Here is an 85,597-nt window from a genome sequence, read left to right on the forward strand (position 1 = left end):
TTTTAGAATTTCTGCCACCCTACAGTCCGGACTATAATTTAATCGAGTTAGTTTGGCACTCTGCAAAGGAATTCATTGCCAATCGTCTATTTGAGTCGATTGAGGATTTAGAAGCGCTTGTTCATAACCTGTTGAACGAAGGACAGCTTGTCATCAAATGGGATCGCAAGATCAAAAACAAAGGAAACACAATCAATGCAATTTAAATGCATATCAGCTTATCGTAGCCCTTCCCCATCAATGCCCGCTGCATTATAAAGCAATTCCTCAATTGTCTCTTCGGCTTCACGACGTTCACTATCATTTCCTAGTGTTTGTGCACGAATGACTTTTACTGCCTGGTTTGCAAGGTTGAGGGACAAGTCACTACCATTTGTAATTTCCCTTAAGACAGGAATTCTTTGTAAATGTTGTGGCTCAAACTTCTGAAAACCACCTCGAAATGAGGGGGTTATCTGGCTAAGATACTGATTAATGAGTTTACTATTTAAGTAAGCTAACAAAGGAAGTAGCATATCTGAATCATATGGAACAACTGCTGTTCCACCTACGAGATAAGTATTCCCTGTTTCATCTATCGAAAAAGCAGTTTCAGTTGCCAGATCACGAATTAGAAGCTTAGGGCTTTGGAGCCAATCCATATTACGCTTTCGTACTAATTCATACCACTTTAAACCACTAGCTTCTATGCTACCTCGATCAGCTAAAAGATCGCGATAACGTGATAAATATCCATAAGTTTGTGGGTAAGCAGTTTGAATTTCAGTCTCTTGAAGGACTGTGTTATTACGATATGGGTACACTAGAAAGCGAGTTGGTGTAATGACACCATATCTTTGAAGATCAGTGCCAAAAACAACAGGATGTAATAGTGACATTTCCGTGATATCAAAATCACCAAGACCATTAATTATTTTTGCTAAAACAGCATCCTCTGACTCAATTCTCACGATAAAAATATCATTTGCTCCAGTACGTATCCCTTGATAAATTCCAGCGACTTCACCCAAAGGTTCACTATTATTTTCAAGCCGAGTACGAACACGTCGTGCAGAGGGTGATATCAATAACCAAGGACTACTACCTCGTGGATACGATGAATCATAAGCCACAAGGGTTTTACTGCGTCTTTCTTCACCTCTAAAGTTGGCATTTAGCAAGAAAAAGGATAGAAATTGCGGGGATACATCTTGTACGTTAATAACTCGAACAGAGTCAGCTTGATTTTCAAATCTTGAGTTATGTCTTTGAGCAATAATAGTACCGATATAAGCGCTAGTACCCTCAAAGACTTCATTAGAACCAAAATCAACTACTGTTAGAAGATTAGTTTCCAGTGTTAATATTTCGCGAATAGTACTGGCATCTCGGTTCCTAAACAAACGGTTAGGTACAACCATCCCAAGCACTCCATGAGGATTTAGACGGCTCACTGCTAGTTCAACGAATAAATATGAATAATCATATTTCCCTTGTGCCGATCTAAACCGAGAGGATAATTCTTCACGATTAGGTGTGCGATTAGTTGCAAGAAATGGTGGATTTCCTAGAACTACATCGTATTTATCAGGTATTAATTCCCAAACTTCTTGACTTAAAGAATCACCCTGAATAACAATCTCTTCTAGACGGGGTAATGGAAGCGGATGTGGCTCTTCCGCAAAGCGAAGCCACAGCGCTAGTCGTGCCATTGTTACAGCACGCTCATCAACATCAACTCCAATAATATGCTTTCCATTTACTAGTTCTCGTGCCCAGTTCCTATGTGCATCATATGTTCGTAGTCTTTGAATAAGGGAATTAGTTGCAGCCACTAAAAAAGACCCCGAACCGCAAGCAAAATCTACAACCCTTGGAATAGTATCCGAGCGAATTTGATCACTTAGACAGTTTAAGCAGGACTCCGTTAAATACTGCACGATATATGTAGGTGTATAATAAACACCACCAGACTTTCGTACACTTATCCTCTCAACCTCACGAATTGGTTGTTGAAACAAACTTAGTTGTAGTTGAGATGGTGGCGCTACTGGAGCAAGAACAGTAGCTAAGTATTTTTCGTAAGCAAGTCCCAGAACATCAGCATCTATCCAGGCAAAGTTGTAGCGCAACCCTGGATATGGGATGTTATGAGGAACATAAAGATCATTAATTATGCCTCCCAAAACATTTTCCGGAATATGTTGAAGCGCATCAACCTCAAACAACTCGCTTCCGATAATATTTTTTGCTTGTTGAAGTAATGATCGAAGTCCTTGTAAATCAACATCTCCACTAGAGCTATAGATGGTTCGCAGTGATGCAAGATTTTGAGCAAGACAGCGATCCTCAACAGCACGCAAAACGAACAATTGAGCAAAGAGTGTCTGTAAATTCTCATCTACATTCTTTACACTTTTTGAATATCTCAAGGTTTCATCGCGCCAATAGTCAAGCCTTTCAACCAAAGCATCATCAACACTTCGCAGAAATTGATCTGGCTTATAAAATCGAGTGGCTACACGTTCAGTAAAACCTTCTCGAATTCGAGAAGGCGTAACAGCCTCGAAAATGTCAATATTACGCTCAAGTTCATCCCATTGCATGAATGGAAGGTGAAACCATGTGTTTCGCCTTAACCAATGAGAATTAAAAACCATAGCTCCATCCCTTGTGGCTACTAAACCCCAAGGGATTGATGCATGATACGCATAAAATGCAGCGTTATTCAGTAAACTTTGATCAAAATCACCTGTACCAACCGCAAAAATGGCAGCAGGCTGAGGTCCAATTAATCCACGAGTAATTTGTATTGTGCTAGGCTCTATGGTTATTGATCTTGTAGCAGATGCTCCTTCTGTCCAGCGCAGAGCTTCAGCCATTTCGTAGCTAAGATCTCTATCTACTCCTGAAGACTCTGAAGCAGTGCCAAGCTCTGAAGCTACTCTTCGGATATTGTCAATTAGAGTAGGCATAGTCCTAACTTTTAATTTGTAACAGCAAATACCCTTGAAACTCAGGGCTAGCGAGGTATCCTTCTTTTATAGAAGGATACCTCGCTATGATCAAAATATTTCTACTATACCTCACTTAGTGCATCTGCACTATTTTTCAAATTCTAAACGCTGGAATTTGATAAAAGTTCTGGAAGCCTCAGCAATCACTAACCATTATCAAGATGCTGCTAGGCAATATTTATTTGCAGGTAAGCTTCATGAACCATCCGTAGACCGATGCTGAGGGCTAACAACTTATTATACTGACGCTTTCCGTGTAACTGCCATTCATAGGGGAGTTACACCGCCAGTTTCCGTGTAATTCACCCTGAGCGGGTGCTTATACCGATGGTTTCCGCATAATACGCTTGAGCAGGGCAATTATACGGAAACCTTAATGAGAAGCTTAGCATTTAACCGCGTAAGGATGTACTATGAATAACATCGTTGATCTCAGTACATCAGTCCTGACATGACTCCCCCTCCTAAGTTGTTTGATCAAGTCCGTCAGGTGCTTCGGGTCAGGCATTTGAAACCGAGAAAAGCTACACCCACTGGATTAAGCGCTTTATGGCTTGCCACCAGATGAAGCCACCGAGGGAGGGGGGTGCTTTGAGATGAAATATCCTAACGAACCTGACGACAGCTATAGCGTTGTCCGAAGCCAGCACAATGATAGGCCCAGTCAAAAACGTTGGGGCGCACAGCGGTGCGCCCGTACGGGGAATTCTAGGCTAGAAATGGGCTTTTGAAAAAAGGGGCTGAGGTTGGGGCGAACGGCGGTGCGCCCGTACGGGGGATTTGGGGTTAGGGATTCTTCTCGGCCTGGGCTTGGATGGCGGTGATGGCGACGGTGTTGATGATATCGTCTACGGTGCAGCCTCGGCTGAGGTCGTTGACGGGTTTTTTTAGCCCTTGCAGAATGGGGCCGATGGCGATGGCTCCGGTTTCGCGCTGGACGGCTTTGTAGGTGTTGTTGCCCGTGTTGAGGTCGGGGAAGATCAGCACGGTGGCTTTTCCGGCCACTTTAGAGTCGGGCATTTTTTGGGAACCCACGGCGGCATCGACGGCGGCGTCGTACTGGATGGGGCCTTCTAGGAGCAGGTCGGGGCGGCGTTCGCGGGCAATTTGGGTGGCTTGGCGCACTCGCTCTACGTCTTCCCCTTGGCCAGAGTCGCCGGAGGAGTAGGAGAGCAGGGCGATTTTGGGTTCCACGCCAAAGGTGCGGGCGGTGTCGGCGGAGGAGATGGCGATTTCTGCGAGTTGTTCTGCGGTGGGGTTGGGGTTGATGGCGCAGTCGCCGTAGACCAGGACGCGATGCTCTAGGCACATGAAGAATACCGACGACACCACGGAAAAGCCCGGTTTCGTTTTCACAAATTGCAGGGCGGGGCGGATGGTGTGCTGGGTGGTGTGGATGGCTCCGGAGACCATGCCGTCGGCGTCACCCTTGTAGACCATCATGGTGCCAAAGTAGGAGACATCCATCATCACGTCGAGGGCATTATCGAGGGTGACGCCCTTGGCCTTGCGCAGTTCGTAGAAGGTTTCGGCGTAGTCCTGGAGGCAATCCTCCTGGGCGGGGTTGCGGATGGTGAGCTGATCTAGATCTAGGGTGATGGCGTGTTTGTTGAGGGCTTGCTGAATGTCGTGGTGGTTGCCCAACAGGGTAATGTCCACAATGCCCCGGTTGACTAGGACAGCCGCAGCCTTGAGGATGCGCGGGTCGTAGGCTTCCGGCAATACAATGTGCTGGCGATCCCGCTTGGCCTGCTCCATCAGGTTGTAGGTGAACATTTTGGGCGTCATGCCCTGCATCCGCACAGCGCTGATTTGTTTTTCCAGGCGCTCTAGGTCAACGTAGGTATCGAAGGCTTCGATACTGAGGTTGATTTTTTCCCGGTCATCGGGCAGTAGGGCGCTGTGAACTTCGTTGACCTGGGCGGCGGTGGTGAAGGTGTCGGTCTTCACCGAGAGGATGGGCAGGGGGTTGGCGATGCCCTCAATCAACCGAGCGATGGTGGGGTCGGGCTTGAGTCCCGCCGTCAACAACAGCCCCGCCAGGGAGGGGTAGCTGCTGGACTGGTGGGCCTGGAGCATTCCGGCGATGATGTCTCCCCGGTCGCCAGGGGTGATGATCAGGGCGTCCGGTTCCAGCCAGTTGAGGCTATTCTGCAACTGCATCGCCGCCACAATTCGGTTGGTGGCCAGGTTTCTGATCTGACGATGGCCGTAGAGCACCTCCGCCCCCAGTTGGGCGGCAATATCCCGCACCCTGGGGCTGCTGAGGCGATGCTGGTAGGGAATCACCGACAACAGCCAGCCCCGCAGGCCAAAATGCTGAAAGAGGGATTCCTTAATCGCCTCAATCTGCTCCGGGTCGGCCTTATTGATCACCACCCCCACCACATCGCAGCCGTGGCCCAGGTAGGCATCCACCGCCCGCTGCACGGGGTTGATCATTTCCTCCAGGGTGCGTCCGTAGGCACTGGCCAAAATCAGCACCGGAGCGCCCAGGTTTTTGGCCACCTCCTGGTTAAAGCCAAACTCAAAGGCCGAGTTCTCATCCAAATAATCCGACCCTTCGCAGAGGATAAAGTCCGCCCGACTTTCCAGCGCCTTGTACTTGCTGATAATCGTGTCGATCACCTCATCGGCCCGCTGTTCCGCCAGCAGATCGTTGGCCTCCGGGGCCAGTAACCCGTAGGATTCCTCGTAGCTCTGCTTCAGGTTGAAGTGACTGATCAGCAGATCAATGTCTTCGTCCCAACTCGGATGGGCCGGGTCGGTGGAACTGGCCCCATCCGGCACATGCACCAAGGGCCGAAAAAACTGCACCTGGGTGGTGCGCCGCAGAATCAGCTCAATAATGCCGAGGGAGACCAGCGCCTTGCCGCTGCCCGCCTCGGTGGTGCTGATGTAGAGAGAGTGGGTCATGGCGCAGAACCTCCGCCCAGGATAGGCCACCCCCATTCAACACCAGCCTGTGATGGGATCAGGGTTTATTAACGATGACTTTAGAACCAAGTCCTACTAGGGCGATGGGGCCAAATCTAACGTCGTGCAGAAGTTGTGAATGCCCCTCAATCAAGCCTTGCCGTAAGGATAAGCATCACTTCGTTGCACACGCCTCTCTGCCAAGAATGTTCATCAACCGCCCTGTTTGTTCAGGATTAACCCAGGGGATGTGCTCAACAGGGTTCATCCAGAACACAGGTCAACTCAATCACGTTACCGTCGGGATCTTGGGTAAACAACGCCGCTCGTCCAGAGGCACTGCGCTGCACGGGGCAACCCGCCTGCTCCAACACCGCCGCCATCGCCTCCAAATCCCTAACGGCCAAGGCCAGGTGGGCATAGCGACCCCACTTTTCCGTATCCTGAGGTCGTGAATAGGGCTTGTCTGCCACGATGAGATGAATCTGAAACCCGCCAATCTGGTACCACTGCCCCGGAAAGGAGAAGGGGCGTTCCACCGTCTGCAAACCCAGCACGCCGCCATAGAAGGCTTCGGCCTGGGCGAGGTCGCTGACGTTGAGGGCGACATGGAGCGAGGCGTGGGGGGAAATCATGGGAGTCGGGAGTTGGAAGTCGGGAGTCGGTGGACAAGGTAGGGACGGGGTGCCCCCGCCCAGGGGAATACCGTAGAGCGTAGGTTACAAAGGGGAGATGAGTCCGGGAACCCCTACCTTTAGCCACTAGAAATTAACGATATACTTTTGCCTGACTAGGTATTTCGTCGCATTCAGATCGGCAGAGTACACTGAGACTTGATATCTTCGTTTATTCAACACTCCTTTAACGTCCAAGTCCAAATTCACCGTTTATCCGCCGCCACCATCGCCCCTACGGCCAACCACCATGCTAGACGCACTCATTGTATTCTCCTTCATCCTAGCTGGCGCGGGGATCGGGTTCTATAGCATTGACCTGCTGCCACAGTCTATTTTGGCCCAAGTCACCAATATGGAGGGTCTGGGCACCGTAACGGCGGTGTTTGGCGGCCTGATTGGTACGGGATTGGGGCTGGTGGTGCAAACCAGCTATCGTCGCCTAGAACGACAGATTAAAGAACTTCCCCCCGACCGTTTGCTGGCCCGTGCTGTGGGGCTGGTGTTGGGGCTGTTGATTGCCAACCTGATGCTGGCCCCGCTGTTTTTGCTGCCGATTCCCGTTGAGTTTGGCTTCATCAAACCGTTGACGGCGGTGCTGGGGAGTGTGTTGTTTGCGGTGTCTGGCATGAACCTAGCCGATACCCACGGGCGATCTCTGCTGCGGTTGGTCAGCCCCAGCACGTTGGAATCGACCCTGGTGGCCGAGGGCACCCTGAAGCCCTCTAAAACCAAGGTGCTCGACACCAGTTGCATCATCGATGGCCGCATTGAGGGGCTTTTGGAAACGGGCTTCTTGGAAGGGCAACTTCTTGTTCCTCAGTTTGTGCTGCAAGAGCTTCAGCAAGTGGCCGATGCCTCCAACGACCAAAAGCGGGGCCGGGGTCGCCGGGGACTGGATGTGCTGAACCGCATCCGGGAGTCCCACCCTAATCGCGTACTGATTAACTCCGAGGACTACGACGACATCCCCACCGTGGATGCCAAATTGGTGAAGCTGGCCCAGGAACTCAATGCCGCCCTGCTCACCAACGACTACAACCTCAACAAAGTGGCCAGTTTCCAAGAGGTGCAGGTGCTCAACATCAACGACCTCGCCCAGGCCATTCGCCCCGCCTACCTACCAGGGGATGACATTGATCTGAAAATCCTCAAAGAAGGCAAGGAACCCTCCCAGGGTGTGGGTTATCTGAATGACGGCACCATGGTCGTGGTGGAAGAGGGCCGCGACTACATCGGGGAAGAACTGGAGGTCGTCGTCACCGGATCTCTGCAAACCTCTGCCGGACGGATGATTTTCGCCCGTCCCAAAACCTCGATGGTTACGCCGTAGCGCAAGGTTTAGCGAAGCAGTGGACATTTCCCAGGTATTGAGGGGATGCCGTTTAAGCGTTGGCCGATCCGAGGAGCGCCTGGATAAGGTCGAGCAGTTCCCGTAGGCGCACGGGTTTGCTGAGGTAGTCCGTTGCTCCGGCCTGGAGGCAGCGCTCCCGATCTCCCTCCATGGCTAGGGCGGTGAGGGCAATGATGGGCAGTTGGGCTAGGGCTGGGTGGTGGCGAATTTTTTGAATCGCTGTAATGCCGTCCATCTCCGGCATTTGGATATCCATCAGCACAATATCGGGGGGATTCGCCAAGACCGCATCTACGGCCTCTTGGCCATTGCTTGCCGTTTGCAGCCGATAGCCCTTGGCCGCTAGGTAGCTACTGATCGTCAGAATGTTCGCTTCGTTGTCTTCCGCCAGCAAAACCAGCGGAGCCGATGCGGTGGGGGGAGCAGAGGAGGACGTCATAGGTGTAACCACATCTGAAGGGGAGGAGGAATAGGAGGGATGAATCAGGGGCAGATCGAGGGTGAAACAACTGCCTACCCCCACGCTACTCACCAGGGACACCGTGCCACCATGGAGTTCCACAATGCGCTTGACCAGGGCCAGCCCCAGCCCTGTGCCTGTATATTGGCGATTGAGGGCACTATCAATTTGCACGAAGGGCTTAAATAGGCGGGATTGGTCGGCCTCGGCAATGCCAATGCCGTTGTCGCGAATCGCCAGATGCAGCCACTGATTCGTCGAAGACAGCGCGGCGGTGAGGGTGATTTCACCGCCCTCTGGGGTAAACTTCACAGCATTGTTGAGCAGGTTAATCAGCACCTGGCGCATCCGGCGTTCATCCAGCCATAGGATGGGCAGATGGGGGGCAATATCGGTGTTAACCTGGATTCGCTTTTTGACCGCCTGGGAGTGAATAAAGGCCAAACTGGCCGCACAAAGCTGGGACACGTCAGTGGGCTGAGGGTCTAGGGTAATTTGCCCCGCCTCAATTTTGGCCACGTCCAGAATGTCGTTGATCAAGGATAGCAGGTGGTTGCCGCTGTGTTCGATGGTGTGGAGGGCGCGATGCTGGGCCGCAGTCACGGGGCCAAAGGTTTCGTCCTCCATGCCCTCGGTCATGCCCAAAATAGCGTTGAGGGGGGTTCGCAGTTCGTGGCTCATGGTGGCCAGAAATTCGTCCTTGAGGCGGGTGGCGCGGGCCAGTTCTTGGTTCGAGAGGGCCAACTGCTGATTGCGTTCGCTGAGTTGATCCTGGGCCTGCTGCCGTTCCGCCAGTTCCCGCTGGAGTTGTTCAAACAGGCTGGCTTGGTAAATGGCAATCGCCAACTGATTTGCCAAGTGCTGGGCCAGGGCCACGTCCGCCTCACTCCACTGGCGGGGGCCATCGCACTGATGCACACAGAGCAAACCCCACAGCCTTGCCCCAGCCAGCAACGGTACCACCAGGCTAGCCTGTACCTGAAACTGGGCTAGCACCGAATGTTCGCCCGCGTCTAGGGCCAACAGATCGGGGACGCTAACGTAGGGATGGCCCTGGTAGAGGGGCTGGTAGGCGGCTCTCTGGCCATAGTCGGGCACGGGCACCGCCAAAATGGACGGCAGATTCTCCCCCACCGATTCCGCCACAAATTGCCCGGTTGGGCGATCACCCTGGTCATCAAACTGAAAAATGCCCACCCGGTCCGCCCCTAGCACCTGGCGAATGTCAGGACAGGCGGTATCAAAAATGGTTTGCAGGTCGAGGGACTGCCGAATCCGCTGGGTAATTTCCCGCAGCACCTTCTCCTGCTCCGCTCGCTGGCGTTCCTGCTGTTCCGCCCACACTCGGTCGGTAATATCCCTGGCGGCGGCGTAGATAAACGTTCCCCTGGGGGCCGACCGCCACTCAATCCAGCGGTATTGCCCATCCCGGCAACGATAGCGGTTGACGAAATTCAGCACCACACCGCCCTGATCTAGGCGACTCATCTCTTGCAGGGTACTCTCTAGGTCGTCGGGGTGAATAAAGTCTAAGAATTGCTGGCCCTCCAATTCCGCTAGGGGATAGCCCAGCACCGTCTCCCACTGCTGATTGAGGCGCACAAACCGACCGTCGAGGCTGGCAATGCAGAGCAAATCTAGGGCGACGGAAAAGAACCGATCCAACTCCTCGGTTTTCGCCGCCAGGGAGGTTTCCATCTGCTTACGGTCGGTGATGTCCGTCAGCATCAGAGTCATCCCCGTGTGGGTGCCCGCCCCGTCCACCATGGGGCTCACGGAGGCCAACATAATGCGCCGGGTGCCGTCCTGGCTGCGTAGGGGCAGTTCATACTGGCCTCCCTGCCCCTGCCGATGGTGTTGAAAATGGGCCTCCAGGGCAGGGCGATCCACCGTGTCTACAAACTGAAATAGCGACTGCCCTACCATGGCCCCTGGGTCAATGCCTAGGCTTTGGGCGAGGGCCAGGTTCCCCATGAGGGTATAGCCCTGGGCATCGATCACCCAAATACCCTCGCTGGCGGTGTCTACAATCTGGCGATACTGAGCCTCGCTGTGGCGCAGGGCTTGCTCCATGGCCTTGCGTTCGCGGATATCTCGGAAAATACCCTGAATAATCGGTCGATCCGGCAGGGAAATCACCGAGGCACTAATGTCCACGGGCACCACCTGGCCATCCCGCCGCCGAAAGTTCACATCTAGCACCTGGCAAACTTGCTGATTGGCCAACTGCTCAAAGGCGGCGATCACCCTGGGCAAGTCCTCCGGGGGATGGAGTTGGGTAAAGTGCATCGCGGAGAGTTCCGCCATGGTGTAACCCAGCAATTTTTCCGCCTGACGGTTCACCTCCAGAATGTGCCCCTCTAGGTCGGCGATCATAATCGCGTCACTAGCTCGATCCATCAATGCCTGGTAGCGGGTTTCGCGATCTTGAAGTATGGCAACGCGATCCCCAGGGCCAGCCTCCAAGGCAGACTGGGCCAAGGCAGACACCACCTCTGCCACGCTTTCAGCCACCACCAGGCCCACCAGACAATCCTGATCATCCACCACGGGCACAGGAAAGCCTTGGGTTAAGACGGTGGCCATCTCCGGCCAATCGGGCAATGCCGATGCTCGCCACACCGTCGCCGCTGGGGTCATGACCTGCTGCACCAAGACGTGATCCAAGGTCAACCCCTGGGCCAACCAGCACACCACATCCACCGCCCGCAGCATTCCCAGCACTCGCCCCTCGGCATCCACCACCACCGTACTAGCCCGCACCGACGGATGCAGGCTGTCCATCAATCCTGTTCCCAAGTCGCCCATCTGGGCTATCGCCACGGTAGCCGGAGTACTGGGGGCAACGGTTAACGGTGTAGGAACAATGGCCATGGCCCTTGGCAGAGATAGAGAATGGTTAAGCATGGGCATTGCCAATGAAGTGCCACCGATGGGTTCACTCAGAAGGTCACCCTGAGGAAGATATCTCTAGTTTTCACGAAAGACCGCCGAAACAAAACAGCGCTATCTCGGTACTTTGCAAGACTTCATAGACCCAGGGCTATCGTAGGAATACAGCCTAGCCTAGCCCCGGAATTCTGTAACGGCACGGCCCCGGTAATGGGGCCGCTCGGATGGACTCAAGGCTTGGCCAGTCAGGGGTTCTAGCCCATCGCCCTAGGCCATTCCAAAGGCACGGTGGGCCTGCGACATCCGGCGATCCGGCGGGGCTTCTCTGAAGAACTGTTACACTTCCTCAACAATTGGTATTACTGTCTAGGGTTGCGATGATAGGATTCCCAACAAACGGTTGAGAGATAGGAATTCATGACTGAAACGCTTACAGGTCAAACACCTATTTTCGGGGGCAGCACCGGCGGCCTTCTGACCAAAGCCCAGGTGGAAGAAAAATACGCCATCACCTGGACGAGTTCTAAGAAGCAGGTTTTTGAAATGCCCACGGGGGGCGCGGCCATGATGAACGAAGGGGACAACCTTCTGTATCTGGCCCGCAAAGAGCAGTGCCTCGCCCTCGGCACCCAGCTCCGCACCAAGTTCAAGCCCAAAATTGAAAATTACAAAATTTACCGCATCTATCCCAGCGGTGAAACCCAGTATCTGCACCCCGCCGATGGCGTCTTCCCTGAGAAGGTGAACGAAGGCCGTACCGCCGTGGGCAGCGTGGCTCGCAATATCGGTTCCAACCCCGATCCCGCCACCGTCAAATTCAGCGGCAAGGCTCCCTACGAAGTCTAGGCCAGCCCGTTTGCCCAGGACTTTGCTTTCGCGGTAACGTTCTACTCCTTTTGGTTGTTCTCTCTGTTGCAAACATCTATATCCTGATACCTGGGGCATGGCAACGCTATGCCCTTTTTACTTTTCTCGGTCTGTAGAAGAATTCCATGATTTCCCCGTCCTTTCAGCAGTTCCAAGCCTACGCCAGCCAGGGTAATTTTGTTCCGGTCTACCAAGAATGGGTGGCGGATTTGGACACCCCCGTTTCGGCCTGGTATAAGGTCTGCGCGGGGCAACCCTACAGCTTTTTGCTGGAGTCGGTGGAGGGGGGCGAAACCCTGGGCCGCTATAGTTTCCTCGGCTGTGACCCACTGTGGGTGATGGAAAGCCGGGATGAAGTCTCCACCCAAACCCACCGGGACGGCACCGTGAACCGCTTTGAGGGTAACCCCTTCGAGATTTTGGCAGATTGCCTCGCCCCCTTCCATCCGGTAAAAATTCCAGACTTACCGTCGGGGATTGGCGGCCTGTTTGGCTTTTGGGGCTATGAGTTAATCCGCTGGATTGAACCCACCGTCCCCATCCATCCCGCCACGGAAGGCGACCTACCCGATGGCCTGTGGATGCAGGTGGATAGTCTGCTGATTTTCGACCAAGTGCAGCGCAAGGTCTGGGCCATCGCCTACGCCGACCTGCGCGATCCCAATCGAGATTTGCAAGAAGCCTACGAGGAAGCCTGTGGTCGGGTGCGCCAGTTGGTAGATAAACTCACCCTGCCCCTCTCCGAACAGCAGGGACGCTTACCGTGGGCACCACCGGGGCATCAGACTGGGGAACCCCTAGCCTTCACCAGCAACCGCACCCCGGAGGAATTCTGTGCCTGTGTGGATCGGGCCAAGGCGCATATCCAGGCCGGGGACATTTTCCAGGTCGTCATCTCCCAGCGGCTTTCCACCGAATACAGCGGCGCACCCTTCGACCTGTACCGCTCCCTGCGGCAGATCAACCCCTCCCCCTACATGGCCTACTTCAATTTCCAGGACTGGCAGATCATCGGATCCAGCCCGGAGGTGATGGTAAAAGCCACCCTAGCCGACGGGCCAGAGTCTCCCCGTATCGCCACCGTGCGCCCCATTGCCGGAACCCGCCCCAGGGGCAAAACCGCCGCCGAAGACAAAGCCTACGAAACCGACCTGCTGGCTGATCCCAAGGAAATTGCCGAACACGTCATGCTGGTGGATTTGGGCCGCAACGACCTAGGCCGGGTCTGCGCCAGCGGCACCGTGCGGGTGGATGAACTGATGGTGGTAGAGCGCTACTCCCACGTCATGCACATCGTCAGCAATGTGGTGGGGGAGCTGGAACCCAGCAAAACCGCCTGGGACTTGCTGAAAGCCTGTTTCCCAGCGGGTACCGTCAGCGGTGCGCCCAAAATTCGTGCCATGCAGATCATCCACGACCTCGAACCCTGCCGCCGTGGCCCCTACTCCGGCGTCTACGGCTACTACGACTTCGAGGGCCAGCTCAATACCGCCATCACTATCCGCACCATGATTGTGCAGGCCAAGCCCGATGGTGGCCACACCGTCAGCGTCCAGGCTGGGGCGGGTCTGGTGGCCGATTCCGTGCCCCAAAGCGAGTACCAAGAAACCCTCAACAAAGCCCGTGGAATGCTAGAAGCCATCCGCTGCCTGCAAACGCCCCAATGATGATCGGCCCCCCAGCCTCCCACCGCCCAACAACAAGGGCGAGGTCTCCTCGCCCGCTGATACCGGGGGTAAGCAGGCCGGATTTAGGATCAGGCCATCAGGGGGATGGCGGGGAAAATATTTAAAACAAGGAAGAAAATATTTAAAACAAGGAATATTTAAAACAAAAGAGATGCCGACGACTGGCCGTGTTTCGTCTCGGCATCTCCTCTGGTTCGCTCCTCACACGCTCATTATTATAGTTAAGGTTTTTAGAGATGTCATCCTCATAGCAGCAATTTATGACTAGGATTTCTTATAGCCTTAGCTCAACTTAAGGGAATAGGGTAATCAATAGATGGCCACCGTCCATGGCCATAACCGCGAACCTAAAGCTGGGTGGGGGCTGTGGCCTGGAGCCAGCCCTGGAGCAGGTGGGCCAATCCTTGGGAAACTCCTTGCAATAGCAACACCGTCGCAGGCTCCCCAGACTGGCCCACGATGTCCCGCAGCCATAGGTCAGCCGCTTCACAGAGGTGATATCCCTTGATAAATCCCTGGTTGAGGATCTGGGGTGGCAAAGGGTTTTCGGTCGTTAGGGACGGCTGAACCAGATCATCCAGGGCCAGGTGATCCACCAGGGCGATTATGGCGCGTAACAGTTGCAAACCAGAGGGAGAACTGGGGGCCAGGGCCGTGAGCCCGTTGGCTAGGTCTACGGGGGGGGTGGGAAAATTGGGGGACAGGGGTAGGGGCCACAGAGGGGAACGCTGGGCCAACTGGTGACAGCGCATGTGGGTATATTGCAGCAGCGCCAGGGGAGACAGGTGTAGGACTTCCGCGAGGGGAGCTTGCTTTTGGGGAAAGGGAATCGGGGCTGAGTCCGTGGGGTTGGGCGGCGGTGGGCAGGTGTGGGTAAAGGCCCAAAGCCATGCTCCTAGAGCGAGGGCGGTGGGGCGCAACACAATTTGCCCGCTGGGGAGTGCCTGGGCGGTGGTGTGGGCACTCAGATAAATTTTCCAGTCGGCCCACAGAGGCACTGGGTTGAGGGAATCTGGGTTGGGGAAATCTGGGTTGCCTCTCCCCAGTGTGATCGGGTCGGGAGACCCGGCCCCTAGTTTTTTGGGGAGGGTAGCCTGGGAGAGATCCACCCACTGGGCCACTAGGGTGGTGGTAAGGGCATCTGGGATCGCTCCTGACTTCGTATTGGGATGGTTGGTGCTGGGGTGGGCGGTGCTGGGGCGATAGAGGTAGGCAATATCCTGCCGATCTCGACTAAAGCGAAGCTGGGGTAATGAATCGCCAAGATTGGTTGCGTGGGGCCACCCGTGATGCCTACAGCCCAAAGTAGCCCTAGCCACCACAGGAGCCAGGGCTTGGGCCAAACACCCTTGCAGGGAGAGGGCGGACGGGATCTCTGCCAAAACAGAACCGAATGCGGAACTAGAAGCCAAAGCCTTGGTTAAAGTCGGCGCGGGTCATGGGTTGGCTCACCTCTAGTCCTTCGCCACCCAGGAGAGTGAGGGGTTGGCCATCCACCGAAATCCACACTGGAGCGTTGGGGTCGAAGGCGGTGGCGGTGTAGATCACTTGGCCAAGGCGTCCGGTCATGGCGGCGCTGCCCCCGCCGCTGGTAAAGTCGGCAGAAAGATCGACGTGGATGCCGTCGTCCTCCACTGTGGCGGCCAGCAGTTGGGTTTGTTCGGGAATGGTGGTGAAGGCGTCTGGGTCGGCGTCGCCCGGACTGGTGAGCAGGGCATCAAAGGCGGCTTTGACCTGGGCATCGGGGGAGGCATCGCCCGCCACAGTAATGGCTGTGGGCACCAGTTGGAGTTGCCCATCTTGATCCTTCAGCCAAAAGATTTGCCCCGTTTTTTCATCGGCGGGAACGGGGGCCGTCGGGTCGCCCTGGGATACGTCAGGCACCGTAGGATCGGTGGCGGGTTCCGTTTGCGGTGGCAGGGTTTGATCGGTCTGGCCAGGGGTAACCTCTAGGGGCGGGAACTCGGCCACGGGAGGCACCGGATTGAGGGTGCGCCACGTCAACCAGGCCACCGACCCCCCAGACGCCAGCACTAAGGTTGCCAGCCCCGCCGCCAGACCCAGGGGAATACGACGCAACTTATCTTTATAGTCCATGGGGGCCTCCCAAACGAGATCACACTGTCAGGCTAGATCAAATTCGCCGCAATGATGGCATAGATGGGACAGCTTCACCGCTGTCTATCGTTGCGATCTACGGGGTCTGTTCTGGTGAGGTCTGCGGCTGTAAAAAGGGGGAATTGGGGTCGAGGCGGGCAAAGAGGGCGATATCCAGTTCGTTGTCTCGGACATTGAAGGCCAAAATGCGCGAGGTCAGCCCCCAGGCTTCGAGCCGCCGTAGGGAAAATTCCTGGCTGGCTCCCTCGGCGAAGGTCGTGACCAGTCCCGGTGGGGCTAATTCCCCTTCAATTTCTAACCGAGGCTGGATCAGTTCAAGCCGATGGCCGTTAACCACCGCCACTCCCGTTTCTAAGACGATGGGAATGGTATCGGCCAGGACACGATCCTCCAAATCCACCATCAGCCGGAAGCGGTCGCCGTCTAGGAACTCTAGGGTGGGGTTGGCGAGGCCGTAGCGTTGCTGTTCCCGCGCTCCCACCTCTCCTGGCAGACTGAACTGAAGGGTATCTAGCCAGGTTTGCACCTGGGGCGAGGCCAAGAAAGCGTTGATATCGGTGGCCTGAAGTCGCAAGCGCAGGGCTGCTTGGGCCGGGGTATTGAGCTTGAGTTGCCCCCGTTGCAAAGCTCCCACATCCACCGCTACGGGGTCGGTTTCGAGGTCAATAGCAGCAATGCGAAGGTCGGGCAGTTGGCGCGGATAAATGCCCCTGGCGGCTAGGCGAACCTGGTCAATGCGTCCGTGGATGACCTGGTAGTTGGGCACATTGTCAATGCGCACCGAGAGATCATCCACCCCCGCCACCTGACGCCGCAGGGCATCGGCGGCGAGGGTATCGAGCACCACCCCCGCCGGGGTCACAAGGGCCATGAGGGCACTGGCGATAATGGCAACAATCTCCATGGGTACCTCTCCCTTATCTACACCGTTGATGGGCAGCGTTATCTAGCAAATCCGTCTCAGGGCAAAACCATTGCCCATCGTTAGCCTAGGATGACAGATCTCCTAGCCAAGTCTACTGGTTCTTCCTCGGTGTAGACGAGCCACGGCCCCCGCTGTAGTTCTTTGAGTCCTCCCAAATCCGAGTTGGATAATCCCGATTCCTAGCCCAGTAAACCGTAGGGGCAAGGTCTCCTCGCCCGCTGGTACCGGGGGCAAACAAGCCGGATTTAGTATCACCGCTACCGTTTGTCGGGCGGAGAATCGGGATTTCCAATTCAGATTGAGGATCAGGCCAACACGTACCCATCGGCAGACATCGCCCCCCTTACTCAAATCCCCGTTCGCGCCAGGGCACGGGGTCTACCGCAACGCCGTGGACATACAGCCCCCAGTGCAAGTGTGGCCCGGTGGAGGCTCCGGTGGAACCGACAGCCCCAATAACTTGGCCTGCCTGTACAAAATCCCCCTCATTCACATCAATGCGGCTGAGGTGAATCATAATGCTGAGGACGCCCTGGCCATGATCGATGCCGACGGTGTTGCCGTGGAGTTCAAAGCCGTCGGATACGCGACCCACCAAGCCAATGAGCCCCGCTGCCGGAGCCACCACGGGCGATCCGGTGGGGGCAGCGTAGTCTACCCCCCGGTGGTAGTAGTCTTGGGCAAACACGCCATTGTAGTAGCGGCGCACGCCATAGATCGTGCTGACTCGGCCTGGGTTGGGTCGCACCATGGCCCCACTCCAAAACCGTTCCGGCGTCACCAGTTCTTTAAAGGCAGCGACCCGCGCAAATTCGTGATCGGTGCCAAGGCTACTTTGGCCGGGGGGCAGGGTGATGCGCTGGGTAGGGAAGGTGCGGTTGCGTAGGCCAACGGCCAAGTTGCGACTGCCGCCCTCCCCCACCACCTGAATGGTGAGGTTGCCGGGGGCATTAAGCGGGCTGGTGGGAATCAGCGCCCGAAAGCGATTCCCGGATAGCGGAAACACCGGATAGCGGGTACCGTTGTTCACCGTGACGACGGGCAGTGCCGATCCAGGGCTGGCCTGCACCGTCACCGAAATGGTGTCCCCCAGTTGAGGACTGGTGGGGGAAAGCACCACGTCATAGGCGTTAGCGCGTTTGGCCAGCACGAGACTCGCAGATCCGGCCATCAGCCCCGTAAGCACGGCGCGGCGAGTCCATTGGCGGTTTCCTGTGATGTGTTCCATAGACGTTGTGTGAGGTCGCTGGCTAGAGGGTATCACCAATGACGGGTTTTATACGCCCTGGAGTTCCGTGGCCACATATCTTAGAGACACCTATCCCAGAAACACCTATCCCAGAAGCACAACCTCTAGAGACATACACCATCATGAATGGCATCACCTGGTACGACCGCTAGGGTTGATTCGCCTTAGCGTCCTTTACCGCCGCATAGAACAGCACTCCCACCAACGGCACACACAGGCCGAGGATGATCGTCGTCGGCACCGTGCCCCAATCGGGATTCCCGGAGGAAAGCTCAAACACAGAACCCACCGCTGCAATACCCGCAATGCAGGAACCCGCCAAATACAAACCACTCTTTGGGGTCACAACCCTACTCCTCTTTAGATAAATCGGTCGATAAACAATGATATGGGGATCCCCCCTGCCCCCCTTGTGAAGGGGGGATCTGAGGCTGCTTCAGGGGTTCCCTTTTGTCGAGGGCTTCGAGTTCGCTTCAAAGTCCCCCTTCTCAAGGGGGATTTAGGGGGATCCCTCGCCTTGGTCGTTCGTCCCCAAGCTCTAGGCGCACCCTATTCCCGGAGCCCCAGGTGCCCTAGGACTTCACAGGCTGGACATCCTTGGCGAAGAACCCATTTTTCTTCAGTTCTTGGTTCAGGGCTAGGCTGTTATCCACCCGATCCACAAACAGCACCCCCGTGAGGTGATCCATTTCGTGGAGGATGCAGCGGGCCAGCAAATCAGCGGCCTGAATTTTCTGGGGCCGTCCGTTTTCGTCTTTGAAGGAGACCTCAATGGCGGCGGGGCGCACCACGTCTAAAAAGACGCCGGGAATGCTGAGGCACCCTTCCTGCCCCACGGCCAGTTCCTTAGAGACGCGGAGAATTTTGGGGTTCACCAGCACCAGGGGCGGCGCAGCGGCATTTTCTGGATCCACATCTACCACAATCAACTGCTTGTTAATCGCCACCTGGGGCGCGGCCAACCCAATGCCATCGGCACTATACATGGTTTGCAGCATCTCTTTGACCAGGACGCGCAGCTCGTCGTCCACCTTGGCCACCCGTTTAGCGGGCTGGCGTAGCACCCGATCCCCCAGGGTGTGAATGTCCAGGGGCGGCTGTTTTACTTTGGTTTTGTTGACTTGAATGGTGGCGGCCATAGGTTAATGCTGGGTTGCGTCGTAATAGGTAGCTGTATATAGCTGTTGTTACTTATCCTAACAACTCAAATTCACTTCGAGATAGCCCCGGCCCTAGTCAATTTCCTGGCTACCTTGCCAACTGGAGGCGAGGGTGGTTCCCAAAATCAGCCCGCCGCCCAGGATCGTGCGTAGGGTAGGAATTTCCCCCAGCAGCACCGCCGCCAAAACAATGCCATAGACGGGTTCCAGGCCACTAATCACGCTGGCCACCTGGGTTCGCAATACCGCTAGGCTCTCGATAAATAACGTGTGGGCCAAGGCCGTACACAGCACCCCCAGCACCAGCAGCCAAGCCCAGTCCTGCGCCACCACCGCAAAGCTCGGTAACGGGTGCAGCACCGCCCAAAGGCCCAAACTCAGGCAAGCCCACAGATTCTGCTGAAAGGCGATAGTCAACGCCCCGTAGCGCTGTCGATAGCCCTTGTTCAGCAATTGCAGCAGCGCAAAGGAAAACCCCGACAGCAGTCCCCAGATCGCCCCTTGGCTGGCCGCAGCCCCCAGCCGATAGTCCGGTACCACCAAGGCCACACCCAGCACCACCAACAGAGCTATCACCCCATCCCGCCAGCGCCAGCGGGTACCCAGAAAGATCGGCTCCAGCACCGTCACAAACACCGGAAAGCTAGAAAACGTCAACAACCCAAGGGCCACGGTGGAAAGCTGAATACTGCGAAAAAAACTTACCCAGTGGAAAGCCAGCAGTATCCCCAACAGCGCCAACCCCAGACCCTCTCGCCCCATTGTCGGACGCAGCCGTTGCCGTTGCCTAACCAACCACATCCCCAAGGTCAACGCCGCCAACCCTGTGCGCCCCAGCACAATGGCCGTCGCAGGCCAATCCAGCAGTTTGCCAAACAGCCCCGCCAAGCCAAACAAAAACACCGCCAAATGCACCTGCACTAGCGCCCGCCCTCGGTGCCGTCCATTCATCGGTGGGTAGTCAGATGGCGTGTTATCAGTGTTATGGTCAGCGTCCTGAGTGTTGTTCGCCACACTTCCCCCCTATCCCCCAGTCATGAAAAAAGCCCTCAGATTTCTCTGAAGGCTTTTTTGCAGGTTTGGTGGCGGGGCATGGATTTGAACCATGGACCTTCGGGTTATGAGCCCGACGAGCTACCAGACTGCTCTACCCCGCGTCGTCGCTTTGCTACTATAGCGCAAAACTGTCCGGGATAGTCGCGCTTTTATAGATTTCCCCAGATTTCCCTAACTTTTCCCCAGGGGGTAGGGTTTTGCTGGTTCTGCACCAGGGGCCTAGGCGGCGTAGGTGGGTCGCCAGGGCCAGGTGGCGTGGATGCGGGTAGGGCGTTGGGCAATGCATTGGTCAGCACTCAGGCGTTGTTGGCAAACGGCTTTGTCCGCTGGGGTGAGGTCGCTGTATGGCACATCGCGGCGCAGAATGAGACCGTTGTGGCTGACCAGAAAGCGGGGCAGGGTGGTGTCGTCTACTCGGCGCAGGGTGGTGATGTCGTAGGTGGTGTAGGTGGTGAGGTTGGGGTCGGCAAAGTCGATGTCGATGACGGTGAGCGCTTTCCAGGGGGCGAGGCTGCCATCAATCAACGCACGGGGGCCAGAGCCGAGTAATCCGGCATGGAGCAGTTGTAGGTTGCCCCGGTGGGCGGGGTAATAGGCGTGCTGGTGGCCGCTGATCAGGGTGTGAACGTTGTGGCGTTCGAGGATGTCCTGAAGTTGGGGGGCATTGGCTAGCACTTCCCCCGGTTGGTCGCGCCGCTGGGCCACCCCGTAGAGGGGCAGGTGGCTCAACACCATGCGGGCCTTGGCAGATTGAGCGGCCTCGCTGGAGAGGGCCGACTCTACCCAGGCCAATTTATCGGCGGGAATTTGGCTGGAGGAGCCATCCCAGGCCATAAAAAACACCCCGTTTTGCTCGAAGGTGTAGAAGAAGGGAAAGTCGGTGCGGTCGATGAAGTTCACCCCTGGATCGTGGGCCGGGGCGTTCCAGTAGGCCGAGGCTAAATCCCGCTCCTGCTGAAAGATGAACTGATTATTTTGGCCCCTAGCGCTGGAGGCATCGTGGTTGCCCAGGGTGAAGCCGTAGGGAATGCCCTGCTGCCGCAGCGGTGCCGCCACATGGTCATCAAAGGCTTGCCACATGGCATTGACCTGATCCACCGTGAGGGACTGCTTTTGCCCCGCCACCATATCGCCGCTGCACACCACCGCATCCGGCTGCCAAAAGGGCACTAGGGCAATGGCCTTGTCCACTTCGGGGTCGTAGTCGGTGGAGCCATAGGCGCTGTTGAGGTCGCTGATTACCACTAGGCGCACATCCTTGCGGGGTGGGTTATACAGCCCCTCTGGCCCAGCGCTGGCGATGATGGCCTGGGCCTCCGCCGACAGTACCGGGGCTTCCGTCGGACTATCCGCTGATGCCGCATTGTCCGCGACTTCTTCCATGGACGATCCCCCCTCACGGACGATATTAGGGCTGACCTCCGCCGTGGCTCCAGCCCCAGGAGTAGCCGGATCCGCCGACAGCAGCACCCGCTGGGAACAGGCCAAACAAATCGCCAAAATCAGCCCCAGGCTGAGACCCGTGACAAAGCGTTGAACGTGGGGAGACATCGGACGGGAAAACGTGGGGCGCATGGTGTTGTGTCTAATCCGTGGGGTCTAATCCGTTTCGGCCAAGCAGAGAACCATTCCAGGGATAAACTTACCCCACAGACTGACCCTTGTGGGATGAGCAGAGGCCAGAATTTGGCCAGATGGTTTACTTCGCCTCCATCCAGTTTTGGCCCGCGTGGGCTTCGACTTTGAGGGGCACCTTGAGAGAAACGGCAGACTCCATCGCAGCAGTAATTTTGGGTTGCAGGTCGTCCCACTCGTCGAGGGGGATTTCAAACACCAGTTCGTCGTGGACTTGCAAAAGCAAATTGGCCTGGTAGTCCTTCAGGAGTTCGTGCAGGCGAATCATGGCGATTTTGATGATGTCGGCACTGCTGCCCTGAATGGGGGCATTGGCGGCGGCACGGAGTAGTCCGGCCTCGTAGCCGTTGGTACGGAGCTTATCGAGGTCGATGGAGGCGGGGTCGGTGCCGTGGAGGGAACGCAGTTTGCCATCGGTGAAATTGAAATAACGCCGTCGCCCAAAAATGGTTTGCACATAGCCCTTGGCGATGGCTTCCCGCTGCATTTGTTGGAGGTATTCAAACACCTTGGGATAGCGTTCGTAATAGCGGTCGATGAAGGTTTTGGCCTCGGTGCGGCCCACCCCAGCCTCGCGGGCAAAGCGGGAGGCTCCCATGCCGTAGATGACGCCGAAATTGATGATTTTGCCGAGGCGACGTTCTTCGGAGGAAATATCGTCTTTTTCTAGCAACAGTTTGGCGGTGAGGGCGTGAACATCGTCGTTGTTGTTATAGGCTTCGACGAGGACAGGCTCACCGCTGAGGTGGGCGAGAATTCGCAACTCAATTTGAGAATAATCCGCCGCCGCCAGTTGCCAGCCCTCGGCAGGAATAAACGCCGCCCGAATTTGCCGACTAAAGGCCGTGCGAATAGGAATATTTTGCAGGTTGGGGTTGGACGATGATAGCCGCCCCGTGGCCGTCACTGCCTGGTTAAAGTCTGTATGCACCCGATGGGTATCGGGCCGAATCAGAAGCGGTAGGGCATCGACATAGGTCGATTTGAGCTTCGACAACGTGCGGTGTTCTACCACCAGATCCACCACAGCATGGTCGCCCTGGAGTTTTTCTAGCGTCGCGGCATCGGTGGAATAGCCACCGGATTTGTTCTTTCGGGACTTTTTCTTGTCTAGGCTTAACTTTTCAAAAAACAGTTCGCTGAGTTGTTTAGGAGAAGCTAGGTTGAAGGTTTCCCCCGCTTCTTCGTAGGCTTGCTTTTCAATCTCGGCCAGATCAATTTCCAGCTTTTTGGAGAATTTTGCTAGATAATCCGCATCCACCCGCACACCAATGGTTTCCATTTCCGCGAGGACGGGTTCTAGGGGCAGTTCAATTCCTGAAAATAGGCCGTAAAGTTGAGGATTTTCTGCCAGTTCTGACCGCAGTTTAGGTACCAGCAAATAGGTCGTGTGAACATCGGCCCCACAGTAATTCGCTACGGCAGGGATAGCAATATCCGCGATAGTTTTTCCCTTGGGAACGAGATCTCCGTAACTCTGGGCCACTAGGTTGAGATAGCGCAGGCTGAGATCGGTTAAGTTATGGCTCGATTCTGGGTTCAGCACATAGCTGGCTAGCATCGTGTCAAAGGTAACTCCCGCCAGGTTAATACCCTGATGGCGTAGCACCAAACGGTCGTACTTGGCATTTTGCAGCGCCTTAGGAAACTCGGCACTTTCTAAAATGGGACGCAGCGCTTCTAGGACGGTTTCTAACGGTAGCTGATCGCCCTCAGAATGCCCCACGGGAATGTAGGCCATCTGATCCCGACCACTGCCCCAACAGCAGCCAATTCCCACCAACTGGGCATCCCTCGGTTCCAATGACGTTGTTTCCGTGTCCCAAGAAACTGGGTTTTCAGGATTTCTTTGGGCCGAAAGAATATCCAGCAACTCGTAAAGTTGGGCTTCGGTTGTGATGATCTGGGGCCGAATTGCCACCGCCTGCACCGACTGGGCCTCGTCCGTTTCCTCTGCCGAAAAAAACGCAATATCTGCCCCTAGCGAATCCCCTGGTTCCCGACTCCCGACTCCCAATTCCCGACTCCCGCCCTCTGTTCCCTGTCCCCGGTTCCCGGTTCCCTGACTAACCTCTCCCCCAAAGGCCACCTGCAACTTGCCCAGGCGGTTAATAAAATTCTGAAACTCCAGCTTTTTCAAGGCCGGAATCACCACATCGGGGTCGAAGCCTGTGAGTTTGCAGGTTTCTAAATCGGCCCCCAAATCCACATCGGTGACGATTTTGGCCATAAACCGCGAGTGGTAAGCGGCATCCTTGCCCTCGATTAGCTTTTTCTGGGTCGCGCCCTTGATGTTGTCGATATTGGCGTAAATGGTGTCTAAATCGCCAAATTCCGCCAGCAGTTTTGCCGCTGTTTTGGCCCCAATTCCTTTTACCCCAGGAATGTTGTCGGACGAATCGCCACACAGCGCCTTATAGTCCACCACTTGCGAGGGCAGAATGTCGAGCTTGGCCTTCACCTCGTCGGCTTTGAATTCCTGGGCCAGCCCGTTTTTCGCGCCCTTGGCAAAGGCGTTGCCCAGGTGCAGCACGGTAATCTGCTCCTCCGGGTCGATAAGCTGAAACAAATCCTGGTCGCCGCTGAGGATCTTCACCCGCAGACCTGCCGCCTTGCCTTGGTGAGCTAGGGTGCCAATCACGTCGTCGGCCTCAAAGCCCGGTGCGGTGTAGATATTGAGGCCAAAGTCTCGCAGCAGTTCTTGCAGGTTGTTGACATCCTCAATAAAGCCCTCCGGCGTTTCAGGGCGACCATCTTTGTACCCGGTGTCGGCCTCGTGGCGAAAGGTGGGCTGGGCCAAATCGAAAGCCACGGCGGCATACTGGGGCTTTTCCACCTCCATCATGTCCAGCAAAGATTTCAGAAAGCCGTAGCAGACGCTGGTGGGCACCCCGGTGGAGGTGCGTAGGCCACCCTCGGCATTTTTGGCAAAGGCATAGAAGGAACGAAAGGCCAGGGAATGGCCATCGACCAACAGCAGGGTAGGCGTTTCGGTGGGGGAAGAGGGGGCAGCCACGGCAATACTCAGTCTTGGGATGGGAGATTCTATTGTAAGGGGTGGGCTAGCGGGTGAAGGCGACGTAGGATGAGCGCTGTGGGTAACAAGATCCTCGGATTCTTGGAGCATCCAGGGATCTAGGAACCTAGGCGTCATTTTTTTCTACACTGGTACAAAACTGCCCGCCTTCTCCCCCCCAGGCTACGGCCTATGCCCATCACCGCTCGATCCATATCCCTTTGGGAGAAAGTCCGGGGGGATGAGGGTTACCTTTCTCAATTGTCCTTTCGCCCCAAACACGATGCGCGTTGAAGCCTGTTGCCAAGCCTTGCTCCATCACCTGCTGCCGGAGATCGATCCCCAGCGCCAGGGCGTTTGCTTTGATGTGGGGGTGGGCACCTTTGCCTTTTATTGCGACCTGTTTCGTCAGTTGGGCTTTGCCACCGTGGCCGTGGAGCCGTTGCCGACCGAAAAACTCAAACGCCGCTGCCAACAGCAGGGGATCACGCTGCTCGAACTCTGTCTATCTGACCAGGTGGGGCAGCAAACCCTTCATCTGGGCCAGTTTGCCAACATCGGCAACCGTAATTTTAGTTCTCTCTCGGCGGACTGGTTTGGATCCTCTGAGCACACCCAGGTCGTCGAAACCCTGGATTTGGCCACCCTGCTGACCCAGACCGAAACCAAGGCTATCACCGTCCTCAAGCTGGATATCGAAGGCTGGGAACCCGTCGTCATTCAGCAGCTTGCATCGCTGGCCCCGGATTGCCTTCCGGCCCTGGTGATGTTTGAATACGGCGGTGGCGGCAGCTACGAGAAAGGCACCCAGGGCTGGGCATCCCCCTTTTTAGCGGGCACCCTCGACAGCCTGAAACTCCTGCAACGGCTGGGCTACCAAACCAGCATTATGGTGGATTACGCTCCGGGCAGCGAAGCCAAGGTATTTGATTTGCAAGCCCTTGATTTAGAGACTGAAACGCCCTTTTTCGCCAACGGGGTCTACGGCAACATCCTCAGCTTTCGCCACCATCAGCCCAGCCGCGATCACATTCAGCGCCTCTGTGCTCCCTACCGAGGCGGTCTGGTCAACTGGCTTGTAGGCAACCTCGTCCTCGCCACCGCTAAATGAGACTTCATCCGGCGGACTTGCTCCCGGTATCAGCGGGCGAAGAAACCCTGCCCCTGCGGCCCCACCAGCCAAACCACAGGGGGGTAAGGATGCGGGATGCCACCCCCTAGGGAACCACCAAAAACGCGCTAGGGTTGGCCCGATAGGCGGCCAAAAGCGCCTTTTCATCGGCGGTTAGGTCGGGTTCATCATCCTCGCCCATTTCCTGTAGGGTGGCATCAACCAGATCCATTTGGCTCTCAGCTTCCGCGAGTTCGTGGGACAGATCCGACGACAGCAGCCCTTCCAGGGGGCGCAGTTCCTCCAGGTGGCGGGTGAGATGGCCGAGACGGTCTTCGTAGGTTTGAGTTAGGGTTTGCATCTCCTGGTGATGCTGAGCCGATTGTTGATCGAGCGACTGCTGTAGGGATTCCTTCTCCATCTGCAACTGCCGCAGCCGATCCTGTTGGGCCTTGAGGGCCTTGAGCAGCGGGATCACTTGCCCCTTAAGGGTCATATGATCAACATCAAGTTGATGAAACCGTTCCGACAGTTGCACATAGGCACGGCAAAGGCGAGTGTAGCGCTCTACCGTGGAACGCGGGGAGTCAGAGAGTTGAACCGCCGAATCGAAGGCATTCGTCACCATCATGGGGGTTAGATCCTTACGTGAGAGGCTATCGAGGCTGGACAGATCAGATATCCGGGGATTACCCTGCGGGGGAGGTCACGGCATGGCCATAACCTGAAACGACAGGGTTGCCCTAAAAAAGCGTAGCGGCAAAAAAATCGAAAAAACCAGACTCAAAGCTAAATCAAATCTGAAGAGGCCCAGCTATTTTGGCCCACGATCCCCCAAATCTGATCGCGTTTCAGGAGATCTGATCGCGTTTCGGGGGTAGGGAAATGGCCTAAAACCATCGATCCCAGCAACAGCCTCAGGAGCAACCTCTAGCCATTGCCCCTGTTTAATAGCATGGGTTTTCTCAACATTTCAAGACACTGTGGGATGGTCAGGCCAGTAGCTCACCATGACACGGCCCGGTCGTCGCCGCTGTTGATAGTAGGTCTGGCTCACGGGATCGGTGAGGTCGGTGAGGGAATCAATGCCGATGCCGTTGCGGCCCTGGTCTCGACCAGAGCTATGCAGATAGCGGCCTTCCCCTAGGTAGAGCCCCACATGGGTAGTGCGTTCGGGGGTGCCAAAAAAGACCAGATCGCCCGGTTCTAGGTCGTCCCAGCCGATGGGTTGGGTAAAGGCTTCCTGCTGGTAAGAGTCTCGGGGCAGGCGAATGCCTGCCGAGGCAAAGGCCGTTTGCATCAGCCCAGAGCAGTCGAAATTTGGCCCCACGGTGCCCCCCCACAGATACACATTGGACTGGGCCATGGCGGCTTCGGCAAAGGCGATCACCTGGGGTAGACGCTCCACAATGGCCGACCGATCCATCTCGGTGGGGTGATACAGGTCAGTGGTAGGCTCTAGGGCGCTGATTTGCCGCAGACCAATCCAGCCGGGATAACCATCTTCGCAGAGCCGCACCAAGAGGGCAGAGGGAGACGCCTCAGTGGGGGAGGGAACCTGAATCTGTAGATGCCGACCCGCCGCCGCCTGGGTCACCAAGCCCTCTAGGGTGGGGGTTTTGTAGAGGTTGAGGGTGCGGCGACAGGCATACTCTGCCGCCGTGGGCTGGGGATGGGGGGGCACTTGCAACGAATTAAGCTCCTTTTTCGCCAGTATTGCGGATATTCACCACTTTTTTCAGCACATTGAACCAAAAGGTTGACCCCATGGAAATGGCAAACCCACTCACTAGCCAGCCCAAAAAGCGCCGCTGCACCAGGGGAATGGGCCAGGTAGCCTCGGCCTCAAGTTGTTGCTGAATTACCGCCTCGTTGTAGCCCAGGGGAAAGGGAATGTCGGCCAGGGCCTGGTCTACGGCGGTGCGCACCTGGGTGAGATCCTGGCTCAAATCACCGGAGGACTCGGTCACCAACTGATCGGCCACCTGGGTAACGGAACTGCGGAGGATGGGATCGGTGGCGAGGCGACTGGCAATGTGGAAAGAATCGGCATTGATGGAAATGGCGGTGGCGATGCCGATCATCAGGGCGACGGCCTTGGCGTTGCGGCGGTAGACCCCGGTGGCCCGCTCCATGCCTCGGTTGTACCAGGTTTCAATTTCGCGGCCAAACTGTTCCACCTGGTTGAGAGCGCTATCGGAGGTGAGTTCGGCTTTGCGGGCCAGGGTGGCCAAACTGGCCCGCAGGGCGGGGGTAATGGTGGTCTGCCCTAGGCGCTCTAGGAGGGTTTGGGCGGCGGGGTTGTTATCCTTCGCAAGGCGTTGCAGTTCTTGGTAGGTGGCACTGTGGGGGTCAAACACCTCCAGCAAGGCCGCCACGCTGGGCCGCAATTTGTGCAACAGAACGGTGCGTTCGCCCGGAGTGCTGGCCAAACCACGCTTGATGTATTCCAAACGCCGCATGAAGGTTTCGGTGAGGGGGTGGCTGTCGGGCAAAATATCCCGAGCCATGAGCGCAAAGTCATCCAGTCGTCGCACCAAGCGTTCTAGGCTATCCGGCAGCGATACCGTCCCCCGGCGAAAATCCGCCAAAATCTCCTGAACCGCTTGCTCAAATTGCTTCAGTTCGGCATTGAGTAAAAACTCGTTTCCGGTACTGGCCTTCAGGTCGCTCAAAATATTGCTAACGGGCAGAATAACCTTGTCTGCCGCAAAGGTGGACAGCCGTTCATCCGCCAAGACCTGCCAAAGCTGGCCCAACTGCATTCGCTCTAGCAACCCATTGGCAAAGGCTTCGGAGGGAATATAGGAAGGGCCACTGGTTTTACCCGCACCAAACACGTTGCGCCCCCCGGTGAGGGTGCGATAAATCCGACCGATTAGATGAACCAAGGTGCGAAAGGTACGGGCAATTCGGCCCTTGGCTTCCTGGTTGAGACTACGAATCCAGGGGCTATCGTAGAGGGCATCGGCGAGGGCTTGGGCGGCGGCATCTTTCTCCCAATCATTGCCAGACAGCAGCACTTCGATAGACTGCTTTAAATGCTCGGCCCGCCACTGCAACAGGGTGCCAATAATCTCCTGAAGTTCGCTGGCCAACAGGCTGAGCACAAAGAAGATAAAAACGAGCCCCAGCGCAATGTCTAAAACAATCGGAAAAGTCATACCTTGCCCTTGTAAACCTCCCTGCCATTCTCACCCCTAGGCCGCATAGCCCAGGGGTCGGAATGGTCTTGATCACTGGCCAACCGGAAATCCTGCCGATTAGGACTCCTCGTCCTCCGCTCCCACCTGCTTGAGTTTGATGTGCTTACGGCCCAGGGTAATGTCAAATTCATCCCCCGGTTTGAGGTTCATTTGTTTGGTATAGGCCGCACCAATCAGTAGATTACCGTTAGCCTGAACGCTAATGCGATAGCTCGCGCTGCGTCCGCCTCGCCCATTGCCGTTCTGGGGGCCATCAAACTGGATTCCCTCGGCCTCAAGCAGGGCATTCATAAACTTCATCATGTTGACGCGGGGGGCTCCCGATTTCGTTAAGCTATAGTAGCCGCAAGCCTTAGCCTTCTCCTCCGGGCTGTAGCTATTCAGCTCTTTAACTTTCTCAACAAGGGCTTGCCCGGTGAGCGGTTTAACTGGAGTATCCTTAGCCATTAACCTTGTTCTCGTCAGTGAAGGGATAATTTAGACGCTTTGTTACTCAGGGCGACGTTTATTGACGTTACATGGCCCTAATGAACGCACGCCAAATCATACTACAGCAAAACCTTTTTGACATTCTTCTTTTTGACATTCTTTTTTAACTGGAATTTGTTTCGTTTTGTGGGCCTTTCCTAGCCCCAAGGATGGGCACAAATAATGGCAGGATAAGGAGAGTAGGGGGATGAATCCTAGGGACAGCGAACACGCTAGGGGCAGCGACCATGAAGTTAACCACCCGTGGCCACTATAGTGTTAAAGCACTGCTAGATTTGGCCCTCCAGCCTTCTCGACGGCCCGTTTCCGTGCAGACGATTGCCCAGCGCCAGGGCTTGCCCCCCCCCTATCTAGAGAAGTTGCTCATCGACCTGCGGCGGGCCGGAATCGTCGAGTCGGTGCGCGGTTCCCAGGGGGGCTATCGGCTGGCCAAGGCTCCGGCCCACATTTCCCTGGGTCAGATTTTGGAAGCCGTGGGGGAACAGGTGACGCCCCTGCCTCGCCACCAACCCCAGGCCGACCAAGCCGAAGATTGGGTCACCTTTGCGGTGTGGAATCGCCTCTCCCAAAAACTGAAGGAAGCCCTCTATAGTATTTCCCTGGAGGATTTGTATTTTGATGCCCGCAGTTGGCAGGCGGCCCAGGGAGATGATGTCAGCTTTGTGGTTTGAACGGGCCGGATGGTTGTTGCTAGCGGCGGGGATCGATTTCGTCCTCGGCGATCCCTGGGGGTGGCCCCATCCGGTGCAGGGCATTGGCTGGGCGATTACCCAGGGCAAACGGGGGATTTTGGCCCTAAAGCTTGCGCCCCTGGGGGAAAAGATCCTGGGTGTGGGGCTGGGGTTGGCGGTGATTGGCGGCAGTGGGTGGGTGGGGTTGGCGGTGGTGACCCTGGCGCAGCGGATCCATCCCGGCTTGGGGCTGTTCGTCACGGTGGTGCTATTGGCCAGTTGCTTTGCAGGGCGCAGTTTGCGGCGGGCGGCAGAGGATGTGCTGGATCCCCTGGAGGTGGGCGATCTGGCAACGGCTAGGCAACGGCTGGGGCGTTATGTAGGGCGCGATACCGACACCCTAGACGAGTCGGAAATCCTCCGGGCAGTGATGGAAACCATTAGCGAAAATGCCACCGATGGGGTGATGGCCCCGATGTTTTACGCCCTTCTCGGTAGCCTTACCCCCCTTGGCCCGGTGCCCGTCGCCCTAGCCTACAAAGCCGCCAGCACCCTAGATTCTATGGTGGGCTACCGGGAGGATCCCTACACCCACCTGGGCTGGTTTAGCGCCCAACTGGAGGATCGGCTAACCTGGGTGCCCTGCCGCCTGACGGTACTCACCATTGCCCTGCTGTCGGGACGCCCCCGGCGAGTGCTGGCCCTGTGCCGCCGCGATGCCCCCGCCGACCCCAGCCCCAATGCCGGATGGAGCGAGTGCGCCTACGCCGCCGCCCTAGGGGTGCAACTGGGCGGGATGAATACCTATCGTGGCCAACCCAAGGCAAAACCCATGCTGGGAGACCCCGCGCAGCCCATCACTCCAGAACGGATTCGGCGAGGCATGGCCCTCACCCGCTGGGCGGTGCTGCTGTGGCTAGCGTTAGGCGTGGGTAGCTTAGCCTTGCTAGCGGAGCTACAAGGGCTCTAGATCCGCATCCAACCCAGTAGGGGTGAGGTCTCCTCACCCAACCCAACCCAACGGTCATCTGTCGGACGTGAAAACGCCCCAGTGAATTGCAACGTTTCCTATCAAGATGCCAGATAGGCGATAGTTATAATGGGCCGATGGGCATCACTAAATGGAAGGTGTCGTTTCTACTTGAGTGCCGCCATGAATACCCCCATTGCCCAGTGGAAATCTGAATACGAAACGGGAAACCCCCTGGTGGATGCCCAACACCAAAGCATTTTCAGTATTATCAACGCCCTTCAGTCGGCCATGGCAGCGGGACAGGGCACTGAAATGCTGGAGCAAACCATTCGCAGTGTGCGGGACTATACCACCGTCCACTTTGACACCGAAGAACAGTACATGCGGGATCAGGGCTATGCGGGGTATGAGGAGCACAAGCGCAAGCACGATGCCCTACGCGCCAAGTTCGCCGCCTTCGAGCAGCAGTCCTACCCGGATATGCAACAGCACGTCATTATGGTGTCGCACTTTCTAACCACCTGGCTGATCCACCACATCCAAAACGAGGATCAGGCCATGATTGCCGCCTGTCGCCCAGCCCCCCAGATCCCCCCCCCAGAAACACCCAGTATCGTACCCGCAGCCCTGGCAGAAATTGCCCAGTGGCGACCGGAATACGAAACGGGCTACACCCTAATTGACGACCAGCACCGCAGCCTTTTCCACGCCATGAATGCCCTACACAGCGCGATTTTGATGGGCCGAGGGGAGGAACTGCTAGAACGCACCCTCAAAATCCTCGAAAGCTACACCACCATCCACTTCAAGACCGAAGAACATTTCATGGCCGAGCTTCACTATCCCGACTACGCCGACCATGTGAAGAAACATCAACAACTGCGCCAACGGGTCGAATCGTTTTTGGCCCAAGAAGCCCAGGTACCCGACCGCTGGCTAGCGCTACGGGTGTCTCGCTTTCTCACCGACTGGCTGATTAACCACATCAAGGCCGAAGATCAGCGCATGATTGATTTTCTCCGTCAGGCCCGCCACCAGCAACAACAACTCACCGCCGCCGCCCAGCAGGCCAAGGGCCAAGGCTCCCCATCCTAGTCAGAGGACGGCCCATCCTTCGCCAGGGTCTCCCGCAGGGTCTCGTGGGCAAAGCCATAGTCGCCGCCCCACGGTCGCAGCACCCGCCGCTGCGCCCAACGCTGCATCCAGGTTGCCATCGCCCAGGGCAATCGTGAGGGAGATCGGGTCAGCAGCCCGCGTACCACCCCCTGCTGGAGGGCAAAGGAGAACCACAGGTAGGCACTGATCAAGGCGGCGGCGACCACCCGCAACCGGGGCACCGTCAACAGGGTCAGCGGCGATTGCCCGTTCACCACAGCGGGCATCACCAACACCAGGGCAAAGACCAGCGCCAAAAGCCCAAAGAGAATCGCCCCATTGCGTAGGGCCATTTGAATATCCTGATTAGGCCGCTGCCGAATTTGAATCCCCTGGGGAAGCCCACCCCACAGGCCCAGCCCCAGCCCTAAGCTCCAGCCCAGCACAGCCCCCACCAATCCACCCCAGCCAAAGGCCGGAAGCCCCAGGTTAAACCGCCCCAGAATTAACGACCCCAAGCTGCCCACCCCCAGGCCCAGGCCCAGGGCAGGCACCGTACACACCAAGGCTAACCCGCCCACACTGCGCCAAGAGGCCAGGGCCAAACTCAAGCGAGTATAGGGAAAGGCTTCGAGATCGAGTTGGGAAAAGGCCAACCCCCAAGCCAGCCCCACCCCCGGATTACCGCCGATCACCGTAAAGATTCCCAACAGCCCCAGCCCCACCAGCAACCGATACAGCAACCGCTGAGATTCCGGGAGCCAGCTTGGCCCCAGGGCATCGAGGCGGAGGGAACGGGAACGGGTGCCCAGGTGGTCGGCTAGCCAGCGCAGGGTGGCGCGTTCCGCTGGGGTGGCGGGGGCGGGGGCGCGGTCGAGGCCATGGCTAAGGTAAGTCTGCACCAGAGCGTCTTTGCCCGTAATGGCCGAGGCCTCGGCCCTGATTCCAGGGGCCAGCACCGCCAAAAGGGTGAGATATAGCGGAAATCGACCTAACTGCTGAAGCGCCTTGCTGGCCTTCACCTGGGGCCAGAGGGCATCACAACCCTGGGCCAGTAAGTAGTCTTTGACCTGCTGGGCGGCCAGGGGCAGGATATAAAGACCACTGTTAAATTCGCTGAATTCAATCCCACTCGTCTCCACCACCCGCCGCCGACAGCAGAGTAGCGCCGTTTGCTCCGGGTTAGACCGCAGTAGGGTATTGATTTCCTTGGCACAGGTCCGCTGGCGGGGAATGGGCAGGTGGTCAAAGCCATCCAGCAGCAGGGTCAACTGGCCGGACTGAAGCCACACCATCGCCGTGGGTCGGCACAGGCGGTACACCTCCCACAGGTAGCCCACCAGCCAGTGATCCAGATTTTCGCCATTCCAGCCCGACAGATCCACCAACACGGGCACTGGGCCACTGGCTTCCGTGCGGCGCAGTAGATGTGCGCCCATGGCCAGGAGGGTATGGGTTTTGCCCATGCCGGGGTCGCCCAAAATCAACACCCGACCATCCACCCCATCGCGCTGAAACCAGTCGGTAATCGTCTCCTCTGAGGTCAGCACTTGGTCGGCAGATTGGCCATACTGCAACCGCCATACCTGGTAGCGCAGGGGAATCGTTTCAGGGCTAAGCGGCACGGTTCGCCTGCGAGCTTGATCCCGCCCATCGACCTCAGCCAACACCGACAGCCCGGATCGATAGGCCCGCAACTGGTGGCCAACTACCCGCCTAAGATCCCGGCGTTCGGAGGCTAGGTTGACCCGCAGCGGCGTGAACTGAAGTAAAACACTGGCCAGCATAGGCAGTTCCTAGGCATAGCATCCTAGGCACAGAGTTAGCCGCCATTGTAGCCGTCTCACCCTAAGCTGTCGCCCATCCCAGGACAAATCGGTATCAGAATGCAAAGCATCACGATTTCTTTTCCTTCTGCTCCTCACTCAGCGGATGTCTGGAGGAAGAGGCAGGGCGATGAGGGGGCCAGTCCCGGTGCGGCCCCTGGTGCTAGGGGCTTACAAACAGGGGTTCTGTGCTAAAATATAGTAGGCATGAATGCCCAAAAATCAAGCCTTTTGAGCGCTATTCAGCACCACTCGGTGCGAGGGTCTGACTAGCGCTTTGTTGTTCGCAAATTCGGAGCTTTTTTGCCCATGGCAACCCCAGAAGAGCGTATCGTTCCCACCGATCTACGCAACGAAATGGAGAGCTCTTATCTGGAATACGCCATGAGCGTAATCGTGGGGCGAGCCTTGCCCGATGCCAGGGACGGCCTCAAGCCGGTGCATCGCCGCATTCTCTACGCCATGCACGAACTGGGCTTAGCGGCGGATCGGCCCTTTAGAAAGTGTGCCCGTGTGGTGGGGGAAGTGCTGGGTAAGTATCACCCCCACGGCGATACGGCGGTTTACGATGCCCTGGTGCGGATGGCCCAGGATTTTTCGATGCGGTCACCGCTGATTAACGGCCACGGCAACTTTGGCTCCATCGATAACGACCCTCCGGCGGCGATGCGATACACCGAGTGTCGCCTGCAATCCCTGACGAGCGACTCGCTATTGCAGGATATTGAGTCGGAAACCGTCGATTTTGCCGATAACTTCGATGGTTCCCAGCAGGAACCCGTGGTATTGCCCTCGCGCTTGCCCCAGCTTTTGCTGAATGGGTCTTCCGGCATTGCCGTGGGTATGGCGACAAATATTCCGCCCCACAACCCCGGTGAACTGATCGACGGCGTGATTGCCCTGATCCACAACCCCGACATCACCACCGCCGAGCTGATGGAGATTATCCCCGGCCCCGATTTCCCCACGGGCGGGCAAATCCTGGGCCGCAGCGGCATCCGCGATGCCTACAACACCGGGCGCGGTTCCGTCACCATGCGCGGTGTGGCCAGTATGGAAACCATCGAACACCGGGGCCGACCCGACCGGGAAGCGATCATTATCACCGAACTGCCCTACCAAACCAACAAAGCGGGCATGATCGAGCGCATCGCCGAAATGGTGAACGAGCGCAAGCTAGAGGGCATTTCCGACATCCGCGACGAAAGCGACCGCGACGGGATGCGCATCGTCATCGAACTGAAGCGCGACGCCTACCCCCGTGTGGTGCTGAACAACCTTTATAAGCAAACGCCGCTGCAAAACAACTTCGGTGTTAACATGCTGGCCCTGGTGAACGGGGAACCCCAACTGCTGGGCCTGAAGCGAATGCTGGAGGTGTTCCTAGAGTTTCGGGAAGAGACCATTACCCGCCGCACCCGCTACGAGCTGCGTAAGGCCGAAGAACGGGATCACATTCTCCAGGGCTACCTAATTGCCCTGGCCAATTTGGACGCGGTGATTGCCCTGATTCGCCACGCCGCCGACACCCCCACCGCCAAGCAGGAACTAATGGACACCTACGGCCTCTCCGAGGTGCAGGCCGATGCCATTCTGCAAATGCAGCTCCGACGGTTAACGGCCCTGGAAGCCGACAAAATCCAGAGCGAGCACGAAGACCTGATGGCCAAAATCACCGACCTTCAGGATATTTTGGCCCGTCGGGAGCGCATCCTGGAGATCATCATCACCGAACTGGGCGACCTGAAGGCCAAGCACAACACCCCCCGCCGCACCACCATCGAAATGGACGAGGGCGAACTCACCGACATTTCCCTAATTGCCAACGAGCAGGTGGTGATTTTGGTGACGGATCAGGGCTACATCAAGCGGATGCCCGTCACCACCTTTGAGGCCCAAAGCCGCGCCACCCGTGGCAAAGCCGGAGCCAAGATGAAGGAGGACGACGGCGTTCAGCACTTCATCACCTGCTACACCCACGATTACCTGATGTTCTTCAGCGACCGGGGCGTGGCCTACTCCATGCGGGCCTACCAGGTGCCGGAAGGTTCACGGGCGGCGCGGGGTATCCCCATCGTGCAAATGCTGCCCATCCCCAAGGAAGAGGTGATTACCTCGGTGCTGGCGGTGCGCGAATTCACCGACGAAGACTATCTGGTGATGCTGACGCGGGGCGGCTTCGTCAAAAAAACGGCCCTTTCTGCCTTCAGCAACATCCGCGCCAACGGCCTGATCGCCATTTCCCTCGAAGAAGGGGATCAACTGCGCTGGGTGCGCCTCGCCCGCAGCACCGACAGCATTCTGATCGGTTCCCGCCACGGCATGACCATCCACTTTAAGGTAGACGACGACCAGCTCCGGCCCCTGGGACGGCCCACTCGCGGCGTGCGGGCCATGGCCCTGCGCGATGGCGATGAGCTAATCAGCATGGACATTCTGCCCAGCCAAGTCGTCGAAGCGGTGCAGGCCGCCACCGATAGTGAGAGCGAAGACGATGAAGATACCGTTGCCGCCACCAACGATCCCGGCCCCTGGGTGCTGGTGATCACCGCCTCCGGGTTGGGTAAGCGAGTGCCTGTATCCAAATTCCGGCTACAAAATCGGGCTGGCCTCGGTCTAAAAGCAATCAAATTCCGCAAAGATGACGATACCCTGGCGGCTCTCTTGGTCGTGGGCGATGGTGATGAGTTAATGCTGGTGACCAACCGAGGCATCATCATTCGCCAGCGAGTGAACGACATCTCGATTCAGTCCCGCCCTGCCACCGGGGTACGGCTGCAACGCCTAGACGGAGAAGACGCCATCGCCGCCGTGGCCGTGGTGCCTCCCGCCCTCCAGGAACCGGGGGATGACAGCAGCGCCGCTGAAGATGCCACCTCCGAAGAGATCGCCACCGAGATCGCCGCTGAGGACGCAGCCACGGACGTGGTCACCGAAGAAGCCTAACCCCCAAACAACACCCCCCGTAGGGGCGCGGTCTCCTCGCCCCTGTCCACATCCTCGACCATGCCTCGAACCATGGGCTAAAAATCCACGCCGCGTTTGAGGTCGATACCCTTTTCGGCATAGTGTTTGTGGTTAAACACCTCGGAGTGGGTGCTGGCCAGGTCAAAGTAGGCGGGTTGGTTTTGGCAACGCCCGGTGATAATAACTTCAGTATCCTTGGGCTTACGCAGCAGGGCTTGGACGATGGGTTCTTCGGGCAAAAGTTCGAGATCCACCGTGGGGTTGAGTTCGTCCAGAATAATGGTTTTGTATAACCCAGAGGCGATGGCGGTGCAGGCAACTTCCCAGCCCCGTTCGGCTTCCACGTAGTCGATTTCCTGTTGTTGTCCGCGCCAAACGATGGCATCTCGGCCACAGCGTTGATGATCGACGAGGTTGGGGTAAATCTTGCGCAGGGCGGCGATAGCGGCGTCTTCGGTGTAGCCGTTGCCCCCCTTGAGCCATTGAATAATCAGCACCCGGTGGGAGAGGTCTTGGCCAATGCCGCGCCCAATGGCTTGCAGGGCTTTGCCCAGGGCGCTGGTGGATTTGCCCTTGCCCGCCCCGGTGTAGATTTCGATGCCCTCTAGCCCTGGAATGCCGGAGGCGTGGATCTGGGGCTTCATTTCGGAATGGAGGTTGGCGATGTCGAGGAGGGGTCGGGGGGCAGACCGTCCGGTGGCAATGATTTCCAGGTGGTCGGGTTTGCGGCGCAGGGTCTTCACCACCTCTTCCACGGCCAGCAGGCCCAGGTCTAGCACCGGGTTGATTTCATCGAGCACCACCACGGAGTAGAGCCCGGAGACAATTGCCCCCTTGGCCACATCCCACCCTCGCTGGGCCTCCTGCTTGTCGAACTTGGTAATCTCGTCGGGGCCAAAGAATTCTGACCGTCCGGTGCGTACCTGGTCGATTAGGTGGGGAAAGCCGCGCTGGAGGGCTTCGATGGCGGCGTCTTCGTCGTAGGTACGGCCTGGGCCTTTGAGGAAGCGCAGCAGTAGCACCCGGCTTTCCATAAAATTTTGAATGCCTAGCCCGATAGAACGTAGCACCACCCCCAAAGCCACCTGGGATTTGCCCTTGCCCTCGCCATCGTAGACATGCACCTGCCCCGTCAGCCGTTCATTGGTTTGTTGGGCCGTGCGAATGCCAATACCAGTTCTAACCATAGGAATGTTGAGGGTGAGGGCAGCCAGAGGTTAATTTTAGCGAAAGCTGGCGACGCCCTACGCCCAATTTGCCACTCAGCAGTATCCTTAAAACCATTTGCTACCCAATGCTGCGATGTCCCCTACGGATTTATTGGCGGATCTGGGGTTAATCCCCATCAAGGCCATGGTGTTTCAGTCCATGCTGTTGCTGGTGGCCATTGCCCTAGAGGCCATGGTGCTACGTCAACACCTGCGTCTGGGTTACCAAACCAGTGTGCAGTATGCCGCTACCATCAACCTGCTGGCCACTAGCCTGGGCTGGATTGCCTTCCTCAGCCTAGAGGCGGTGCTGCCCACGCCCCTTCGCCAGCAAGTGATGAGCTATGTGCTGTTCAACCGTTTTTTTCCCAATGACTGGCTGGAGGCACTGCCTGTGATGATGGTGATGGCGGCCATCGTGGTGTTTTTTGCCACCTACTGGGTCAAGCTCCAAAGCCTGAGTGCCTTGGTGGCGCTACTGGGCAAGGCTCCTGTGTTGGAGGCTCCTGCCCTGTCTGACCGCCCTGGCCGCAGTCGTTCTGCTCGCCGAGGAGCCCCCTCTGCGGCCCGTTCTCGCACAGCGACTTACACCGTGGCGGTGCTTCATGCCAACGCCCTGAGCTTTACCGTCATTGTCCTCCTGCTGTTCCTCCAACTTCAGGTCGTGCTGCCATGATGCCGTTCTTGCCGCCCCAATTCGCCCAGATCAAAACGGCCCTCTGGCCCAAGTCGGCCTTTTCCTGGCCCACGGTCATCTACATGAGCCTGATCTCCTGGCTGATGTCAGGGATCAGCCGTCTATTGGGGGCAAGTGCCTTTACCGTGGGGCTGATGGCCACCCTGGCCTGGATTTTTTTGGCGCTAGGCGTGGGCTGGGCCTGCGAGGCTCAGAAGATTAAGCCCTTTGGCCTGTCCATTGCCCCTTGGGTGTCCGGGGGCATTCTGTGCCTGTTTTTGTTTGGATCCTGGGGAGGGGCATGGCTTCAGCCCGCCCTAATTAGCTGGCCGCTGATGTCCTTTTTAGTGGTGGCGGTGCCCAATGTGCTGAGTTGGGAGTTGCGCCCTAAGCGGCCCTCCCCAGCGATGCGCCAAAGCTTAGCCCTCTTGCTGGGCCTGAGCTTGCTGCTCAGCAGTTGGTTTCAGTTTTACTTCCGTATCCAAACCTGGTTGCGCGATTACCCCAGCCTCATTGCCGACCAGTTTGACCACAGCGCCTTTGTCTACCGCCTTCCTGGCCAAACCATGGCCCTCTCGGCGGGGGTAAGCCACCTCACGGAGGCGGAACGCTTAATTAAGGCACAAATCCACGACAAACCCTGGTCCTGGGTCGAACGCTGGCTACTCAACCAGGAAGGCCAACAGCAAACGCTCCAGCGCCAGGTGCAGATCAACCAGCCCGACTCCCCAGAGAATAAACTGTGGCACCTCAGCCTCAAGCCCACCACTCAGGGGAATGGCTACAATCTCATGCTTCGCGCCCAGTGGCTTGGCCCCAGCGCCAACGGGGATGGCTATTATTTTGAAAAAGCCTGCGAAGTCTTGCCCATAACCCAGCCCACCGCCAGCGGCGTTACCGAAACCACGGCCACCACCACCCCATGGGCACAGGTGCGCTGCCAGCTAGAAACCCCCCTGCGCTACGGCCAGCCCTAAACCTCGTACACTAGCAAAGGCAACGCAGAAGGAGGGTCAAAACCCATGGTTCTGTCTCGCATCGTGGTGATTGCGCGTAACGTATTTCTAGAGGTGATCCGAGATCGCATCCTCTACCTAATGGCTCTGTTTGCCCTGTTGATGCTACTGGCAACCCTCCTGCTCCCGCAGGTTTCGGCAGGAACAGAACAGAAAATCATCCTGGATCTGGGCCTCGCCGCCATGCACCTGCTCAGCGTCATCATTGCGGTGTTTGTGGGCACGGGCCTGGTGAACAAAGAAATTGAAAAGCGTACGGTGCTGGTGTTGCTGGCCAAGCCCGTCAGCCCATGGGAGTTCATTGTGGGCAAACATCTGGGACTGTCGGCGGTGTTAGCGGTGCTGTTGGCAGGCCTGGGGTTGATGTTTGCCACCATGCTGGTCACCACTGGAGTCCCCTTCTCCTTCCCAAGCTTGGCCCTGGCCACGGGCTTTATGCTGCTGGAGGCCATGCTGCTGACGGCGGTGGCGATCTTGTTTGGCGTGTTTACCAGTTCTCTGCTGGCCACCCTGCTCACCTTTGCCGTATACCTAATGGGCCACCTCACCCAGGATTTAGTCGCCTTTTCCAAAGTTGCCGAAAATCCGGGTCTTCAGCGTCTCACCCAGGGCATCTATCTGGTGCTGCCCGATCTCGAACGCCTCAACCTGCGCAATCTCGCGGTCTATGGCCTCGAACTGCTGCCCGATCCCCTCACCCTGTTGGCCCACCTGGCCTACGCCCTCCTCTACAGTGCCCTGCTGCTGCTGTTGGCCACCGTGGTCTTCTCCCGCCGCCAGTTCTAGGCCCAGATTCACCCAGATCTCACCTTAGGTTCGGTCGTGTAATGTCGCGGAGTTAGTGTAATTTGAGGGGAACTAGGCACCGATCTCTGGGATCACCGTTGGCCTATAGCGGATTTCACTCAGTTGAGGTGCATCGCGATGATCCCCCCAGCCCCTTATCAAGGGGGGCAAGCGTAAAACTTAGACCGCCAGATACCGGGGGGATCTAGAACGAAGCAATCGTGTCCCTCACTCCATGGAGAACCGCTATAGGGGAAATCCAAAGTTTGGTAGCGTGGATAACGGCGGAGTGTAGACCCCCGTTGGAATCATGAATCAGCGATTGGGAGCAGTGAATCTATGACCGTATGTGAGTACAGACCTGGCCTAGAAGGGGTTCCAGCCACCCAATCCAGCATTAGCTACGTAGATGGACAGGCGGGCATCCTGGAATACCGGGGTATTCGGATTGAGGATCTGGCCCAGCACAGCACCTTTTTAGAAACCGCCTACCTGTTGATCTGGGGCGGACTGCCCTCCAAGGTGGAACTGGAGGCTTTTGAACACGAAATTCGCTACCACCGTCGCCTCAAATACCGCATTCGCGACATGATGAAATGCTTCCCAGAGAGCGGTCACCCCATGGACGCCCTACAAGCCTGTGCCGCAGCCCTGGGGCTGTTCTATTCTCGGCGGGCGCTGGATAATCCGGTCTACATTCAAAAAGCCGTCGTGCGACTCCTGGCCAAAATCCCCACCATGGTGGCTGCGTTTCAACTGATGCGGAAGGGCAACGACCCCGTCCAGCCCCGTGATGACCTAGGCTACGCCGCCAACTTTCTCTATATGCTAAACGAACGGGAGCCCGACCCCCTCGCGGCCCGAATTTTTGACATTTGCCTCACCCTCCACGCCGAGCACACCATCAACGCCTCCACCTTTTCGGCCATGGTGACGGCTTCCACCTTGACCGATCCCTACGCCGTGGTGGCCTCCGCCGTGGGTACCCTGGCGGGGCCGCTCCACGGCGGGGCCAACGAAGAGGTGATCGACATGCTCCAACAGATTGGCTCCGTGGAAAACGTGCGCCCCTTTGTAGATCGCTGCATTGCCGAAAAGTCTAAAATCATGGGTTTTGGCCACCGGGTCTACAAAGTGAAAGACCCTCGTGCCACCATCCTGCAAGGCCTGGCCGAACAACTGTTTGAAAAATTTGGCCAGGACGAATACTACGAAATCGCCCTAGAAATGGAGCAGGCCGTCTCCGAGAAGCTGGGCCATAAGGGCATTTATCCCAACGTAGACTTCTACTCTGGCCTGGTCTACCGCAAGCTGGGCATCCCCACCGATCTGTTCACCCCTGTCTTCGCCATTGCACGGGTAGCAGGCTGGCTGGCCCACTGGAAAGAACAACTGGGCGAAAACCGCATCTTCCGACCCACCCAAATCTACACCGGGCCACGGCAGCAGGGCTATGTGGGCATCGAAGATCGCCCCCAAATTTGGGATAAGCAATTTGCGGCCCCCTCTGTCTAGCCTCTATCTAGCAGGATCCCCCTGATGGGTCTTACCCCTCTGGGCAACCGCTGTTAACGGTTCGATGATAGGTACAGTGACGATTTTCAGGAACTCCTGCCCCTCTACCCTTGGGTAGAGGGGTTTTTGTTGGCCCCATGGGTGGATCGCGCCAGGGGCATGGCCCCGGTCAGGTAACGGCAGAATTTTGGCCCCTGTGATATGCTGGGCGGAGTTAGTTGATGGTTGACTTGCCGCCTGCGTCAGATTTGTCTTAGGTCTAGGTACATCTCCAGAAAACTGCATACCCCCACATTTCATTGTTTGGAGATGTTTCTATGTCGATCTACGTTGGCAACCTATCCTTCGATGCCACCCAAGCGGATATCAGTGAAGTCTTTGCCGAATATGGCAGCGTCAGCCGTGTGAGCCTGCCCACCGACCGGGAAACAGGCCGTCCCCGTGGCTTTGCCTTTGTGGAAATGGGCTCCGAGGCCGAAGAAGATGCCGCCATCAGCGCCCTAGATGGTGCCGAATGGATGGGCCGAGATCTCAAGGTCAACAAAGCTCGCCCCCGCGAATCTCGCCCCTCCGATGGCAGCGGCTGGAACAACAGCCGTCGTGATCGCCGCTAGGTCATCCCTGTCTCTAGCTCCAGTCTGTCCCCACCATGCCCAAGATTGCACGAGTGGGGTTCAGCCTAGGGCCGCGTCAGTTTCCTAAGCACATTCTTCAACGTCGCTAGGGTATACCCAAGTAGAGCCCTGGGATCCATCCCGGCGATCCTAGGGCGGTTTTCCTCTGACCAATCCTATTCCCCTGCCCTGCACCCCATTAACCCGCAGGGGCAAGGTCTCCTTGCCCTTACCCCCTGGGAGGACCCCATCGGGATTTGGAATCACCTCATTGCTGTTACGTTAAGGAGCACCCATGGCCCAAGTTGTTTTGGGAGAAGACGAAAACATTGAATCAGCCCTTCGCCGCTTCAAGCGGAAAGTATCACGGGCCGGAATTTTTTCCGATATGAGAAAAAATCGCCATTTTGAAACCCCCATCGAAAAGCGCAAACGCAAAACCCTAGCCCGCCACAAGCAACGCCGCTGGGGATCTAAGCGCTAGGGTTCTTATCATCTACCGGGTTTTGGCTGGGGATCGCCTATTCCGATACCAGGGAAGCCAAACCTGCCACCAGTTGATCCAAGTGGGCTTGGGTATGGGTGGCCATCAGGGTAATCCGTAGCCGACTGGTGGGCACCGTGGGCGGACGCACTGCCGACACCCACAGCCCCATTTCCTGTAAGGTCTGGCTCGCCGTGATCACCCAACTGGCCGAGTTTCCGACTAAGCACAGGATCGGGGACTCTGAGGGCAATCGCTGCAAGGTCAGTTTTCTCTCGTCGTCTAGGGTTGCATCTAGGCGACGTTTTAGGTTGTCTACGTTGTGCCAAAGGGTCTGCCGTCGCTGGGGTTCTGTGGCCACAATCCGCACCGCCGCCAAAGCCGCCGCCGTATCCGCCGGAGAAAGCCCGGTGGTGTAGATCCAGCCGGGGGCGCGGTTACGCAGAAAGTCAATCACCGTTTGGGATCCTGCCACATAGCCGCCCAAACTGCCCAGTGCCTTACTCAGGGTGCCCACCGTCACCATGGGACGACCTAGACAGCCTAGGTGCTCCACCGCTCCAGCCCCGCGATGTCCCAAAACCCCAGTGCCGTGGGCCTCATCCACCAGCACCATGGCTTCGTAGGTTTCGGCTAAATCAAGGATTTGCGGCAAAGGACAGAGGTCGCCATCCATACTAAACACGCTGTCGGTGGTAATGAGGCAGCGGCGATGCTGGGCGCGATGGGCGGCGAGGCATTGTTCTAGGTGATCGACATCCCCGTGGCGATAGTCGTAGGTGGTGGCTCCGCTGGCCTTGGCCCCGGTGCGCAAACTGGAGTGGTTGTATGCGTCGCTGAGGATCAGATCCGCTGGCCCTACCAGGGCAATAATAGTACTGAGGTTCGCCAAATAGCCAGAGCTAAACACCAAGGCATCTTCGGTGCGCTTGAGATCAGCTAGGGCCAGTTCCAACTCCCGATGCAGATCTCGATGGCCGCTCAGCAGCCGTGACCCAGTGCTGCCTGTGCCGTAGGTGTCAATCGCCTCTATCGCCGCCGCCGCCAGCCGAGGATCCCCCGCTAGGCCGAGATAGTCGTTGCTGGCAAAGTTGATCAAGGGCTGCCCGTCTCGCACCATCACAGCCCCGGCCTTGCCTGTGACAGACGACACTGTGCGATAGCGGTGGGCACGCTGGAGGGCGGCGAGGGATGGGTGCATCCAGTGGTAGGGGGAGGGCATGGAAGTCGGAGTGGGAAGTGGGGAGTCGGGAGTGGGGAGTGGGAAGTCGGGAGTCGGGAATTGTCTGATTTGTCTCTGGGGTTTTGTTAGAATTTTGGTCGCATTATGGTTAGGCTAGATACAGCTTGGATTGGCGTTTCTGCCGCTGGTTGATGGGGCCGAGCCGGGGTGCCCACGACCCGGCTCAGTCATCCGTTCCAGCCGCCCGTCTAGCGACCTGTTCAGGCCATGCCACAACACCATTCACCATACTCTTGAGGGGGCATCGTTAGTTACCTATGGCACAGCAACCATCCCTAGAGCCCGTTCGCCCCTTTGACCGTGCCACCCTGGAAAGTATGTTACAAGCCACCAAGACCCCCGCCACCGGATGGACGATTGAAGCCAGCGAAGAACTGTACCGCATCCATAGCTGGGGGGATCCCTATTTTTCCATCAATGCCGACGGCCATATCACGGTGTCGCCCCAGGGAGATCGAGGTGGGTCGCTGGACTTGGTGGAACTGGTGGAGGCGATTAAGCAGCGCAACCTACACCTGCCGCTGTTGATCCGGTTCCCCGACATTTTGGAAGACCGCATCGAGCGGATTAACGCCTGCTTTGCGAAGGCCATTGCCCGCTACAAATACAATGGCGTCTACCGGGGGGTGTTCCCCGTGAAGTGCAACCAGCAGCGGCAGTTGTTGGAAGACATTGTGCGCTTTGGCAAGCCCCACCAGTTTGGCCTGGAGGCGGGCTCTAAGCCGGAATTGCTGATTGCCCTGGCCACCTTAGACACCCCTGGTGCGCTGTTGATCTGCAACGGCTATAAGGACAAGGACTACATCGAAACGGCGATGCTAGGCCAGCGCCTCGGCCAGCAGCCGATTATTGTAATCGAGCAAATGAACGAGGTGGAACTGGCCATTGCCGCCAGCCGCCGCCTGAATATCCGTCCGGTGCTGGGGGTGCGGGCTAAGCTCAGCACCAAAGGCAGCGGTCGCTGGGGGGTCTCGGCGGGGGATCGGGCCAAGTTTGGCCTCACGGTGCCGGAGATTTTAGCCGTGGTGGATCGCCTGCGAGAAGAAGACATGCTGGACTGCCTGCAACTGCTGCACTTCCACATTGGCTCCCAAATTTCCGCCATCAGCGTGCTGAAGGAAGCCCTGCGGGAGGCGGGCCGCATCTATGTGGAACTGGTGGGCTTGGGGGCCAAGATGGGCTACCTAGACGTGGGCGGTGGCCTAGCGGTGGATTATGACGGATCCCAAACCAGTTTCTATGCCTCCAAAAACTACAGCACCCAGAACTACGCCAACGACGTGGTGGCCGAAGTCCAGGAAGCCTGTCGGGCCAAGGATGTTCCCGTTCCTACCCTGATCAGCGAAAGCGGGCGGGCGATTGTCTCCCATCAGTCGGTGCTAGTGTTTGATGTGCTGGGGTGCAGCGATGCCCCGGTTCAGGATGAGCTGGAAGTTCCCGGCGATGACGATCATGCCATCCTGCGGGAACTCTACGAAATTCACCAGAGCATCACCCCCCAAAACGTGCAGGAACTCTACAACGACGCCCTGCAATTCAAGGAAGAGTCCATCAGCCTGTTTAACTTCGGCTACCTCACTCTGGCCGACCGAGCCAAGGCGGAACGACTCTATTGGGCCTGCTGCCGCAAGGCGCTGTCGGTGGTCAGCGATGCCGACTACGTGCCCGAAGACATCGAGGAACTAACCCAAAGCATGGCCTCGATCTACTACATCAACCTGTCGGTGTTTCAGTCCATGCCCGACGCCTGGGCCATCGACCAACTGTTCCCCATCCTGCCCATCCACCGCCTCAACGAAGAACCCTCCTGCCGGGGCACCCTGGCCGATCTCACCTGCGACAGCGATGGCAAAATTTCCCAGTTCATCGACCTGCGCGATGTCAAGCACGTCCTAGAACTGCATCCCCTAGAAGAGGATAAACCCTACTATCTGGGCATGTTCCTAGGCGGCGCTTACCAGGAAATTATGGGCAACCTGCACAACCTGTTTGGCGATACCAACGCCGTCCACATCCACATGACCCCCAAGGGCTACCAGGTGGAGCACGTCGTCAAAGGCGACACCATGACCGAGGTGCTGGGCTATGTGCAGTACGACGCCGAAGACATGATCGAAAACATCCGGCGGCGGTCAGAACAGTCCCTCCAGGAAAACCAAATCACCCTGGAGGAGTCCCAACTGCTGATTCAACAATACGAACACAGCCTAGGCCGCTATACCTACCTGGTGTGACCAAGGGGGTGACCGGGGATAATACGTGGGGGGTGGGGGCACAGCCCGTTAGACAGCGGGGAACAACTAGAATTTACCCGTACAAATACGGGAGTCATGGTAAAAATTCACCAAAGCCTTACAGAGTTCTCTGACGATGGCTATGAATCCTTGTTGGTCTGTTTAGTAAGCTAGAGGCCAAGGCCGCAGGGAACCGTTGCCCGGTTGAGGCGAATAGGGTTGATGAACCTAGGGCTATTGGTGGCTAGGATTCATCAGGCTGCGGTGGTTGGTAGTGGATTCTTTAGTGTGGGTGAGCCGCTATGGTGTTAAGCCGGATGGGTAGGGGGGTGGCGGAACAACCGGGGCACACTGAGCCGCGCGAATCCGCCGCCCTCGTGCAAGCTTCCCCCGTGCAAAGTCCTGACATAAATGACCCTGATCAGGGTGCGTATGCCCTGGTTAATTCTGCGGTGGGCAATGCTGGCACGCTGGTGATTCCCCTGCGGCCCACCCAACTCTGTCGGTTCTGGGGGAACGATGACCAGCAATACCTAGCGCTGAGGTTGGGGCCGTGGCAATACACCTTTTACCGACGGCAAACCAGCTTAGCCCGTGCCCGTGACTCGGTACAGCAGTGGCAGCAGCTAGGCCATGCGGCTCTCGTGACCCACGACGACGGCCATTATGCCGTGTGGGTCAAAGACCTCCATGGTACCGTGGCGGTTTAGTGTCGTCGTGGTCTGGTGCAATGCCGTGGCGTGATGGGGTTGGCATCATGGGTGATGGAGAAGTGTGATGGATTCCGATGCCTCTCGGCAATTGAAACACCTATGGTGCGCCTTTATCGACGGGGAGCGAGACTTCAGCGGCATTGACCTAGCCGGGGCCGACCTTCACCATTGGCAACTGACCCAGGTGGTGCTGTGGGGGGCCAACCTGCGGGGCGCGAATCTGGCCCAGGCCCACTTCCGCTATGCCGTGCTGACGGAGGCTTGTCTACACAACGCCAACCTTGTACAGGCGGATCTGCGTGGGGCGGATCTACGGGACGCCGTTTTAACTGGGGCTATCCTCAGCCACACCCGCCTAGGAGGGGCCGTCTATAACCAGCGGACTCAGTTTCCGGTGGGGTTTTCCCCGATTCAGGCGGGGATGGTGCCCTTGGGGCCGGGGGTGACCTTACCCGCCCAAGACTTGCGACACCGAGACTTTAGCGGAGCCGACCTAACGGCAGCGAATTTGAGTGGGGCGTTGCTGGCGAAGAGTTGTCTATTTGGGGCGGGGCTACAATCGGCTAACCTGCTGAGTACCCTACTGGGGGACTGCGACCTACGCTACACCGACCTGCGACAGGCCACCCTGATGCAAGCGGATTTACGGGGGGCCAACCTCAGCTACGCCAACCTCGAACGGGCCAATTTGGTAGGGGCAAATCTCTCCACCTGTCGGCTGGTGGGCACCCATCTGCACCATGCACTCTATTCCAAAACCACGCAGTTCCCGGCAGATTTTCAGCCGCCACCAACGCTACACTGCCTGGAACCGGAAGCGATGTTGGTGGGAGTAGTGCTCAGTGGGGTCCAACTAATGGGCCTGGATCTGCGAGGGGCCACCTTGGCCGAGGCCGATCTCTCCCAGGCGAATTTAGGGGATGCTAACCTGTCTGGGGCCAACCTGACTGGGGCTAACCTGACTGGAGCTAACCTCGCCGGGGCGAATTTGCTGGGGGCAACCCTCACGAAAGCGACGCTCACGGGGGCCAACCTGAGGGCCACCCAGTGCGATCCAGACTTGCAACAACGGTTACGGTGCGAGGTACTGGGCTGATCTGGGCCAATGGCTGTGGTTCCGGCCCCTGTGCCTCTTCCATCAGTGGCTACCCACGCCGTGATCCTCCCCCTTCTAGCCCCTATCCTAGGAAAGACTGGAGTAGCCTGATACAGGTGCTTCCCGGATCGTCTCCTGTTCCTAATCGTTAGCCACAACCTCTCCTCGGCAATGCCTACTCTAAAACGCCCCCAAAAACGATGGATTCTTTCCCTAGTGCCCCTAGCGCTGAGCCTAGCCATTGTCGGCCATAGCTATACCCAGCCCTCAGCCGCCCAGGCTAGCCTGTGCCCGGTCTCGGCTTCGCAGCCGCTCACCCTCTCCATCGCGAGTCATCGCAACACCTTGCTGCGGGAAAGCTGGCAGAGCTATCGGGATCGGTTCATCCAGTCCGATGGTCGGGTGATTGACCGGGAAGATCGAGATCGCACGGTTTCCGAAGGGCAAGCCTATGCCATGCTGCGGGCCGTCGCCATTAACGACCCCGTCACCTTCGAGCGCACCTACACCTGGGCCAAAAACAACCTGGCTCGTCGCGATGCCCAAGGCCAATTACAAGACCACCTCTGGGCGTGGCACTGGGGCCAACGGGACGACGGCAGTTGGGACATTGTAGACGCCAACTTTGCCACCGATGCCGACATTGATGCCGCCACCGCCCTCATTTGGGCCGCCCAACGCTGGCGTTGCCCTCAGTATTTAGAGGAAGCCAAAGCCATCTTGGACGACATTTGGGAACTGGGCACGGTACAGCTACCCGATGGTCAGCGGCAACTTCTCCCCGGCCCCAAAGAGGCCTTTTTCAACCAACCCGACCGTCTGATTCTCAACCCCTCCTACTTTGCCCCAGCCAGTTTCCGACTCTTTGCTGAGGTGGATCCTGATCGCGACTGGGAAAGCTTGATCGACAGCGGCTATGCCATGCTGGCGGATCTAGGTCAGTTCTCCGACACTGGACTCCCCCCAGACTGGGTCATCTATAGCCCCATCACCCAAACCTACCGCCCCCTAGAACCAGACTTTCCCCTGCAAAGTCGGTACAGCTTCGATGCCATCCGGGTATGGTGGCGGGTGGGCCAAGATGCCGCCTGGAACCAAGAACCCCGCGCCAAAGCCTACCTGCAAGCCCAACTGCCCGAACTAATCCAGCGCTGGGAAGCGGATGATCGTCTTCCGGCCCGTCTTTCCCTAGATGGGCTGACAGAATCTAGCTACGAGTCCACCGCCCACTACGCCATGCTCTACTCGGCCCTGCTCCAGGTCGATCCCGCCACCGCCGAGGAAATCTACCAGCAAAAACTCCTCCCCGCCTACCAAGACGGCTTCTGGGACAACAATACCGCCTACTACACCCAAAACCTCGCCTGGTTTGGCCTACTGCCCTTGGAAGTTTCCCCAGGACGTTTCCAATCCGCCCAACAATCCCTGCGGCGGGTAGCTTGGTAGGGATGGCCTTTCTCAAAATCCTGCTGATTCGCCATGGCCAATCCCAAGGCAATGTAGAAGGTCGCATGGAGGGCTGGTCATCCACGGGGCTGACGGATTTAGGCCGGAAACAGGCCCAACAATTGGGTCAGCGCCTTGCTAAAGAAACTAGACAGCCCACCCACATCTATTGCAGCCCCTTGCAACGGGCCACGGAAACCCTGGCTGCCATGGCTTCAGCATTGTGGGCAACGGCAGAAATTCCGGTGCCAGAGATCCCGACATCAGAGATCCCGACATCAGAGATCCCGACGTCAGAGATCCCGATACCCGAAATCCCCGTGCCGACGGTGTTCCACGACGACCTGCGGGAAAATCACCAGGGCATTTTAACGGGGTTGACCTGGGCCGAGGCGCAGGTGAACTATCCCGACCTCTGCCAACGACTGGAAACCTTCCTGGACTGGATTCCTATCCCTAATGCGGAAACCCCGCAGGCCGGACACCAACGAGCCGAGCGCTTTGTGAATGACCTGTTGCAGCACCACAACGGCGATCAGATTTGGGTGATCAGCCACCAGTGGATTTTGCAGCACATCCTTGCCTGTCTTCTGGGCTGTGGGCACACCTGGGGGATTCCCCTCGGCCACACCGCCATTACCGAGCTTTGGCTCGACCGCGACCGCTGGTTTGAGAATGACCCCAATCAGCGGCTCAATACCGAACTCTGGCGCATCCAGCGGTTCAACGATCAATCCCACATCTCTCCTCAGATTGTGACGAAAGGCAACGCTTCTGTTTAGGATGGAACCTAACGCTTTGTGAACTGGTTTGGCGGCATCCTATGGCTTCTCGTCCTGATATTCTCTTCCTCGTGCTCGATACCCAGCGGGCGGATCGCCTCTCCTGCTACGGCTACGACCAGCCCACCTCACCCCATTTAGACACCCTCGCCGCCGAGGCCACCCGCTTCACCCAGGCCATTTCCGCTGCCCAGTGGACGGTTCCCTCCCATGCCTCCATGTTCACGGGGCTGTATCCCTCGGAGCACACCATGGTGCAGTCCTATTCCGTATTGCCCCCCGACCTGCCCACCCTAGCCGAACGCTTAGAGGCCAGTGGCTACTACACAGCGGGCTTTTGCAACAATCCCCTAGTTGGGGTGATCAACAACGGTCTGCGGCGGGGCTTCACCAGCTTCTTAAACTACAGCGGCCTGTTGACCGCCAAGCCCAACCAGGCGGGCAGTCATCCCGGATTGGTAAGCCGCTACCGACAATGGTTTAAGCGCCAGGTGGCGGGGGTGCTGAACCGAGTGCAGGACGCCTTTGCCCGGTCGGATGCGCTGCTGGCCCTCAGCTTTACACCGCTGATGGTACCCCTGTGGCAAACCGCCCTCAGCTTCAAGGGCAACGGCCCCAAATCCCTCGACGACACCGCCAACCTGCTGATCCACCGCAGCGGCACCCAGGCCGACCAGCCCGTCTTCGCCTTCGTGAACCTGATGGGCACCCACATGCCCTACCATCCCCCCCGCCGCTACATCGAGCAATTTGCCCCCCTCGTTTTGGCCGACCGCAAGGCCCAAACCTTTTTGCAGCGCTTCAACGGCGATGTTTACGGCTGGCTAGCCCCCCTCACCGGGGCCCTCGACGACCACCAAAAGCAAACCCTCGACGGCATGTACGACGCCGAAGTCGCCTACCAGGATGCCCTCTTGGGCCAATTCTTCCAGCGCCTCAAGGATTCTGGCCGTTTGGACAACACCCTGGTGATTATCTGCGCCGACCACGGGGAACACCTGGGCGAAAAGCAATTCATGGGCCACAGCCTCTCCATTTATAACGAACTGGTGCGGGTACCGCTGATCATCCGCGATCCCCAAAACCGCCTTGCCCAAGGCACCACCGTGGATGGCGTTGTCTCCACCCGCCGCCTATTCCACACCGTCCTCGCCGCCGCAGGCATCGCCAACGAAAAAGAACTCACCCTCGACCTGCTCCACAGCCAAGAGAATTCCCACAACCGCGATTACGTCTTTGCCGAGGCCATCCCGCCCCAAAACGTGGTGAACCTCATGCAAAAACGCCAGCCAGAACTGGTGCGAGAAATGAGCTGTGATCGCGTCCGCCGTGCCGTGTGGATGGGCCAACACAAACTGATCGAAACCGAAGGCTCCGAAGCCGAACTCTACGACGTGCTCGAAGACCCCACCGAAGCCCTCGACCTCAGCGCCATCCTGCCCGAAAACGTGGAAGCCCTGCAAGATTGCCTCCAAGCCTTTGCGGATCGTTCTGATCGATCCCTGGCCCAAGCCACCCCCACCCGCGCCACCGACTACGACGACCCCGAAGTGCGCCGCCGCCTAGAGGAACTAGGGTATTTAGAGGATTGATTTATAATGGGTGAATTAGGGTTTACATGGGTAGGCTCTGATTGTGTTTTTCAGTCATTCTGCTCCTATGGAGGGCTGTTATATGCCTGGTCAAGTTAGCACTGTTCAAGGTCTGCTCCAGGAGGCAAGTCAGCTATCTCCAGAAGAACAGCTACAACTCGCAATTCAACTACTTCAGCGACTTCAGCCTGTTTCTTATCGGCAATTAGAAAAAACTGAACCCACTCAGCATTCGTCGAATAACTATCGAACGATGATAAATTTGGCTGCGACAAATCCAGTTGTGGTCAATTTAGAACGGAATTCTTCAACAAAGATAGATTCAAAAAATACAAATGCCGACAAACCAGAGATCACCATTAGCTATCTTCTAGACAATCCAATCCCAGTGCATAATGACTTTAAACCTCTGAGTCGAGAGGAGATTTATGACTGATGAGCGTGGTTTTGTTGATTCAAACATTTGGATTTACGCGGTCACTCAATCAGAGGCTATCCCTCCCAATCCTCGGCACGAAGCGGCTAAAGTCCTAATCAGGACGATACAGCCTTATATTTCTGTACAAGTTATCAACGAAGTTTCTTATAACTTAGTCAAAAAGTTCAAATTTACTGAATCGGATATTCAGACACTAGTTAAGTCATTCTATCGAACCTATACAGTCTGTCCAATGATGGATGAAGTGCTTCTTTTGGAAGCATCTAGCATAAGACAACGCTACAACATATCATTTTGGGATTCTATGCTTGTCAGTACAGCCATTCAATCCCAATGCTCACTTTTCTATACAGAAGATATGAGGCATGGGCTGATTGTCAACGATGTATTGACTATTGTTAATCCTTTTGCCTAGGCACTGGACTCCTAAAGTGGGACGCCTTTTGGAACCCCTGCTATGCAAGGACTTGGGATAACGAGGAATCAAAGATAATACTTCTAGAAACCAGTGCCGCGCCCTTGCCCAAGCCATCCCCACCCGCGCCGAGGGGCTAGGATATTTGGAGGATGAGTCGCCTAGGCTGCACCCATGTCTGGCGGTATCCACTGGCTGAGGGTGGTGAGCGTGGTAACAGCCGTGAGGTTGGATTGCAGGGGCGTGATCGAAATGTAGCCCTCTTGGATGGCTTGGACATCGGTGGGGATCGCCATCAAGGCATCCCGCAGGTCGGGGGGGTAGGGCAGATGGGGGTCTTCGTCGATGTCTTCGATGGCTTCTCCGGCCAGCCAGTAGTAGGTTTTGCCCCTGGGGTCGGTGCGTTTGGCGAATTGTTCGTGGTAGCGGCGGATGCCCTGGCGGGTGACTTTTGCGCCCTTGAGATCCGCTGAGGCCAAGTTGGGAACGTTGACGTTAAGCAGGGTGGCCGGGGGCAGGGGCAGGTGGCTATCGGGGGAAAGCAAATCTCGCACAAAGGCGGCGGCGAGGTCGAACTTGCCGCCCTTAGAGTTGGCGAGGCTGACGGCCATGGCGGGGAGCCCTTCCATCGCCCCCTCCATGGCGGCGGAGACGGTGCCGGAGTAGAGTACGTCCGTCCCCAGGTTGGCCCCGTGGTTAATGCCGGAGACTACCACATCGGGCGGGGTGTCCATCAACGCCCCTAGGGCCAACTTCACGCAGTCTGAGGGCGTGCCGGAACAGGCCCAGGCTTCGATTTCGGGGGGGTAGATATCGGTGATGGGGTCGGCCCGCAGGGGTTTGTGCATGGTGAGGCCATGGCCCGTGGCGGATCGTTCTCGGTCGGGGCAGACCACCGTGACCCGATGCCCCGCCGCCGCCAGGGTGGTGGCCAGGGTGCGTACCCCCAGCGCCAAAATGCCATCGTCGTTACTGACCAGGATGTTCATGCAGGTGCCCATACCCTTCTAAAATAGTCAAGACTAAGGTAGTCACAGCTTGGCCGCCTTGGTTCGGCTAGCTTCCTACTGCCATCTCTGTACTATTGTCCCGCACTGCGTAACCCAGGATGACCACCGCACCCACCAGCCTAGAATCTGATCTGATGGCGCTGAAAGCCGCCGCCCAGGAGGCCATTGCCGCCGCCGCCACCCTCGATGACCTGGAGCAGGTTCGGGTGGGCTATTTGGGCAAAAAGGGGCAACTCTCCAAGGTGTTGGGGGGCATGGGCAAGCTGTCCGCTGAGGATCGGCCCCGCATTGGTGCCCTGGCCAACGAGGTGAAGGATCTGATTCAGGGCCAGCTAGAGCAGTCTAAAACGGCCCTAGAAACCGCTAAGTTGGAGGCGCAACTGGCGACCGAAACCCTGGATGTCACCATGCCGGGGGTGTTTCGGCCCCAGGGGCGGGTGCATCCCATCAACAGCATCATCGACCGGATTGTGGATATTTTCGTCGGTCTGGGCTACACCGTTGCCGATGGGCCGGAAATCGAATCCGACTACTACAACTTCGAGGCGCTCAACTTTCTGCCCGACCACCCCGCCCGCGACATGCAGGACACCCTCTACCTGCCCAACGGCGACCTGATGCGCACCCACACCTCCAATACGCAAATTCGCTACATGCAAAGCCATGAGCCACCCCTGCGGGCCGTGGCCATTGGCCGCTGCTATCGGCGCGACACCGTGGACGCCACCCACGCTGCTGTGTTTCACCAGATCGAATTCTTCGCGGTGGATAAAAACATCACCTTCACCGACCTGCGCGGCACCATCAAGGTCTTTCTCGAAGCCCTCTATGGCGACCTGCCCGTGCGCTTCCGGCCTAGCTATTTCCCCTTCACCGAACCCTCCGCCGAGGTGGATGTGCAGTGGCAGGGGCAATGGCTAGAGGTGCTGGGCTGCGGCATGATCGACCCCAACGTGCTCAAAGCCGTGGGCTACGATCCCGATGTCTACACCGGGTTTGCCGCTGGCCTAGGGGTAGAACGCCTCGCCATGGTGCAGCACCAAATCGACGATATCCGCCGCCTCTACTCCAGTGATCTGCGTTTCCTGCGGCAGTTCTAGATCGCTATACGCCATCCATACAACGCCATCCATACAACTAGGATATCCTTGATACCCCCCGGTTGCTTAGGGCATAGGGAACAAAGCTTGCGCCTAGGCGGTGCGGTTCAGAAACTGGGAGTAAGTCTAGGGCGAAGGGTAGCCCTACTCTGAGGCTTCTCCACCACCGCTGGGGCTAAGGGGCGGTGGAGCCGAGATCGGTGCGGGCGGGGCCGGGGCCGGGGCCGGAGCTGCTACAGGAGGCGGGGGTGCCGGAGCCGGAGCTGCTACGGGAGGGGGGGGCGCAGGAGCAGGAGCCGGATCAGGGGCCGCTACGGGAGCCGGAGCCGCATCCACTGGGGCCGGAGCCGCCACAGGAGCCGGAGCCGCTGCCGGAGGATTGGCCGCTGGTTGGGTTCGAGAATCTGAATCAGATCGGCGGTTAGATGGAGGATTGGCGACCGGGGCCGACGATCCCCTAGTCGATCCCCCAGCCTCACCTTGGGATCGACTGGGGGCGGCATCGCCTGATCGTGATCCCTCGCTCGATTGCGACTGAGCAGCGGGGCGAGAGCGGCGATTCGATGGAGTGCCTTCCGCGTCAGTGCTGGAGGAACTGCGATCCGCCACGACTCGACCGGGTTTGATAGGCTGTACCTCCACGGTAGCCTCCCGACCACCCAGCCGGGGCACCTCTGGAAACTGCTCCACCGGGATGTCATCGGTAATTTGGGACATGAACATCCGCCAAATGGCCGCCGAGGTAGAACTGGCTCCATTGCTAGGGCTGCTGTCATCGTTGCCCATCCACACCCCGGTGGCAAGTTGGGGAATGTAGCCAATAAACCACAGATCGCGGTTTTGCTCGGAGGTGCCAGTTTTTCCAGCCACAGGGCGGCCAATGTAGGCATTGCTGCCCGTGCCCCCTTCCACCACGCCCCGCAGCATCCAGGTCATAATGGCGGCGGTGTCTGCATCGATGGCCTGATTGGCTTTCTGGGAGGAATCGGTTTCGTAGAGCACCTCGCCCTGGCTATTCAGTACCCGACGGATGCCGTGGGTCGGTACATGGCGACCTTTATTCGCTAGGGTGCCATAGGCGCTGGTCAGTTCCAATAGGTTAACCTCCGAAGCACCTAGGGCCAGGGAATAGGTGCCCAACAGCGGCGACTGAATCCCCATCCTTTGGGACACCTCAATCACAGGGTCAAAGCCCACATCCACGATCAGTTTGACCGCCACAATGTTGATGGAGTTGCGTAGCGCCTTGAGTAGATCAACATCGCCACTGAAGCTGCCGCCATAGTTTTTGGGTTCATAGCCATCGACCACGTAACGGGCATCGACATAGCTCTTATAGGGTGAAAAGCCAGCGGCAATGGCTGTGGTATAAAGAAAGGTTTTAAAGGTTGATCCAGGCTGACGCTGGGCCTGGGTAACACGGTTAAACTGGCTTTCGTTGAAGTCGTTACCGCCCACCATCGCCTTAATTTCGCCGTTGCGGGGATCCACCGCCACCAGGGCCACCTGCTCAATGCCCTGCCAGCCACTATAGCGCTCGATGGCCTGCTCCACGGTAGCCTCGGCCTTGCGCTGCCAGCCCACATTAAGGGTAGTTTCCACCGTTAGCCCCCCTGCGGCCAGTTGTTCAGGGGTGAGCAACTGCTCAAGCTGCTTCTCGATGTAAATGGTGAAGTAGGGAAACTCGCTGTAAAGGAACTTGGGCTCGTTGGGGGTGACCGCCACATCATCCGCCAGGGCAACGTCCGCTTCGGTGGCAGTGATGGCTCCGGTAGACAACATGCGCCGAATCACCCGATCTCGCTGAGCACGAGCCGCTTCCGGATTCACCTCCGGGGAGTAGAGGCTAGGGGCGGGGGCCATCCCGGCAATCAGAGCAGCTTCAGCCACGGTCAACTGTTCCAGGGTTTTACCAAAGTAGATCCAAGCGGCATCGGCCACGCCATAGGCACCGGATCCCAAATACACCAGGTTCAGGTAGCGCTCCATGATCTGGCTTTTGCTCAGGTCCTGCTCCAGCTTGTGGGCCATCAACACTTCCCGGGCCTTGCGCTGCACACTGCGCTCCTGGCTCAGGTAGACAATTCGGGCCAGCTGCTGGGTAATGGTGCTCGCCCCCTCCACCACGTCCCGCCGTCGCAAGTTTGCGAGGGCCGCCCGCGTAATGCCACGATAGTCCACGCCCCGGTGCTCGTAGAAGCGTTGATCCTCCGAGGCCACGAAGGCCGCAACGAGGTGTTCGGGAATGTCGTCGTAGCTGGTCGTTTCGCGGGAAGCAGGGCCAAGTTTTTGCAAAATAGCCCCATCCGCCGAAATCATGGTGATGGTGCCGTCTCGCTCATAGGTGAGGGCCTCTTCCGACTCCGGAAGTACAGCCCAGGTCGTCTGTACCAGTCGATAGGTGCGCGTCGCCCCCCCGGCCACCAAGGCCACAAGCACCATCACCGTGGGCAGGGCTAGGTGACGTAGCCGAGGTCGGCGGGATGGCGGATCAGTCTGCGGGATAAGCGGATCCAAACCCTGGTTGCGCTGGGGGTTGGGGCGCTGCGGGGAGGGAATTGTGCTGGCATAGTCCGTCGCCTCCATCCGGGGAGCGCGACCCTGGTGGGGAAACAGCCGATTCAACCAAGATTGTGTCATTGTCGTGCGGCCTTCTACCATGTCAACACCGAAACCAGACCTGTCGCCAAGCCTACCGAAACCCTTAAACCCCGATGTGCTAGCTCTGCTTTCGCGCCCTGGGAGGGGATCCCTCACCCTGACCGACAAAACTAAAGAGCACTTTAGGAGGTTTCTGAGATTTCTTCAAGGGTAAGAGGTCAGACGATGGGTGCGGTCGATGAGTCTGTCGCACTTATCTAACGTGCGGGAGGAGGACATTGATCTAAGCCTCCCGCACGGATCTAGGGGCGACTGAGGGGATCGAGACTATAGCCCCGCATGGCCGAGGGCCAACCCAGTGACCAGCATCCCAAACACCAAAAAGGGCTGGGCACTGGCCTGATATTTCACGTCGTTTTTGAGGGGATCCCGTAGGAAGTACATGTCCTGGAAGGTGATTTGGGGAATGATCAGCAAAATCAGCAAAACGGCGTAGAGGTTTTGATGGATCGCCATCAGGTAGGCAGCCACTCCCCCCTGGAAAATGTCGATCATCAGCACACAAATCCAGGCGGCGGTGGTAATCCCGAACATCACAGGCAAGGACTTCAGACCCATTTGGCGGTCGCCCTCCACGCTCTTAAAGTCGTTCACCACAGCAATGCCCAGCCCCGCCAAGCTATAGAACAGGGTTAGCACCACGATTTTCCAGGTCAAATCGCCAAACAACGCATGGCCCGCCCACCAAGGCAGCGCAATGTAGCTGGCTCCCAGGGCATAGTTGCCCAACCAGCCGTTTTGCTTCAGCTTCAGTGGCGGTGCGGAATAGATATAAGACACCAACGACCCACCAATGGCCAGGGCGGTGATGGTGGGGAAGGCATGGCCCGCCCAACGATCTAGACCAAAGGCGACGCCAATACCCGCCGCTAGCAGCACCACAATCTGCGTTGCCACCTGGGGTACGGAAATGGCCCCGGAGGGAATGGGGCGGTAGGGTTCGTTGATGGCGTCGATTTCGCGGTCGTAAAAGTCGTTCAGGGTTTGGGTATAGCCCGTTAGCAGCGGCCCCGACATCAGCATACAGGCCGCCGAAATCAGGACGTACTCCGGTGTCCAGCGAAACTCACCGCCGGAAGCGGCCCCGCAGACCACCCCCCAAATCAGGGGAATCCAGGTGATCGGTTTCATCAATTGCAGGCGAATTTTCCAGATCGAAGTTTCGCCGGATTTGGCCCCTTTCATACCCAAGAGTTGACGGGCTGTGCTGCCTTCCTCCGTGGGTGCGGCGGGGTTGGGCGTGGAAGCCTCGATGGTGTCCTCTGGGGGCAACGAAGGCGATGGATCAACCATGGTGCAATTTACCTACTACAACGGCGACGGGAAAACTCTGTTTATTATGCCGAGCCATTGCCCCTAGGGGAAACCCCGCTGTTTGTTCGCCTAAAATCAAACCATCCTCACACTGGGCTGGCTGGCCCCCAGTATCCGTGCCGGATTGGGGATACACCCCACGCGCTCTGTCCTTGATTTCTGTCGCTGCTATGACGCTAGATCGCCTATTCTTTGCCCTCACCGCCCTCCTAGGGGGCACCGCCGTTGCCGCCGGAGCGTTTGCCACCCATGCCCTGCGCGGCCAACTTGCCCCCCGCCTGCTAGAGGTGTTTGAGACCGCCGCCCGCTACCAGATGTACCACGCCCTCGCTCTGGGGATCGTCGCCCTGGCTCTGACGACCTCCTTGGGCCATAGCCCTTGGCTGATGATCGGCGGCTGGGCCTTGGTGGTGGGAACGGTGATTTTCTCGGGCAGTCTCTATGCCCTCAGCCTGTCGGGATTAACCCTTCTAGGGGCTGCGGCCCCGGTGGGTGGGGCGGCGCTGATGATGGGCTGGGGTTGCTTGGGTCTAGCGGCCCTTCTGGGGACTAAACCCACACCCTAGAGATCCCACCCATTCAGCCGGATCACTTTTGCCGTCAGGGTGGGTAGCGGAGACTTTGGGATCTTCTGAGGATAGGTCTTTCCCAGATAGGCAGGCTATGATAACCCCCAAGACTTTCGGGCCTACCCCGCCACGTTTCCCCTCGCCTATGTTTGAGTACCTGCGCCCCCGATCCCTAGACACCGCCCAGGAGGTGATTGAGTATTTGGCGCTGCACCAAGCCGCCCAGGACTTTCGGCTGGAGGTGGAATATCGGGAACAGTTTGAGGCCCATTGCCAGTGGTATTACCAAACCGCCGCCGAAAACCGAGCCGACCTAGCCCAAATGCGTCGCGAGGCTAATCTTTTGGGGTGGTTTAGTAGACGGCGGGACGAAGGTAGCCTGCGGTAGGGGGCTTTGTGTAACGCTAGGTAACGCCCATCCTCAGCCGCCCTCACCTCCATCGCTAGGCTCAAGATAGCCTAGATCATCTCTAGCTCGTCGGCCTTCAGGTGAGCCCGGAAAGGTCGCTTACTGCCCTCCACCGTAAACTCCACCTGCACTGGAAAGTTAGGGCTAATGGGGCGGCCTTGGTAGTCCTTGAGCACTCCAACCACGGTTCCCTCTAACCCCTTGGCATCAAAGGCTTCGTTGCGGTGCAGCGGGTGGTGGTAAAAAACAACCGATTCCTTAATACGAACTCGATTTCCAATCTTCATAAACACACACTCGCCTTTTCGGATCCTCCCTGACACCTGAAACCAGCAGGGACTCTCATCTACACAGCTTTATCATCTTGGCACAGGATGGGACTCGGCCTACAGATCTACAGCCTGGGAAGAGACCGATTTTCTGAAGATCCCGTAAACAAACCTAACGGCCCATCAAGAACCCTATCGTTTTCCGTCAACTTCGCCACAATGGTTGCCCCGTTGGGTTGGTCATGGCGTAATGGGAGATGAAGCGTTAGGCAATTATACTCATGATTGACTCTTCAGATATGACCTTCATGGCGTCCCTTCAACAACTCGTAGTCAAGCTCTTGTCTGACCACGCCTACAGCATTTGCGAACTGGCTCAGGAATGCGCCCAACAACTCCATGAGCCCATGTGCGAAATTATGACTCCCTTGGCCGATAGCCTCTGTGAAATGGTGGATGGGGGCCGCATCCACTACGACCGCCAGCAGCATGTTGTGATGCTGGGCTAGGCCAGAGGGCCGTTATGGGCTGGAGACCTCCATAGAATCCAGCAATTCCGCAATTCGTAGCACCATAGCGGCCATTTCGGGATCTCGTTCGGCGGCTAGGGCGCTTCTTTCTTGAAAGGCGTGGCCAATTTCTGTCGTCTGGAGCAGGTGGCGAGCCTCTACCATGAGTTCATTGGCGCGTTCGAGGGGCTGGTGTTTTTTCGCCATCAACACCTCATCTATCTGCACAATGAATTGGGAAATGGGGCGCAGCCAGCTAAATTGCTCGTGACTCAGAACCAGGCGCAGGTACTCGCCCTTGTGGGAAATGGGGCCATAGATGGCTTCGTAGGCATCTTTTTCGGCCTCCATCAGATGTTTGTGGGCCTTCAACAGCAGGGGGCGCAGTTCGCGGAGCGGGGCAAAGGCTGGATCGGAGGCGGGATTTCCAACGGTCATGCGAGAATGGGGTCACATCAACACTGTCTTCACCTTTCCACGAAAGGCCAAGGATTTCAAGGGGCTTAGGGGGTGTTCCCCAGCTTGGGTGCAAGGGTATTTAATGCAACAATGACCCTCAGTATCGAGCAGCGACTATGACCTTCACAACGGTTTCTCCTGGTCAATTGTCGATTATTGCCAGTGGCTTTGATGCGCGGCCCATGAGCTTTCTGCAAGGGGAGGAGCGCCTAGGCTACGAACCAGCGGTAGCCAGGGCGGTATGCAAACAGCTTGCCCTTGAGCCTGTTTGGGTGAACTATCCCATGGATCAGTTCTATACGGCCCTCAGCGGTGGGCAGTACGATGTGGTGTGGTTTAACCAGGCGATTACCCAGGAACGGCGGGCCTGGGCCGATTTCACCCGTCCCTACGGTCGCTTTGATGAGGCCGTTTTGGTGCGGGAGGACAGCCCTGTTCGGGATATCAACGATCTCGCGGGGAAACGCCTAGGCACCTTGGAAACGCGGCCTTCTATCCTGCTCCAGGAGGATTTCCCTGACCTGGAGTGGGTCACCTTTGCCGACCACGCCGCCGCCTTTGGCACGATGATTGCCGCCCTAGAGGCCGGAGAGTTGGACGCCGTGCTAGAGGACGCCGTGCTGCTGCTAGCGGTGGAAGCGGATAACCCTGGGCTGCGGGTGGCCTGCCAACGGCCCACGCAACACCCCTTTGGAGTGGGCGTATTGCCCGGAAACCGAGAACTGCTCGACGCCCTCAACCATGCCCTGAACCAGTTGATTCTAAACGGCACCCTGGCGCGGCTATGGGCACAGTGGATTCCCTACAAGCCCTTTCCCTTCTAAGCGGGCGTTGGAAGCGTGATCGGGGGATCCTCCCTTTTGCTACCCCATAGGACTTTTGCCTAGCTGATCCCAAACCGGGGAAACCATGTCAGGCTAGGGGAGAGGGCTGTGTGATGGCCTCCCCTAGCCTCGCCCCTTTGCTTCCAACCTATGGTTACGGTGTGCCGATGCCTGTTGATTCCTGCCCAGATGTGCCTTTTCTGCCGCCGTGGTATCTGCGATCTGGGTTGCTGATGACCCTCTACATGGCCCTCGTCGCGCCCCACACCTGGACTAAAACGATCCAACTGCCCCCAGTACCCTATCAAGACCATATTTTTGAGGGGCCGGGCCGGGTGCCGCTGTTTGGGCAGTGGGCCACGCCTCCCCAGGCCAAGGGCACCCTGATTGCCACCTACGGCATCACAGGCAGTCTCGAAGATCAGTGGTTTTTGGAAATTCTGGGTCGCAAAGCCTACCATCGGGGCTATGGGGTGCTGCTGTTCGACTGGCGAGCCCACGGCAAAACGGCAGAACTTTCCCCCACCCTCACCTCCGACGGTCTCTACGAAGGGGATGACTATGTGGCCCTCGCGGCCCAGGCCAAGGCGTTGGGTTGTCCGCCGCCCTACTGGTTTGTGGGCTATTCCCTCAGTGGCCAACTGGCGCTGTGGGCGGGTAAGTCGGCCATGCACCTGCCCCAAGAGTCACCGCTCCAGCCGGAGGACATGGGCGGCGTAGCGGTAATCTGTCCCAACCTAGACGCCAATCGTTCTCTGCCCTACCTGATGGCGGCTCCCTTGGGGCAGTATCTAGAGCAGGCCATTGCGAAGGAACTCAAGCGTTTGGCGCTGAAATTGCACCAATACCATCCTCAGGAGTTTGACCTAGCGGCCATCCAGCGGGCGAACAGCATTTGGGGCTTTGACCACGAGTTGGTGATCCCCCGTTTGGGCTTTGCCACCGTAGAAGATTACTATGCCGCCAGTTGCCCCCTGCCCTTTTTGGCCGATCTGACGGTGCCCACCCTCATTCTCTACGCCGCCGATGATCCGCTGTTCAGCCCAGACATTGTGCCTGAGCTAATCGCCCTGGGCAAACAAAGCCCCCATCTGGAGGTCGTCGTCACGGAGTATGGCGGTCACGTTGGCTACTACAGCGGCCCCATGGGGCAACAGCTTGCCAACGACCCAGACCCCTGGTGGGCCTGGAACCGAGTGCTGGATTGGGTAGAGGGCCAGCGGTTAAGCCCCGCTAACGCCACCAGGAACAAGGCCATGGGGATTGACCGCAAGACCTCGTGACCCCCACATGGCATCGGGGCTGGACTGGGGTGGTTGAAGATTTCGGCGGCAAAGCCAGGATTTTTCTCCCAGGATCACCTCCACACCGTTAAGGGGTTCCCCTAGCGCATAAAATTGAGGTTCGACCCTATACCTAACCGCCGATTCTATGAGAGCCTACCGGGCAGCCGCCATCCAAATGACCAGTGTGCCAGACCTCGACAAAAATCTGGCCCAGGCCGAAGAGTTAATTGATTTGGCGGTGCGCCAGGGGGCAGAGCTGGTCACCCTGCCAGAGAACTTTTCCTTTTTGGGGGATGAGGACGCCAAAATTGCCCAGGCCGAGCGGATCTGTCAGGCCAGCGAAACCTTCCTCAAAACCATGGCCCAGCGCTACCAGGTGACGCTGATCGGCGGTGGCTACCCCGTCCCGGCCAAGGAAGGCAAGGTGTTCAACACGGCTCTGTTGGTTTCCCCCGAAGGCCAAGAGTTGCTGCGCTACGAAAAAGTTCACCTGTTCGACGTTAACCTGCCCGACGGTAACACCTACCGCGAATCCAACATTGTCATTTCCGGCCACCTGCTGCCCGATGTCTTCCCGTCTAAGGATTTCGGCATCATCGGCCTATCGGTGTGCTATGACGTGCGCTTCCCCGAACTCTACCGCCACCTCTCCCAGCAGGGGGCAGAAATTTTGGTGGTGCCCGCCGCCTTCACCGAATTCACCGGGAAAGATCACTGGCAGGTGCTCTTGCAGGCCCGCGCCATCGAAAATACCTGCTACGTCATCGCCCCGGCCCAAACCGGGTTCCACAACAACCGTCGCCAATCCCATGGCCACGCCATGATCATCGACCCCTGGGGTATGGTGCTAGCCGATGCCGGGACATCGACCGGGGTGGCCATCGCCGAAATCAACCCCAACCGCCTCGCCCAGGTGCGCCGCCAAATGCCTTCCCTCTCCCACCGCATGTTTGTGTAACCCCGCCCTAAATCTCGATCCCCCTGGGCTACGGCTTAGGAATAGATGGTTCTGATGTCGTCATTCCTGGAGGATCCCCCTAAATCCCCCTGATTAAGGGGGACTTTGAATTTGTTTCGCCCCTTGTTAAGGGGGGCTAGGGGGAATCTTCCCTCGGTTTCTCCGTGGATTTTGGCCTTTTTTGCCGCTTGTGGCGAACTCTTTGCAAACAGAAAACTCATGTACATTGGATAGGTTGAGTTTTGGCGGCCTGAATGGTGGATTGGATCAGCGGCCTAGTCGGCACCGCCCCCCCGTTATTTTCCCAAGATTTGGTTTCCCACGGTTTGGTTTCCCACGGTTTCCTGTCAACCACCACTCCCTCGGTGCCGTGGTTGGCCGAGATTGCCGAAGCCGAAGTTGAACCCCTGGTGTTGGCTAGCGTGTTGCTGAGCCTGATTGTGGTCTATCTAGCGGCCAAGATCGGCGGCGAACTGTGTGCCCGCGTGAACCTGCCGCCTGTGTTAGGCGAACTGCTAGGGGGCGTGGTTGTGGGGGTGTCGGCCCTGCATCTGATTGTGTTCCCCGAAGCAGGGACCAACCCAGACTCGATACTGATGAACTTTGTGAGCTGGGTGACGGGTATTGCCCCCGAAGACGGCCTCTCACGGGTGTTTGCGGGCGAAAGCGAAGCCCTCTCGGTGCTGGCGGAACTGGGGGTGATCATCCTCTTGTTTGAGATTGGCCTAGAGTCTGACCTGAAGGAGTTGATTCGGGTTGGCCCCCAGGCGGCGGTGGTGGCGGTGATTGGCGTTGTCGTCCCCTTCGCAGCAGGGACAGCGGGGCTGATTGGCCTGTTTGGGGTGGATACCATCCCAGCGGTGTTTGCCGGGGCAGCGCTAACGGCCACCAGCATCGGAATTACGGCCAAGGTACTGGCAGAACTGCAAAAGCTGAGCTCCACCGAGGGCCAAATCATCATCGGAGCCGCTGTGCTCGATGACGTACTGGGCATCATTGTCCTAGCGGTGGTGGCCAGCCTCGCCAAAACCGGGGAAATCGAAATCCTCAACGTGGTCTACCTGGTGATTGGGGCCGCTGTTTTCCTGGTGGGTTCGATCTTTCTGGGACGCTTGCTCAGCCCATATTTTGTCGCCCTGGTGGAGAAGCTACGCACCCGTGGCCAGGTGTTGATTAGTTCCCTGATTTTCGCCTTTGTGCTGGCCTACATTGCCTCGGCCATCCATCTAGAGGCGATCCTGGGAGCCTTTGCCGCCGGGTTGATTTTGGCCGAAACCAGCAAGCATAAAGAACTCGAAGAACAAATTAGCCCCATTGCCGATATGCTGGTACCGATTTTCTTCATCACCGTGGGGGCCAGAACCGACATCAGCGTCCTCAACCCCCTCGACCCCAACAACCGTCCTGGCCTGATCATCGCGTCCTTCTTGGTCGTCGTGGCCTTTGTGGGCAAGGTGGTGACGGGCTTTGCGGTGTTTGGCCAACCGGGTATCAACCGCCTCGCCGTGGGCATTGGCATGGTGCCCCGTGGGGAGGTGGGCCTTGTCTTTGCCGGGGTGGGAGCGGCCAGTGGTGTGCTGACAGAATCCCTAGATGCCGCCATCATTGTGATGGTGATCTTGACCACCTTCCTGGCCCCACCGTTGCTGCGCCTGGTATTTGTGGATAAAGATGTCGATGAGCCACCCCTGAAGGAAAGCGACTCCCTCGCCACGGTCACCCAAGCCCCCAACCAGGACTAGGCCCGCCCAACGTGCCGCCGACTCGAACCCTATGGCCAGGGGAAGATCGCTTTTGCCGCCTCACCTGGGGCAGGATTTTTCCCCTAGTTTGATTCAACCGCCTAGACCCGCTACACTCTATGGAATCCTCTGGCGTCTAAATAGGCATAAGTACTTATGAACAACGGGTTCCAACGCCGTCACCTCGCCTCCCCTGGCCCTGCCCGCATCGGCATTTTTGATAGCGGCGTGGGTGGCCTCACGGTGCTGCGGGAAATCTATCGCCAACTGCCCCAGGAGTCGGTGCTGTATTTTGGCGACACGGCCCGCCTGCCCTACGGTTCCCGTTCCCCCGAAGAAATTCTCTACTTTGTGCGCCAGATTCTCACCTGGATGGCCAGCCAGAACGTCAAAATGGTGATGATGGCCTGCAACACCAGCTCCGCCCTGGCCCTGGATATTGTGCAGTCTGAGTATGACTTTCCCATTTTGGGCCTGATTCGCCCCGGTGCCCAAGCCGCTACCCAGGTAGGTCAGCGTATCGGTATCATTGCCACCCAGGCCACCGTCAACAGCCAAGCCTATCCCAGCGCCATCCAAGAGCTTTCCCCCCAGACCCCAGTTTGGCAGGTGGCCTGTCCCCAGTTTGTCACCATCGTGGAGGGCAACCAAATTCAGCAGCCCCACGCTCGCCAAACCGCCGAAGCCTACCTTAGCCCCTTAATGGAAGCCCAGGTAGATACCCTGATCTACGGCTGCACCCACTACCCCCACCTGGCCCCCCTGCTGAAGACCATCCTGCCCGCCAAAACCCAGTACGTTGATCCAGCGGTTTCCATGGTCGCCGCCGCCGCCAAGGAGCTTGATGCCCTCGGCCTCCGCAGCAACACCGCCGCCTGGGCCACGGATTTCTATGTCAGCGGTTCCGCCAAGGACTTTCGGCGGTTGGCGGTGCAGTGGCTCGGTCACCAGCCCCAGGTCAGCCAAATTCGTCTACCCGAACTAGCCCCCCAACCCGTGCCCTCGGTGGATGCCCATCTTTAACCATGGCGTTCTGGCCAAGAACGCCTAAGCGGAAAACTTCGGGTTCAGGGAGGCCCAATGTCGCCTACGGCAACCCGTAGACGGCTCTCACAACGGCCATAAAACCCCACTAAAAAAGAGGTGTCGAATCATCGGCACCTCTTTTTAGCCCATGTCATGACCTACAGATTTCAAGATCCATAGATCCATGGATTTAGTAACACAATCAGTCCGGCTTTAGCGGTAACGCTTTTTGCGGCGAGCCACGGCCTTGCGCTTGCGCTTTTCCTGGGGCGTCTCGAAGTGGCGGCGACGCTTGACTTCAGAAAAAATACCAGCCTTTGACACCTGCCGCTTAAAGCGACGCAGGGCTGATTCAATCCCTTCGTTTTCACCAACAACAACTTGAGTCATACGAACTTGCCTATTTCTCCTGCAATGGTAATGGATACCGAAACAATCACGACAAAACCAATGGTCTAGGAAGCTATCAAGGTAAACCCGATAAACTAGGGCTACCTAACGACCAAGAACCTGGCCAAGGGGAGCCTTGACCAACCAAAATGCTTTTTAGATATGCCTCAGGACGGTCTGTGCCACCTCCCGCAGTCCTAGGCGATCCGTTTAGACAGCAAAACAGGGGCACAATGTCCCTGATCTGTACCTTACCCAGACTACCACAGAGATGCCCACCCACGCCTTTAACCTCGGTAAGGTGGATTGACCAACGGCGGGAAATCCCGCATTCTAGAGTCTGTCAGCTTTTCCCCGATCTCCATCCTCAACAGGAGTCCCCATGAGCTATCGCATGGATCGCCGTGCCTACGCGGAAACCTTTGGCCCTACGGTGGGTGATCGCATCCGTCTGGCCGACACGGAATTGATCATTGAGGTAGAGCAGGACTTCACCACCTACGGAGACGAGGTGAAATTTGGCGGCGGCAAGGTGATCCGCGACGGCATGGGCCAGTCTCCCATTGGGCGCGAGGCCGGGGCCGTGGACATGGTGATCACCAATGCCCTGATTTTGGACTGGTGGGGCATCGTTAAGGCCGACATTGGCATTAAAGACGGCAACATTCACACCATCGGCAAGGCGGGCAACCCCTACATCCAAGACAACGTTGATATCATCCTTGGCCCTGGTACCGAGGTCGTCGCAGGCGAGGGCATGATCGTCACCGCTGGCGGCATTGATACCCACATCCATTTCATTTGCCCTCAGCAGATTGAGACCGCCATTGCCTCCGGTGTTACCACCATGATCGGCGGCGGCACAGGGCCAGCCACAGGAACCAATGCCACCACCTGCACCCCTGGGGCGTGGAATATGTGGCGGATGCTGCAAGCGGCGGAAGCCTTCCCCATGAACCTGGGCTTTATGGGCAAGGGCAACAGTGCCCTACCGGAGGCTCTGGTGGAGCAGGTCAAGGCCGGAGCCATGGGCCTCAAGCTCCATGAGGACTGGGGCACGACCCCCGCCACCATCGACACCTGCTTGGCCGTCGCCGATGAGTACGACATTCAGGTGGCCATCCACACCGACACCCTCAACGAAGCGGGCTTTGTGGAGGACACCATCGCCGCCTTCAAAAATCGGGTGATCCACACCTACCATACCGAGGGGGCTGGGGGTGGCCACGCGCCGGACATCATCAAGGTCTGTGGCGAGGCCAACGTGCTGCCCTCCTCCACCAACCCCACCCGCCCCTACACCCGCAACACCCTGGACGAACACCTGGATATGCTGATGGTCTGCCACCACCTCAGCCCCAGCATTCCCGAAGACATCGCCTTTGCCGAGTCCCGCATTCGCCGGGAAACCATCGCCGCCGAAGACATCCTCCACGACCTGGGGGCCTTTAGTATGATTGCCTCCGACTCCCAGGCCATGGGGCGGGTGGGCGAGGTGATTATCCGCACCTGGCAGACCGCCCACAAAATGAAGGTGCAGCGGGGGCCACTGGCGGAAGATTCTGACCGCAACGACAACCACCGAGCCAAGCGCTACGTGGCCAAATACACCATCAACCCCGCCATCACCCACGGCATTGCCGACCATGTGGGTTCCATCGAAGCGGGTAAGCTGGCGGATATTTGCCTGTGGAAACCCGCCTTCTTTGGGGTGAAACCGGAAATTGTGATCAAGGGCGGGGCCATCGCCTGGGCGCAAATGGGCGACCCCAACGCCAGTATCCCCACCCCCCAGCCCGTCCACATGCGGCCCATGTTCGGTAGCTTTGGCGGCGCGATGGCCGCTACGTCGCTCACCTTTGTCTCCAAAGCGGCCCTGGAACTGGGAATTCCTGCCCAAATTGGTCTGGGCAAAGCTACCCCTGCGGTGGTCAACTGCCGCAACCTCAGCAAGGCCGACATGAAACTCAACACCTACCAACCCCACATGGAGGTGAACCCCGAAACCTACGAAGTCCGCGCCGATGGACAACTGCTCACCTGCGAACCCGCCGACGTGCTGCCCATGGCCCAGCGGTATTTCCTGTTTTAGATCTGCCCTTGGAATCGCTTCCTGGTGGGATGGCGAAGGCTTTTACGCATGTTAGGGATCGTAGGTGGAATGGCGCTGAATTAAGGTTGGTGGGCGGTGTTTATCCTACGGATTACCTCAACTGGTGGGCAGTGCCCATCCTACGAATTACTTAAATACCGTGGTTAAGATAACGGTGATGGTGGCGCTGGCAATCAGGGTAAATGCCAACTGCACCACCCATTGGGTACCTTTTTGGTAGGCATCAAACTTGTCGTTAGAGCGTTCCATCTCGCGGCTGAGCGTATCAAACCGCTGATCCACATCGGCGGTAAGTTTATCAACATCAAGCGTGATCTGATCAAGCTTGTTAGCGAGGTCTCGTAGGGTAGGTTCGGGTTGGGGCTGTGCAGTCATGGCCTAGATGCAGGAAAATCATGCAGTCGGGACTGTCATCCCCTCCATTCTAGGTTGTTCTGTGAGTCTAGGTTGTTCCGTGAGGTTGTCCCATGAGTGCGCTGCCGCCTAATTTCCCAGCAGGTGAGGATGATCTCGACCGCTTTGTGCGGGCTCAACAGGAGGACTATGCCATCGCCCTGGACGAGGTGCGTAACGGCTACAAACAGTCCCACTGGATGTGGTACATCTTCCCGCAGATTCAGGGACTCGGCTTTAGTGAGATGTCCCAAACCTATGCCATTGGGGATGCCGCAGAGGCCAAAGCCTATTTGCAGCATTCTATCCTGGGGCCACGGTTGCTAGAAATTACCGCAGCCGTTCTGGCCTTAGAGGGGCTATCGGCCTACGACATTTTTGGCACACCGGATGATCAAAAGCTGCGTTCCTGCTGCACCCTGTTCGCCAGGGTCTCGCCACCGGGGTCGGTGTTCGAGCAAGTGCTGGCCAAGTACTTTGACAGTCAGCCCGACCCCACGACGCTAGAATACTTTGCCAGTGGGACAGATGCCTTTGCCGTGAGGTCAGACGATGGACAAGACTCTCTACGACCATGATTTTCAGCAATGGCTCAGCCAGACGGTACAGCAACTACAAAATCGGCAGTTTGAGGGGCTAGATATTGAACATTTAATTGAGGAGTTGACAGAGTTGGGCCGATCCGAAAAGAATGCCCTGAAGAGCAACCTCACGATCCTTCTGGCCCATTTGCTGAAACTGCGGGTTCAATCTACGGCTCCAGAAACCATGCAGAGAAGCTGGTATAGCTCCGTCATTGAACATCGTCAGCGGGTGTTGGATAGCTTGGAGGGTACCCCGTCGCTGAAGACTTTTCTAGTGGAAGCGATGGAGCAAGCCTATCCTAATGCTCGCAAGATTGCGATTAAGGAGGGTAAGCTGGCAAAATTTGGAATTTCTACACCATCCGGGGCCGACTATCCGCTGAGTTGCCCTTTTTCTATCCAGGAGATTCTAGACGAAGACTTTTACGGAGGTTAGGGAGCGAGGTGTGATACAAATTATTGCCAATTGATGGGACGAGGGGCGTTTGGCGGAATGTTGAGGATACGGCACGACCGGAGGGAACTCTGCCGGGTCGCTGTCCAACGTGTTTTGGGAATTTTATGGCCACCTCCATCCTGTCTGATGCCAACCGTCGTTTAGAACGTGCCCTGAAGTACGTCACCATTTCTGAGGATGCTGCGGAGCGGCTACGCTATCCCAAGGCCAGCCTCACGGTGTCAATTCCGGTGCGGATGGATGACGGTAGCCTGCGGGTGTTTCAGGGCTATCGGGTGCGCTACGACGATACCCGTGGCCCCGCCAAGGGGGGCATTCGCTACCATCCCAGCGTCACCCTGGATGAGGTGCAATCCCTGGCCTTTTGGATGACGTTTAAATGTGCGGCCTTGAATTTGCCCTTGGGGGGCGGCAAGGGCGGCGTCACCGTCAACCCCAAGGAGCTTTCCAAGTTTGAGCTGGAGCGCCTCAGTCGGGGCTACATCGACGCCATTGCCGATTTCATTGGCCCCGATGTGGACATTCCCGCCCCGGATGTGTACACCAACGCCCTGATTATGGGCTGGATGGTGGATCAGTACAGCATCATTCGGCGCAAGCACAGTCCGGCGGTGATCACGGGCAAACCCCTGAGTATGGGCGGCAGCGAGGGCCGCGATACGGCGACGGGCATGGGTGCGTTCTACGTGATCGAGGCGATGATGGCGAAGGTGGGCAAGCTGCCCCAAATGACCACGGTGGCGGTGCAGGGCTTTGGCAATGCGGGCAGCATTGTGGCGCGGTTGCTGTTTGATGCTGGGTATCGGGTGGTGGCGGTGAGCGACTCCCAGGGCGGCGTATTTTCCCCCCAGGGGCTAGATATTCCCAGCATTCAGCAGTTCAAAACCAGCCACCGTAGCCTGCAAGCGGTTTACTGCGAGGGCACGGTCTGCAACATTATGCAAGATCACACCATCCTCACCAACGAAGACCTGCTGACCCTGGATGTGGACATTTTGATTCCGGCGGCGCTAGAAAACCAAATTACCGCCGAAAACGCCGCCCAAATCCAGGCCCGCTATATTTTTGAGGTGGCCAATGGCCCCATCAGCGCCGATGCCGATCTCATCTTGGAGGACAAGGACATCACCGTTTTCCCGGATATTTTGGTCAATGCCGGGGGCGTCACGGTCAGCTACTTTGAATGGGTGCAAAACCGCAGCGGGCTGTACTGGTCGCGGCAGGAAGTTAACCAGCGGTTGCAGGGCATGATGGTGACCGAAGCCGACCACATTTGGCAAATCGCCCAGGAAAAGACGATCTCTGTCCGCACCGCCGCCTATGTCCATGCCCTGTCTCGCCTGGGGGATGCCCTCAATGCCAAGGGCATCCGCGACGATTATGTGGGCAACCGCTGATCTTGATCCCCCCTAGCCCCCCTTGCCAAGGGGGGAACCGAAGTTAAAGCCCCCCTTAGTAAGGGGAAACCGTCATCAAAGTCCCCCTTACTAAGGGGGATTTAGGGGGATCTCCCAGGCGCTGGCCGATGGCAACCGGATCCGGATACGCCGTCGCCTGGGGCGGTGGTCAGGAGAAAACTGCGGCAAGGGGAAAAGATTGCGGGTAGTCCTATTTCGTACAGGCTAGAGAATAATCAGGCTACCCTAGAGACCTTACAGCAGTAGATTGCTGTTTTTGGCTGTTTTTTCTCTGACCCGTAGATTAATGCACTACCAGATTGCGTTAAGGTTGGGCTGAGGAGTTGTGGCAAAGAGGTGATACCGTGTCTGGGTTGCCCGCTGATGATGACTTTAGTGAGGTGCCACAGGTGCCCGATGGGAAGGTGGCCCTGCAAGTGGGAGAGGTGGCCCTAGCGGCGACGGATCTGCTGCCATGCCTGAGGCGCTATGGTCTATTGCCCGCCTTCCTGCGGGAGGTCGTGATCGACCAAGCCATTGCCCCCTTTACCCTCACGGAGGAGGAAGCCGCCGCCGCCGTCGATCAGTTCAGGCAGGCGAATCAACTGACGGCCCCAGAGCAGTGCAAGACCTATTTAGAACAGCGAGGGTTCGTAGAGGCGGATCTAGCCCCCCTGGCCCAGCGAGAACGGCGACTGCATCAATTTAAGCTAGACACCTGGGGTAACAAGGTCGAATCTTACTTTTTACAGCGCAAAACCCAGATGGATCGGGTGCTGTATTCCCTCATTCGCACCCGCGAGGCGGGGATGGCCCAGGAGCTTTATTTTCGCATTCAAGACGACGGGGAGCCCTTTGCTGACCTGGCCCGCCAGTATTCCGAAGGGCAGGAGGCCCAAACCGGAGGATTGATCGGCCCCGTGGAACTATCGGTGCCCCATGCCGCCCTAGGGCGAATTTTGTCCATTAGCCAGCCCGGCCAACTGTGGCCCCCCACCAAAGTGGGCGATTGGTTTGTGGTCGTTAGGTTAGAAAAGTTCTTACCCGCCAAGCTCGACGAGGTCACTCGTCAACGGTTGTTGGATGAACTGTTCAACCATTGGCTGATCGAACAGGTACAAAAAGGGCTAGCGGAGAATGGCCTGGTGCCAAGCCCAGGGGCCGAGTTGTCCGCAATTGATCGGCTCTAACCCACAGTTTTCAACGGTTTTCGCCTCTGATAGTCTCTATCGAACACGGCCTCAGCCCGGTTGAAGAACCGCCCTAGAACCGGGGGACACGGTTTCTCACTTTACTCACCTGGGAAAGTCAAGGATTTAGCGATACCCTAAAAAATGCAGAATCTGGGGCTTTGCGCTCGGTATTCGCTGGTTCTATGAAAATTCTCCTGGTTGAAGATGATCCCGCCACGCGCCAATTGTTGGCGTTGCATTTAACCGCTGCCCGTTACACGGTAGAACAGGCTACCGATGGCCAAATTGCCCTAGCGCTGGCCCTGGATTGGAACTATGACCTGATTATTCTGGACTTGAACTTGCCCCATCTGGATGGCCTCAGCCTCTGTCGGCACCTGCGACGCCGGGGCACCACCACCCCCATTCTCATCCTGACGGCCAAAACGGGGGATGAACACATCATTACGGGCCTCGATGCCGGGGCCGACGACTACGTGACGAAGCCCTTTGAGGTGCAGAGCGTGATGGCCAGGGTGCGGGCACTGCTGCGGCGGGGAGTGGTGGCCACGGAAATTCCCTCCCTGGTCTGGGGGCGAATGCAGATCGATCCCGGCCTTGCTCAAGTCACCTACGATGGGGCGGTGGTTCCCCTCACCCCCAAGGAATATAGCCTGCTGGAGCTGTTTCTACGCCACCCTCACCGGGTCTTCAGTCGGAGCAATATCCTCGACCACCTGTGGACCATCGACGACTCCCCCACCGAGGGAGCCGTCACCAACCTGGTGAAAGATCTCCGTAACCGCCTGAAGCGTAGCGGCATTGCCGAAACGGTCATCCAAACCGTTTACGGGCTGGGCTACCGCCTGGGAGATCCCACCGAACCTATTGAGGGGGCGGATTCACCAGAGGGCGTAGTCTCGGATCCGCCCAGCGACAACGGTGCATCACCGCCGCCATCACCAAGTTATCTCAACGATACCCAGCCGAGAACCGATCCCCAGAATGATGCCCAGCCCCCGACTAATTCGCCGCCATCGGTCGCTACCGGGATCGCCATCATTGCCCAGCGGTTCCAGGCATCACTGCCCGACCGCCTGGATCGCCTCAATCGGGCCATTCACACCTTGCAAACCATGGGGCTGGCCGACCCAGACCGCCGCGCCGCCATCGCCGAGGCCCACCAGTTGGCGGGGGGGCTGGGCACCTTTGGTTATGGAGGAACAGCCCCCGCCCGTTGCCTAGAAACGCTTTTGGAGCAAGCGGTTGACCCCACCGCCGATCAGGTGGCCCAGATCACCCAGGCCTTCCAGCAACTCCAGCAGGAGATCGCACGGGACGATCCACCGGGAGAACGGGACAACCTAGACTCGGAGACACCCCATTCGGAGACAACCCACTCGGAGACACCCCACTCGGAGATAACCCATGGGGGCAACAGCCATGGGAGCACCAGCGGATCGACCCTGGGCTGTCGGGTGTTGGTGGTCAATGTGGGGGAGGCTATGGCCCAACAACTGCAAGCCTGTTTACCCCAGAGGGGCTATGGGGTGGAGATCTGGGCCTCCCTGCCCGACCTAGATACCACGCCCCTCAATCCCCAGGTGGGGGCCGTGCTGCTGGGGATCGATTCCGCCGCTGCCGCCAAACTGGATCCACTCCAAGCGCTTCGGGGCCACTATCCCCACCTGCCCGTACTGGTCATCACCTCCCAGGAGAGCCTGGAAGAGCGCGTACAGGTGGCCCGCTTGCAGGGGCATCGCTACCTCGTCGCCCCGGTGAGTATCAGCCAGGTGATAGACGCCCTGGATCAGGTTTTGCCCTGCACCCAGCCGCCAGAGTCGCGGGTGCTGGTGGTGGATGACGATCCCCTGACCCTGTCCACCATCCAGGATTTACTGCCGCCCTGGGGGTTACAGGTGTTTGGCCTCAGCGATCCCCGACAATTTTGGGATCAGTTGCGACGGGTGCAGCCCGATCTCTTAATTTTGGCCTTGGATACCCCCACCTTTAGCGGGTTTGATCTGTGCCAGGTGGTGCGCCAAGATCCCACCTACGGCAATTTGCCCACCCTGATGCTGGCCACCTGTCCCGATACGGTGACGGTGAGCCAGGTGTTTGAGGCCGGGGGGGATGACCTGATTGGCAAGCCCATTGTGGGGCCAGAACTGGTGACGCGGGTGCTCAGCCGGGTGGAGCGGTCGCGCCTGCGCCAACAACTCGATCAAATGCATCAGCAGCGAGCCTTGCACTGGGTACAGTCGGGCCATCACGACCCCCTCACCCAGTTGTCCAATGGCAAGCACCTGGACGTTTTTTTGCGGCAACAGTGGGATCGCCATCGCCAAGATCGAGCTCCCCTAGCCCTGGTTCGCTGCACCCTCGACGACTTCGACGCCTATCAGCAGACCTACGGCCAGGGGGCCAGTCATGGGATCCTGCGGCGGGTGGCCCGCACCCTGTACCATACGATTAATCCCCATATTGATCTCGTGGCTCGTTCTGGCGATACCCAATTTAGCCTAGTGCTGCCCAATACCAACCTTGATGGCGCTCTGCGGGTAGCCACCCGAATTCAGCAAACCTTGGATCAACTGTGTATTCCCCATGGCGCTAGCCGCCACCGTCCCCACCTCACCCTCAGCCTGGGCATTAGTGGCACCATTCCCACCGATCCCCTCGATCCGGAACAGTTGATGGTAGCCGCCGATCAAGCCCTCCGGGAGGCCCAGGCGAGGGGCGGCAATACCCTATCCCTCTATCCCATCACGCGGTAGCGAAGGACAGACCCAGGCACCATGGCCATTTCCCTACGTACCCTGCTGATTGTTCCCTTTGTGCTCCAAGTACTGGGGATTACGGGGCTGGTGGGCTATGTGTCCTACCGCAGTGGGCAGCGGGCAGTGCAGGATATGGCCCGCCAACTGATGGTGGAAATGGGGCAGCGGGTGGAGGCTAACCTAGAGACCTACCTTCAGGTACCCAAAACCCTAACCCGAGTCAATGCCCAGGTGATGATCACAGACCAAGGCCAGGGGCCAGCCCTGGATCGCCTGGAGACCGATTTCCTTCAACAGATACAGGGGTTTCCAGAGATTATCCAGTTAACCATGGCCACCCCCGCCGGATCCTTCCTCGGGGTGTCGCGGCTGGGCAACGACCAAACCCTCATCCGTCACCGCAACATGACCCAGCGAGATCATCGCCTCTACCATTACCAGGGGGATGCCAACGGGCAAAACCGCCGCCCGGTGGCGATGCGCCCAGAGGATCATCTCTCCCTGGATGCCCCCGATCCGTCAGGGTACTTGGAAGCGGAGAGCACTACCCAGGGGATTTGGCATCTCAAGGTAACGCTGCACCCCGGCCATGATCACCCCCTCTTGGCGATGGTACGATCCCAGCCCGTCTACAACCGTCGAGGGGAATTAAAAGGGGTCTCCAGGGCTGGGGTGTTGCTGCCAGATCTGAGTCAGGTGTTACAGACGGTGGTGCATCCCCGCGAAGGACAGGTGCTCTTACTCGATGCGAATGGTGCCCTAGTGGCCACCTCCACGGGAGAAGCCGTATTTTTCACCGAGGTGGCGGAGGATCTCCCCCTCCATGCCCCAGCCCAATATCGCCAATTGGCTTGGTACCAAAGTGACCATGCCCTGACCAAGGCGGCGGTGCAGGAGATCGTGAGTCAGTATGACCGTCTGGGCAACCTCAAATCACCCACCTTTTTGACCTTTTGGTTTGAGTCCCAGCCCTATTTCCTCCACGCCAGCCCCATGGATGGGGAACTCGATTGGCTGATGGTGACGGCCATGCCCAGCCGGGAGTTTATGGCCACCCTCTACGCCAACTTCGCCCGCACCCTTCTGTTCTGCGCCCTAGCGCTGATCGGTTCCACGGGCCTCGGCATTTGGACGGCAACCGTCATCACCAAGCCCATCCTGGCCCTTCAGCAAGCCACAGAATCCTTTGCCCAGGGGGCCACCGCCCTACCCCCCAGTCCGCCCAGCCATATCCAAGAGGTCAACGCCCTCCGCCAGCGGTTTGACGAGATGGTTCGGCAGTTGATGAGTTCTCTGCAAGCCCTCCGCCACCGGGAAGATACCCTGGCCATCTTTCTGGATGGGGTGCCCGTCGCCATCAGCGTCCATGACCCCGATGGCCGGATTCTCTTTCTCAACCATAAAGGGCAGCAGATCCTACCCATGGGCATCTTGTCCAGCGACCTCACGGAGTTGCCGCAGGATTACGGTCTCTACCTGGCCGGGAGTCAGGAGCGCTATCCCGTGGAGGATCTTCCCGTGGCCCAGGGGTTGCAGGGCAGAGCGGCCTACGCCGATAACCTAGAAATCGACATCAACGGCCAGCGCATTCCCCTAGAGGTGCATAGCATTCCCGTCTTCGACGACCAGGGGCAGGTGCGCTACTGCATTGCCGCCTTCCAAGACATCACCGAGCGACGACAGGCGGAGATCCTACAGGCCAACTATGAACGGCAACTGGAACAGCAGGTGGCAGAACAAACCGCTTCCATTGCCGAGGGCAATGCAACCAAGCAAGCGCTGATTAATGCCATCCCCGACCTGCTGATGCGCCTGGGGCGAGATGGCGTTCCCCTCGAGATTTATAACCTAGAGACCGCCAACTGGATGGGGGATAAAGGCACCGCCCACCTGCAATCGATCTACGAGGGCCTGCCCTCCACCGTGGCCAACCAGCGCCAACAGTTGATTGACTTGGCCCTAACCACGGGGCGCATCCAGCGGCAGGAATACGAAATTACCGTGGCGGGACAAACCTACTGGGAAGAGGCCCGGATTGTGCCCGTCACCGAGGATGAGGTGCTGGTGGTGGTGCGCGACATGAGCGAACGCCACAGGATTGACCGCCTCAAGGACGAGTTTATCGCCATGGTCAGCCACGAACTCCGCACCCCCCTAACGGCCCTTCGCGGAGCCCTGGGCATTCTGGATTCTGGCGTCCTCCACAGCCGCCCCGACAAGGCCCAGCACATGCTCGATATGTCTCTGGTCAACACCGACCGTCTGATTCGCCTGGTGAATGACATTCTGGATCTAGAGCGGCTGGCCTCCGGCAAGGTCAAGCTAGTACAAGAGCCGTGTCAGATCGCCTCGCTCATCCATCTCGCCATCGAAGGGGTGGAATCCCTTGCCCTTGCCGCCAAGGTCTTCCTCCACCGCGATGTCATCCCGGCCACGGTTTGGGTGGCCCCCGATGCCATCGTCCAAACCCTGGTGAACTTGCTGAGCAATGCCATCAAATTCTCCCCCGCCCACAGCCACATCTGGTTACGGGCGCAATGGCAATCCCCCCACACCGTCCTCTTCTCCGTAACCGACCAGGGGCGCGGCATTCCAGCGGATCAGCACAAGGCCATTTTTGATCGCTTTCAGCAGGTGGATGTCTCCGACTCGCGCCGAGGGGGAGGAACCGGGCTGGGATTAGCGATCTGCAAAAGCATCATTACCCAGCATGGCGGAAACATCTGGGTCGAGAGCGTATTAGGGGAGGGCAGCACCTTCTACTTCACCCTACCGACGAGGCCCGATGGTGAACCCCATGGCTAAGCACATTCTGGTCATCGACGACGAACCCGACATTCGTGATGTGGTCTGCCTCTCCCTAGAGGAATTTGGCCACTGGCACACCACCGGAGCCGGATCGGGCCAAGAGGGGCTGCAACTGGCCAGCCATCACCCCTGGGACGCTATCGTCCTAGATGTGTCCATGCCTGACTTGGATGGCGTTTCCGTCGTCGCAACGCTCCAGGCCAACCCGATCACCCGTCACATTCCGGTGATTCTGCTGACCGCCCGTGTCCTCCCCAGCGACCAAGCCCGCTTTGCCCAACTGGGGGTTGCCGGAGTGATCGCCAAACCCTTCGACCCCCTCCAGGTGTGGCAGCAGGTCGCCGCCATCATCGGCTGGGACACCTCAGGGTGATCCTTGGGCTTAACCTCCAGGGCTAAGGGCAAACCTCCGCTGAGGAGGGCAAAAAAACGATGGGCCGTGGGTAAACCACGGCCCATCCCACAGAAACGATTGGTCTAGGACAACGTTCGCCTAGGCCGGAGTAATCATCAGCACGAGGGCACGTTTATCTAGGGCTTGGACTTTCCCGGCATCGCCAATATCCTGCACAATCCGGTCTAGCAATTCTCCGGCCCGGTCGCGGTGCTGGTGTTCACGGCCCCGCAATCGAATGATAAATTTCACCGAGTCTCCCTTAGACAGCCATTCCACCGTGCGCTTGATGCGAAGCTGGTAGTCCGACTCGCCCACATTAGGCCGCAGCTTCACTTCCTTGAGCGAAGGCTTGGAGCTTTGCTTCTGTCGCTTACTTTGCTGATACTGAAGCTTGCCGTAATCCAGAATTTTGGCGACAGGGGCGTCTTTACCATTGGAAACCACCACCAAATCGAGCCCCTGCTCCTCCGCTAGCCTAAGGGCATCGCGGGTGTCTACAAGGCCCTGATTTTGGTTTTCATGATCGATCAGTAGCACCTGAGGTGCCCGAATTTGCCGATTGACCAGTTGAGTCTTAGAAATAAGTCGTTCCTCCAAGAATTCGACAACGATAGACCGTGGCATCAACCAAGCCTAGGGGCCAAGTTGCGTAAGCCACTATCGCAGATTATCACTAGAATAACCTAGGTTTTGTTCCCTGGTTGTATCCCAGGAATGGGTCTTAACAAAACACTAGACCTCTAGGTTATCCTGCCGTTCTTCGCCGTTGCCCTATGCCCCAGTATTTTGCCACCGTTGCCCACGGGCTAGAGTCTCTGGCGGCGACGGAATTAGCCGCCCTGGGTGGCCAGAACGTGAAGGAGGGCTTTTGTGGGGTGGCGTTTCAGGGCGACTTGGGCCTACTGTATCGGGTGAATTTGTGGTCGCGGCTGGCCTTTCGGGTATTGGTACCGTTGGGGGATGGCCCCTGTGTGGATGCCGAAGACCTCTATCGGGGTATTCAAAGCCTTGATTGGCGACCCTACCTGCCGCCGGATCGCACCCTGGCGGTGGATGTGTCGGGCCAGCACCGCCGTTTAAACCACAGCCATTTCACCGCCCTGCAAGTGAAGAACGCCATTGTCGATCAGCAGCGTGAACACTGGGGCGAACGTTCCAGCGTGGATGCCCACCAGCCCGATGTGCGGGTGAATGTGCACTTAAACCGCGATCACTACACCGTCAGCCTGGATAGCTCTGGCCACAGTCTGCATCGGCGGGGCTATCGGGCGGCGGTGGGGGCGGCTCCACTCAAAGAAACCCTGGCGGCAGCTCTGGTGCAGTGGACGGGCTGGCAGGGTGAAGTCCCGCTGATCGATCCCCTCTGTGGATCGGGGACGTTGCCCCTAGAGGCAAGTTTGATGACCCTAGGGATTGCCCCCGGCCTGTTTCGGGACTCCTTTGGCTTCCAAACCTGGCCCGATTTTGACGCTGAATGGTGGGACGACCTCTGCCAAGAAGCCGACGCCAGCCACGGTGGGGAACTCAAGACCCTCGTCTGGGGCTGTGATCGCTATGAGGCGGTGATTCAGCAAGCCCAGGGCAATGCTGAACGCTGTGGCTTGGCGGATCAGATCCAGTTTTTTGTGCAGGAACTTGAAGACCTTGCTGCCCCCGCCGATCAGGGCTATATTCTCTGCAACCCGCCCTACGGGGAACGGCTAGGCCGGGATGAGGATCTTGCCGCGTTCTATCGTCAGTTGGGAGACGTGCTCAAGCAGCGATTCAAGGGCTGGACAGCCTTCGTCCTCAGCGGCAACAAAGACCTCGCCCGCACCATTGGCCTCAAGTCTGCCCAGCGCTGGGCCGTCCATAATGGTTCCATCCCCTGCCAGTGGATGAAGTACGAATTGTATTAAACACCTCATACCAAATCCTAATTGGATAACCCCGATTCCCAGCCCGGCAAACCGTAGGGGCGAGGAAACCTCGCCCGCTGGTAGCGGGGGCATGGATGGCAATCCCTCAATCAGCAGAAAAATTCGGCATAGGCGGGTAGGGCCGACTCGGTGAGGGGGGCTTGCCCATAGGCCCGCTGAATGTTTTCAAAGGTCATCACCGTCTGGGGTACGTCGTTGGCCAACAGCGTGCGGTTCAGCAGCAGCAGCCGATCATAGCGATTCAGCGCCTCGCCCCATTCGTGGCTGCACACCACGAGGGTTTTGCCTTGGGCCTTGAGTTCGGCAAAAATGCCTAGCATGAGGGCTTCCGTTTTTTTGTCAATTCCGGTAAAAGGTTCATCGAGCAGGAGCAAATCGGCCTCCTGGGCGAGGGCACGGGCCAAAAACACCCGCTGCTGCTGTCCACCGGAGAGTTCGCCGATGGGCCGATCCGCCAAGTGCAGCATATCCACCCGTTCTAGGGCTACGGTGGTTCGCTGTTTGGCCTGCTGACTAGGAGCCTTGAACCATCCCGCCAGGGCCGATTGAGCCATCAAGGCTACATTCCAGGCGGTGATCGGGTAGTCCCAATCAATGCGGGATCGCTGGGGTAGGTAAGCCACGGCCCGCCGTTGCCGCCGCAGGGGCACACCCTGAAATATCACCCGGCCCTGGTACGGCACTAAACCCAACAACGCCTTGATAAAGGTACTCTTTCCGGCCCCGTTCGGCCCCACCAGCCCCACCAACTCGCCGGGAGCCAGGGCTACAGACACCTGGCGCAGCGCCGCTATCCCCCGATAGTGCACGGATAGGTCTTGAACCTCTAGCATAGTCGCCAAAAATGATAACCGTTATCACTATCATACTCGCCATCGGCCTAAAAAATCAGCTTGCCCACCGTGGGAGAGCCCGTCGCCATCCTCCCCAGCCAGATCTATACCAACAATTAAAACGTCAGCGGGGAGGAAAAAGCGTCACAGTGGAAGCTGTGAAAACTACGGAGTCCCGACATAATAGACAGCAGCACAAGCACTCTGACGCGTCTACCTGGCCCTTCGCTATGCCCTCGTTCCAGCTTCTCCTCAGCGTTTTGGGTGTTTCTGGCCTGGTCTACCTAGGGTTGTGTGGGTGGCTACGGCTGATTCAGCGATGGATGATGTATCTCCCCACTGCCCTAGGCCCAGCAACGCCCCAAGACTGGGGACGGCCCTACGAGGAGGTGTGGATTCCGGTGGAGGGGCATGGTGATTCTGGATACCTCCATGGCTGGTGGATACCCACCTCAGAGGCTCCCGGCCTCACAGTGCTCTACTTGCATGGCAACTCTGGCAGTATCGCGAGCAATATCAGCCAAGTGCGGCGTTTGCGAGCCCTAGGGGCCTCCGTACTCACCATTGACTATCGAGGCTATGGCCGTAGTTCTGGCCCCTTTCCCAACGAGTCTCGTCTCTACGCCGATGCCGTCGCCGCCTACCAGTTTTTGGTGACCCACAAAGCCGTTGATCCCCACCACCTGATTGCCTACGGCCACTCCCTCGGTGGAGCCATTGCCATCGAACTTGCCCTGCGGGTTCCTACCCTGGCTGGCCTCGTGGTGGAAGGATCCTTTACCTCCATGGGCGATATGGCGGAACGTTCCACCTACAATGCCTGGTTCCCGGTGCGGCGGATGCTCACCCAGCAGTTTGATTCCCTAGCCAAGGTGCCCCACCTCGCCCTGCCCACACTCTATATTCACGGTCTTGCCGATGCCTCGGTGCCTGCCACCATGGGCCAAACCCTCCACCAAGCTACCCCCGCCCCCGCCGATCTCTGGCTAGTGCCCAAGGCCGACCACAATGATCTCACCACCCTAGCCGGGGCCGACTTCGACCACCGTCTGCGCCAGTTTTTTCAGCACCACATCCTAGCCACCAGTCCCTCACCCTAGCCTCCCTTGCTCGTGGCTGCGTTGGATATCGCACCTAGGGTCATCTCCCAGCATAGCCACAACCATCCTCCGGTAGGCTCCAAAACGTCATCAAACCGCCACTTAGGGTTACCCTAGGGGCAGATTTTTCGCGGAATAGCCAAATTGCCCCATGAAAGTTGCGGTTTTTAGCACCAAGCCCTACGACCAAGTTTCCTTTGAACAGGCCAACGGCCCCCACGGCCACGACTTCACCTTCCTGGAAGCCCGCCTGACCCCGTCCACGGTATCCCTGGCCCACGAAGCTGAGGCCGAGGCCGTCTGTGTGTTTATCAACGACGAGGTGAACCGCAAGGTGCTAGAAAAGCTGGCCAAGTTGGGAATTCGGCTGGTGGCCCTGCGCTGTGCCGGGTTCAACAATGTGGATTTAGCCGCCGCCAAGGAGTTGGGCATTACCGTGGTGCGGGTGCCCGCCTACTCGCCCTATGCCGTGGCCGAGCACGCTGTAGGGCTGATTTTGATGCTGAACCGTCGCCTCTACCGGGCCTACAACCGAGTGCGCGACGACAACTTTGCCCTCAACGGTCTGCTGGGGTTTGACCTGCATGGCAAAACCGTCGGCATCGTCGGCACCGGGAAAATTGGTCAATGCTTCGCCCAAATTATGAAGGGTTTTGGCTGTCGGCTGCTGGCCTACGATGTTTACCCCAATCAAGCTTGTATCGATCTCGGTGTGAGCTACGTTGACCTGCCTGACCTTTTCGCCCAATCGGACGTAATTTCCCTACACTGTCCGCTCCTGCCCGCCACCTACCACCTAATTAACGACGAAACTATCCAACATATGAAGCCGGGGGTAATGCTGATCAACACCAGTCGTGGCGCGTTGATGGATACCAAAGCGGTGATTGAGGGGATTAAATCCGGCCAAATTGGCTACCTGGGCACCGATGTTTACGAAGAGGAAGAAGACCTGTTCTTTGAAGACCTCTCAGGCACCATCATTCAAGACGATACCTTCCAACTGTTGCAGTCCTTCTCCAACGTGGTGATCACTGCCCACCAAGCCTTTTTTACCCAAGAAGCCCTTGGCAACATCGCCGATACCACCCTGTCCAACATCAGCACCTTTGCCAAGGGCGAACCCTGCCCCAACGAGGTAAAGTAACACCCAATCCGAAGCAGAAAAAACGATTCCCAGTCCAGCACCCCGTAGGGCGCGGTCTCCTCGCCCACGGATGCCGGGGATAAACGAGCCAGGTTTGGCATGAACCCTTAGGCTGTAGGCCATAAATAGGCCATAAATAAAAAAGAGGCGATCCGGTGATCGCCCCTTGCTGAGTGGGGTTTGGGTAAGATCGGTTAAACCTGCCCCAAACGCCCGAATAGGTTGGGTTTCCCTTACAGAGCGTTGCCGCGAGGCAGCACTTCTTCGGGGAATACAAACTTCTCGTGGGGTTGGTCGGTGGGAGCCATCCAAGCCCGGATACCTTCGTTCAGCAGAATGTTCTTGGTGTAGAAGGTTTCAAATTCAGG

72 protein-coding genes, 1 tRNA gene and 1 pseudogene are annotated in these 85,597 nt (G+C 57.7%); 43 read left to right on the forward strand and 31 right to left on the reverse strand.

Features of this window, described 5'->3' with window-relative positions:
• A partial coding sequence (locus H6G62_RS04805) for a transposase (RefSeq protein WP_190492982.1) occupies positions 1–206 on the forward strand: 206 nt, incomplete at its 5' end.
• 12 nt (positions 207–218) lie between these two features.
• Here H6G62_RS04805 and H6G62_RS04810 read toward each other — a convergent pair.
• The 3 genes from H6G62_RS04810 to H6G62_RS04820 form a co-directional block, all read right to left on the reverse strand.
• Complete coding sequence (locus tag H6G62_RS04810) at positions 219–2,954, reverse strand: N-6 DNA methylase (RefSeq protein ID WP_190492983.1); 2,736 nt, start codon at positions 2,952–2,954, stop codon at positions 219–221.
• An 828-nt stretch (positions 2,955–3,782) separates the two neighbouring features.
• Positions 3,783–5,912, reverse strand: a complete 2,130-nt coding sequence (gene pta / locus H6G62_RS04815; protein WP_190492984.1) for a phosphate acetyltransferase — start codon at positions 5,910–5,912, stop codon at positions 3,783–3,785.
• Positions 5,913–6,166: 254 nt separating this feature from the next.
• Positions 6,167–6,547, reverse strand: coding sequence for a VOC family protein (locus H6G62_RS04820; RefSeq protein ID WP_190492985.1), 381 nt, complete (start codon positions 6,545–6,547; stop codon positions 6,167–6,169).
• 289 nt (positions 6,548–6,836) lie between these two features.
• Between H6G62_RS04820 and H6G62_RS04825 the strand changes: the two genes are divergently transcribed.
• The gene (locus H6G62_RS04825; protein WP_190492986.1) at positions 6,837–7,919 is read left to right on the forward strand and encodes a PIN/TRAM domain-containing protein; all 1,083 of its coding nucleotides are present in this window, start codon (positions 6,837–6,839) and stop codon (positions 7,917–7,919) included.
• Positions 7,920–7,971: 52 nt separating this feature from the next.
• Here the strand turns inward: H6G62_RS04825 and H6G62_RS04830 are convergent, their stop codons facing one another.
• Positions 7,972–11,307 (reverse strand): PAS domain S-box protein, encoded by a 3,336-nt coding sequence (locus H6G62_RS04830; protein ID WP_190492987.1) that lies wholly within the window; start codon positions 11,305–11,307, stop codon positions 7,972–7,974.
• A 402-nt stretch (positions 11,308–11,709) separates the two neighbouring features.
• On the opposite strand from H6G62_RS04830, the gene H6G62_RS04835 reads away from it, so the two are divergent.
• Entirely contained in the window at positions 11,710–12,138 is a 429-nt protein-coding gene (locus H6G62_RS04835) for a photosystem I reaction center subunit II PsaD (RefSeq protein ID WP_190492988.1), read from the forward strand.
• 146 nt (positions 12,139–12,284) lie between these two features.
• Positions 12,285–13,826 carry an anthranilate synthase component I family protein gene (locus H6G62_RS04840; protein WP_190492989.1) on the forward strand — a complete coding sequence of 514 codons (1,542 nt, stop codon included), beginning with the start codon at positions 12,285–12,287 and terminating at the stop codon, positions 13,824–13,826.
• 368 nt (positions 13,827–14,194) lie between these two features.
• Here H6G62_RS04840 and H6G62_RS04845 read toward each other — a convergent pair whose 3' ends face one another.
• The 10 genes from H6G62_RS04845 to polA form a co-directional block, all read right to left on the reverse strand.
• A complete protein-coding gene (locus tag H6G62_RS04845) occupies positions 14,195–15,229 on the reverse strand; it encodes a hypothetical protein (RefSeq protein ID WP_190492990.1) in 1,035 nt (344 codons plus the stop codon).
• Positions 15,230–15,248: 19 nt separating this feature from the next.
• A complete protein-coding gene (locus tag H6G62_RS04850; protein ID WP_190492991.1) occupies positions 15,249–15,944 on the reverse strand; it encodes a GerMN domain-containing protein in 696 nt (231 codons plus the stop codon).
• A 97-nt stretch (positions 15,945–16,041) separates the two neighbouring features.
• A complete protein-coding gene (locus H6G62_RS04855) occupies positions 16,042–16,869 on the reverse strand; it encodes a DUF2993 domain-containing protein (RefSeq protein ID WP_190492992.1) in 828 nt (275 codons plus the stop codon).
• 364 nt (positions 16,870–17,233) lie between these two features.
• Complete coding sequence (locus tag H6G62_RS04860) at positions 17,234–18,061, reverse strand: M23 family metallopeptidase (protein ID WP_242051834.1); 828 nt, start codon at positions 18,059–18,061, stop codon at positions 17,234–17,236.
• Positions 18,062–18,287: 226 nt separating this feature from the next.
• Entirely contained in the window at positions 18,288–18,485 is a 198-nt protein-coding gene (locus tag H6G62_RS04865) for a hypothetical protein (protein ID WP_190492994.1), read from the reverse strand.
• 226 nt (positions 18,486–18,711) lie between these two features.
• A complete protein-coding gene (gene def, locus H6G62_RS04870; protein ID WP_190492995.1) occupies positions 18,712–19,278 on the reverse strand; it encodes a peptide deformylase in 567 nt (188 codons plus the stop codon).
• Between the two features lie 93 nt (positions 19,279–19,371).
• Entirely contained in the window at positions 19,372–20,250 is an 879-nt protein-coding gene (locus H6G62_RS04875; RefSeq protein WP_190492996.1) for a DMT family transporter, read from the reverse strand.
• A 129-nt stretch (positions 20,251–20,379) separates the two neighbouring features.
• Positions 20,380–20,456 (reverse strand) — tRNA-Met (locus H6G62_RS04880).
• A gap of 118 nt (positions 20,457–20,574) precedes the next feature.
• A complete protein-coding gene (locus H6G62_RS04885; protein ID WP_242051832.1) occupies positions 20,575–21,930 on the reverse strand; it encodes a metallophosphoesterase in 1,356 nt (451 codons plus the stop codon).
• 124 nt (positions 21,931–22,054) lie between these two features.
• A complete protein-coding gene (polA, locus tag H6G62_RS04890; protein WP_347239297.1) occupies positions 22,055–25,006 on the reverse strand; it encodes a DNA polymerase I in 2,952 nt (983 codons plus the stop codon).
• A 283-nt stretch (positions 25,007–25,289) separates the two neighbouring features.
• On the opposite strand from polA, the gene H6G62_RS04895 reads away from it, so the two are divergent.
• On the forward strand, positions 25,290–26,117 hold the full coding sequence (locus tag H6G62_RS04895) for an FkbM family methyltransferase (RefSeq protein ID WP_190492998.1): 828 nt from the start codon (positions 25,290–25,292) through the stop codon (positions 26,115–26,117).
• A 106-nt stretch (positions 26,118–26,223) separates the two neighbouring features.
• On the opposite strand, the gene H6G62_RS04900 is transcribed toward H6G62_RS04895, so the two are convergent.
• From H6G62_RS04900 to H6G62_RS04915, 4 genes are all read right to left on the reverse strand, one after another.
• Positions 26,224–26,748, reverse strand: a complete 525-nt coding sequence (locus tag H6G62_RS04900) for a hypothetical protein (protein ID WP_190492999.1) — start codon at positions 26,746–26,748, stop codon at positions 26,224–26,226.
• Positions 26,749–27,090: 342 nt separating this feature from the next.
• A complete protein-coding gene (locus H6G62_RS04905; protein WP_190493047.1) occupies positions 27,091–27,801 on the reverse strand; it encodes an NlpC/P60 family protein in 711 nt (236 codons plus the stop codon).
• A 10-nt stretch (positions 27,802–27,811) separates the two neighbouring features.
• Entirely contained in the window at positions 27,812–29,281 is a 1,470-nt protein-coding gene (locus H6G62_RS04910; RefSeq protein WP_190493000.1) for a hypothetical protein, read from the reverse strand.
• 99 nt (positions 29,282–29,380) lie between these two features.
• Entirely contained in the window at positions 29,381–29,770 is a 390-nt protein-coding gene (locus H6G62_RS04915) for an AbrB family transcriptional regulator (protein WP_190493001.1), read from the reverse strand.
• A gap of 269 nt (positions 29,771–30,039) precedes the next feature.
• Between H6G62_RS04915 and H6G62_RS04920 the strand changes: the two genes are divergently transcribed.
• The 3 genes from H6G62_RS04920 to H6G62_RS04930 all read left to right on the forward strand — a co-directional run bounded on the left by H6G62_RS04920 (position 30,040) and on the right by H6G62_RS04930 (position 32,551).
• On the forward strand, positions 30,040–30,483 hold the full coding sequence (locus H6G62_RS04920; protein ID WP_190493002.1) for an Rrf2 family transcriptional regulator: 444 nt from the start codon (positions 30,040–30,042) through the stop codon (positions 30,481–30,483).
• Positions 30,461–31,453, forward strand: coding sequence for an adenosylcobinamide-phosphate synthase CbiB (cbiB, locus tag H6G62_RS04925; protein ID WP_242051833.1), 993 nt, complete (start codon positions 30,461–30,463; stop codon positions 31,451–31,453). The genes H6G62_RS04920 and cbiB overlap by 23 nt, the downstream gene beginning before the upstream one ends.
• Positions 31,454–31,636: 183 nt before the next feature.
• Positions 31,637–32,551, forward strand: a complete 915-nt coding sequence (locus tag H6G62_RS04930) for a bacteriohemerythrin (RefSeq protein WP_190493003.1) — start codon at positions 31,637–31,639, stop codon at positions 32,549–32,551.
• Here the strand turns inward: H6G62_RS04930 and H6G62_RS04935 are convergent.
• On the reverse strand, positions 32,548–34,338 hold the full coding sequence (locus H6G62_RS04935; RefSeq protein WP_190493004.1) for a hypothetical protein: 1,791 nt from the start codon (positions 34,336–34,338) through the stop codon (positions 32,548–32,550). The genes H6G62_RS04930 and H6G62_RS04935 overlap by 4 nt on opposite strands.
• 348 nt (positions 34,339–34,686) lie before the next feature.
• Here H6G62_RS04935 and gyrA point away from each other — a divergent pair, with 348 nt between their 5' ends.
• The gene (gene gyrA, locus H6G62_RS04940; protein WP_190493005.1) at positions 34,687–37,323 is read left to right on the forward strand and encodes a DNA gyrase subunit A; all 2,637 of its coding nucleotides are present in this window, start codon (positions 34,687–34,689) and stop codon (positions 37,321–37,323) included.
• Between the two features lie 77 nt (positions 37,324–37,400).
• Here the strand turns inward: gyrA and H6G62_RS04945 are convergent, their stop codons facing one another.
• Positions 37,401–38,531, reverse strand: a complete 1,131-nt coding sequence (locus H6G62_RS04945; RefSeq protein ID WP_190493006.1) for a cob(I)yrinic acid a,c-diamide adenosyltransferase — start codon at positions 38,529–38,531, stop codon at positions 37,401–37,403.
• 115 nt (positions 38,532–38,646) lie between these two features.
• Here H6G62_RS04945 and fraC point away from each other — a divergent pair, with 115 nt between their 5' ends.
• The 6 genes from fraC to rpsU (H6G62_RS04975) all read left to right on the forward strand — a co-directional run bounded on the left by fraC (position 38,647) and on the right by rpsU (H6G62_RS04975) (position 43,643).
• Positions 38,647–39,228, forward strand: a complete 582-nt coding sequence (gene fraC / locus H6G62_RS04950; protein ID WP_190493007.1) for a filament integrity protein FraC — start codon at positions 38,647–38,649, stop codon at positions 39,226–39,228.
• A complete protein-coding gene (locus tag H6G62_RS04955; RefSeq protein ID WP_190493008.1) occupies positions 39,225–40,205 on the forward strand; it encodes a DUF5357 family protein in 981 nt (326 codons plus the stop codon). The genes fraC and H6G62_RS04955 overlap by 4 nt, the downstream gene beginning before the upstream one ends.
• Positions 40,206–40,250: 45 nt before the next feature.
• Positions 40,251–41,030, forward strand: a complete 780-nt coding sequence (locus tag H6G62_RS04960) for an ABC transporter permease (RefSeq protein ID WP_190493009.1) — start codon at positions 40,251–40,253, stop codon at positions 41,028–41,030.
• Between the two features lie 339 nt (positions 41,031–41,369).
• A complete protein-coding gene (locus H6G62_RS04965) occupies positions 41,370–42,545 on the forward strand; it encodes a citrate synthase (RefSeq protein WP_190493010.1) in 1,176 nt (391 codons plus the stop codon).
• A gap of 317 nt (positions 42,546–42,862) precedes the next feature.
• Positions 42,863–43,159 (forward strand): RNA-binding protein, encoded by a 297-nt coding sequence (locus tag H6G62_RS04970; RefSeq protein WP_190493011.1) that lies wholly within the window; start codon positions 42,863–42,865, stop codon positions 43,157–43,159.
• A gap of 295 nt (positions 43,160–43,454) precedes the next feature.
• Positions 43,455–43,643 (forward strand): 30S ribosomal protein S21, encoded by a 189-nt coding sequence (gene rpsU, locus H6G62_RS04975; protein ID WP_190493012.1) that lies wholly within the window; start codon positions 43,455–43,457, stop codon positions 43,641–43,643.
• Positions 43,644–43,680: 37 nt separating this feature from the next.
• On the opposite strand, the gene bioF is transcribed toward rpsU (H6G62_RS04975), so the two are convergent.
• Positions 43,681–44,865: an 8-amino-7-oxononanoate synthase gene (gene bioF / locus H6G62_RS04980; protein ID WP_190493013.1), complete on the reverse strand. Its 1,185-nt coding sequence runs from the start codon at positions 44,863–44,865 to the stop codon at positions 43,681–43,683.
• Between the two features lie 338 nt (positions 44,866–45,203).
• Here bioF and speA point away from each other — a divergent pair, with 338 nt between their 5' ends.
• The 8 genes from speA to H6G62_RS05020 all read left to right on the forward strand — a co-directional run bounded on the left by speA (position 45,204) and on the right by H6G62_RS05020 (position 53,603).
• A complete protein-coding gene (gene speA, locus H6G62_RS04985) occupies positions 45,204–47,120 on the forward strand; it encodes a biosynthetic arginine decarboxylase (RefSeq protein ID WP_242051836.1) in 1,917 nt (638 codons plus the stop codon).
• A 302-nt stretch (positions 47,121–47,422) separates the two neighbouring features.
• Positions 47,423–47,830, forward strand: a complete 408-nt coding sequence (locus H6G62_RS04990) for a hypothetical protein (RefSeq protein WP_190493015.1) — start codon at positions 47,423–47,425, stop codon at positions 47,828–47,830.
• Between the two features lie 67 nt (positions 47,831–47,897).
• Positions 47,898–48,929 carry a pentapeptide repeat-containing protein gene (locus H6G62_RS04995; protein ID WP_190493016.1) on the forward strand — a complete coding sequence of 344 codons (1,032 nt, stop codon included), beginning with the start codon at positions 47,898–47,900 and terminating at the stop codon, positions 48,927–48,929.
• A gap of 171 nt (positions 48,930–49,100) precedes the next feature.
• Entirely contained in the window at positions 49,101–50,375 is a 1,275-nt protein-coding gene (locus tag H6G62_RS05000) for a glycosyl hydrolase family 8 (protein ID WP_190493017.1), read from the forward strand.
• Between the two features lie 2 nt (positions 50,376–50,377).
• Entirely contained in the window at positions 50,378–51,157 is a 780-nt protein-coding gene (locus tag H6G62_RS05005) for a histidine phosphatase family protein (protein ID WP_190493018.1), read from the forward strand.
• Between the two features lie 41 nt (positions 51,158–51,198).
• The gene (locus H6G62_RS05010; RefSeq protein WP_190493019.1) at positions 51,199–52,749 is read left to right on the forward strand and encodes a sulfatase; all 1,551 of its coding nucleotides are present in this window, start codon (positions 51,199–51,201) and stop codon (positions 52,747–52,749) included.
• A gap of 82 nt (positions 52,750–52,831) precedes the next feature.
• Entirely contained in the window at positions 52,832–53,185 is a 354-nt protein-coding gene (locus tag H6G62_RS05015; RefSeq protein ID WP_190493020.1) for a hypothetical protein, read from the forward strand.
• Positions 53,178–53,603 (forward strand): PIN domain-containing protein, encoded by a 426-nt coding sequence (locus H6G62_RS05020; protein ID WP_190493021.1) that lies wholly within the window; start codon positions 53,178–53,180, stop codon positions 53,601–53,603. Before H6G62_RS05015 ends, H6G62_RS05020 begins: the two co-directional genes overlap by 8 nt.
• A 161-nt stretch (positions 53,604–53,764) precedes the next feature.
• On the opposite strand, the gene surE is transcribed toward H6G62_RS05020, so the two are convergent.
• Positions 53,765–54,592, reverse strand: a complete 828-nt coding sequence (gene surE, locus H6G62_RS05025) for a 5'/3'-nucleotidase SurE (protein WP_190493022.1) — start codon at positions 54,590–54,592, stop codon at positions 53,765–53,767.
• Between the two features lie 119 nt (positions 54,593–54,711).
• On the opposite strand from surE, the gene pheS reads away from it, so the two are divergent.
• A complete protein-coding gene (gene pheS / locus H6G62_RS05030) occupies positions 54,712–55,713 on the forward strand; it encodes a phenylalanine--tRNA ligase subunit alpha (protein WP_190493023.1) in 1,002 nt (333 codons plus the stop codon).
• A 144-nt stretch (positions 55,714–55,857) separates the two neighbouring features.
• Here the strand turns inward: pheS and H6G62_RS05035 are convergent, their stop codons facing one another.
• Both H6G62_RS05035 and chlG read right to left on the reverse strand, forming a co-directional pair.
• A complete protein-coding gene (locus H6G62_RS05035; protein WP_199324753.1) occupies positions 55,858–58,353 on the reverse strand; it encodes a PBP1A family penicillin-binding protein in 2,496 nt (831 codons plus the stop codon).
• A 288-nt stretch (positions 58,354–58,641) separates the two neighbouring features.
• Entirely contained in the window at positions 58,642–59,667 is a 1,026-nt protein-coding gene (gene chlG / locus H6G62_RS05040; protein ID WP_190493024.1) for a chlorophyll synthase ChlG, read from the reverse strand.
• A 191-nt stretch (positions 59,668–59,858) separates the two neighbouring features.
• Here chlG and H6G62_RS05045 point away from each other — a divergent pair, with 191 nt between their 5' ends.
• On the forward strand, positions 59,859–60,254 hold the full coding sequence (locus H6G62_RS05045) for a DUF423 domain-containing protein (RefSeq protein ID WP_190493025.1): 396 nt from the start codon (positions 59,859–59,861) through the stop codon (positions 60,252–60,254).
• 148 nt (positions 60,255–60,402) lie between these two features.
• Positions 60,403–60,645, forward strand: a complete 243-nt coding sequence (locus tag H6G62_RS05050) for a hypothetical protein (protein WP_199324754.1) — start codon at positions 60,403–60,405, stop codon at positions 60,643–60,645.
• 71 nt (positions 60,646–60,716) lie between these two features.
• On the opposite strand, the gene H6G62_RS05055 is transcribed toward H6G62_RS05050, so the two are convergent.
• Positions 60,717–60,953 (reverse strand): ferredoxin-thioredoxin reductase variable chain, encoded by a 237-nt coding sequence (locus H6G62_RS05055; protein ID WP_190493026.1) that lies wholly within the window; start codon positions 60,951–60,953, stop codon positions 60,717–60,719.
• Between the two features lie 263 nt (positions 60,954–61,216).
• Here H6G62_RS05055 and H6G62_RS05060 point away from each other — a divergent pair, with 263 nt between their 5' ends.
• Entirely contained in the window at positions 61,217–61,444 is a 228-nt protein-coding gene (locus H6G62_RS05060; protein ID WP_190493027.1) for a hypothetical protein, read from the forward strand.
• A 12-nt stretch (positions 61,445–61,456) separates the two neighbouring features.
• Here H6G62_RS05060 and H6G62_RS05065 read toward each other — a convergent pair whose 3' ends face one another.
• Positions 61,457–61,882, reverse strand: coding sequence for a hypothetical protein (locus H6G62_RS05065; protein ID WP_190493028.1), 426 nt, complete (start codon positions 61,880–61,882; stop codon positions 61,457–61,459).
• A 137-nt stretch (positions 61,883–62,019) separates the two neighbouring features.
• Between H6G62_RS05065 and H6G62_RS05070 the strand changes: the two genes are divergently transcribed.
• From H6G62_RS05070 to murI, 5 genes are all read left to right on the forward strand, one after another.
• Positions 62,020–62,727 carry an ABC transporter substrate-binding protein gene (locus H6G62_RS05070; protein ID WP_190493029.1) on the forward strand — a complete coding sequence of 236 codons (708 nt, stop codon included), beginning with the start codon at positions 62,020–62,022 and terminating at the stop codon, positions 62,725–62,727.
• Between the two features lie 167 nt (positions 62,728–62,894).
• Positions 62,895–64,010, forward strand: coding sequence for an alpha/beta fold hydrolase (locus H6G62_RS05075; RefSeq protein ID WP_190493030.1), 1,116 nt, complete (start codon positions 62,895–62,897; stop codon positions 64,008–64,010).
• Positions 64,011–64,158: 148 nt separating this feature from the next.
• Positions 64,159–64,971 carry a carbon-nitrogen hydrolase family protein gene (locus H6G62_RS05080; RefSeq protein ID WP_190493031.1) on the forward strand — a complete coding sequence of 271 codons (813 nt, stop codon included), beginning with the start codon at positions 64,159–64,161 and terminating at the stop codon, positions 64,969–64,971.
• A gap of 254 nt (positions 64,972–65,225) precedes the next feature.
• Entirely contained in the window at positions 65,226–66,713 is a 1,488-nt protein-coding gene (locus tag H6G62_RS05085; RefSeq protein ID WP_190493032.1) for a cation:proton antiporter, read from the forward strand.
• Between the two features lie 156 nt (positions 66,714–66,869).
• Entirely contained in the window at positions 66,870–67,736 is an 867-nt protein-coding gene (murI, locus tag H6G62_RS05090; RefSeq protein WP_190493033.1) for a glutamate racemase, read from the forward strand.
• Positions 67,737–67,952: 216 nt separating this feature from the next.
• Here murI and rpsU (H6G62_RS05095) read toward each other — a convergent pair whose 3' ends face one another.
• Entirely contained in the window at positions 67,953–68,129 is a 177-nt protein-coding gene (gene rpsU / locus H6G62_RS05095) for a 30S ribosomal protein S21 (RefSeq protein WP_035985692.1), read from the reverse strand.
• Between the two features lie 382 nt (positions 68,130–68,511).
• Between rpsU (H6G62_RS05095) and ureC the strand changes: the two genes are divergently transcribed.
• Entirely contained in the window at positions 68,512–70,221 is a 1,710-nt protein-coding gene (ureC, locus tag H6G62_RS05100) for an urease subunit alpha (RefSeq protein WP_190493034.1), read from the forward strand.
• A gap of 147 nt (positions 70,222–70,368) precedes the next feature.
• Here the strand turns inward: ureC and H6G62_RS05105 are convergent, their stop codons facing one another.
• On the reverse strand, positions 70,369–70,617 hold the full coding sequence (locus H6G62_RS05105) for a hypothetical protein (RefSeq protein WP_190493035.1): 249 nt from the start codon (positions 70,615–70,617) through the stop codon (positions 70,369–70,371).
• Positions 70,618–70,709: 92 nt separating this feature from the next.
• Between H6G62_RS05105 and H6G62_RS05110 the strand changes: the two genes are divergently transcribed.
• From H6G62_RS05110 to H6G62_RS05140, 7 genes are all read left to right on the forward strand, one after another.
• A complete protein-coding gene (locus H6G62_RS05110) occupies positions 70,710–71,213 on the forward strand; it encodes a DUF1810 domain-containing protein (RefSeq protein ID WP_190493036.1) in 504 nt (167 codons plus the stop codon).
• Positions 71,188–71,655, forward strand: a complete 468-nt coding sequence (locus H6G62_RS05115) for a DUF29 domain-containing protein (RefSeq protein WP_190493037.1) — start codon at positions 71,188–71,190, stop codon at positions 71,653–71,655. The genes H6G62_RS05110 and H6G62_RS05115 overlap by 26 nt, the downstream gene beginning before the upstream one ends.
• Before the next feature lie 125 nt (positions 71,656–71,780).
• Positions 71,781–73,073 (forward strand): Glu/Leu/Phe/Val dehydrogenase, encoded by a 1,293-nt coding sequence (locus tag H6G62_RS05120; protein ID WP_190493038.1) that lies wholly within the window; start codon positions 71,781–71,783, stop codon positions 73,071–73,073.
• A gap of 365 nt (positions 73,074–73,438) precedes the next feature.
• Positions 73,439–74,263: a peptidylprolyl isomerase gene (locus tag H6G62_RS05125; RefSeq protein WP_347239298.1), complete on the forward strand. Its 825-nt coding sequence runs from the start codon at positions 73,439–73,441 to the stop codon at positions 74,261–74,263.
• Between the two features lie 185 nt (positions 74,264–74,448).
• Positions 74,449–77,022: a response regulator gene (locus tag H6G62_RS05130; protein WP_190493039.1), complete on the forward strand. Its 2,574-nt coding sequence runs from the start codon at positions 74,449–74,451 to the stop codon at positions 77,020–77,022.
• 21 nt (positions 77,023–77,043) lie between these two features.
• A complete protein-coding gene (locus tag H6G62_RS05135) occupies positions 77,044–79,830 on the forward strand; it encodes an ATP-binding protein (protein ID WP_190493040.1) in 2,787 nt (928 codons plus the stop codon).
• Positions 79,823–80,206 carry a response regulator gene (locus H6G62_RS05140; protein ID WP_190493041.1) on the forward strand — a complete coding sequence of 128 codons (384 nt, stop codon included), beginning with the start codon at positions 79,823–79,825 and terminating at the stop codon, positions 80,204–80,206. Before H6G62_RS05135 ends, H6G62_RS05140 begins: the two co-directional genes overlap by 8 nt.
• Positions 80,207–80,326: 120 nt before the next feature.
• On the opposite strand, the gene infC is transcribed toward H6G62_RS05140, so the two are convergent.
• Complete coding sequence (infC, locus tag H6G62_RS05145; RefSeq protein ID WP_190493042.1) at positions 80,327–80,854, reverse strand: translation initiation factor IF-3; 528 nt, start codon at positions 80,852–80,854, stop codon at positions 80,327–80,329.
• 149 nt (positions 80,855–81,003) lie between these two features.
• On the opposite strand from infC, the gene H6G62_RS05150 reads away from it, so the two are divergent.
• Positions 81,004–82,128: a THUMP domain-containing protein gene (locus H6G62_RS05150; RefSeq protein ID WP_190493043.1), complete on the forward strand. Its 1,125-nt coding sequence runs from the start codon at positions 81,004–81,006 to the stop codon at positions 82,126–82,128.
• A gap of 110 nt (positions 82,129–82,238) precedes the next feature.
• Here H6G62_RS05150 and H6G62_RS05155 read toward each other — a convergent pair whose 3' ends face one another.
• Entirely contained in the window at positions 82,239–82,982 is a 744-nt protein-coding gene (locus H6G62_RS05155) for an ABC transporter ATP-binding protein (protein WP_190493044.1), read from the reverse strand.
• A gap of 230 nt (positions 82,983–83,212) precedes the next feature.
• On the opposite strand from H6G62_RS05155, the gene H6G62_RS05160 reads away from it, so the two are divergent.
• Complete coding sequence (locus tag H6G62_RS05160; protein ID WP_199324755.1) at positions 83,213–84,082, forward strand: alpha/beta hydrolase; 870 nt, start codon at positions 83,213–83,215, stop codon at positions 84,080–84,082.
• Positions 84,083–84,233: 151 nt separating this feature from the next.
• A complete protein-coding gene (locus H6G62_RS05165; RefSeq protein ID WP_190493045.1) occupies positions 84,234–85,229 on the forward strand; it encodes a 2-hydroxyacid dehydrogenase in 996 nt (331 codons plus the stop codon).
• A 233-nt stretch (positions 85,230–85,462) separates the two neighbouring features.
• Here the strand turns inward: H6G62_RS05165 and H6G62_RS05170 are convergent.
• Positions 85,463–85,597 (reverse strand): annotated as a pseudogene (locus H6G62_RS05170) (photosystem II D2 protein (photosystem q(a) protein)); the annotation flags it as partial.

The organism is Phormidium sp. FACHB-1136, from assembly GCF_014697375.1.
Classification (GTDB): Bacteria; Cyanobacteriota; Cyanobacteriia; order Phormidesmidales; family Phormidesmidaceae; genus Nodosilinea.

Coding starts and splice junctions, on each gene's coding strand:
- H6G62_RS04810 (WP_190492983.1), bottom strand. CDS start 2,954: ATGCCTACTCTAATTGACAATATCCGAAGAGTAGCTTCAGAGCTTGGC.
- pta (WP_190492984.1), bottom strand. CDS start 5,912: ATGACCCACTCTCTCTACATCAGCACCACCGAGGCGGGCAGCGGCAAG.
- H6G62_RS04820 (WP_190492985.1), bottom strand. CDS start 6,547: ATGATTTCCCCCCACGCCTCGCTCCATGTCGCCCTCAACGTCAGCGAC.
- H6G62_RS04825 (WP_190492986.1), top strand. CDS start 6,837: ATGCTAGACGCACTCATTGTATTCTCCTTCATCCTAGCTGGCGCGGGG.
- H6G62_RS04830 (WP_190492987.1), bottom strand. CDS start 11,307: ATGCTTAACCATTCTCTATCTCTGCCAAGGGCCATGGCCATTGTTCCT.
- H6G62_RS04835 (WP_190492988.1), top strand. CDS start 11,710: ATGACTGAAACGCTTACAGGTCAAACACCTATTTTCGGGGGCAGCACC.
- H6G62_RS04840 (WP_190492989.1), top strand. CDS start 12,285: ATGATTTCCCCGTCCTTTCAGCAGTTCCAAGCCTACGCCAGCCAGGGT.
- H6G62_RS04850 (WP_190492991.1), bottom strand. CDS start 15,944: ATGGACTATAAAGATAAGTTGCGTCGTATTCCCCTGGGTCTGGCGGCG.
- H6G62_RS04855 (WP_190492992.1), bottom strand. CDS start 16,869: ATGGAGATTGTTGCCATTATCGCCAGTGCCCTCATGGCCCTTGTGACC.
- H6G62_RS04860 (WP_242051834.1), bottom strand. CDS start 18,061: ATGGCCGGATCTGCGAGTCTCGTGCTGGCCAAACGCGCTAACGCCTAT.
- def (WP_190492995.1), bottom strand. CDS start 19,278: ATGGCCGCCACCATTCAAGTCAACAAAACCAAAGTAAAACAGCCGCCC.
- H6G62_RS04875 (WP_190492996.1), bottom strand. CDS start 20,250: ATGAATGGACGGCACCGAGGGCGGGCGCTAGTGCAGGTGCATTTGGCG.
- H6G62_RS04885 (WP_242051832.1), bottom strand. CDS start 21,930: ATGCGCCCCACGTTTTCCCGTCCGATGTCTCCCCACGTTCAACGCTTT.
- H6G62_RS04895 (WP_190492998.1), top strand. CDS start 25,290: ATGCGCGTTGAAGCCTGTTGCCAAGCCTTGCTCCATCACCTGCTGCCG.
- H6G62_RS04900 (WP_190492999.1), bottom strand. CDS start 26,748: ATGATGGTGACGAATGCCTTCGATTCGGCGGTTCAACTCTCTGACTCC.
- H6G62_RS04910 (WP_190493000.1), bottom strand. CDS start 29,281: ATGACTTTTCCGATTGTTTTAGACATTGCGCTGGGGCTCGTTTTTATC.
- H6G62_RS04915 (WP_190493001.1), bottom strand. CDS start 29,770: ATGGCTAAGGATACTCCAGTTAAACCGCTCACCGGGCAAGCCCTTGTT.
- H6G62_RS04920 (WP_190493002.1), top strand. CDS start 30,040: ATGAAGTTAACCACCCGTGGCCACTATAGTGTTAAAGCACTGCTAGAT.
- cbiB (WP_242051833.1), top strand. CDS start 30,461: ATGATGTCAGCTTTGTGGTTTGAACGGGCCGGATGGTTGTTGCTAGCG.
- H6G62_RS04930 (WP_190493003.1), top strand. CDS start 31,637: ATGAATACCCCCATTGCCCAGTGGAAATCTGAATACGAAACGGGAAAC.
- H6G62_RS04935 (WP_190493004.1), bottom strand. CDS start 34,338: ATGCTGGCCAGTGTTTTACTTCAGTTCACGCCGCTGCGGGTCAACCTA.
- gyrA (WP_190493005.1), top strand. CDS start 34,687: ATGGCAACCCCAGAAGAGCGTATCGTTCCCACCGATCTACGCAACGAA.
- H6G62_RS04945 (WP_190493006.1), bottom strand. CDS start 38,531: ATGGTTAGAACTGGTATTGGCATTCGCACGGCCCAACAAACCAATGAA.
- fraC (WP_190493007.1), top strand. CDS start 38,647: ATGTCCCCTACGGATTTATTGGCGGATCTGGGGTTAATCCCCATCAAG.
- H6G62_RS04955 (WP_190493008.1), top strand. CDS start 39,225: ATGATGCCGTTCTTGCCGCCCCAATTCGCCCAGATCAAAACGGCCCTC.
- H6G62_RS04960 (WP_190493009.1), top strand. CDS start 40,251: ATGGTTCTGTCTCGCATCGTGGTGATTGCGCGTAACGTATTTCTAGAG.
- H6G62_RS04965 (WP_190493010.1), top strand. CDS start 41,370: ATGACCGTATGTGAGTACAGACCTGGCCTAGAAGGGGTTCCAGCCACC.
- H6G62_RS04970 (WP_190493011.1), top strand. CDS start 42,863: ATGTCGATCTACGTTGGCAACCTATCCTTCGATGCCACCCAAGCGGAT.
- rpsU (WP_190493012.1), top strand. CDS start 43,455: ATGGCCCAAGTTGTTTTGGGAGAAGACGAAAACATTGAATCAGCCCTT.
- bioF (WP_190493013.1), bottom strand. CDS start 44,865: ATGCCCTCCCCCTACCACTGGATGCACCCATCCCTCGCCGCCCTCCAG.
- speA (WP_242051836.1), top strand. CDS start 45,204: ATGTTACAAGCCACCAAGACCCCCGCCACCGGATGGACGATTGAAGCC.
- H6G62_RS04990 (WP_190493015.1), top strand. CDS start 47,423: ATGGTGTTAAGCCGGATGGGTAGGGGGGTGGCGGAACAACCGGGGCAC.
- H6G62_RS04995 (WP_190493016.1), top strand. CDS start 47,898: ATGGATTCCGATGCCTCTCGGCAATTGAAACACCTATGGTGCGCCTTT.
- H6G62_RS05000 (WP_190493017.1), top strand. CDS start 49,101: ATGCCTACTCTAAAACGCCCCCAAAAACGATGGATTCTTTCCCTAGTG.
- H6G62_RS05005 (WP_190493018.1), top strand. CDS start 50,378: ATGGCCTTTCTCAAAATCCTGCTGATTCGCCATGGCCAATCCCAAGGC.
- H6G62_RS05010 (WP_190493019.1), top strand. CDS start 51,199: ATGGCTTCTCGTCCTGATATTCTCTTCCTCGTGCTCGATACCCAGCGG.
- H6G62_RS05015 (WP_190493020.1), top strand. CDS start 52,832: ATGCCTGGTCAAGTTAGCACTGTTCAAGGTCTGCTCCAGGAGGCAAGT.
- H6G62_RS05020 (WP_190493021.1), top strand. CDS start 53,178: ATGACTGATGAGCGTGGTTTTGTTGATTCAAACATTTGGATTTACGCG.
- surE (WP_190493022.1), bottom strand. CDS start 54,592: ATGAACATCCTGGTCAGTAACGACGATGGCATTTTGGCGCTGGGGGTA.
- pheS (WP_190493023.1), top strand. CDS start 54,712: ATGACCACCGCACCCACCAGCCTAGAATCTGATCTGATGGCGCTGAAA.
- H6G62_RS05035 (WP_199324753.1), bottom strand. CDS start 58,353: ATGACACAATCTTGGTTGAATCGGCTGTTTCCCCACCAGGGTCGCGCT.
- chlG (WP_190493024.1), bottom strand. CDS start 59,667: ATGGTTGATCCATCGCCTTCGTTGCCCCCAGAGGACACCATCGAGGCT.
- H6G62_RS05045 (WP_190493025.1), top strand. CDS start 59,859: ATGACGCTAGATCGCCTATTCTTTGCCCTCACCGCCCTCCTAGGGGGC.
- H6G62_RS05050 (WP_199324754.1), top strand. CDS start 60,403: ATGTTTGAGTACCTGCGCCCCCGATCCCTAGACACCGCCCAGGAGGTG.
- H6G62_RS05055 (WP_190493026.1), bottom strand. CDS start 60,953: ATGAAGATTGGAAATCGAGTTCGTATTAAGGAATCGGTTGTTTTTTAC.
- H6G62_RS05060 (WP_190493027.1), top strand. CDS start 61,217: ATGATTGACTCTTCAGATATGACCTTCATGGCGTCCCTTCAACAACTC.
- H6G62_RS05065 (WP_190493028.1), bottom strand. CDS start 61,882: ATGACCGTTGGAAATCCCGCCTCCGATCCAGCCTTTGCCCCGCTCCGC.
- H6G62_RS05070 (WP_190493029.1), top strand. CDS start 62,020: ATGACCTTCACAACGGTTTCTCCTGGTCAATTGTCGATTATTGCCAGT.
- H6G62_RS05075 (WP_190493030.1), top strand. CDS start 62,895: ATGCCTGTTGATTCCTGCCCAGATGTGCCTTTTCTGCCGCCGTGGTAT.
- H6G62_RS05080 (WP_190493031.1), top strand. CDS start 64,159: ATGAGAGCCTACCGGGCAGCCGCCATCCAAATGACCAGTGTGCCAGAC.
- H6G62_RS05085 (WP_190493032.1), top strand. CDS start 65,226: ATGGTGGATTGGATCAGCGGCCTAGTCGGCACCGCCCCCCCGTTATTT.
- murI (WP_190493033.1), top strand. CDS start 66,870: ATGAACAACGGGTTCCAACGCCGTCACCTCGCCTCCCCTGGCCCTGCC.
- rpsU (WP_035985692.1), bottom strand. CDS start 68,129: ATGACTCAAGTTGTTGTTGGTGAAAACGAAGGGATTGAATCAGCCCTG.
- ureC (WP_190493034.1), top strand. CDS start 68,512: ATGAGCTATCGCATGGATCGCCGTGCCTACGCGGAAACCTTTGGCCCT.
- H6G62_RS05105 (WP_190493035.1), bottom strand. CDS start 70,617: ATGACTGCACAGCCCCAACCCGAACCTACCCTACGAGACCTCGCTAAC.
- H6G62_RS05110 (WP_190493036.1), top strand. CDS start 70,710: ATGAGTGCGCTGCCGCCTAATTTCCCAGCAGGTGAGGATGATCTCGAC.
- H6G62_RS05115 (WP_190493037.1), top strand. CDS start 71,188: ATGGACAAGACTCTCTACGACCATGATTTTCAGCAATGGCTCAGCCAG.
- H6G62_RS05120 (WP_190493038.1), top strand. CDS start 71,781: ATGGCCACCTCCATCCTGTCTGATGCCAACCGTCGTTTAGAACGTGCC.
- H6G62_RS05130 (WP_190493039.1), top strand. CDS start 74,449: ATGAAAATTCTCCTGGTTGAAGATGATCCCGCCACGCGCCAATTGTTG.
- H6G62_RS05135 (WP_190493040.1), top strand. CDS start 77,044: ATGGCCATTTCCCTACGTACCCTGCTGATTGTTCCCTTTGTGCTCCAA.
- H6G62_RS05140 (WP_190493041.1), top strand. CDS start 79,823: ATGGCTAAGCACATTCTGGTCATCGACGACGAACCCGACATTCGTGAT.
- infC (WP_190493042.1), bottom strand. CDS start 80,854: ATGCCACGGTCTATCGTTGTCGAATTCTTGGAGGAACGACTTATTTCT.
- H6G62_RS05150 (WP_190493043.1), top strand. CDS start 81,004: ATGCCCCAGTATTTTGCCACCGTTGCCCACGGGCTAGAGTCTCTGGCG.
- H6G62_RS05155 (WP_190493044.1), bottom strand. CDS start 82,982: ATGCTAGAGGTTCAAGACCTATCCGTGCACTATCGGGGGATAGCGGCG.
- H6G62_RS05160 (WP_199324755.1), top strand. CDS start 83,213: ATGCCCTCGTTCCAGCTTCTCCTCAGCGTTTTGGGTGTTTCTGGCCTG.
- H6G62_RS05165 (WP_190493045.1), top strand. CDS start 84,234: ATGAAAGTTGCGGTTTTTAGCACCAAGCCCTACGACCAAGTTTCCTTT.